Source organism: Flavobacterium sp. LC2016-23, from assembly GCF_009674775.1.
GTDB lineage: Bacteria > Bacteroidota > Bacteroidia > Flavobacteriales > Flavobacteriaceae > Flavobacterium.
The window spans coordinates 1-91,902 of the sequence record NZ_WKKE01000027.1; the positions used below are offsets into that span (position 1 = coordinate 1).

Below are 91,902 nucleotides of genomic sequence, written 5' to 3' on the forward strand. Positions count from 1 at the left end.
AGAGATTCGGAAACTACGTTTCAAATTCAGTAATCCAAATGGATTTATTATGGATTACAATAATTTTGTTATTGAAGCGTACGACCCCGAAAATCATAAGGAAACAGACGATTATTACGAGGAAAATTACAATCTGATTATGAAGTTAACGGATGACTGGAAACTTTACGAGAAATAAAAGAGCGGATGATGATTTTTGATCTATCATAAAAAGGCTGATGATTTTGGACACTATAAATAATTTAAATGATATACTTATGAAACTGGAAAGCTTAAAATTAGAAAAGTTTAAAGACAGTACTTTAAAAAGAGAACAAATGGTTAACCTCAGTGGTGGCGGTACGGTAAGTAGTGGCAAAACCACTAAAGGACCTCATGGGCTCTTAAAACAAAATGCCATTTATGACTATGGATATGACTCGTACAGAAACGGAATACTTACGTTTCATAACAGAAGCAATGTAAGATTTGTACAGGTTGTTCCAGGTGAAAAACTTCCTTCTTTAGCATTAAAACAAGAAGATCTCGATCCGTCGCTATCGTCTTTATAGTTATTTTAGTCTGGATTTTTAAAGGCAAATCCAGACTTGTTTTGAATACTCTTTATTTATTTTCTTCCTTAACTGATTCCTATTTTGAAAAAAATACTTGTAAAACTCCTCATTGTCTTAGTAAACATTGCTTCCATCCCTGTATCGTTAAGTCAAAACAAACCGGGTTATAAAAACTATAATCAGCGTGATTTTGATACTAACAAAACAGCCGATCAGGTCTATAATTTATGGAAGACCGGGGACAATTGGTTTTCAAAATCAAAAGACAGCATCTCTTATTTTGTAGATGACCGCAATTACAAAGGAATTGTAAATTATGGGGTTACCTTCAGGAGCAAAAATTTCAGGAACTTTAATTTTGTGGAATATTTATCGATGTGCTTTTTAAAAGTAGAGATCAGTACCTGCATTTATAATCCGAAAGACAATAGGATAACTATAGAAGGTTATGTGACCGGAAATAACAATTGGGGTTCGAATGAATTTATACACACTAAAAAGCAACAAGACTATGTTCATATCTATCTTGGAGAAAAAACAGATACGATAAAAGCGTGTTACTTAGGCAAAATTGTAAACAGAGATAGTGTAGAAGTAAAATGGAATAATAAAGAAATTGATGCGTTTACAGTACTGGATAAATTTCCTGCTTTTTACTTTAAGACCTATGCGTATTCCAAAATCAAACTTGCGGTAAGACATCCTTTTAAAATAATTGGCAAAATCACAGCAAAAACATGGCTTGCCTTTGGATCAGGTTCAAACTATTCCGAGATTTTTGATCTGGGTTCCATGATTTATAACCCAAATAAGAAAAAAGTAAAAAAGAGCGCTGAAAGAAAAGAAACGAACTGTAAGCCATTAATTACCAATAACAGACTGGTATCGGATATTGAAAAAGAAAAGGCACGGAAAGGAGAAGTCAACTACTACACCTACACCAAAAATGCCGAGAATTATATTTTTGCCAGACAATATGCCAAAGCAAAAGAAGAATATAATACGCTGAGTCAAAATTACCCCGTAGTATTCGCAAGAGACATTCATAATGCTATTCGTTGTGCTATTTTATCGAGAGATTTGAAAACTGCTTTTGAGTGGAGCAAAAAACTGGCTCTAAAAGGGGTGGAACTGCCCTATTTTAATGCTAAGATTTTTACTTCCATGCGGAAAAACCCGGAATGGAAAAATTTTAGCACGAAATACGATTCCATTTGCAAAGAGGCACAAGGCCATTGGAATCTCAGACTCCTAAAAGAAGTTGACGATTTGCTCGAGGAAGATCAGGCTGATTATGGATTGGAAAACCGAAAAAATCCAAAAGTTTTATACGAAACCACAGAAAGAGTGACGGGCAAATTAATTAACCTTTTAAAAAAAGAAGGGTATCCGTCTGAAGAAAAAATAGGCTGTTACGTGGTCAATGACACTACGCTCCTGTCCTTTCCCGATTTCAATGTTTTGATGCTGCATGCTGAGCAGCAAAAAACAAAAAACCTGGACACTTTAAAGGAGTTGCTTGACCAAAGCAGTAACGCACTGGAGTACGATCGCCAAAGAGATTTTAATAACGATACAGGTTATAATTCCTGTTTTCATATCTATAAAGGCAATTTGTATATCTTGAAATCGTACGAAAGAAATGATGTAGAGATTCGGAAACTACGTTTCAAATTCAGTAATCCAAATGGATTTATTATGGATTACAATAATTTTGTTATTGAAGCGTACAACCCCAGAAATCATAGGGAAACAGACGATTATTACGAGAAAAATTACAATCTGATTATGAAGTTAACGGATGACTGGGAATTTTACGAAAAATAAAAAGAGTGGATGATTTTGTAAACAATGTGAATGATTGTTTGGAGTTCTTTACAAATAACAAATTTATCACATACGCTGTGCGAACGTCTCCTGACTTCGCACCCGCAAAGAGTATCAATTAAAACAAAAAAACGTGCTACCAGATATTACTCTGGTAGCACATTTTTCTTTTTGAACTCTTTTTATAAATCTCCGTTGTACCTGTTGGCACTAGTTGTTTTTAGCATCCAGATTCTCCTTTAATTTTATAATCAGTTTCTTTTTCCTTATTATTTATTTTTAAAGTTCCTTTATAAAAACCTCCTTCATCATATTTTTTTATAACTTTAATTTTTAATGTGGCTTTAAATCCATTTCCACTATATATTTCTAAATATTCATCTTTAGAAATTTCTTTGCTATTTATAGAATCTTTTTGTAAAAACACATTTTTACCACTAACTTTTATAATTGCAAAATTTGAGAGATTTGATAAAAATATATAATTTTTACTATTATCATTTTCACTTTCAAGCGTATAATATTCTCCGCAACCGTCAATTGTATCTGGAACAGTTTTAAATAAATCAAGCTTAATTTCTAAATTTTTATTTGATTTTTTTTCTGATGAAATTGCAGTTTGATGTGATGTTTGATTATTTTTAACTACTTCGGATTTTACATTCTTGTTGCAAGAAAATAGAGTGAAGATTAGAGATGAAAATAAAAGTGTTTTTGTCATTTCGTTTTTTTATGATTAGTGCTATCCTTCTGGCGATACACGAGGTTTGGGATTAAAAAGGTGAGATTTTTCCATTATGCATAATTTCCCAAATACAAAACCAACTTCCCATTAAGCCAATTGGCCGAATCTGTTGTAGTAGCTTTTATGCTTTGTTTTTTACCATTCACGCCATTCTTCTGTTATATCTTCATTTCGGCCATTGTAACCTTTGAGGTGTCCAGCTAAAATGATTATATCTGCAATCTGTTCTCTTTGTTCTGTTTCGATTAATTCATATTCACACTTTTCATTAAGTTCATTAAGCTCAAGTACAACTTTCTTAGCGCTCAAAAGCCCAACTTCTTTTGAGTCAGATTTAGAAATTTCGTTTAAAAAATTGTCAATTAATGACATACATTTTTCAACGTCAGACTTTGTGTATTCAGTTTCGCCAGGTTGAATGAAATCAGTCATTCCTATACTTAAGTTTTGGTATGTTTTTTTAATTTCTGCGCTTTCTTTTAAATTCATTTTTGATTCAGATCTATTGATTATTATTTCCATTTTGCCCACACGAAAATAGAGTAATTAAAATTAGATTTGAATCAAAAGCTTAATTTTTCATTTAGTTCAATTTAAAATAAGGCATAACGTTCTGGTACTTCAGCGGGTTTGAGACCAAATTGAGCCCCCCTTATTGGGATTTGCCAAATAATCGCCCGCTGGTAAATATTTTATAAATTTGAATGTAGATCTATTTTAGGATTAAGTTTAATGAGTCGTCCTACAATAGATTGACGACTTTATTTCTTAATACACTTCATAATAGCCAACCTTAGTTTTACTATTTCAAAAAATAAATTTTGATTAACCAAAAAATGCCAATCGTATGGTTTTTTTTGTAGTATTGTAAAACGCCAGTTGATGAAGCAGCACATCTTCATCTGTAAACAGGAAGATAGCCGCCCTAAATTAGCCGGTGTATATCAGGTACGCAAGCCAGGAGTACCCCGCCTAAAAGCCCAAAACCTGACATTCCGTGATTTGTGTTAGTCATTCAGTTACTTGTGTTATTTCACCCTGTGTATTCATTCTACTTTTGCCTTGTAAATAATTTAAAAACAATTTAAAATTTAGAAAAATGAAAAAAGTAGCATTAATAACAGGAGCAAGTTCAGGAATGGGAAAATCAACGGCTCATGAATTGTTTAGCCAGGGCTATATCGTTTATGGTGCGGCAAGACGTACCGAAGAAATGAATGACTTAAAAGCAAAAGGTATGGGTGTAGTTTCCCTTGACTTAACCCATGACGCCTCAATAGTGGAAGCTGTAAACACTATTCTTAAAAAAGAAGGCAGAATTGATATTTTAGTTAACAATGCAGGATATGGATCTTACGGAGCCGTAGAAGATGTACCACTTGACGAAGCAAGAAGACAATTTGAAGTAAATCTCTTTGGAATGGCAAGACTGACACAGTTAATCCTGCCAGCCATGCGTACCCAGAAATCAGGCAGAATCGTAAACATTTCTTCTATGGGAGGTAAAATATATACACCACTTGGTGCCTGGTACCACGCCACAAAACATGCGGTAGAAGGTTACAGCGATTGCCTGAGGCTGGAACTAAAAGAATTTGGGATTGACGTTGTAGTGGTAGAACCTGGTATTATTAAAACTGAATGGGGAAAAATTGCAGCAGAAAACTTAAAGAAAACTTCAGGCAAAGGAGCTTACGCTAACTTTGCAAATAAAATAACCGAGAACACCATACGAATCTACAATGGCAGGCAAAATACTGATGTGAACGTATTAGGCAAGACAATTGCAAAAGCAGCAACAGACAAAAGCCCAAAAACCCGTTATGTAAAAGGCTTTGGAGCAAAACCTGCAATGGCAGTCAGAAAATGGTTTGGCGACAAAGTCTACGACTACGTCATAATGAGTCAGGTTAAATAAATTAAAAGGTAAAGAAATGCATCAGGAGATTCAAAATATAAAGTCAATAAGCCAACTGCATGAGGTTTTTGGATTTGAAAAACCCACACATCCAATGATTAGTATCATTGATGTTTCAAAATGGGAAATTCCGGAAAAGTATGTTGGTGTAAAATACACCTCAGAATTGTATACTGTTGGTTTAAAAGATAAAAGTTGTGGTTTGCAATACGGAAGAAACCACTATGATTTTGACGAAGGTGTACTCCTATTTACAGCACCCGGCCAGGTACAGTCCGTGTCAAAAACACAACATTTAGATGAAATAAAGGGATGGATGTTATTTTTCCATCCCGATTTAATTCGCAATGTGGCTTTGGGACGAAGTATTGACGAATACGGCTTTTTTGCTTATGACGTATATGAAGCGCTGCATTTATCAGATACAGAACAAAAGACTATTACCGATTGTAAAACCATGATTCAAAATGAAATTTCGGAGCGAATTGACAATCATAGCCAAACTGTAATTGCCTCTTCATTGGAATTGTTACTGAATTTATCAAGACGTTATTATGAAAGGCAGTTCAACACCCGGTCTGCACAAAACTCTGATGTGGTGAGCCAGTTTCATACGCTGTTAAACAGCTATTATAAAAGTGGCAAATTTGCAGAAACAGGCATCCCTTCTGTGGAATATTTTTCAGGGAAAATACATCTTTCAGGAAATTATTTAAGCGACTTACTGAAAAAAGAAACAGGATACGCATTAAAAGATCACGTAAATAATTTCATTGTCGAAAAAGCTAAAACATTATTGCTTATCGAAAATGAAACGATAAGCGGTATTGCTTATAATCTGGGCTTTAACTATCCACATTATTTTAGTCGCTTATTTAAAAGCAAAACAGGACTTACACCACAGGAATATAAACTATTGAATTAGCTTTACGCTATACTGAGATCGCCCGCTTACGACAGCTAAGGTTTCCACTGTTGGCAGGCGGGACGCTCGTCAGCAAAAGAAAAGGCAGATCAGGATTTTCAGCTTAATGCTTCATTGGTATTTTTAGGTATTTGTTCCTTTTTAGTCAGATTGTCACGCAAATCAGTAGTCTGAATCGTGATTTTATGCCCCGTTAAATATCCTTGTTTTGTTCACAAAATCATAATTATTTCCCTAACAAATCAACAACAACCGATACTCCCCTTCCCTTTCTACAGGTGCCCTGTGAATACAAGGCAGCACTTGCTGTTTCGGATGATCTACAGCCAGCCGCCAAAGATGCCCTACGCCTAAATTAACAGGCTCCACATCGGCATGTACCTGATAATGCAAATCAAAATAATTATCCTTCAAAAAGTCTTCGAATCCTTCCGGTGGTCCATCGTAAAGCTCTTTTAACTTTGTCCGGATTTCCGGAATCAGGATTTTCTGTTCTGCCTGCGCGTTCGGAATAATATCACTTGCCGCCCCGTGATAGGTGCATAAAAAAGTATCTGTGGCAATGGGCGAACGATCTACATGAAACGAATACACATCTGTAGATATAAAATCAAATTCATCATCACGCTCGTAACACTTCAGTAAATTAAGAGCCGGCGAAGCGCCTAAATCGGTTAATACCTGTAAATCCGTTAAAATGAGTTCCCTTGCTCTGTTCCCCTTTTCTGAGAGTTGGAGTGCGATCAGATCTTCCCGATCCACTTCTGTTATATTTTCTTTTAAAGATAACCGGGCTACAATCTCTTTAAAATCGCCCTCCAGGTTTCTGTACCAGCATAGTGCATTCATTTCTCCCCTGAAATCGGTCTGTACAAGGTCAGAGAAAGAAGATACGATACCAATTTGGCTGTTGTCAGAAAATGTATTGTTCATGGTATGCTATTAACAAATTAGTTATTTCGTGTTTTACAAAAATATAGAATAGCAGGCAGTTGTGGTCTTTTTACCATCAGTAAATCATTTAAAATGTAATGTATTTTGTTTCAATCCGTAAATTTTCAGCAGGAGACAATAATCCTATAAATAACGTATTTTGTCCTAATTACAGCAACAGGAAAATTTTATTTTAGTGAAAAAAAAACAATAAGCAAAAACGGCCTGAAACGGCCTTAAACAACTCATTTTCAATTCAAAACAGACTCCAGTTACATTATCGTCTGCATCGATTACATGAACCCTTCAGTAAAAAACAAAATTAAAACTATCAGAGAGTTAAGAAATTACACTCAGGAATATATGGCTTACCAACTTGGTATCACTCAGGCTGGATATAGTAAAATTGAAAAAGGAAAAACTACTTTATCCTACGTTAAATTAGAAGAAATTAGCAGGATTTTAGAAGTTAGCATCGAAGATATCATAAGTTTTGACAGTCAGAGGTACTTTAAAGGTTTACATACACCTAATTATAATAACAACATCAATTCTCATACGAGTTGTAATGTTCTAAAAGGACTTTATGAGGACAAAATAAAACTTTTAGAAAAGCTTTTAAATAAAACAGAAAGTGAATTGGACCATTATAAAAATAGGTATGGCCCGCATTAACACAAAAAAGTTTGGAATTGTTTCTCTAAGTTTTGTCGCAAAATCGTCGTACGGATTCATTTTAAAAGCACAAAACCATTAATGAGCAGGCTCGCCTGGCTTAGGTTCGAATCTGTTCTGGTGTCATTTCCCGAGTACACTTATAAGTCCTTTTTTTGGGGAACGTTTCTCTAGTGCTTTTTATTGATCGCAAACCTCCAGCTCCGGAGCATAACGCTATACATCTTATAATCAATACATTAAATAAAAAATAATTCTATATTTTTTTTTATATTTAATCTCTTATACCTGATTATAAAACTTTTATACCTGGGGTGTTATGATGAATTGTGAGCCACGTTATTCCATTTCGATACCGTTTACAGTAGCAAAAAAAGTGTTTTTCCTGCTACTATTATATAATATAACGATATACGGACAATCTAATAAGACAGGATATAATGACATAAAAAAACAACGATTACTTGTTCACATAACGGCTGACTATTTACATACTATTAGTCAGGGACAAATTGATATGGACAGTGCCGTCAGAACTTCTTGTAAAATTTATGATTTAAGTATTCTCATTCCTTATAATGAAATCTACAGTAATGGAAAATCTACAATTGAAACCCAATTATTGGAACAAGGAAAAGTGAAGAAAGCACAGTCTTTGCTTATGGCGCTAAAAGGCGAAAACAGGCTTTTACTGTTACTTGAATTAAGTAGTTATTACCTCTTCAAACCTGGTAGTCAAAAAGGAGATCTTGATCAGGCCGAAAACTATATAAATAAAGTTTTACGGGAGGAAAAAATAACCAAATGGAAAATTGGAGCCTTAATGCTAAAGGCGTATTTACTGCATCAGAGAGGGCTGACAGAGGAAAGCCAGAAATTATTTTCTACAGTTGAGGAACTTTGCAAACAAACTAAAAATTATCCCGATCAGGCAAGAGCTCTATTAAATGCGGGCCAGGCATTACAATATGGACATCCGATGAGGCTTGCAAAATTTGAAAAGGCACTTTCTATATTTCATGCCCATCAGGAAAAAGAAAAAGAGATTGAAACACTCTCACAAATAAATGTTGAATATTTTATTGCCAGGAGGTATAAGGAATCCGAAAAACTGATCCGGAAAATAGTAAAACTGCAAAAAGAAATAAAGTATCATCACAATCAATATGCCTTCGACGTTCTCTCCTACCTTTCTTACCGGGAGGGTGATCTTCTTAGCGCCTTATCTTATTCCAATAAAAGCATAGCAAGTATGCGATCTAAAGCAGATTCTACTTTTAAAAGTATATTTTTTAGCCGTCGGGCAGGATTATATCAATATCTTAAAAAAAATGAAGATGCTTTAGCATGGTATAAAAAAGCATTAGAAAACAGGTCTGAAGATACAAAACTCTACTGGTACAAAACCTTTCTGGTTACTGTTGAACTGTTAAACAGTATGGGCAGGTACACACAGGCTTTGTCGCTGTTAAAGGAAACCGGAAGTTCATTCCCTGCCCGCACCGATTTTGAGAAAATGCATTATGCTCTTTTACTTGGAGAAACTTATGAAAATCTAAAAAAGACAGATCTAGCAGAAAAAAACTACAAGATTTTTCTGAATAGCATACAAAATTTCCCGACTGATCATGTACACGATGAATTTCCGGCTGCATTTTTCAGGATATCTGCCTTCTACCGGAATCGTGGAAAAACCGCTCTGGCGAGAGAACTGCTCCATAAAGGAATTAATCCTTCTTTCGAAATTGGTCATGCTAAAAAAAGTGAGTATTACTACAATCTCTTTAAAATAGATTCCACAGAACATAAATATGCAGATGCCATAAAGAATTTACAATTGAGTCAAAAGTTTAAAGATTCTGCATTTGGCAAAGAACAGCAAAAAAAAATAGCCGAATTATTTATTAAATATGAGGCCGATAAAAAAGATAAAAGTATCAAAATACTGAACACCCAGAACCAGCTACAGCATATACGGTCTCAGCAGGCTGAAAGAGCAAAAAACATTATTCTGATTGGTGCATTATTATTGCTGGTCATTATTGGATTATTGCTAAATCGCTATATCATCAAACAAAAAAGCAATCGTAAACTTGAAGCGAACCAACGGGAATTAGATCAGAAAAACGTGTTTTTAGAAACGTTAAATATGGAACAGGAAAAATTACTGAAAGAAAAAGAATGGCTAATTAAGGAAGTACACCATCGTGTTAAAAACAATCTTCAAATGGTTACAAGTCTGCTCAATTCACAATCACTCTATCTGGAAGACGATGATGCAAAAATGGCTGTTAAAGACAGCCTTCGCAGAATGCAGGCCATGGCAATGATACATCAGAAACTTTATCAGGACGATACTATTTCTACAATAGCAATGCCGGAATATATCAGCGATCTGGTTCATTATCTGCATGAAAGTTTTGACAGCGAAAATCAAATTGTTTTTGAGAAAAATATTGCTCCAATAGCGCTTGATTTATCACAAGCCATTCCGTTAGGGTTAATCATAACCGAAAGTATTGTAAACGCAATTAAATATGCATTTCTGGAAGGACAAAAGGGAATCATAAATATTAGTTTGCAGCCCGACGGTAACGACTCGCTTTTACTCAAAATATCCGATAACGGCATTGGTCTAACCAGTTTCCCTGAAAAGTCAGAACATTACTCCCTTGGTCATGATCTTATGCAGGGACTTACCAAACAGTTAAAAGGCAGCTTTACTATTGAAAATAATAACGGCGTACATATAATGGTTAAATTTATACATCTAAATAAATAGTTTTAGACCGGATTTCAAATAATCAAACTATATTGTATGAGCAATAAAGTATTAATTGTAGAAGATGAATTTATTGTAGCCAATGATCTGCGCCTGACGCTAAAGCAGGCAGGCTATGATGTTATCGGAATTGCCGTTTCAGCGGAAGAAGCTGATGTATTTATAAAAAAATCCAGGCCCGATCTCGTGTTGCTGGATATTCGACTGGAAGGAAAACAATCCGGAATTGATCTCGCAAAAAAATTAAAAGATGAAAATATAGCCTTTATTTTTTTGTCTGCTAATTCAGATCAGAAAATACTTGAGCAGGCAAAGAAAACGGATCCTTATGGATTTCTTGTTAAACCCTTCCGGGAAAAAGATTTGCTTATAGCTTTGGAGATTGCCTCCTATCGGCACCAAAACAGTCTGGAATCCATAGTCGTACAGGAAGCCCTGCTGCAAAAAAAAATGAAAGCAATAGATACTGACACTCTAAAACCCGAAGAATATGTACTGAAGATTGCCCGGATACTACAGCCCTATATCCCTTTCGACCTTATGGTATCGCAGTACGATGAACAGGATCATGAGCATGTAAATACTTCAGGATATTTGCGTACCGGTTTTGATGAATATCAATTTATAGCCAAAGAAGAATTAGTGGCTATTACCGGTTTAAACAGCAGTTCCGTTACATCCATGCTTAAAAACAGTAGTATTGAAAAAGAGACTATTGTATATCGCAATGAAACACTAAATGAGGATGCCGTCTTACATTTCATAAAAAATCATTTTAAGACTGAATCGTATCTGATCTTTCCTTTCTTCATAAATGATCAAAGAAAGGTGAGATACCTCTTCTGCAGCCGTAAACAAAATAATTATTCGAATTTTCACACTGATTTGCTGAATCGTTTAAAAACATCTTTCTCAGCACTAATTAAAAAAAGCATAGCAAACTTTGAATCCGCAAGTTTCCAAAACAAAGCCGGTCATAAAACGAAAGAAAATTCTAAAACAGAAAACCAGTTAGATTTTAATACTATTATTGGAAAACATCCCCTTTTACTGGAGGCTTTAGATATGGTATTAAAAGTTTCAAATTATAACACAGCTGTTCTTATCCTGGGGGAAAGCGGCACCGGAAAAGAGAAAATTGCGCAGTCTGTTCACACACTTTCAATGAGAAAAAATGGGCCTTTTATAAAAGTAAACTGTGCGGCTATCCCATCCGGCCTTATAGAATCTGAATTATTTGGTCACGAAAAGGGGGCTTTTACCGGCGCTTTGGAGAAGAGAAAAGGAAAATTTGAACTGGCAGATGGCGGAACAATTTTTTTAGACGAGATTGGGGAATTAACTTTAGAGATGCAGGTCAAACTCTTGCGGGTGCTGCAGGAAAAAGAAATTGACTCTATTGGAGGCAACACACCCAAAAAAGTAGACATACGCATTGTTGCGGCAACAAACCGAAATCTGGAAAAAGAAGTTGCTACAGGAAGGTTTAGACTCGATCTCTATTATCGATTAAATGTTTTCCCTATTACACTGCCTCCATTACGGGAACGCAAAACCGATATAAACGAATTAGCACTCTATTTTGCTAAAAAGTTCAGCAGCGAATTCAATAAAGCTTTTACGGGTATAACCGCAGCAATGACAGAACAATTGTATCATTATCACTGGCCGGGAAATATTCGTGAACTGGAAAACGTCATACAACGATCTGTTATTTTAAACGAAGGAAGCTCTAAATTAGAATTAAAACAAAATCTTAGTATAACCTCATCGGAAATAGCTACTAAAAAAGACATACAAAACCTGGAAGATGTAAGGAATATCCAAAGGGAAACAGAACGTGAGTATATAATTTCCGTTCTGAAAAAAGTAAATGGCAGGATACGAGGTGCCGCAGGAGCTGCTGTTTTACTAAACATCAAACCAACAACATTAGAATCAAAAATGGCAAAGCTGCAGATTAAAAAAGAAGATTTTCTAAAGTAACTGAACCGCGCTGCTTTTAGAATTTCTCCGAAATTTTCGGGGTTTCCTAAAATAATCTCCTAAAACTTCGGAGATTATTTCTCACACTATTATCCGAACTTTAAATTGAAACTACTGCTTTTTAAAGGGTTTCAGAAGCAAAATCCTTTAAATTTTTCTTTTATACATTATTGGCATGTTCTTGGTCATACTTGTACGAAGACCAGAACAAAATCTATTTAAAATGATTTAGAAGCCATGGATCCACTACGAAATCATATTGAAGAAATTACACCTGTTACCGACGAAGAATTTGCCTATATTAAAACCTTCTTTACGGAAAAGAGCCTAAAAAAAAATCAATACCTAATTCAGAACGGGGATAAAGTTGAATGCGAATACTGGATCATCAAAGGTACTTTAAGAGCCTTTTATCTTACCGATGACGGAAAAGAACACATCGTACAATTTGCCCTTAAAAATTGGTGGTTATCCGACTATAACGCTTATTTTAATCAAACAGAGTCCCAAATCAATATCATTTGTATGGAAGATGCCGAAATCTTGTGTCTCACCATATTTGCAAGGGAAAAACTGGCTTCTGAACTCCACAAAATGGAACATTTCTTTAGAATAACCCTAACCAAAATCTATTCTTCTCAACAGCGGCGCATTATATCCTTATTGTCTGACAATCCAAAACAGCGTTATGAAAAATTTGCACAACTCTACCCCAATATCACGCAAAAAATACCGAAAAAATATATTGCGGAATATTTAGGATTGCGTCGTGAGACTCTTAGCCGCCTTTATACGAATGTAACATATAATGGAAATCGCACATGAGCGATACAAACCTGGCAAACTAAGCGTGATTTTATCACGCTTTTTTATGGCTCAAACAGCGCTGCATAATAGCTGCTTCTGCCATTTTTATTGAAAATCCCACTACACTTCCTTTTTCAGAATACTTAAATTCTCATAAGCAACAACCAAATTTAAACAACATCTAATCAGGATTTTATTCAATCGAAAAAACGTTCTTAACCAAAGTCAATGGTTTTGAAAAAAGGATGAAACTAATTTTGCGATGTAAATAAATGGTTCGAATAAAAGTGTGCAATTAGTTTAAAAGTGTGAGTTGAATCAACCTCCGGATAGTATGCATTCCGGAAATTTGTTTCAGTAACAAAGCTAATAGTCCTAACAAAGAATATTTAACGGAGCGAAAATATAATCCTAAAACCAAAAACTATGAAAACAGCAACATATCGTTTAAAAATCAAAAAAGCCCTGATCATAACAATAAATATGTTCCTGATTATTGCAGGGAATAGTAAAGCTAAAAATTCTGATAATATGAAAAAGAAAATTTTATTCGTAGTTACCAATCACGATAAAAAAGGAAGCACGGGGGAACCTACAGGTTTTTATCTTTCTGAAGTAACACATCCGTGGGATCTGCTTGTCAATGCAGGATACGAAATTGATTTTGTCAGTCCGAAAGGCGGTCATGCTCCCGTAGACGGTTTTAATTTGGGAGATGCTATCAATAAAAAGTTTTGGAATAATACAAAATACCGCCAAAAGATCGAAAACACAATGAAACCGTCTGATGTAAAACCTGAAAATTACACGGCCATACATTATGCTGGCGGACATGGTGCAATTTGGGATTTTCCCAATAACAAACAGCTTGCCTTAATAGCAGCTAAAATATACGAAAACAATGGCATTGTAAGCGCAGTATGCCACGGTCCCGCAGGACTGGTAAACATAAAATTATCGAATGGGAAATATCTGGTAAATGGCAAAAAAGTTACCTCCTTTACTAATCAGGAAGAAGCTGCCGTAAAGTTAGATAAAGTGGTTCCTTTTTTATTAGAATCAAAACTAATTGAGAGAGGCGCACTATTTGAAAAATCAGGTTTATGGCAAACTCATGTAATGGTAGATCAACGCCTGATTTCCGGCCAGAATCCGCAGTCTGCAAAAGCCGTTGGCGAAGCCGTTTTACAGCAATTAAATAGTGTCGAAATGGTTTCAAAAATAACAAAGTATGAAGTAAAGGAAGAATATTTAGATCCATTTAAAAAAACATTCTCCGATTATGTTTTTTATTCTCTTGCTTCTAAAGGAAATATTATGTCTGAAGGTTTATACGACCAAAACAAAACTAATGTTCTTTGGTTGATTGAAAGATGGAACAGCGAAAATCAAATGGAAGATTTTAACAAAGGCCCACAAGGGAAAGAACTGGAATCTCTGGCTAAAAAAGCACTTAAAAATGCTCCTAAAACCTATTATGTTAAAGATCTCGAACCTTTAACCAAAGAGCAATGGCGTACCGCAGCCAAAAAAGAAGACAACCCGCTTATTGTAATGTTATTTGTGGATGCAAAAAAGGGAACACAGCAAAATTTTAAAGATACGTATCATATAGCAATGCCTCAGTTTCGCAGTGAACCCGGTGTAGTAACGTATCAGCTTTCAGAAATTGAAGGGGACGATACCAAATTTGTAACCTACGAAAAATTCAGAAGTAATGATGCTTTTCAGTATCACCTCAACTTCCCTCCTATTAAACCGGTACTGGATTACCTCCAGACAAGTATTACAAATCCACCTTTTCAAAACGGACTGCACAATCTTATCGAGTTTGCACCAATGACAAGAGAATAGCAAAAAAATAAATTACAAACACACTTAATAAAAACAATTAAAACAAAAAAAATGAAAACAATTAACAAAATAATCGTTGCAGGTATAACAAGTGTACTTGCCGTATTAAATGCAGAAGCTCAGGTAAAAGTAAAAACAAATGAAATGAAAACAAATTATTCTAGTGAGTTAGAAGTGGTGAATCAGCTGTCTACTCAGTCTGCGGTTGTCAATATGCCGGTATCAAAATTATTGAATGCTCCGGGAAATGAAGCTTTAAAAGATTTTTTCTTTACTCCTCCAAAGAATACGTCTGCTTTAAAAGGAAAAAAAATAGCAGTTATTGTGGCAGATGGTTTTGAGGAAATTGAATTAACTGGTCCGGTTTGGTATTTTAAGCAATTAGGAGCTGATATAGAAATAGTAGCTCCCAAATACAACCCGGCTACGGAGCGCTACGGACTTGCATTTCCTGAATTGGCAAAAACACATGTAATGGCGATTCAGTATCTACAGCCAGTTGGATGGTTAAAATTTGACCGTACGGCAGATCAGATTAAAGTAAGTGATTATGATGCTGTGTTTATTCCCGGCGGTGCCTGGAATCCGGATAACCTTCGTTATGACAAAGACGTTATTAAATTTATTCAGGATTTCAATAAATCCGGAAAACTGATTGCAGCTATTTGTCACGCTCCGGTAGTATTAGCATCAGCAGATATTTTAAAAGGAAGAAAACTAACAGGATACTGGAATATTCAGTCTGATTTAAAAAATGCAGGCGGAACTGTATTGGAGCAACCTGTGGTGACAGATGGGAATATCATAACCAGCAGACATCCCATTGATGTAGCAGATTTTTCAAGAGCCGTTGAAAATTGGCTTCTTAAAAAATAATACGCTCTATTATTAATTGCAAGCTAAAAAAAGAACAGATGTACCATCGTCTGTTCTTTAAAATAACAAATAAAAATAAAGTGCATTTATCTTCTTAAACAATGAAAACAAATATTTTCAAACCAGTTAGCCTTGGTTTTTTAAAACTTAAAAATCGTATTTCAATGGCTCCGATGACAAGAGCGAGAAATGCTGATGGAATTCCTAATAGCGATAATGCTTTATATTACTCGCAGCGTGCAGGAGCCGGATTAATTATAACGGAAGGAACAGCAATTTCAGAGACATCAAAAGGAGTTCTTTATATTCCCGGATTGTATACCCCGGGTCAGGTGGAAGGCTGGAAAAAAGTAACCAAAGCGGTACACGAAAAAGGCAGTGTAATATTTGCTCAGTTATGGCATGTGGGAAGAGTATCTCATTCGTCGAATCAACCCGGAGGTATTGCTCCGGTTGGTCCGTCTGATATTCAGGCCACCACTTCTTTTGCCTGGGGATATGATGAAAACGGAAAAGAAGGTCCGGTGATTTCTTCTAAACCAAGAGCCCTTTCAACAAACGAAGTCAAAGACGTGATTAATGATTTTGTAAAAGCAGCTAAAAATGCAATAAAAGCGGGTTTCGATGGTGTAGAACTTCATGGAGCCAATGGTTATCTGATCGAACAATTTTTAAATCCTTTTGTAAATAACCGCACAGATGAATATGGCGGGACTATCGAAAAACGTTCCAAATTCTTATTAGATGTCGTTGATGCGGCTATAGAAGCTGTAGGCAATGATAAAGTTGCTATTCGACTTACACCTTACGGAGGCTTGGGCGATTTGCCTCATTACGATGAAATTGAAGCTACCTATCATTATCTCGCAAACGAATTAACGAAGAGAAATCTTGCCTATGTACATTTAATGGATCAGCAATCTAAAGGAAGCCATGCTTTGCCTGACGGATTTCCGGAGCGGTTCCGCAGCTGGTATGACGGTGTTATAATTTTAGCCGGTAGTATGACTAAAGAAAAGGCTGAAAAGCTGATCAATGCAGGAACAATTGATATTGCGGGTTTTGGGGAACCCTTTATCTCAAATCCGGATCTGGTTGCACGTTTAGAAAACAATTGGGAATTAACTCCGCCCGACCGAAATCTATACTACGGATTAGGTAATCATGGCTATACGGATTGGGAAACGTATAAAAATCTTTAATACTAAAAAGAAATAAAATGGAATATAGAAAATTAGGGAATTCTGACCTTCAACTATCTGCAATTACCTATGGTAGTTTCGCTATTGGTGGTACTATGTGGGGAGGAACAGAAAAAAAAGAGGCAAAAGAAGCCATATTAGCGTCAATCGATCATGGTATTACTACTATTGATACAGCGCCTTTTTACGGATTAGGACTCAGTGAGGAACTTATAGGCGAATCTATTAAAGAACTTGATCGTTCTAAAGTACAGCTGTTAACCAAGTTTGGGATGGTTTGGGATGGCAGTAATAAAGGAATGGGAGATTTTATGTGGAATCAGGAACACGATGGAAAAAGTTATCCGCTTTATAAATATGCTTCCAAAGAGAATGTCTTTAAAGAAGCTGAAGAAAGTCTTAAACGATTAAAAACAGATTATATTGATTTACTTCAGCTGCATTGGCCGGATTCGACAACACCTGTTGATGAAACCATGGAGGCACTTCAGTTATTAATAGATCAGGGCAAAATACGTGCGGCAGGTGTTAGTAATTATAACAAAGAGCAGATGCTGGAAGCGCAAAAAAGTATTCAGCTTGCCTCAAACCAAATGCCTTTTAGTATGCTCAATCGTGGTATTGCAGAAAGTCTTGTACCGGCCGCGATTGAAAACCAAATTGGTATTATTGCCTATAGCCCGTTAGAACGAGGACTGTTAAGCGGAAAATACTTTAAAGGAGAACAGCTAAAATCAGACGATCACCGTCAAGGTTATTTCGGACAATTCAATCCTGAAAAAGTTAAGGCATTCCTTGAGAAAATTGAACCTTTGGCCGAAGAAAAAAATGCTGGTCTGGCACAATTGGTATTAAGATGGACAACCCTTCAGCCAGGTATTACAGTGGTACTTGCAGGTGCCCGAAATAAAGAGCAGGCTATTAGCAATGCCAAAGCCATAGAAATAGACCTAACGGAAAATGAAATAAGCAACATAAACAATGAACTGACTCACCTTGCTTTGTAAGTACGGGCCGTTTATTTACTTACCATTCTTTTACGAAGTCTGCTTAGCGATTCAGGTTTAATACCAATGTAAGAGGAAAGCTGATTTTGTGATACTAACTGAAGAAGGTAAGGCTCTTTTTTTAATAGCGTTTTATATCGTTCTTCCGGCGTTTGAAAATGCAGCATTTCTTCTCTTTCAATAATTAAGAGGTATGCTGATTCGGCAATAAGTCTTCCGAATTTTGACCAGTTAGGAGAACTATTGTATAAATTTTCAACTTTATCATATTCTAAGGCCAGTACTGTTGAATCTTCCATCGCCCTGCAATGGTACTGGGCTTTTTTTTGAGTAATGAAACTAGCGAAATCAACCAGAAAATCATTTGGTTTGGCAAATCTGCAGTTGATTTCGTTTCCCTTATAGTCTACATAAAACATTCTGAAAAATCCGCTTTCTATAAAATAGATATGACGACATATTTCGCCTTGCTGCAGTAGGTCAGTATCTTTTTTTATGTCCCTTCGTTCGATGATGGGCAGCATCAAATTATATTCGTCATCAGACATAGCGACAAACGATGTAATGGTATTTTTAATTGCATCCATAAATATTGAGGTAATAGAAAATATTGCTATTAAAAATAGATTTAATTCTGCTAAATACAAAATTATTCTCTTTAAACCGATCTTAACCAAAGTCAATGGCGACAGTAAACCCTCCTCTCTACCTTTGTCCTGTAATCTTATTAAAATCACAATTTTAACCAATTAATAATCTTTAAAAACCAATAATCATGAGAACTCAATTAAGCAATAATCGCACAACAAACAGAAACCCTAAACTGGGATTTCGAATTCATTTTATTGTATTCTTATTAGCGATACCTGTAACATTGATCGTTTGGTACCTGACCGATACAACCTATCCATGGCCTCTCTGGTCTATACCTGCCTGGACGGTGGGAATATTTTTTCACTATCTGGGAGTATTTGTTTTCAAAAAAAATAAAATCTAAATCTTTTAAATTATGGAAATCAATAGTACAACATTCAGACGCATCGTAACCGGACATAATTCAGAAGGCAAAGCTATTATTGCATCAGATGAAATACCGACAAGAACTTACATGGTTGGCGGACCAGACGGTGCCAAATTTCATGAGATATGGAATACCAGACAAACACCGGCTTTAATTGATAACATATCAAAAGACGAAGAGGAAAACGCACTTATTTTAGGACCACCCAAACAAGGCACGCGCATAAGAGTAATCGACTTTCCTCCTGAAGGAGATGAAATACGAAATCTTACCCGGGAGGAAGCTTTGGGACATTTCAAAACCATGAGCGGAGAAGATGCTTCTAAAGCGGGTGATCATGCGCCTCATCCACTAATGCATAAAACAGAGACCATTGATTATGGAATTGTCCTGGAAGGAGAACTTACCTTAATTGTTGATGAGGGAGAAACCACTGCAAAAGCAGGTGACATTATTATACAGCGGGGAACAAATCATGCGTGGAGCAACAGATCAGGCAAAAAGTGTCGTGTTGTATTTATCTTAATAGACGGGCAATTTGAAGAAAAACTTTAATAATCTAAAGCATAATTATGAGAGTAAATCCTGTTCACCCAAAAAATATGAATTCTGAGGTTCTGCACGTACATGAGGAAGTTGTTAAACTCATTACGTCCAGTCAGGGTCCGGTTCCGATGCTGGACAAAGAAGGTGCTTTAAGGGGGCCATTCCCTCCAATGCTCCGCTTTCCACAATTTGGAATTCCTGCTTTAAGCTTCGTACGTTCATTAGACCATCATGCCATTATTCCAAAGAAAGTGCGGGAAGTTGCGATTCTTACGGTAGGCGCAGCATATGGAGCACGTTTCGAACTTTATGCACATGAAATTATGGCAAAACATCTCGGTTTTTCGCCCAGAGCCGTTGCTTCATTAGCCTCTGGCATTTGTCCTGTCGAATTGAATCAGGAAGAAGCTATAGCCTATGAAATCGCTTCTACATTAGCAAAAGGCAGAATCGTTCCGGATTCCTCCTATAATCTGGCTCAGGATTTATTAGGAGAAGAAGGTGTTGCCGAACTTATATTTTTAGTTGGCGCTTATGCCCTACTTGCAACTGTTTTAAATGGTTTTGATGTTATTTCCTAACTAAAAAACATCCGGTTTAATTAAAAAAATTAAATACTTTGAAAATTTTAGAAACAATGAAAAAATCAAAAATCAAATCGCAATCCTTAAAAACAATATCAAAAATAGTTCTGTTGTTGTTTACTACAATCTCAAGTGCATCATGTTCAGACGATAATGATGCAACTTCTAAGAAATCTCCAATTGTACTGGTACACGGCGCCTGGCAGGCATCATACGTATGGGATCAAACTGAAGCTGACTTAAAAGCTGCCGGTTACAACGTAACTGTTGTAAAATTACCTGGACACGGAGATGATACTACTCCTGCTTATCAGGTTTCGTTTCAGATGTATGTTGATGAAGTAAAAAAAGCCATTAACGCCTACAATGAGCCCGTAATTTTAGTGGGGCATAGCCTTGGAGGTGCTGTTATTACACAAACAGCTGCTGAAATACCACAAAAAATTAAAAAATTAGTGTATGTAGCTGGTTTTATTCCTCAAAGCGGGAAAAGTGTTCTGGATTACTCTCAAATGGATACATCCTCTCTTTTACCGCCATCTTTACAACTTTCAGATGATCAGACATTAGCAGGCATTGTCAATCCGGAAATTAATCTTCCGAAAATATTTTGTCAGGACGGCACAGATGCTCAAAAACAGTTTTTAGTAGCCCGCTACAAAGCAGAACCTACTATTCCTCTCGGAACACCTTTGAACTATAAGAGTATAGATTATAATGCAGCAGGTCAAAAATATTATATTCACACCACTGAGGATAATACGATAACATATAGTTTTCAACAGCAGATGGCAAAGGAGGCAGGCATCACAAATATTTATACCATCAATTCAGGACATAGTCCTTTTATATCTAAATCTGATAAACTTACAAAATTGCTTAAAGAAATATTTATGAAGTAAAGGTTTGAAATTTTAAAAAATGAATTATGCATTTGCACTAAAAACCTCCAAATAATACTTTGGGGGTTTCCAATTTTAGTACTATATAATTACACGTAAAATGAATATCTTTGAGATTTAACAACTTAGATGATCATAACACCAAAATACAAGAGAAACATTAATCGCATTTTACCATTTGCTATCATATGGCTTGTATTTAGCTTAATTTATACCGTTCTTGAAAGAGGTCTGCTAGGTAATCTGAACTTTTATCCATCATCACAGAATCCATATATATTTAGCCGCAATATAATAGTAATTCCAATGCTGGCCACTACATTTGGAACCATAATAGGCATTCTGGAAATCCTTTACATCAATAAATGGTTCAGTCACAATTGCTTCTCAAAAAAGATTTTATATAAATCTTCTATTTACCTGGTTATCATTTTGTCCTTACTCTTCATAATATTCCTTACCACTAATAATGAAATGCTCGCGGCAATTTCTAACAAGGTCTTTTGGCGGGGAATGTGGAGCTTCTTTACGGATTATTCGTTTCTCGGAATCTTAACATACCTGGCGAGCGTCATCCTTATAACGCAGTTTTATACTGAGGTAAGTGAAAGTATGGGCACAAGCATGCTAAGTAATTTTTTTCTGGGAAAGTATTATAAGCCTGTAGAAGAAGAGCGGATATTTATGTTCCTGGATATGAAATCATCTACACAGATTGCAGAAAAACTGGGACATGTCATCTATTTTGAGATGCTCCAGGAGTATTTTTCAGATCTGAGCGATCCTGTAATTGACTATTCTGGTGAGATATACCAATATGCCGGTGATGAAATGATTATATCCTGGAAATTAGAAAAAGGTCTTAAAAACAATACTTGCATACGATGTTTTTTTGCCATGAGAGAATCCTTACGGGACAAATCATCTGTGTATAAAGAAAAATATGGCTTAGTACCCGAATTTAAAGCAGGACTGCATTGTGGAAAAGTTACCACCGGAGAAATAGGTGTGTTAAAAAAGGAAATCATATTTACTGGCGATGTACTGAATACCACAGCACGAATTGAAGGTCTTTGTAATAATTATGGTGTAGCTATCCTGGTATCAGATTCACTTACTAAGAAGCTTGACCTTGCTCCTTACTATAAGGTAGAATCTGTTGGGAAAAATACCCTGAGGGGTAAGGACGGGCAATTCGAATTATTTACCCTGAATTAAATGTAATCAGAAGAAATCAATTAGAAGTAAGCAATACGAATTTCGCAAGATTTGCTAAAAAAAACGAAAAATCATATATCTACACGCATTAAATCCTAATATAATTAACGTCGCTCCTTCTCTATTCTTCCTGATAACCAGACTGATTTTTAAAATCAGATATTTCACTTAGAGCTACTTAAAATAAAAGATCGTAAATCATCACTAAATAACTTTCCGGTATCGCCCAGATATAACATATGACCCGATTCATACTCTTTAAAAATGACCCTGCCGGCAGGAAAATTTGCTTTTTCTACCGTATTCTTTGCATAGCCTGACGGAGTTGACAAATCATAGCTTCCTGCGGCTATAAATACTTTTAGATTTGGAGTTCTGCGTAACACAACATTTAAATCGTCTGTAAAGTCAGGGCCTTCTTTTGTCTCTTTTCGCGGCCATTGCCATTGAAACGAAACATTTTTCCAGTCAATCGTTTTATACGGATCCTGAATATCAATGTTTAATTTTGAAACCAGCAGCTCTCTAAATGCAGCAGTAAATCCGGGAACATATTGTCCCATTGCCGGATCGTCTGCCACCGGATCATTACCCGAATGTGCGAGTGGAAGATTGTATCTTGTATCGTATAAGCCAATCTGTAGCTTTTCTTTTGACAAAAGGCTGTCTGCGAAAAGATTTGGAGCTATTTCAAGAGTTGATGAAAAAAAATCTCCGGAAAGTCCTGTGTATGCGCAAAGCTTTTCTATAATAACACTCTTTTCCGTTGCTGAAAGTTTTTGCTGATTGTCCAGTAGCAGTGCATTGAAATAGTCTTTTTTTGCAAATGCTATAACTTCTTTTTGAAATTCATCATAAGAATATAACGTCTTGTCTGTTTTATTATAATACCAGGCTGTTTTTGCTAAGGTTGGAAGTAATGCTACTGCCCTTTCTGCTTTTTCATCAGAGGTCCGCTTTTTTAAGGGCGATTCCAGGGTGGTTCCCAACATAATAATCCCATTTAGTGTTATGCCTCTCATTACCCCCGAATACAGTACTCCGCCCATAAGTGCTCTGGGAAGAACAGAAACCCTCTGACTTCCGTAGCTTTCGCCAATAAGAAACTTTGGCGAATTCCACCTATTGTTTTTAATTAACCATTTTTCTATAAATTGCGCCATCGATTCAGCATCCTGATCTACTCCATAAAAATCCTGAGGTGTACCCGGAGAAATAATGCGACTGAAACCAGTGCCCACAGGATCAATAAAAACCAGATCTGCTACATCCAGCAAACAATCTGTATTCTCTTCTAATCCAAAAGGAGGCAAATTAGAGGAATTAATTTCGGGAGTCAATTTTACTTTCCAGGGCGCAATACTGCTCAGATGCAGCCAAATGGATGATGATCCGGGGCCGCCATTGAATATAAAAACGACAGGTCTGACTTCGTTGTTTTGATTCTTTTTCAGATACGAAAAACTAAATACACTGGCTATAATTTTATGCTCATCGTTTTTTAGAACTATTTCATCCGCTATTGCTGTAAAATGCAAAGGCTTTCCGTTACTTCTAATGGTGTGTTTTGTACTGAAGGCAAGCTGTTTTTTAGTCATCGCTTCTTCCCCTGCCTTTTCCTGGCTAAAAAGAAATAATGAAAAGAAAGAAAAAAAAGCGATTAGAAAAAATCTGGCAGGATTTGGCATCTGATAATTTATTGAAGTGAATAACAAATTTGGTCTATTTTTTTAAAAATTCCCGTCTAATTCTGCTTAATGAAGTATCCGTAACATTTAGATAAGAAGCTATTTGTTTGAGCTGGGCAAATTGAAATACTTCCTTATTGGTAGTGATCAGATTTTCATATCGGGCTTCACCGCTAAGATTAATGAGTTCTAACGCTCTTTTCTTATACAATACATATTCTCTGGCCAGCATTTTTACCCCATAAGCCCTAAATTCCGGAATGTCATGCAGCAGTAAATTCAATTGTTCGTAGCTAATGGCATAACCTCTGCAATCTGTAACCGCCTGAATATTCTCCGTTGATTTGGTTTTTAAGTAAAATGATGAAACTTCGAATACTACACTGTCTTTTTGATAAAAATTCGTAGTTATTTCATTTCCATTGGTGTCATAGGTAAAGGCTCTCATAAAACCGCTCTGCAAAAAGAAATAATGCTCATTTATTTTTCCTTCTTTAAGAAAAAAATCGTCTTTTGAAATCGTAATCTCTTCAAAATATTCTACCACATGATCTAAAGTCTGATCCGGAAATGGCAAATTTTTTATGATGTAATTTTTTAGTCCCTGTTTGTCCATTTATTTGATATTTAATTTAGACTTCCACTAGTATAACGGGCTGCTATGGGTTGTGCAAGTTATAGAAAATTATATTCCATAATAACATAACAGCCTGTTTTACCCGTAAATTTATATAGATTGCCTGTGAACAACTTAATTTAACAAGAATGCATTCACCTCGCGTGTAAAATCTTCGCTATATTGAAAAATCCCGCCATGACCTGAATCACTCCACAATACCAATTTTGCGTTCGGAATATGCTGAAGCATCAGGTATGAATTGATCGAATCGACCATATTATCATCATTCCCATTAACAATAAGTACAGGTTGCTTAATCGACTTTAGCTGTTTGCTGTCTTCATCTGTCGCTAACCCATAGCCTATGATGGCTTTAGCCTGGCTTGCAATGGTATCCTGACTGGTTGGTAAATCCCTGTCTACTTCTCTTTCAGCCAGTCTTGCTAAAAAATCTTCTCCAGCTTTAATACTGTTTGGCGTTTTGCTGAAAAAAAGATTAATCAAAACCCTGTCAGGTCCGTCAACAAACGCTTTTTGCAGATGTGATTCCAGTTGTGCGATCGCTTTTCCTCCTATAGATCCCGTGCCTGCCAATATAAGTTTATTTACCAGTTCAGGATAATCCGAAGCTATCTGCTGCCCTATAAAGCCACCTAGTGAGAAACCTAAAAGGTTCACCTTACTGTACCCTAAGGCGCGGATAAAATCGACAGCATCTTGCGCCATCGCCGATACATTATCAGGAGTAGTGCCTTTAGAACTTCCAACTCCTTTGTTGTTAAAGAGTATCACCGGATATTTATCGGCAATTGCATTTGTAACTTCTGGATCCCAATTATCCATGTTTCCGGTAAAATGTTGTAAAAATATTACCGGTATTCCTTCTTTTCTTCCAAAAGAACGGTAGGTAAAATCACTTCCCTTTACGTTTATAGATTTTGTTGGTGCAGTCTTGTGAGTAAATTTTTCTGCTTCTAAAATATTTTCCATTGTTTCCATTTGTTTTTATTATTTATAATTTAAGTGAAGGATCATTATATCTCCGTAAAAACTCAACCGAAGATTACTGAATACAACGATCCTTAACATTGATATTGATTTTTTATTTTGCTTCCAAAGCTATGATTTGAGCCAAAACATGTGGGAACATGATAAAAGGTGTATGACTTGACGGAAGGGAATATAATCTCTCTATACCGGCATCTTTTGTCATTTTTTGCTGAAGTGAATACCCTATGGTATGGTCATTTAAGCTGTAAACAAACACTTTATTGATTTTGCCAAATTTGCTGTCAGTCAGCATTACCGGAGTAGCTAAAGGTGCTAATGGCTCAGGTTTTAAATTATTGCTTACATAGTCTGCCACCTGCTTAGGAGCATCAGCAAGGAAAACATCTGCTATACCTTCTTTTTTTATACTCGCAATGCCGGCTTTTTCATCTACAATAAGATTTTTACCCACATGGCTCTCTGCATCCGTTTGAGCGATAGTTAACAGGCTTTCTCCGTTTTTTGGTACATAAGCCGCAATGTAAATTATCTTTTTTAGCTGAGGCGCAATCTCTTCGGCAACCTGGCTTGCCACAATTCCACCAAAGCTATGTCCAACCAGCACAACATTTTGTTTGCTTCCAATGGCTTTCTTAACCTCATCAACATAAAGTTTTAAGCTAATAGAAGAAATTGGAGTATTGTCGCTTCCGTGTCCCGGAAGATTAACAGCAATAACCGAATTACCGCCGGCAATTAAATCCTCTGAAACGTGCTGCCAGTCATTTGACGATGACCATGCCCCATGGATTATTACAATTGTGTTTTCGTTTTTAGCTTTATTCGTTTGTGAGGAAGCTGTAATAGTGGTAAGCAATAGCATTGCCAATACTAAAATTGAATTTTTCATGATCTATTTGTTATTTGTTATTTTGAATGTTTAGTTGGCTGCTAGTTTTGTCAAGATTGAAGACAGCTCTTTGGGTTGTGAAAGGAATGGACTATGTCCTGTATTGATTTCATACACAGCGTCAACTTTTCCGGTTGAAATCATTTTGTTTTGTAAATACGGTGATACAACATGATCCTGTAACGTTTTGATGTATACTTTTTTAACTGATCCAAAATTTTGCTCCGTAAGCGTTACAGGATTAATAAATGGAATTAAAGGTTCTATTCTATAGTTTTTAACTACAAGGTTTTGAATTTCAGGAGTACCATCCTGAATAAATAGATTCACGATCAGCTCCGGTTTTACACCGACAGTGTATGCGGTAGTATCAAAAATCAAGGCTCCTTCGGCCCCAAGCTGAGAATCGCGGTCTGTGTCTGCCAACTCTTTTAATGTTTGGCCTGAAACCGGTAAATAAGCAGCAACATAAACCAGTTTTTCAATTTTAGAAGGCATCGTTTCCGCAACCGAAGAAATGATCATACCGCCAAGGCTATGGCCTACTAAAATCACTTTTCCATCTATTGTAGAAATTGCATCTATTACTTTTTGTTTGTAAACGTCCAGTGTTATTGCACCTGGAGAAGTGTGATCATCACCATGTCCCGGTAACTCCACAACAATGACTTTATTACCCTGTTTTTCAAGGTTAGCTTTTACTTCCTGCCATACAAAGGGAGCCTGCCATGCTCCGTGCACAAGTACATAATTTTTAGGATTTTCGGGCTGCTTATCGTCACTTGAGCAGGATGATAAGATGAAAATACAGGCAACAAGGGCAAGTTGAATCAATTTTATTTTTTTCATGATTGTACTATTAAAGTGTTATTTATTTTTGAAATGTGTTTATTTAGCTTCCAGCGTGATAATTGCGGAAAGTATTTGAGGAAATACAATAAATGGTGTGTGGCTTGAGGGAAGGGAGTACGTTCTTAAGATCCCCGCCTCTTTAACCATTCTTTGCTGAAGGGAGTAACCAATGGTATGGTCATTTTGGCTATGTACATATACTTTGGTAACATTCCCGAAGTTAGCCTCTGTTAAGGTAACTTCAGATGATAGTGGAGCCAACGGTTCCGGTCTCAGGTTATTGGTTACATATTCTGCCACCGGTTTTGGCGCATCAGCTAAAAAAACGTTTGTAATTGCTTCTTTAGTGATACTCGCAACTCCTGCCTGCTCATCTACAATTAGATTTTGACCTACAAGACTTTCCGAATCAGTTTGCGCAATTGACAGCAAACTATCTCCATTTTTAGGAACATAGGCAGCAATGTAAATTAGTTTTTTTAGCTGCGGAGCAATCAGCTCTGCTACTTCACTTACCACTATTCCGCCAAAACTGTGACCTACCAGGGTAACATTTGTTGCATTGCCAATCGCTTTTAAAACTTCGTATACATAAAGTTGTAAACTAATTTTCGATACAGGTGTTTCATCGGTACCATGACCCGGAAGATTTACTACAATAAGGTTCGTCTCCTCAGAGGTAAGATAACCGGCCACATGATGCCAGTCATTAGCAGATGACCATGCTTCGTGCACAATTACAATGGTATTGGTACTTTTTGAAGATGATGAACTTAATTCCTTCTGTGTGTTGTTTTTTTCGTTTTGCATAATTTTATTTGTTTAATACTATGCAAAGAAAGGGGGAATAAAACCTGCAGAACTTGTCTTACGGCAAGTAATGAAATTTCACTTATTTTTTTCGTGCTGCTGTCTGTTTTAAATTGTTTGTATCCTGTTCCTGGATATATTTTTCACGGATATTCTTTTTTATAATACGAAAAATCTTATTTTTGCTACGGATGAGAAATAGATTTTTGTACATTAAAATATTTTTTTTTTATACGGTACATCAAAAAATATGTTTTCCAGATTTGGTCTCTTATTACACTTAATTATTATCTTTGAATTATGAGCACACTTACAAAACCAAACCATATAGGGCGAAAAATTAGCCGTATTCGCGAACTGAAAGACATGAAACAGGAAGCACTGGCGCAAGCTTTAGGAACCAACCAACAAGCGGTGTCTATTATGGAAAATAGCGAAACAATAGAAGAAGAAAAACTAATTGAAGTGGCAAAAGCGCTTGGCGTAAGTGTTGAGGCCATTAAAAATTTCTCGGAAGAAGGCGTATTTAATTACTTTAATACCTTTACTGAAAATGATTTCAGTAATAGCCAAGGGGCTAATTTTGGAAATAATAATGTTTGCACCTTTAATCCACTCGACAAATTAATGGAATCAGTAGATGAAAACAAAAAATTGTATGAGCGGCTATTACAGGCAGAAAAAGAGAAAATTACTTATTTGGAAAAATTACTTAAAGACAAATAAGTTTTTATAAAAATATATTGATGTAAAAAAAGAGACTCGAGTCTCTTTTTTGTTTTTTTGAAATATAGAAAAATAGAATCCTTCGAAATCACCACTGCTACAGGCGACCCGCTCGTGAAGACAAGTAAATCTATTTTAGGATTTAGTGTAAATCTGGAAACTTTTTAGAATGAGACAGAGGTATGTTTTTATTTGTCTATTCTGAAATCTTATTCTGTAGATTCAGTTTATTTTGCCGCTTTAAATTTTCAAGTTCGCATTCGGCATCAAATATTTCATTATTAATTTTTTGAAAGTGCATATAACAGCCTATCGGAACAACAAATAATAAAAGAGCAGCAAATAATAATACAGCATCTTGATAACCCATTCTATCTGCTAACATTCCTTTTCTCATTGGAATATATGGACCAACAAAAGGCATAAAAATCCCTACTGCAATTAATCTCCATATTTTCCATTTTTCTTTTGGAAGTCTTTTTAACTGTTCTTCAAGTTCCTTTTCTTTATTTTCTGAAGTTTTAATTAATTCACTCATATTTATTTTTTTGTATTTTATGCAATCTGCGAAACTAACGGCTAACGACGTATTAGCTCTTAGCCATCTATTATTCACTGCCTATTTCTTCAATTGGCGTAGCATTATTTTTTTTCTTTCTGATTAACTTCACACTTAACTTTATTAAAAAGAATATAATGAGAACAAAAAATATAAAACAAGTAAGAAATCCAATTGCGTAACCGGGAGCTCCCACTACTCCTGCTTCAAATTTTTTCCTGCAATTTTCAAATTGTATTGGAAACGCATATACGGCAGGAAAGCAAAGTAAAATTGTAAATAGTAATATTATAATACCTGCTATCTTTTTTAATATGTTCATTTGTATTTTGAGTTCAAAGTTCTGAATGTTGGAACTAAATTAAGTCCATTATACCGATTTTCCAAAATCAACTTTCCATTAGCTAATTGCACAAATCTTTTGTGGTAGATGTTAGTGGCTGGTTTGTTTCTTGATTTTTGGCAAAATATCTGTTTCAAATATCTCAATTAATTTCGGAACATCTTCATCGCTTTTTTGATATCCACCAGTATTTTTCGATTTATCAAAAGCTCCAACCAAATTCAGTTTTAGTGTATTTGAATTTTTCCAAAAAACCGTTTGTTCTTCGTAATTTAAATTATATTCAAAATTTTGAATGCTAGATTTTTTAAATAAAAGTGTAACATAGTATTTATACCCATATTCCTTGGAGCCCGTTGTGTCTGTAATTTGATAAACAATTCTGGAATCCGATAATCTTAAAGTACGCAATGATTTTTCTAAATTTAATTTTGAAACGGAATAATTATATTCTTCAAGAGGTTCAAATGTCGAGCTAATTTGAAGAATAGAATAGAATAAAACAAATAAAAGAATATTATTGAGCATAATATCCCCATTGAAATTAAAAATATTTTTAAATACTTCATATTTTCGTTTTGTTTTTTTGTTTAGCTACTTGACAATAACGTTCTTGTACTACAGCAGGTTTGGAACTAAATTAAGTTGATTTTTCGGATTTTAAATCATCTAATACAAAACTATTTTTCCATGAGCCATTACCTAAATCCGTTGTAGGCAGGTATTTCTATTAGTTTAATCTCAGTCCACATTCCTCAATTTGTCTTTTCAAATTTTCGTCCCAGAAACTGAATTTCTCATAAAAAGTAACACAATCAGATAGCGTTTTAAATCCATCAAGTATCTTTAAGATGTTATTTTCCAAGTCAATTTTAAAATCTGCTATAAATTCTGTCAGGTTTGTTGTGTCGGTGATTTTATAGCCAAGCCAACCTCCGTGAGATTTTTTTACTTGTTGTCTTTCCTCTGTCAAGTACGCATCTTCCCGAACTTGTGTCGCCAAGTCAAAATATGTTGCTTTCTTTTTGTCTTTGTCCGCAAGTTTTTCTGTTAATGCCACACCAATATTTAAACAAAAGCTTAGTTGCTCTTTACTGTTCCATTGAGAATTTTGAAGATTAATAACAATAAAGAAGTCTCCCATATTTTTCCACCAAGTCTGTCCACTTGTTTTATAACCGTATGCTTTCAATGTTGGTTTTAAATAAGCTTTTATAAAGTCGATCTGTATATCTTTTGCTGTTGTCATTTAATCTTTTCGGTTTATGCTTGCTATAACTTTTTGTAGCTAAACTTCGGTTGCGAATGCAAGCGAACTGAGTTTTCTCTGCCAAGATACTATTTCTTCGTGAAATAGAGTTTTCCAGTGCTCATAAACTTCGTAATTACGTATAGCCCTGTACCGGCGAGCCTCTCGCTCGTTAAGACAAGTAAATCTATTTTAGAGTTTAGTATAAATATGTAAACTTTTCCAGGACAAGACAACTTCGCGTTCACGAGCGGGACTTACTGCTTTTGTTCTATAAGATAGTTTTTAAAACACCCCCATCTGCCCTAAGGCAGGCGCCATTTGTTGCAATTGAAAGCGGGCTTGAAAGATAAGCGGCCAGAGCTGCAATTTCTGATGGATTTATAAATCTCTGCAATAACGAATGTGGATTAGTTTGTTGTATGATAATACTTTTCATTTGCCCGACTTCTATATTTTGCGACGAGGCAATTTGTTCAATTGCAGATGCAACCCCCTCGGAATATGTCGGACCGCCTAAAATGGTATTTACCGTGATTTCTGTTCCTTTGGTTAATTTTGACAATCCGTTGCTAAGAGCCATCATGGCCGATTTGGTCATTCCATAGTGAATCATGTTTTCCGGAACATTCACTCCAGATTCACTGCTGATAAAAATGATTCTTCCTGATTTTTTTTGAAGCATTTGGGGTAAAATTTTTTTTGATAGTCGCATGGCACTCATAACATTTATTTCAAATATCCTGTACCAGTTTTCATCCTCAATATCTTCAAAGGCTTTTAGCTCGAAAAGTCCAACATTATTGATTAAGATATCTATATCTTCTAATTTATTTAGTAAAGTTTCGACTTCATCCTTATTTCCAAAATCAGCCGTTACGCCTGATACTACAGCATTGGGGAATTCCGTTTTTAATTTTTTAACAGCCTGATTTGTTTTTTCTTCATGTCGCCCATTAATGATGACTTCTGCTTTTTCGCTTAATAACTGTTGCGCAATTGCAAATCCTATTCCTTGTGTTGAACCGCTGATGAAAGCTTTTTTTCCTTCTAATTTTAAATTCATTTTTTTATTATTTTATTTTTGTAATGATTAATACATAAATAGTCAAAAAAATTAGCTGATCACAGCTAATTGCATTTCGATTTGATCTTTTAATACGTCTTTGTCGGGATACATTCTTCGTAAAGTATTGAGTCCGCACCAAAATGTTATTAAATATTTACCCAGTATTTCAGGTGACGTTTGTGTTTTTAAAGTTCCCTTTGTTTGTTCTTCTTTTATGACTTGCGTAAACATTTCCTCAACATCTTTTAAAATTTGAACCGCATTGGCTTCCAGTTTTTCGTCAATAAAAGTCATTTCAACCACAGTGTTGGCAATAATGCAGCCTTTTAAGTGCTCTTTTTCATCAGTGGAAGCTATACTTATAAAAAAATCCTTAATCAATTGTAATGGGAATTCACTCTTATTTAATTCATCTCTAAAGACTGTAAATGCTATTCTTCTTTCTTCAATCGCTTTTTGAAAAACTTCCTTTTTTCCTCCTTTAAAAGTATTATAGAAACTTCCTGCACCAGCTCCCGTTGCTTTTTGAAGATCGGTTAGCGATGTAGCACTATACCCTTTTTGCCAAAAAACTTCCTGTGCTTTTTTGATAATATTAATATCCTCATAAATTGTAGGCCGTCCCCTCATGAATTATTTATTTTGTAATGATTGATACAAAATTATATAAAAATAGTTTCCCTGCAAGCTTTAAAATTAATTTATCTATAAAATCGCTTAATGTAACTATAGATGATGTATGATCAGGTGATCAATATAGCCACTAAAACAAGATTTTCAACTCTTTTAAACCAAATGAAAAACAAGACCAGTATCAGGTAAAAAAAAAGATCAAACATTTTTAAACGTTTGATCTTTTTCGCTTTACTGCTGCAAAATCTTTCATTGAGCACTATAGTATTTAGTGATTGTCAAATTCCCTGCGGTTGTAAAAAGTGTCATCATCACTATCAGAACCATGACTGCTATTACTTTCAGGGTAATATCCGTTCATTACTCTCTTTTCATAATTTCTGTCAAAATTGTGCTGAATGTTATAGCGGCTGGTGTTTCTAAACGTATCATACCCTATACCGTTGGCCAGGACAATTTTCGTGTCTTTATTTATAGATACAGATCCAATCGGAATGATAATATGGCTATCGCCGTCTTTATACATAAATTCCCTTGCATTTTCGTTCGCTATGGCATCATGCACCTCATTATGGTTGTCCTCAATTAATGCCTTATCTACATTCACATCCAGATAAACCACACGCTGCATATCTTTATTTACCCAAAGATTATCTACTGTACCGATGGTTCGGTTGTCAACATCTACTATTTTCCATCCTCTTACGTCAGAGTAATTTGAAGCGACTTTGTAATCAGAAAGTTCGTCCAGTCTGTATAAATTTCTATCTTTATTTTCCATAAATTCTTTTTTTAGTATTGTAAATTCTTTTTTTTGCTCAGTCTGATTGCAGAAAACAGTAGCAGGCATTTTGCCGTTACTTCTATTACACCTTAAAATGTACCAGGACATGTCCTGAAACCTTTCAATTTCGATAACACCGAAAGAGATACTTTCTTTCCTGCTTCCTTCCTGGTTACTGTGCTATACTATCTTTACCTGTCGTGTTTTCGATTTCTGTGCTGTTTACACTTGTAGCCTCATTATTTTTTAAAAACAGGAAGTATAAAAGTGCTGCGATTATTAGCACTACTATAATCCATGGCCATATCGGCTTCTTTTTCTCAATTTTGATCTCTGCCATAACTTATTTTTTTTGATTATAAAATATTTTAACGTGACACTAAGGTACAACCGGGTTTAGGCTAAAAAAGTATTTAATTTCAGCAAGAAGTTATACAATTCCCAGCAGACTAAGACTGATATTAAAAATATCTTATTTGAAATTACTCTTCCCTGATAAGTGGTTTGAGCAACACTGACAAGTGCCGTCACCTTAATTAAGGTACTGTATACTTAATGATTTGAATACGCTGTATTTTGCGTTTTTTTTTGATACTACTCTTGTTTACGTCTAAAAAACATACCTAAAACAAATAGACAGAATTTTTTTGTACCTAAAAACGTACTTTTTTACTCCCCTCGCAAATTGTTATTAATCAACTTTGCAGGGTTAATTACGAATGGCATTACTAGTGATTTTTGAGAAACAGAAAACCCTTCTCATTCATTATCAAATCATTATAAATTACTATCTATTATTTACTAACCAATAATTAATTATTACTAACCTTAAAATTTTAAAAATGAAAAAATTCCTAAAATTAACCAGTTTGTTATTTATGACAGCTTTAGTATTTAATTCCTGTGAAAAGGATCAGGATTTAAATGTTCCGGAAAGCGCCGGCAAAAATGTGTCGCAAAGTGCTAAAAAAGAAGCTGTCTCTGCCAATGCCGCTTTGGCTGGTGGTGGTGCCGGGGCCAGAACGATTACACTGCAGACCAATACCTTATCGTGTCCCGGTGGTTTGTGTACCTCCTATGGCGTTTGGTCAACGGGCGTTTACACCGTTTGGTTCACGATGAAATTTAATTCCGGATTTTACTGGAGCAGAGGCGGTAAATGCGGCTATGGTATACTAATTGGTGACCAGAATACCGGTGGTGACCCGGGATGGGATGGCAATGGCGGTAGTGCACGATTTATGTGGTATTGTCCGAATGGATCCAACACGGCTAAAGGAAGCGGAGCTTATCTCCAGCCTTACGTTTACTATAAAGATCAGCCCGGACAATTTGGTAATGATTTTGGAAAAAAATACTACATACAGGAAGGCGTAACTTACAACTGTCAGATATCTGTTAAGTTAAATACCGGGTCAAGTACTAACGGATATGTCAAATATTACGTAAACGGTACAGAGATATTAAATCAGACCATTCGCTGGGTGACTAACGATTCTAAACGAAATGTAAATGCAGTAAGTCTCCATACCTTCCGTGGTGGCAGTCAGGACTACTGGACAGCTCCGGTAACAAGTTCTATTTATTACCCTAGTGCCTCCTGGGATGCACAATAGCATCACTTTGCTGTAAAACAATTTGGCAGTCATAAATAAAAAGTACCATTTCGATGTTGTTTATACCTTGTGTATCGTAATAGCCATCGAAATTGCGTAATTTCTATTTAATCTCCGTATTAGCATAAACACAAAATTCCAAATTCCAAATCCCAAATCCCAAACTTCAAATTTGGAATTTGGGATTTGGGATTTATATTTTGGGATTTATATTTTGGGATTTAGACCTTATTAAAAATAAATTTATCACACAAAAGCACTGGTAATCGATCTGTACCACAACAGCATTTTAAAGTTTTAAATCAGCAATTAATATAAAAAATGCGTACTTTTGTTTAACAATTTTACATTAAAGTTAAACAATACATCATGAGGTCAATTGTAGTAAACCTGATACCATTGCCTTTCATGAATAGGGATGGACAGCATAATTAGTACCTAAAAGATAGAAATACCTCATGAAAGCAGCAATAGTTTGGTTTAAAACAGATTTACGAATAACGGATAATGAAGCATTATTAAAAGCAATTTCACAAAATGAAATTATTATTCCTGTTTATTGTTTCGACGATTCACATTTTGCAACGACAGCCTATGGATTTAAAAAAACAGGCGATTTCAGGGGCCAGTTTCTTATAGAATCCTTACTTGATCTCGATACCAGTTTAAGAGCACTAGGATCAGGCCTGCTTGTTTTAAAAGGAAAGCCAGAAATTGAAATTCCAAAAATTGTAAGGCAATATAAAGTTAATAAAGTGTACGCCAAACGGGAGGTCGCTTTTGAAGAAAAACAAACTGAAAATCTGGTGCAGTCTGAGCTTTGGAAACTTCAGTGTGAAATTTTAACCTTCAGCACCAGTACTCTGTACCATGCCGAAGATTTGCCTTTTTCTATAAAAGATATACCGGATGTATTTACTGATTTCAGAAAAAAAGTAGAGAAAGATTCCGCCATACGGCCAGCCTTTGAAAAACCTGCAAGCATCAGGTCGCCTCAAATTCCTGAACCTGATCTGCCCACGCTGCAGCAACTTGGTTTAGAGAAAAGAAGTATGGACCCAAGAGCCGGTATTCAGTATATTGGAGGAGAATCGGAGGCATTAAAGAGACTGCATTATTATTTTTTTGAATCCCAATTAATTTCAACCTATAAACAGACCCGAAACGGTATGACAGGTTCTGATTATTCTTCCCGATTTTCTGCCTGGCTTGCCCTGGGCTGTATTTCACCAAGGTTTATTTACGGGGAACTTAAAAAATATGAATCCCTTTACAATGCCAATGAGTCTACCTATTGGCTTGTATTTGAATTGCTCTGGCGCGATTACTTTAGGTTTATGATGAAGAAGTATCACAACAGTTTTTTCCAGAAAAACGGCATTAAGAATACCGCTGCCGCATCAAAAACAATTGATTCTGAGCAGCTCCAAAAATGGATTGACGGAAAAACCGGAGTCGCTTTTATTGATGCCAACATGACCGAACTCAAACTGACTGGTTTTATGAGCAATCGCGGCCGGCAGAATGCGGCAAGCTACTTATGCAACGATCTGGCACTGGACTGGCGCTATGGTGCCGCTTACTTCGAACAGCAGCTTATAGATTATGATGTGTGCAGCAACTGGGGTAACTGGGCTTATTTAGCCGGCGTAGGGAATGATCCGAGAGGCAATCGTTATTTTAATATCGAAAAGCAGGCAGCAGATTACGATAAAAATAAAACGTTTAGAAATTTATGGTTAAAAGAGTAGTACATCCAATTTTCTAAGTACTGGGTCTGGAATAATCATTTGAGAAAGCAGAACTGATCGGTACTACATTTGTGAAAAACCAACTGAGTCTATTGCGCTGGTCCTTATTAGACTACTTTTTGATTTACTAAAAACAGCCAATACAAGATTCTCCCGGTTTGAATTTTAGGCCAAAAAAAACCCGCCTTATACAGGTGTATAAGACGGGCCGTCCATAAAAACATAATCTTCCATTTATGCTTCCGTATAATCTTGCTGATTGTATTTTGTACCGTAAATAATTATGGTAATAATATCCTGCTATTCTGTTGTGAAACAAAAATGATTTTTTGAAATTAGATTTTTTATTTTGAAGCGGGAATAATGTCAATGATTACTGTACGGTTGTAAAAACGTTCTTCCGGAAGTTTATTTTCAAAAGCAGCCATGTTTTCGTCTTCTCCAAAACCGTGCACTTCGAATTTTACATCTTTTCTGCCTGAATTTGACAATGTGTTTTCGATAATACCCTTCACTTCATTGGCTCTTTCTAAAGATAAATTCAGATTATAAGATTCCTCGCCAATAATATCAGTGTGACCATGAATAATAACTACCGCATTTTTAGGTATTTTAGGTGTTACCACATCTGTTAAATATTTCTGATACATGGCAATTGCCTTTGATTTATTAAATTCAAAAATAATACTGTACCGAAGACCTTCTTCTGTTTTAGCAGGTGTCCATAATACCATATGCGAAGTGGTTACTTTTTCTTCAATACCTCCGCTTTTGGTTTTACCAATCATTTTTACTTTATAATCACCCTCAGAACGGGTTCCCATAATGCTTTTACCCGGAATGCTTACCTTTTCTTTAGTATAAGGTCCGAAAGCTTTTACTTTACCATCCGGATCTGTTGTTTCTAAAGACCATGACGAATATACCTGCCCTGCACCAACTGCATCAACAGTAATGTAACTGTCAATAGGTGCTTCCTGAATTGTAACAAGTTCTAATGGTTTTAATGGTGCATCCGGACCCGCCTGAAATTCCATTAGTAATTGAGGTGAATTACTTTCAATAGAAACCCTGCGATCTCCCTCGCGAAGCAGTACCAGTTCTTTTGTTGCACCGGGCTGTTCTGATGGAATAGCTGGTTTTAGCTGTCCTTTAGTACTTATTCTTCCGGCGTTTATTTCAAATACAGTAACTAAATACGTTTTAATAGCTTCAGCCATAGCTACACCATCATCGGATCCTTTTTCAGAAGAACCAACAAGTGTGACAGTGGAAGCCGGATTTTTAACCATTCTGCTTCCAAGAATATTAATTACATTATAATAAACCGCCATTTGTCGTGCAGAACGTCCTGATGAATTTACACTGGCTGTAATTCCAATCTGATCTTCATTGAAATTTTGTACATCCTCTTTTTTCAATGCCTTATAACGGCTTGGTATTTTATTGGATTCCAGATCAAAAAAAACATAATTTCGTAAAGGAAATACTTCCCGTACATTACGTTCTCCCGGTATATTTTTAGGTGCATTTACAGAAAATTGTACCTTCGATTCTGCCACGGCAGTCGGTTCAATTCCACTTCCTTGTCCAAACTTAAGGGCCATACCCACTCTAAGAGTTGTGATGCTCCAGGTCTCAACAGTACGGGGATGCTGCCCAAAATAAGGCTGGAAATTTATAAAAGGAGACAAAAGAAATTGTGTTTTATGATTTTGTGAGGATAACGGAATATCGTAACCTGCTCCTACCTGCATTGAAATCAGGACTTCCTTCATCGCATCAAAATCACCTCTTACGGCAGGCGATGCCTCTTGTTCCGGATAAGAGGGATTCGTTCCTAATGAATACTTAAATGATTTATCTATATTGAAAGCTAAACGGGGCCCTCCGTACAAATAAAAATTAGATTTAAAGGGCGCAAAACGAATGCTTGGTTCAACCGTAATATAACTTAAGCCTGTAGATAAGTCTGCAGGGCAGTTGCATGCAGTCTTTTTTTGATCGAAAGAACCTTTTCGGCTGTCGTATCCTGCCTGAAACATGAAACCCAATCTTGTATCAGGTTTATGAAATTCAACAAGCGGTGCCAGATAAAGACCTGCACCTTCTCCGTTATGAAAAGTAACCGGAGGAGTCAGACCAGAATTAAGCTGCTGTGTTGAACCACGGTAAAAATTATAGTTGGTAGCACCTGCTACACCAAAGAACCAGGTAGGTCTTGTATAAAAAACTTCCTGTGCCTGAAGCGCTGTCTGGGTACCTAAGCAGATCAAAATAAAAATTACAAACCTGTTTAACACAGTTTTATGTAAAATTTTCTTTATGCTTATATTTGTTTTAAAACTAATGTTAATTTTCATTTACGCGTATTTAGTTATTATTTTTTATGGAGGAATAATCCCATCCGAAGACGGGATCTATATTTAATAAATGCTGATTATGGGACATTAATGGTTGTATTTACCATCGTTACAGATGCGATTAAAGATATCGCACGCCCGTTCAGTACTGTTTGATTTGCATTGCCGGCTGTAGAAAAAGTAACACCCGATTTTGCAATTATAGTTCCAACCATAGTCCCGCCTCCGGCGCTGTTAATGGTAGCCGCACTACCTACATACCAAAAAACGTTTTTAGGCAGTCCGCCATTTATCATTATGACACTTTTGGCACCTGTAGGACCTGCAATTCCAACGGTAAGTCCTGAAGCCGTTTGAAAAATCCATGTCGCATTTGGATCACCCTTTGCATCAAGCGTCAGGTTACCATTGCTTATTTTGAAAGTACCACTTGCTGATTTATAAACTCCCGGAGCTAAGGTAAGTCCGCCTAATTCCCCGGCATTCGGATCTGAACCACCTGGTTTCGCTGCCGGCGAAATACTTAAATATGCTGCATTTGCATCCAATAATCCTTTTTGTGCAATTGCTAATGAAGTGGCTGTTCCCGGAGCTGGCGGTGCAGTAAATATATCACCCGTAACATTTCCTACATTTAGAGGAGTCTCGGTGTACACAATAAGACCATCATGAAATCCTGTAACCAGGGTTGAGGCCGAAGTTGTTCCTAAACTTCCATTATTAATTACTGTATTTAACCCTTCGTTGGTAATTCCGGCGTTTCCACCGAATGCTCCAAACATGGCAGCAGTACCAAGATCTACAATTAAAGGTGGAGGAGGAAGAAATATAGTCGTAAAGTTCCAAACATAATCACTCGCTAATGGAGTTCCCGACGCACTTTTTGCCCCATTTGTTATTGTGGCTGTGTAAACTTTTCCTAATACCAGTAAATTTGTTGGATTAAACGAAGCCGTAGTGCCTGAGTAAGAAACTGTACCGGCCACTGTTGCTGCTCCCTGCTTTAAGGTAAATGTCGCCGTAGTAATGGATGCTGCGTCCATTATCATACTAAAATCTGCCGTTACTGTTTGATTTAGTGCTACATTCATAGCATTATTTAAAGGATCTGTCGCAGTAACTGTAGGTACCTTATCTGTGGTAAAACTCCAGGTATAATCTGCTGCCATTGCGGTATCCAATGAATTTTTGGCGCCAGTGGTGATCGTTACGGTATAAATTTTATTAGTTAATAAAGGACTTGCTGGAATAAAAGATACTGTTGATCCTGTATATGATATGGTTCCTGCTACGGTATTAACTCCCTGACTTACTTTAAAAGTGTTACCATTTAATGTAGCCGGATTCATAGGCATATTGAATGTTGCCGAAATTGTTTTATTTAATGCTACCCCTGTGGCATTGTTTACAGGATCTGCGGCAGTAACTACAGGTCTTAAAAGTGTTCCCGTAGAAAATACCCATACATATTCAAGCTGTAAAAAATTACCCTTTACGTCTTTTGCTTTCGTTGTGATTTTTGCCGTATATGTTGTATTCTCCGCCAGCAAAGTTTGAGGCGTGAATGAAGCTGTTCTTCCTGAATATGTAATTGTTCCTGCAACAGGTGAAGTTCCGGTGACAATAAACGAAGTCGAAGTAATAGAACCCGGATCCATTTCTTCGTTGAATGTTGCTGAAATAACTTGTCCCAATGGGATATTTAATGCATTACTCAAAGGTGTTGTCGACTCGATAACAGGACATACTCCTGCGACCTCTTTGAAATCATCATTTTCACATCCACTAATTAGTGCGATACATAATATGGCAAAGGTTAAGAGTAAATTTTTAATTTTCATTTTGTTTTGTTTAAGATTTGAATTATTTGACGAGGTAAAGGTGAGGTCGAATGGTGCTTAAAAATTATACAATTCTCTTTTATGTTTACATTATTAACATTGTTTTTGATTTAAGCAGCGCTTTTAGGGAATATTTGTAAATAGTGCATTGACGCGCTCTAAGCTGAATTGAAAATATTGAAATCAAAATGATCAGGCAATTCTGACTTAATGTTTCAATTGCTGTCGTTATTAAAAATCTGAGAGGTGAGAAACAGCTGTTTAAAACTACCGGTCTACAGCTTATAGATAACTAATACACGTCTTTAAAATTAAAAGCAATACTCTTTATCACTATCAGGCAAATTAAGGCCATTCTTTTCAGTCCCTAAAGCGATAAGTAACAACTGAAGTGAGTCAGGAATAAGTGGTAATTAAAGTGGTTTTGAAAAAGACAGGAATTCTTTTTCATCAAAATTGAATTAATTCAAGTACAACCATTTTAGTTCTTTATTGACAAAAGAAATAACGATTTGTATGAATCTGACAGAAAGAATGTGATGCCTTTAAAATTTTCGACAACACATAAATTTATAAAAATAAACACCTGGAAATGGTGTTCAGCCTTTTTGGAAAGCTTAATTTAAGGTACTACTGTATTGTTTTCGGCGATCCAGCTGTAAATTTCAGTCTGTGCACGTCGCGCCGTATTTGTATCGGGAACGTCCAATTCATTCCTTCCTTCATGGTTTATGATTCTCCTTTTTGTATTGTCTTCCAGCTGCATCTGAATAATGGCATTGATTTCTGCAATGTGTTTTTCGACATACAAGGGAAAAGCAACTTCTATTCTTCTGTTTAAATTTCGGCTTAACATATCTGCAGATGACAAATAGATTTTTTCCTGACCGTTATTAGCGAATTTGTATATTCTCGAATGCTCTAAAAACAGGTCTACAATCCGGTAGATTTTTATATTCTCGCTTACACCCTCAATTCCCGGCAATAAGGTGCAGATTCCGCGTACGATCAATGTTACGTCAACACCTGCCCTGCCCGCTTCAATAAGTTTATCGATAATATCTTTCTCATCAAGTCCGTTTACTTTTAAAAATACAGCTCCTTCTTTGCCCGCTTTTTTATTTTCTATTTCGTGATCTATTAATTCTAATAGCTTGTCTTTCATATTAAAACCTGCTGCCAGAATGTGTTTTGGGGCTTCTGCTTTTTTTCTGGTTTTTAAAAATGCAAAAACTTTCTTTAAATCATCGGTATATTTTTTTTCCGAGGTGAAAAATCCAAAATCAGCATAAACATTTGCCGTACTTTCATTAAAATTTCCGGTTGATAAATAATTATAGTGTTTCTTATTTCCGTATTTGTCTTTCATTGTCACCATGGCCACTTTAGCATGCACCTTTAAATTCGGCATGCTCTGAATGATTTTTATACCGGCATTTTTCATTTCACGGGACCAGAATAAATTATTGTATTCATCAAAACGTGCTTTTACCTCTACAAAAACAGTTACTTTTTTACCATTTTTTGCAGCACTTATCAAAGCATTTGCAATTAATGATTGCGATGAAATGCGGTATAACGTAATTTTTATCTCGAGAACATTTCTGTTAATGGCTGCCTGATTAAAAAACTGAAGTACATAATAATACGACTGATAGGGAAAATGAAGCAATTGATTTTGTCTGTCAATAACTTCAAAAACGGACTTGCTGCATTCAAAAGGCAGATGTTTGAGACCGGGATAACTGGCCCCCTGAAGATTTGGCTTAACCGGGTTTGGAAATTTAAACAAATCGTACAAATTATGATGGCTTCCGCCTTTAATCATTTCCTCTTTTTTAAGTCGGAAAGCTTTTTTACAAACCAAAATTGTATCTGTATCCATAGCAGAATCGTACAGGAATCTTGTCGAGGAACCCCGTTTACGCTCTTCAATTTTTGCTTCAATTTTCGCTATCAAATCTCCTGAGTTCTCATCCTCGATCAGGTAATTTTCATCTCTGTTGAGCTTTATCGCATAACAGGATACCACTTTTCCGGCAGGAAATATAAAGGATAAACAATTCTTAATAATCGTATCAATAGAAATAATATAATTTTTATCTCCCTGAGGCTGTAATTGTTTATATCGATCGAGTTTATCTGAAGGAATATTCAGGTACGCATAATTAAAGTTGCCCGCGCTATCTTTTAACTTTACCAGAAAGTATAAGCTGCGATTGTTTAAGAAATAGGTTTTAGGCTGGTTTACTGAAATATAAATCACCTGAATGTACGACAAAATTATACTTTTAAAATAGTACTCTATTTCACGAAGATGTTCTGCTGCCATCTCCTGTTTTTCATAATACACAATATCATTGGCTGCCAGTTCATTCAATATAGAAGTACTCCAGATTGCTCCGAATCTGTTTTGCTGAAGGTTTACCTCAGTAAGAATTTTATCCAGAAGCTCTTTGTTTTTCTTTGATTTCCGGATCAGCAGTTTCCTGATTTTAACCCTGAAAAATTCATCTAAATTAGAAGAATGAATGGCTAAAAACTTAATTCTTTCATATAAAGAATTATTGGAATCAGCAGCTTCCTCTAAAATGCAGTTATTGAAAGAAAGCCAAGAGATTTCTGAAGGTATAAGATGGTTTTGCACGTTTACTAAGATACTTTTAAGAGCGAATAAATTGGTTTATGGTTTATTAACATGGCTGTAAATTTGAGAATTAATTATATTAAAATATAACCTGTACAGCCAGTTAACCATAATTTAATTTATTGGTAACATATCTTACTGCCCGTAATACCCCTCCTATAATTTAGGTAAACCTGCCCTTTTAACTGCTGTAGGTCCTTCTTGCACATCCTCTTTTTAACTGACTTACCAAACAAAATATAGTCCTAATCCTGTTAACTTTTTAGTAACGGTATTATAATACCGGTCAGATAGTACGATTTCTCTTTTAACGTACCTGTAAGTAGTAAGAATTATAATTCAAAACAGATTTGTTTAATCAGGAAAGTTTCGGAAATAAAGGCTGCTGCTGTTGCTGATTTTTCAATGGTTACGCTATTCAATCTTTTATCAAAATCAATGAATTTAAATATGTTACAAACAATTAAAACTAAAATTATGAAAAAACAGAATCGAAGAAAGGTTTTAACTACAGCCTTAATTATGATGGTATCGGCCCTTACATTCTCATGTCAGGACACGACATTAGAGGAAGCAGAAACTACTGCTACGGTAAAAAAACAGCAAAATTTCAAAAAAATGACTGCGGCGGCAAGTTCTGGTCTGGCAAGAAGATGGGCGCCTATTCATTACCGGGACGTTGATGCCACAGGAACTTATGCCGAAGGCGGAAAATCAGATTACATTACGGCCATTAACTATGACAATGACTGGGATGGGAATAATAACTGGAACAATCTTCCTGCTTATGCCAATTCTTTAGCAGCACATTGTTACTATTCCGTAGTAGAATCAAATACGCACTGGTTTATTACGTATGCTTTCTTTTCTCCACGAGACTGGACAGATAATCCACTTTTATACCAATTAGACCAGCATGAAAATGATTTAGAAGGTGTATTAATGATTGTGGAAAAAGATGGTTCTGCTTATGGTGCCTTAAAAGGAGCTGTTACCGTAAGCCATTCCGACTTTTTCTCTTATGTTCCATCCGGCAGTTCTTATGTAAGCGGACTAGAGAGCGTTGACGGAACTTTACAAATGAGAGACTATAACGGAGAGCTGCACCCTGTTACAGCACAGGATTCTAAGGGACACAGCCTTAAAGCCTGGCCACAGCACGATATAGACGGGGACGGAATTATTTACTACCCTTCTGCGAGTGGCGTGGCACAAATACCAGCTGATAATTATGATAATTATGTAGAGTACAAACTGGTTGATATTTTTGAAAGCGGAGGATTATGGGACCAACGATTCAATACCCAATTGTTTTCGAGTCCTGCAGGCGGATTTACAGGAAATGATTTTAAAACCGGTGGTGCCAATGCTCCGTGGGCATGGAATGACGGAAATGATGCAATTGTACAAGGCGGGGAATTTGCAACCGATCCTGCCAAGCTAGCCGATAATTATTTTGATGGTGTAGGCAATTTTTCCCGTACTTATAGTGATAATAAATACAATGCGGCAGCCGGAGGAATCGTAACGGTTTACCAAAATTGCAATTATACCGGTTATGCGATTGCTTTGCCTGTTGGTAACTATACCCTGGCTCAGCTAAAATCGTATGGTGTTGTAAATGATGATTTGTCTTCTGTTCGCTTAGAAAACGGATACAAAATTACCCTGTATCAGAACGATAATTTTGGAGGAGAAGCTGTTGTACTAACAGCCAATAACAGCTGTCTTGGAAATTTTAATGATAAAGCCAGTTCGGTGAAAATTAGTGTTCTGTAAACTGTATTATTAATCCGGATATGCAAACAGGAAGAAAGCTGCCTTCTATTCTTGTTTGCATATCCTTTTTTTTTTAACCAGCATCTTCACTTTTAATTTGTAGATCAGCATGTGCATGGAAGTTAATATTATTATATTTACCCTTTAAAGTGATTGTAACATTATGGAAGATTTTTTAATTGGTATTGGAAAAAGATTAAAAGAAATTAGAAAGAAAAATGCCTTAACGATACACGAAGTAGCCAATAGAGCCGGGGTCAGCAACGGCCTGATTTCAAGAATTGAAAACGGCAGAACCATTCCTTCCCTCCCTGTTCTGATTGAACTTATTCACTCTTTGGACACAGATGTAACCTATTTTTTTGAAGGAGTCAAAAACATAAAAAATGCCAAGTTTATTCATATAAAAAAAGAAGATTACCAAAAAATCGAAAAAGAAGACCGCTCAGAAACAAAAGGTTTTAACTACTACCACATCTTCAGCAAAAGTATCAATTCTATCGGTTTTGAAGCGGTAATTCTTGAAGTGGAACCTGACAGTAAGCGTGATAAAGTAATCACCGATGCCTGGGAATTCAAATATATTATAAAAGGAAGCGTAACCTACATTATTGATGATGTTGAAGTTCTTGTCAATGAAGGCGATTCGATATGCTTTAACGGCAGACTTCCGCATGTACCTGAAAACAGAACTAAGGAGAACTGCGTTATGCTGGTGCTCTACTTCTATTCTGAAAGTAATGGTTAACATTTTCGAAGTATAATATTTAAACGTAAAGAAGACTAAGAGCTGCGTAAAGTTCGCAAAGTTTATAAACAAAACTTTGCGAACTTTGCGTTTTATTTCAGAGCGTTCTCCCATGTTTGCAAAGTTAATTTATAGGTTGTAATGTTTTAATCTCGCAAAGTCGCGAAGCCGCAAAGTTTTTTAAGCTTTATGTTCTTATTTTAGAATTAACTTCCCTAAAAGTAAGTAATCAATAATATAAACTTTGCGCCCTTGCCCTTTGCGAGATTATTTCAACACAGTAAAAAGAAAACTTGCGCTCTTTGCGGTTAAATAGGTATACTCTTAAATAAGCCGTATTAAAAAAAGGTTACCTCCAAAATGAAGATAACCTTTCAAAAAAAAAACAATAAACACATTCTAAATATTTTAATTCCCTGCCGGAAGCCAGGAACGTCCGTCCAGTGACCAGCCTGAATTAATGGAAACACCAAACCATTGCAGAGAGGAATAAGCGATATCTACCATTTTTGGAACAACTCCGTTAGCCGTTCCGCATTTTAAAGTCGCTGTACTCGTTGTCCAGGATGGCGTGTTAGGAAAAGCGAGCGTAACTTGTTTTGAACTCGAATCTGTAAAGCTGTTACCTGATCCGTTATCGCCTTTCCAATACCCAATCAGATTGGAGTAATCAGGATGAGAAGCTGTCACCGCTGAACAAGTGTAGTTAAGAATCGAAGCTTCTGATAAGGCTTTATTCCAAACGCGGACTTCAGCAATATTTCCGTTTACATTTGCACCATAAGTCAAAGTTCCGTCTTGTCCCACAGCAAACGGCAATCCGGAAGTTAAGCTTCCAAAACTGCTAACGATAGCCGCTTGTCCTACAAAAGCCCCGTCCTGATAGGTTTTTACCAATTTGGCTGTACGGTCAACCACTAATGTTAAGTGATGCCATTTTCCGTCATTGATGGTACCTCCCGAAATATCGACACGATTTTGGGTATCTCCGATATTTACTTTCCATGTTCCTCCGGTATTTGCGCAAATCACAAAACCGCGATTTTTACCACTCACCCAATTTTTATTTGAAACTAAGGATGGGTCGCTTGAATAACCTGAGGTTTTTACCCTGCACTCCACCGTAAAACTTGAAGTTCCAAAATTATAGAGCGTATTGGTTGTGGAAGCATAAATGCTGTTCGAATTAAAATTGGCGAATTTACCTGTAATTGTGGTGGTCGGATCAACTGGTTTTTCAATTTTAGACGAAGTGAAATTCTTATTATTATAAATAGTAAAAATATTTCTTTCTTCATACGATGATCCGCCGTGAGATCCGGTAGAACCTGTTACTATTCCGCCATGATCCGGTGCAACGATAACCAGCCAGTCTTCATTGGCATAATCAGGTCTGTTTTTTAATGCTGTCAAAATTTCTCCTATATAAACATCTGTAGTTTCAACAGCAGCTTTATATTGCGGAACATTGATTGAAAATCCGTAACTGTGCCCGGCGTGATCTACATCATCAAAATGCAGGAATAAAGCATCCGGATTGTCGTTTGTTAGTGCCGCAACTACTTCATTTTTAACCGCTGCGTCTGTTGTCAATGTCTTTTCTACATCAATGCCATCCACAATATAGGTGTTAATGGGCGCCCAGTGTACGATCGACATTGTTTTTAAAGCGGTATTATAGGTCTCAAGACGCTTTAAAAAACTGGGATATGTTCCGAAGTTCGGACTTGAAAATGAATTGTCTGTTACTCCGTGTTTTAAATGTGTAACACCGCTCAGCATCGTCGACCAGCCATTGCCACTCCAGGTTGGTGCTTCGGTTAAGGCATCTAAACTGTAAACAGCATTAGAAAGCAAACCATGAACATTCGGTGTATTGGCGCCCATCAAAACATCGCCACGGCAGCCGTCAATACCTATAATCAATAATTTTTTGGTACCCGAATTTGCCAGCGCAGATTTACCGGTTTTCGAATTTCCAACTGCTTTTACTGCATTTTCATCGCTCGCAGGCGCAGTATCGTTGGTACAGGAAGCGACTAAAAGTACACTTGCCAGCATTGTAACGTAACTTAATCTAAAAATCTTTTTCATTGAATTGAATTTATGGGTTACTATAAGTTTACTTGTGAAATTATGTCCTGCAGGGATTTTATTTTAACTAGTTTTTTTATTCTTTAATGTTTACATTTTTCGCCACGAATTTTGACAAATTATTTTTCTATTGATTCACTTAAAGAAATTCGGGAAAATTCGTGGAATTCGTGGCGAACTTTTTTATTTCGAAGCTGTGGCAAGATTTTCAATGCTGTATAAGGAAGCCAGAGAATCTAAGATGTAATCCGGTTTTGCCTCCTCCAGCTGTTCTCTGGTCTGTGCGCCCGATAAAACGCCAATCGTAAGCCCGCATTTGGCATTCTTGCCTTCCTCAATATCTATAGCGGAATCGCCTGCTTTTAAAACTTTTGTGGCGTCTTCAATTGAAAATAATTGCATGGCCTTATGTATCATATCCGGAAACGGACGTCCTAATACTACATCATCAGCCGTAATTAAAGCGTCGTAATGCGTATTTTTTTTCCAGTTTAATTTTTCTAATAACGTATTGGCAACATGACTGCTATATCCTGTATTTAAAACTATTTTTACACCCTCTTTTTTAAGGTTTTCCAACACTTCTTCTACACCTTCAATGGGTAAAACCCTTGCCGTCAAATATTCCTGATCCAGTATTTCTTTGAAATATTCAAATATTTGATATGATTTTTCATCGTCAGTACTATTTAGCTCTTTTAAGATATCTTTTATGGCCTGGTGCTTTTCTTTCCCGGCTCCCAGGGAAAGCACGCTTTCGAGAGAAACCTCAATTCCAAAATGATTAATTGCCTTGTGTAAAGTTTTATAAACTATATTCTGTTCATTGATTGTTGTTCCGGCCATATCAAAAACGACCATCTCCATTTCATTAATTTTCATTTCGTGTATATTTTTTATAAACATGCTAATTTCATGTTTGAGAGTATTTATTCGAATAAAATCAGTACTATGCGTTAAATGTTTTTCACGCAGATTCGGCAGATTAAGCAGATTTTTTAATTTTTAAAATCTTTTTAATCCTTAAATCTGTGGCTATATTTTTCAATACATCGCTTACACATTAAAAATTTTATCAATATTGTGTTTTGCAAATCCTGCGCTTCCGGTCATTCCTTTACCTCCAATCCCGGTTATGATGTGAATGTTTTCATCAATCGTATACTCAAAAATATCTTTGGTTTTGCATTGTGAATACATACCGAACCATCTGCTTTGGATTTCGTAAGTGGGCAAATCAATAATTTTTTTCGCTTCTTCGATCATGAAGTTGTCAATGTCCATATTCAGATCAAACCCTAATGAGTCTATTTCTTTTGCAGGGGCATATTCATGGGAATCTCCTAAAATTACGGAACCGTCGAGTGCCTGCTTAAATAAGATATGAATGCCATACTTTTTTTCGTAGCTGTCCGGATTTTCTTTTGCTTTAATAGATTGATACGATTTGCATTCTTCAAATGATTCATATCTTCTGATCGTTAATCCGGTCAGAACAGAACCATTCAGTTTGTAATTAGGCTGTGGCTTCGTCTGTAACATCTGAAGTTTAGAAACAACCAAATCGCTGTTGTTGTAAATCTCCGGATATAAAACCTTGAAATCACTTCCGTTGCAGATAATGATTTTCGAAGCCTTGTATTCCAGTCCTGACGAAGTTGTTGCAATTACTTCCGTAAATCTGTCTTCGGTACGAACAACCATGGTATTCATAAATAAATCCAGCCCCAGATTTGCCGTCATATACTGATGCAGTTTATGAATCATTGTTGCGGGTTCCACCGTTACTTCCTGCGGAAAAAATAATCCTCCCGTACAATAATCAGCGCGTAAACCTGCATATTTTTCGAGACATTGTTCTTTCGTTAATAAATGAGACTCATAATCGTTTGCAATATTAATCTCGTGCAATTCTTCTATTAATTGCATTTCCTCTTCGTTTGAGGCTAAATAAATTGTTCCGTTTTGGCGAAGATTAATATCAAACTTCGACTGAATATGTTTATAAATGGTAAGACTTTCTTTTCCGAAATTTTGCCATTTCCTGTCCATCCCTGACGGTACAACCTGACCGAAATTTCTAACCGTTGCTCCTTCCGGTTTGCTGTTCTTTTCCAGAATGGCCACAGACATACCTTTTAACAGCGCATGATAGGCGTGAAATGTGCCCAAAACTCCCGATCCCACTATGATTAAATCATATTTATCTTTCATGTGTAAACTATTTTTGTTTATTATAATTTTTCCTTTGTTCAACTGTATAAAGGAGTTGTACTAATTTTTATCGTCTTTTTGAATTTGCGTTTAAAGTAATGAAACGACATGACCGTTGTTATGCCCCCTACAAAGGATAAAATATAAATGCAGGTGGTAAAAAAGCTGAGTAAAGAAATGTTCTTGTCTCCGAAGTTTTTAAAAAACAGTACCAAAACGCTTCCTAAATAACCAAAAGCATCGGCGATGTAGATTAAAAAGCCTGTGTTTCCGTTGATTTTATAAGTGGCAATCATTCGGTCGAAAAACAAACCGTTAAACGGAATGTAGCAAATATACATCCCAAATCCGGAGATCATCATCCACGGAAGTGGCGACAATACATGCTTTTGAAACAGGAAGGTCGTGACACCAACCAGCACTGAACCTATGAATAAGACCAAATGATAATTTTTGAAGGCTTTGTAGTTGTTTTTCATGCTTCCTAAAAAACCTAAAATGATCAAAACCGAAATTGCAATAGGAATTTCTGAATACATATAGATCGAAATGCTTTCTTTATAGCCTAAAGTATCCCATAATTCCCTGGCAAAATTATCCCTGAATTCCCGCATGGCCGTTAGCATGGCATAGAAAACAATAATGGCCGTAAGCGGAAAAGCAAATTGCCGGAACAAGGAAGCACGTTCTTTTTTACCAAGCGGTTTTCGTTTGGATCGTAAAGCCAGATCATCGTTGTCAGGATTTGGGATTTTCTCCAGAAACAATGAAAATAAGATTAACGGAATTATAAAAAGTAACCCCGAAACAAAAGGCATCCAGAACTCATTGCAGCCCAAAACGGTTAAGACAAATACACCGGCCGATTTTGCCGCTCCTGACGAGACGATAAAACTCGAACATAAAATAACGCCCAGTAATTCGGTTGTTTTTCTTCCTTCGATATACGAAAACACAATTCCCCAGATCATTCCCAGCGGCAATCCGTTTATGAATAGGAATACTATATTGTAGGGCGCCGGCACTAAGGCAAAACCTAATAAGGCCAGTTCTGAAATGGCTATAAAACTTATTAAATACAGGATTCGTTTTGATGATTTTAGTTCTGATATAATCTTAATTCCTAAGAATTTAGAAAGGGTATATCCTAAAACCTGTGCCAGAATCAATAAAATTTTGTAATCGATTCCCCAAAAAGACATTTGATCGAACGTGGCGACCGTAAAAGGTTTCCGAAAAGCGTACATACAAAAATAAGTACCAAATGCCGCAATGGATGTTTTTAATATAAAACTGAAATTAGATGTTTTTGTAGACATTAGTACTCGAAATTAGAGTGATTATTGCGGTGTAAAGTTGGGCTGGGTATAAAACCCGTTGGATGCAGTCAGTTTAAAAAAAATAAATTGCAAAAATAGAACAGACGAACATCCAACAGGTTAATTTATAGTTGTCTATAGATTATATTTCAGACCAAGGGTAAACTTCACTCCATAGTATTCTACCTGTTTTGGTCGGTTTGGAGTTTCTCCAAAATGGTACATTAAAGGCTCGTTCAGGACGTTGTTTACATCACTGAAGATTGTAAAATGCTCTCCTACTTTATAAGAAGCCGAAAAATCCAGTGAGTTGTATTTGCCGTAATAAATATCATTCATGTCCGTATTCTTTGCATTGGCATCAAAACTTGTCGCGTAAGCACCTTTATGATTAAAAGCGGCTCTCACATTAAGCTTACCTGTTTCGTAAAACAATTGCAAGTTGTATAATTCTTTTGCCTGATAAGGAGTAGACACTTTTCTTCCATTTGGATTATTGGCGTTTTGACCTAAGGTCATTTCAGAATTCATAAGTGTTGCATTGATCTGAGTTCCAAAATATTTCAGGAATCCAGGCAGGAAGCTGAATCTTTTGGTGATTCCGAATTCAACACCGCCAATCCAGGCATTGCCACCATTGGCAGGCGAACTGATTTCGATATCTGAAATCCCGTTAATCGTACCTTGATAGGTATCATCAAAAATAGGATCTGTAATTGATTTATAGAAAACGCCTGCATTGATCACCCCTACTTCATCCAGAAAATATTCTCCTAATAAATCAAAGTTCCAGGAATAGGTCGGATTCAGCTTTGGGTTCCCTCCTGCGTATTCTCCGTCGATTGTATTTAATGATCCTGCCGGAGAAATGTCGCCAAAGTTGGGTCTTGCAAAAGTTCTTGTCGTTGCAAAACGAAAGTTTAAATTATCAACCGGAGAATATTTTATGTGCAGCATTGGCAATATTGATGTGTAGCTTTTTGTATTTTCAGCATCTACTACCACATTATTTTCAACTGTTTTACCCGTAACCTGAGTAATAGTATTGGTTACTCTTACTCCTCCTAAAATGGTCCATTGATCAGAGGCTAAATACGTTGCCATTGCATAAGCAGAAGACGTTGTTTCACCTACATTAAAGTTTCTTCCCAAACCTTTTCCCAATTCGGGAATTTGAGAATCGGCAGGGTTTAAAACCAGATTCCCTTTTGAAGAATTAAACAAATTTGTCATTCCGTTAGTAGACAATACTGGACCAAAACTATTTCCAATTGAAGTTCCTGTTTCTTTTCTCATATAATCTGTTCCACCCGGCTGACTGATTAAATCAGTACTATAATTGGATAAAAATGGTGTTGGAGATCCAGCCCAGCTGTAATATTCATCTCTAAATGTCGCGATACGGTCTTTGTCGGTTAATTTCGCACCGAATTTCATTTTAAGATTTTCATTAAAATTATGCTCGTAGTTTACAACCGCAATAATATTGTCTCTTTCTACAATGCTTATTTTATACAATTCCAGCGTAGAAAATTTCATTTTTGTCGGGTCTGTTTTAAAATTGGGATCTGAAAAGAAATCAAATATCGATTTTGGATGATTCGGATCCAGCAGTCCCCCATCAGCAGCCCAATAGGCTCTTGGTCCTCCTGCTCCGCCATTGGCCAATGGTACCGTATTTAAATAGCCGGGTTTAACACCAACACCAGTCTGATTGAACTGAATTAAGAAATAACTGTTGTCTGCTGCATTTGGAATATTTCCGTACTTAAACTGATTTCGATAAGAAGCCAGACTCCAGTCTAAAGTCCCATTTCCTAACTGATGTTTACCGCCTAAATCAATACCAATAAACTGAGTCATTAATTGATTGTGAATGTCCTGCTGCTCTACTGTTAAAGCATTTGTAGCGCTGCTGAATTTATCAAACCTGATACGGTGCTTGTAATGGGTTTCTTCATCGGTAAGTCCGCCATAAGTGGCTTTCAGGAAAATTTTATCTTTTGAAGAAGGATTAAATTCCATTGCAGCATTTAAACCTGTTGTTTTTCGAACTCCGGTGTAATCCCGCAATTCTAATCTGTAAACGCCCTGATCGCCTTGTCTTCTGGCTTCGTAATTATCGGTTGCCCAGTTTCTGTCCCAATAAGTCCCATTAATGATGTATCCGAACTTTCCGTTTTTACTTTTGTCACCAATCGTAAGGGATCCGCTGTAGATTCCTTTATCCGATTTTTGATTGTAACCGCTAAAAGCAGTTGCTTTAATGGTTCTTTTTGTTGGAGCGGTCTGAGTCGTAAAATTGACACTTCCGCCAATGGCATCTCCGTCCATGTCCGGGGTAATGGCTTTTGTAGCTTCTACATAAGCGATAAGATCTGATGGAAAAAAGTCAAATGCCGTGGCTCTTGAAGTGGTTTCTTCTTCAGCAGTTGGAATTCGGTTTCCGTTGATTGTAGTCGATGACCAGAATGGCGGCAAACCTCTTACCGAAACAAAACGTCCTTCACCCTGATCGCGTTCAATAGAAACGCCCGGCATACGCTGAACAGTTTCCGCCGCATTACGATCCGGTAATTTACCAATTCCATCGGCAGCAATGACATTAACTATGCTCATGGATTTCTTTTGCATGTTTAGCGCTCTTGCTTCACTATTTCTTTGGCTCATGCCACTCACAACCACTTCATTCAGTTCTTTTGAATTGGTTTGTAATCGAATGATCCCCAAATTTAGTTGTTGATTGTCTTTTACTTCAACTGTGATCGTTTTGATTTCATATCCGATATAGGAGATCTGCAATTCGAAACTTCCGGATCTTACATCCTGTATGGTAAAATCACCACTGAAACCAGTAGTCGCTTTTTGATTGTTTGATAGTATAATCGTAGCTCCCGGCAATGGAGATTGTGCGTCAGTAACAATTCCGCTGATAGTTGCTTTTTGTGCCGTCATGTTTTGCACAAAAAATAGGGCAGAAAAAATAAAAATTGCCTTGTAAATTGTTTTCATGGTTAGTTTGTTTACAAATATTAAATTTATTGAAGCAAATTAATTATGATTTTTACAAATAGTGAAAAAATTAAAATTATCGAATTGTTAAAGAAATGAAAATTATAATACTCCATTTGTTAAGAATTTGTAAAAAATACTTGTGAATTTTTACTAAAAAGAGCGCTGAGCACCTTTAAAAGCTACAGTATCTATAATTTTGGCTTATTTCAGATCATCGAAGTGAATTATTTTTTCGAAAAAAAATAAAGTTCCAGGCGAAACATAAGTCTTCTATTTATTTACAAATAGTAAACATTATGATGTAAAAAAAAATAAAAATAGTGTCGTGATTTTTAGGTTTTTCTGGAAACAGGAAAGTTGCGCTTTACTTTCAGCACAATATCGGAAAGGGATCATTGATTAGAAGAGCAGTACTCAGGTCTTACAAATCGCTGCAGGCTGGCAGGACTTAAAAAACTCATAAGCTCTTTTTTCTGCATAAGAATACATTGAATTACGCAACGGAAAAGCACAGTGCCCTCCGTACCTGGGGGTTTCAAGATAAACATAAGCACTGTCCTGCGCTATAGCTCTGGGGTAACACCTTTCGCCTAAAAACGGATCGTCGAGCGAATTAATAATTAAGACGGGAGTGGTAATATTTTTAAGGGAAAATTCCGGGGAAACACGCTGATAATAATCATCCCGGCTGGCAAAGCCGTGAAGCGGTGCCGTAAAATAATGGTCTACTTCATCAAAAGAAGAAATGCTGTCAATCTGGTCGCTGTTTATAAAATCAGGAAACTGTGCTGCTTTATATTTCAGCTTTCTTTTAATATCAATTGTAAAATTCTTTAAATATACCCGGTTAAACCCCTGTTTGAGTACCGCAGCACTTGTTGCAATATGAGTCGGTACCGAAATGCATACTCCTGCCTTTATACGCGTATCGATTTTTGTCCAGCCAAAATAGTTCAAAAGCTGTACGCCTCCCATCGAATATCCGATCAGGTAAACCTCTTCAAATCCTTTTTGTAAAACAAATTTGACTACCTCGTCCAGATCATCCACTGCACCGTGATGATAAAGCCTTGGCAGACGGTTCATCTCTCCTCCACAGGTGCGGTTGTTCCATGCGAAAACCGAGAAATCTTTCTCCTGAAAATAAACCGCGCAGCTGTTGTTATAGGTTCTGCGGGAATCGCCTTCTAATCCATGACATAGAATAACTGCTTTTTTAGGATCATTTATAATAAAATCGATATTGATAAAATCTCCGTCATTTAATTCATGCTTTTCCCTGGTATATCCGGGTGCATCAAACTTTTTAAACAAAGCAGCATAAATAGTCGAAATGTGCCTGTTGCGATGAATAATAGAAGGGGAATTATATTCTGATTGTTCAATTATAGGCATAATAGAAAAGTTTTTGGTGCGTAGCACAAATTTATGAAATCAATCAACATGTAATTTAAAACTGTCTTTTTTATTTCATAGCCTCACTGACGGACAGAGGGAATGACTACAAACGGTTCAAATTCAAATTTTTACGTCTTTGATTGCCATTGTTATTGCTGCTGTTGCTGCAAATGATCCATATAGGCTAATTGTTCTTTAACACGCAATGAAACTTCCTGAAGCTTGACATCATTTATTTCTTCGAACTGGCGTCCGTCTTCATAACCAATCGAAACACAAACCGAAAGGGTCTGCCTTGCCAGCCCTTTAAAAGTTCCTTTTATGGGGGTGCAATCCGTAAAATTTCGTCCCACAGACAGCCGGACATGATTGTCCATCGTCCAGATATTGTTGGTAGGATCTAACCCTAACCAGCCTTGCTTTGGCGTATAAATTTCGACCCAGGCATGAGTGGCGCCTTCGCCCCTCAGACCACTTTCATTAGGGCAGATATAACCGCTTACATAACGTGACGGAATTCCAGCAGTACGCAAAAGCTGCAATAAGATGTGCGCAAAATCCTGACATACGCCTTTTTTGAGTGTCAGAATTTCATCAACAGTAGTTTCGATATTGGTTATTCCTTTGGTATAGGTAAAATTCTCAAAAACATAGGTATTGCATTGCTGCGCAATTTCGATAATGGATTTATCCGCAATGTTGATTGTATCCAGAATTCCGGTAATTTCATTTTGTTTCTGAATATCATCCCTGTAGCAAAGCCGTAATAATAAAATACTCTTTTGCTTTTCTTCCTCAATATCAGCTACGGAAGTGGCATCAAGATCCGGAATTTTAAGGGAATGATTGACGCGGACCAACATTCGGGATTCAATTGTCATTTCAGAATGAGCTTCCAAAACATTGAAATTCCCGACACGATTTCCATAATAATCTTCAGAAATATCAACATCAGGATTATGTGTAATTAAAATTTGATATTGCAGTACTTCCTGATTTTCAAAATGATGGGGAAAAAGCCGAATTTCGTTGATACTTTCTTTTATAGGGTAATTGTATTGGTATTTTGTGAGGTGCACTATTTTGAAAACCGCCATAATTTTAGGTGTAAGAAAAGAATAATTTCGAGAAATCTGTTGAGAACTGAATAAGCTGATTTTTGGTGTTTTTCAGCACATCTTCTAATTCCTGATTGGTCAAATGCTGATAATCCGTAAAAGCTACATAACTTTTCAGACGCCCAAATTGATTCAGCAGGGTCCGGGCTTCACTCAAATCATTGTCTTTAAACAAACTGTCTAAATACGTATTGATTAAATCAAGCGTATAAATGACCGAATGAGCAAAATCCTTATTGAAAATAACCTGATGTACCACTTTTCGATTATGAGAAATGTTGGAATAGCTTTTTAAATAAAGTTCATACCCCGAGAGTGACAACAGCAATCTACGCCAGTAAATTAAATCTTCTTCACCTTCGAGATTGTAATTTATGGGAGAAAAATAAGCCTGAGTCATCGAAATGGTCTGCAGGCACCTCTCGATATGTTTGCCAATACTCGAAAAACACCAGCCCAAACCTCTTGGCATGGTCACCTGAAGAATCCCGTTGTAGAGGAGTAAATCCTTATTGAGTTTCGTAATAATATTTAAGGCATCATGGGTTTCCAGCTTTTTGGGCAGATCCGGAGCATTCATATAATGATACATAGAATTGATGTGCTCCCATAGTTCTTTGGTTATTTTGTCCTGTGCGCCTCTCGCATTTTCACGCGCTTTAATGACGAGGTTCTTAACCGAATTATCATTTTGATTGTCACAAATGATGTATTTAAGGACATAAGTGGTGTCGTATTGAATGGCATGAATCTTATCCTGGGATAAATTGGTATAATATTCTAAAAGCGGTCTGTACCCCTGAGAATCGTTTATTTCTTTATCAAAAGATAAAATATAAGAAGTATTCAGCGTCAACAACATTCCATCGGTACGTTCCATGTAACGGTTAAGCCAAAACATTCCGTCTGCCACGCGGCTTAGCATATTTACTCCCATTTCTGACTATTATTTGAGGTTATAAAAAATAAAAATTATTTGATAATCCAGGTGTCTTTACTCCCGCCGCCTTGTGACGAATTTACGACCAGCGAGCCTTCGGTTAAAGCGACACGGGTCAGCCCGCCGGGAACAATCTGAATTCCTTTCGGACCACATAAAGCATAAGGCCTTAAATCGACATGACGCAACTGGAGTTTTCCATCAATCAGACACGGAACAGTACTCAACTGGATAATAGGCTGTGCAATAAAATTTCGAGGGGTTTTGGTAATGGCAATTTTGGCTTCCTCCATTTCTTCCTGAGTAGCTTTATTACCCATAATCATTCCGTAACCGCCACTCTGATTGGTTTCTTTAATCACCATATTTTCCATGTTAGCAAAGACGTATTCGCGTTCGTCCAGATTTTCCATTCGGTACGTGGGAACATTTTTAAGAATGGGTTCTTCGTTGAGATAATACCGGATCATATCCGGCACATAAGCATAAATCGCTTTATCATCGGCAACGCCATTTCCTACGGCATTTACCAAAGCTACATTTCCTTGTCTGTACGCGCTGATTAATCCCGGAACGCCAAGTGCGCTGTCGGGTTTAAAAACCAACGGATCGAGATATTCATCATCTAAACGGCGATAAATTACATCAACCTGCTGCAAACCCGAAGTAGTTTTCATGTACACACGACTGTTATTCACCACCAAATCCCGGCCTTCCACCAAAGGAATTCCCATCTGCCGTGCCAGATATGTATGCTCATAATAAGCTGAATTGTAAACGCCCGGAGTCAGTAAAACTACATTTGGATTTGTAATCGTGCGCGGTGAAAGCGAGACCAGAATACTATGAAAAATCATAGGATAATTGCTTACCATACTCACATGATTTGACGAAAGCATATCAGGAAAAATACGTTTGGTAATTTCTCTGTTTTCGAGCATATAACTCACACCGCTTGGGCATCGCAAGTTATCTTCGAGTACATAAAATTCTCCTTTTGCACCTCGTATTAAATCGATTCCGGCAATATGAACATGAATATTATGCGGCACTTTTATACCCTGAACTTCTTGTATGTAATGCGGACATGAAGCAATTAAGCCGGCAGGAATTATACCGTCTTTTATAATGAGCTGTTCGTTGTAAATATCCTCAAGAAATAAGTTCAGGGCCATTAATCGCTGCTTAATTCCGGATTCTACTTCGAGCCAGTCTTTTTGTGTGATAATTCTCGGAATGATATCAAAAGGAAAAATACGCTCAATTCCATTGGCATCATCACTGTAAACCGTAAAGGTAATACCCTGATTCATAAACAGATCAGAAGCCTGTTGCTGTTTGCTGGTTAAATTTTTGTGACTTAAACCCTGAAGCGTTTTAAAAACCTGACTATAAGAATCCCGCACACCTTCTTTTGAAAACATTTCATCCCAGCCGTTATCATTTAAATCTGGTGCTAATTTTGCCATAGATCAATTATTAAATAAATTATATATTAGCTTTTCATTGAAAAATATTCATTTAATTATCTAAAATACAAATTTATTTACCTATAAAAATCAAATTAAGTATCAATTTTACAATTTATACAATATTCCTTTTTTAGGGTTTCTATTTTGAAAATAGTATTTTTTATAGCTGTGTTTTTTTTCAATTCTCTATTCGAAAAAAAAATGAAATGGCAAAACGATTAATTTTCTAAAGGTTTTATCTGCATTTGTCGTAGAAAAAAGCGGTAAGACAGCAACGCACACTAGTGGTAAATGCATATGAAATAGTTTGGGTGTAAATGCAAATTATGTAACAAAGCATCCTTAGAAAAGAACTAAATTTGAGATGTTTACTAAAAAAAAACTATTATGAAAAAAATTTCAATACTTCTGTTATCCATTTTCTTTTTCTCGTGTCAGCAAAAAGAAACTAAGACTACTCCTGTTCCCCCTTCCGATCCCGTTATAGTGAAGAAGAATAAGGAAAACAACGAAGAGAATAAACAAACAGGGGATACCATTTTCCTGAATTTTAAGAATGAAAAAGGTGTGTTTGCAGCGGAAGGTGTTTTAGATTCTATTCATCAGAAAGTATATGTCAAATTTAACAATGAAGATTCAGGTGAATTGGCAGTAAAAATTATTCCCACTACAGGCAAAGGGAACATCCGTTTCAACCAAATTATATTTCCCGATAGAACCTCAGATGGCCCGTTTGGAATGGACTTGAAAATTCCCCTGAAGCAAAAAGGAAGTTATATTATGGTCATCGGACATTCGTTAATGGCTGATAATCCGTTCTGGGGCAAATTTGAAGTACAGCTTTTAGTTGAAAATCCGTAAATTGTAAAGTGTTTACTTTCTCAATAAACATTCTCTCTCTACTTCTTCTTCTTGCTGCAGTACATTTGTTAAATAACAACAAAAAATATGAAAATTTAGCAATCCTTCGTAAAAATTATATAAAACGGACTGTAGTAGAAACTGTACCTTTAAAAAAGTCTAATGGACCAATTTACCTGATAAGCTAATTAACTTAAACCGATTTATATGAAATCCGAAAATTACATTTTTACGTCTGAGGAATCTACAGGAGATATTACATCTTATGAAGAGCAGCTACTCCTGAATTATGATGATTATCTGGAAGGTGGTTTTGCAACTCCATTGACAGCCAAAAACCACTACAACTTGCAACTTGGAGAACTGGAAGAGGATCTTGAGGAAGATCTGGAATCAGAATACGATGAAAATGACTGGGAAGAAATAGAGGATGAGAATGAAGAAGACCCGGGGACTTTTCTAATGATAAATTAAAACTACATGAACAGCTGTTTATAAAGTCGATGAGGTACTCATCGGCTTTTTTTGTGCCGGTAAAAATTAACTTATAAATTCCGCTGGTGATTATGGTACGGGTTTATAGTTCTATATTAACGTAAAGGACAACTATTACTTATTCGACTGTAGCTCTACCGCAAAGTAAAATCAATAGTTATACCTGAAAACTTGCGAAAGTAATGTATTCGGCATGATTACTTAAAAATGGTCACGCTATCTGTAAGTTCAGCTTTATTGATAAATGCTTTGATAAAATCCTGAACTTCATTTGTATGCTCAGGCGCCGTCTCAAAATAATTGATATGAAATTCTTCATCCTTATCATCAATATGAATGATCTCTGTATACCCGTTGGAAATTAAGCTCCCTTTTAATTTAATAATATCGAACTGCTGCTGACTGTTTAATTCTTTACGTACCTGTAGTTTTATCGCTTTTTCCATTTTTAATTTATTTAAAATTAATCTTCATTCATTACATTATAAAATTAGATAATTTACAAGTCGAAAAAATGACTTTAACACTCTCTCAGGAAGTTTTTATTAACAATAACTTTAAGTCCGGAAAATAGTTGGAATAGTAAGGCGCCTGCCCTATTTGAATCGTATGTTTATTATGCAACAATAAAAGGTAAAGGTGTAAGAATAGATACCCTTTTAGACACACCTTTGAATGCTTTACCTCCATTAGGTTTTCGTCCTGTTACCTATTTCGATACAACTGATAAAATGGCATTTAATACAGATAAACGTCATTATTAGAAAAGCCTTACCTACTGCATCTATTGCCTTTAAACCGGAATATATTTAGCATTAAAATAGTATACCATGATGGTGCCGTTTTTACTGCAGCCGGAAAGATTTTATAAGTAGACATAAAATGGAAGATTATGTTTATTATGGACGCCCGTCTTATACGCTAAGTATTTGGCGGGTTTTCCATTTAAACACTGTTTCTCTTTTCGTTGTGAAAATTGAATACATTGATAAAAACAAAGACCAGTAGCTTCTTTAAGTAACAAAGTGTCTTGTCTTTGTGAAGTTATAAAATCAGCTTTTTGATCATTCCTTCAAAAATAAAGCCATGAAATGGCAGTACCGAGTACCAGTACAACTTCCCCATTATACCCCTTGGTTTAAAGGTAGCGGCCTGGTATAAGGTTGAATTGATAATTTTAAATTCGAGCCATGCTTCACCCGGAAGTCTCATTTCGGCATAGAGAATCAACTTTCCTTCCTTTTTGTTGGCGTACACGACCCGCCAAAAATCGAGTGCATCCCCGGCATGTATATCACTTTTATGGGTTCTTCCTCTTCTGGCACCGACACCTCCGAAAATTTTATCAATAAATCCTCGTAAATCCCAGAGCCAGTCTGCATAGTACCACCCTGTTTCTCCGCCAATAGACCAGATCCTCGAAATAGTATAATCCCTGTTTATGATTTCTCTTTTTCTACGATCAATAAAACAGTCTTTTTTGGGCACTTTAAGATAGCTGGCGACATTTCCTTTAAATTGTCCGCTTACCATAGAATCTTTCCAGCTTGAAATTATGGCATCTTCATTAATTTTTATTAAAGCCCTTTCTAGTGCCTGCTTGTAACTCATCGGTTTTATTCCCAGCAAGCCATTAATTCGGTTGTCACTGCATATCACTTCTACTTTCATACTGCTTACCAGAGCTGAAGCGAGTTTAAAAGATGTGGAGGTCACAAAATAAAGCCAGTAGGAGGATAATTTTGGAGTCATAACAGGCACTGTATAAATGTACCTTTTCAGTTTTTTTGCCTTTGCAAACTCCAGTAACATTTCTTTGTAAGTAAGGATGTCCGGACCTCCTACATCAAAACTCTGATTATAGGTGACAGGATTTAGCAGCGATCGAAGTAAAAATTCCAAAACATCCGTAATGGCAATCGGCTGACATTTGGTGTTGAGCCATTTGGGGGTAATCATAATCGGTAGTTTATTTACCAGATCGCGTATAATTTCAAATGATGCGCTACCCGAGCCCACAATAATTCCGGCTCTGAGAGTAGTACTCGCCATCATTCCGGTTTGTAAAATTTGCTCTACAGCCTTTCTTGAGGATAAATGTTTGGATAACGATTTATCATTAACAATTCCGCTGAGGTAAATAACCTGCTTTGCAGCAGTCCTGTTTAATTTTTTAATAAAATAACGGGCAGCAATACTTTCAAGTTCATCATAATTGACAGCGGAACCCGACATGGAATGAATTAAATAATAGGCTGCGTCAATATCATCAGGAATATTTTCTACACTTTTCGGATCCAGAAAATCCACTTCAATGACTTTTACATTGTCTGAAAATTCTTCGGGATAATAAAACCGGTTTTTATCTCTTACGCAGCAAATTACTTCGTGCCCCTTATCCAATAATAACGGTAAAAGTCTCTTGCCGATGTAACCTGTTGCGCCTGTTAAAAGAATTTTCATTTTGTATGTGGTTAAAGTTTAAAGGTAACCAGACCATAATCCATTTGAAAAATCTGACCTGATAGGGATCCTGCTTCTTTTGATATCAGGAAATTTACCATCTGGGCAACTTCCTGCGGTTTCAGGTAATTTTTCATTGGATGACGCTCAATCATGTTTTCTTTCATACGGTCATTTCGTAAAATAGAAGCCGATAGCGAAGTTTCCGTAATCGTGGGGGCAATGGCATTGATACGCACTGCGGGAGCTAATTCTGCACCAAGTGATTTTACAAGCCCTTCAATTCCTGCTTTAGCGGTAGCAATACTGGCATGAAACGGCATTCCCAGTTTTGCGGCAACTGTACTGAATAAAACAATTGACGGATTTTCGGCCTTTTTTAACGCAGGCAGATAGTGCTGAATTGCTTTTACCGCGCCAATAACATTAATCTCAAAATCATTCCTGAAATCATCAATACTTAAACTTAAAATCGGTTTTAGATTAATAGAACCCGGACAATAGATCAGCGTATCAATACTTTCAATCTCAGGCAATGAGTCCTGAAGTACATCAGCCTGAAAATGAACAAGATTTGGATGCGTGATATCCGGTACTGTCCTGCTGATATTATAAACCAAATGATGTTCGAGCTGCTGCAGTAAAATAGCACTGCCGATTCCTTTGCTTCCACCAATAATTACAATTTTATTCATTTTTTATCCAATTGAGTTGATACTATTTTAGGTTTATTTACAGGAGGTCTTCTGCTCAGCCAAAAGGAATACAAGATATTTAGTACTAATTTTTAGAACAATCTGATATATTTTTAAATAAACGCTCCCTTAAATGTTAAAGGTACTAAATGTTTAATCATTTTTAGTAAAAGTTAAACAAAAATAAAACTCTTTTTATTTAAATTAGCTGTCAGCCAAACTTTAAGCTGGACAAAGAACAGGTCCTTTATAAAAATGATTACACAACTTAAAATACAATCATATATAAAGTTGTTGATACAAAAGAACCTGAATCCGGTTGTGGTATTTACCGCACGATTGTTTGAAGTGTTGTTTGCATCAGTTCATCTTCAATAAGATACTATTAAAAGCAGCACAAAGCATACTGTGTAATTAGTTCCTGGTTGGAATTGTGAAACAGATGCAAAAAGTAATGTAAATAATTAGATAAGAAAATAAGTAGCTTCGCTTATAAAAACAAAATAAAATCGCTATGTACCAAAATCCGAGGCTTTTGAATGATATAGTAGATTCCCTTTCCTTACCTGTTGCGGTATACGTGGGAAGGAATTTAAAAATCGAGATTGCAAATCCTGCCATGATTAAGACCTGGGGAAAAGGAGATCAGGTAATTGGAAAAAATTACCTTGAAGTTGTTCCGGAAATTCAGGATCAGCTAATTCTCGATGAGGCCCTTACTGTGTTCAAAACCGGAATTCCGTTTCATGCCAAAGATAAAAAAGTAGATTTGGTTATCGCGGGGGAAATGACCGAGCATTATTTTAACTACAGTTTTATTCCCCTTTTTGATGAACAGGGAAATGTATACGGTATACTCAATACAGGTGTTGATGTCACAGATTTACACCAGGCTAAAGAGCAGCTAAAAAGCTCAAATGAAAAACTTACTATGGCAATTGATGCCTCTGGTATGGGAACCTATGAAATAGACCTGGCAACAAAAAAAATAAAAACCTCCGGAAATTTCAACTCCATATGGTCCGTTGACAGGGAAATTACGAATGAAGAACTGATAAGCAAACTGCATCCGGATGATTTGGCCGTGCGTGAAAAAGCGCATCAGGAAGCTTTAATTACGGGAAATATAAGCTATGAGAGCAGAATCCTTAACGAGGACCAATCTGTAAAATGGACAAAAATTAACGGTAAAATTATAAAGGACGATAATGGTACTCCTAAAACTATTATAGGAATTATTCAGGATATTGATGAACAGCGGGCATTTGAAGAAGAGTTAAAAAAACAGGTTTCAAATCATACCGAAGAATTACAGCGTTCCAATAATGACCTTTTGCATTTTGCAGGTGTCGTAAGCCACGATCTTAGGGAACCTGTCCGAAAAATTAAAATTTTCAATACTCTTTTAAATAATGAAAAAAAATCCGGGTTTTACAGAAATTCGAGAAAATACATTCATAAAATTGACCAGTCTGCAAACAGGATGGAAAATATTATAGAAGGCATTCTCGCTTATTCTACCATCGACAAAACAATTCAGCCATTTGAAAAAATAGATCTGAATGAAATTATTGAAAATATCAAAACAGACCTCGAGCTAATTATAAAAGAAAAGGGTGCGATCCTAATCACTTCTGATCTTCCCGAAATGGAAGGCGCTCCTATTTTAATCAACCAGCTTTTTTATAACCTGCTTCAAAATGCACTGAAATTCTCAAAAGCAGATCTGCCGCCCAAAGTAATTATAACCAGTTCGATTGAAACCATCAACGGCGTGGATTCGGTAAAAATTACAATCAAAGATAACGGTATCGGACTTGATCCTGCTTTTAATGAAAGAATTTTTAATGCTTTTGAAAGACTGCATTCCAAAGATCAGTATGAAGGAAATGGCCTCGGTCTTGCTCTTTGCAGAAAAATCGTAAAAAGACACAACGGAACAATTACGGCTATCGGAGAACAAAACAATGGAGCTGAATTTATAGTAACATTGCCTTTAAAACATACAACCAATCCGGTTTAAAAGCAACTGACTTTGCGGGAATTCTTTTCCTTCTTTATCTATTTCAATCGCACTTATTAGTAAAGCAATGGTTTATTGTAATTTGAATAACGATCATCCGTCCAAACAATATTTCCTGCCTTTACACCTGAATTTAAAGAAGACATAACCAACTATTCATCAATATTTTACGATACTAAATACAATTAGAAAACGCCCACTCTAAATTTAGAATCATTCTACCTTTTTTCACCTCGTCTGCTTTAAATTTTAAACTAATTTTATTTAGTCATTAAATAGGATTCAGAACAAAGATATTGCGGACCATTACCTTCGTTCGGAAAACACCTTCTTTGTAAAATCATAAAATCCGGAATAAATTAAAATAACTGCTAAAATGATGCTTATGGAAATTGAAAATCATTACATCAACAGAAGCGGCTGGCTTAGGGCAGCTGTGCTCGGGGCCAATGACGGAATTTTATCTACAACCAGTTTAGCCATTGGAGTGGCAGCAGCGAGCGTAACAAGAGAACCTATTTTACTTGCAGCAGTTGCAGGACTGGTAGCCGGGGCACTTTCTATGGCTGCCGGCGAATATGTATCGGTCAGTTCACAGGCCGATGTGGAAACTGCTGATTTAAAACGCGAGAAATTAGAACTGCAAAATATGCCCGAATCTGAACTTGAAGAATTAACGCTTATTTATATTCAGAGAGGATTAAATAAAACATTAGCCAAACAGGTTGCCATAGAATTAACCGCTCATGATGCGCTCGGAACGCATGCCCGTGATGAATTAGGGATTAATGAAATCACAAAGGCCAATCCTTTTATGGCCGCTTTTGCATCCGCGGCATCTTTTATTGCCGGAGGTTTGCTGCCTTTGCTGGTTGCTATTTTCGCTCCTATAAAAGACATGGTGGTGTATCAGTACGGATTTTCAATTCTCTTTTTAGCCTTATCGGGAATACTGGCTGCAAAAGCAGGCGGATCACATACTCTTAAAGCTGTTTTACGTATCTGTATCTGGGGGACTATTGCAATGCTAATGTCTGCACTGGTTGGTTATCTTTTTGGGGTTCAGACTTCTTAAAAAAAAAAAGCTGTTCTGTCAGCCTCAAAAATTAATCTAATCTTAAGCAAATTAAGAAAATAAGATGGGCAACAAATCGTTATTTCGTAAGTATCTAAAACAAACTGCAAAATGAAACTAATTACCTTGTTTTTATTAATAACAGTACTTCCCATAAACTGGGAACCTGATTTTAACAATGCCAAAAAAACGGCAAAAGAAAAGCATGAATTAATATTACTGAACTTCTCCGGATCCGACTGGTGCGGTCCGTGCATTGTACTTCGAAGGGACTATCTTGAAAATGCCGCCTTTACAGAAATGGCCAATCAAAATTTGGTACTTGTAAATGCTGATTTTCCAAGAAAAAAGAAAAATATCGGCACCGCTGAACAGGTTAAACGTAATGAAGACTTAGCGGAAATTTACAATAAAGAAGGAAGTTTTCCCCTTACCCTGCTTCTTGATGCTGATGGAAAAGTACTCAAAACCTGGCATGGAAAACCGGAAACTACTCCGGAGGAGTGGACTGCAGAAATAAAAGCGATCTGTGATAGCAAAAAGTAACATAGTGAAAAATCAAAAATATTCGCAATCCCTAAAACTCATGGGGAACAACTTTACTATTACCGTTGTCGCTGAAAATGAGGAAATCGCAAATGCGAATATTGAACTTGCAATCGAAGAAATCAGAAGAATTGAAAAACTTCTTACTACCTATAAGGAAGACAGCCAAACCAATCTGATCAATGAAAATGCAGGTATTAAACCGGTAAAAGTAGACGCTGAGGTTTTTAATCTCATCGAAAGATCGATTGGAATTTCACGAATTACACAGGGTGCTTTTGATATTTCTTACGGGAGTATCGACAAAAGCCTCTGGAATTTTGATAAAACCATGACCAGACTGCCAGATGCAGAAACGGCTTTAAAAATGGTTCATCTAATTGATTACCGGAATATTATCCTTAACAAAGAAAACACCACCGTATTTTTAAAAGAAAAAGGAATGCGAATTGGTTTTGGCGGCATCGGAAAAGGCTACGCCGCCGAAATGGCGAAGCAAGTCTTACTTAAAAATAATATCCAGAGCGGTATCATTAACGCCAGCGGAGATCTTAGCGCGTGGGGGTTACAGCCAAACGGTAAAAAATGGACCATTGGCGTAGCAGATCCGGACTCGCCCAATGCTGCTTTTTCCTATACCGAAGTATCCAATAAAGCGGTGGCAACTTCCGGAAATTATGAAAAGTTTGCCCTCATTAACGGTAAAAAATATTCCCATACTATTGATCCAAAAACAGGTTTGCCGATAACCGGAATCAAAAGTGTTACCATTATCGCTTCAAATGCAGAATTTGCAGATGCAATGGCCACTCCAATTGCGGTTATGGGAATCAAAGCAGGTTTGTATTTAATAGATCAGATACCCGATTTATACTGCATTATAATTGACGACAATAATAAAATTTACACATCCAAAAACATCCGTCTAAAATGAAAAAGCCAAAGCAAAAAATCCCCGCATTGTTATGTACTGCTGCTTTTACAGCCCTTCTGTTTACCTCCTGTACTTCGGTAAAGGAATACCAGAAAGGAAAAATCAACGATTCTGAAATGGTACTTTCCAACAGGAAAATCGAAAAAACAGAACTTAGTTTTCAATCCTACCGCGAAGGAGCTTCCGGGGCAAATTCAGGAAAAAGCGGCGGTGGCTGCGGCTGTAACTAATTTTTATACGCTTAAAAATGAAAAGAATATTCATAACAGGATTTGCTTTATTAGCCTTATTTCAGGTAAGAGCCCAGAATGTCACTACTGATTCAACAAGTTACAAAAGCAAAAAATTAAAAGTAGACGAAGTAAATTTAGTTTCCAGCTATTACAAACAAGATGGAGATAACTCTGCCGTTACAGGCGGACGCGGCTCCGAACATCTTACCGATATAGCCAATACCATCGACGTTAAGCTGGTGAAATACGGCGAAACAGGAATTAAACATACCTTTGATATTGAAGCCGGAATTGATCATTATACCTCTGCCTCATCAGATATGATCGATTTAAGTGCCAATTCATCTGCTTCTTCTTCAGACAACAGATTCTATCCTTCCTTAACTTATTTAAGAGAAAATGAAGAGAAAGGAAGAACATTTGCCGTAGGAGTTTCATCATCAACCGAGTTTGATTACCAGTCTTTTGGAGGAAATATTAGTTTCTCGCAAAAAACGAAAGACAGAAACGGAGAATTTACCGCTAAATTTCAAACTTTTATTGATCAGCTCAAACTAATTGAACCTGTTGAACTTCGTACTCCGGGAAGCGAAGGGTACGATAGTGCCAACAGAAACACTTTTGCCGGAACTTTAAGTTATTCTCAGATTGTAAACAAAAACCTGCAGGTAATGCTGGTTGGGGATGTTATCAGCCAAAACGGTTATTTAAGCCTTCCTTTTCACAGGGTTTATTTTGCAGATAATTCGGTACATCAGGAAAAAATGCCGGATACCAGATTAAAAATTCCATTGGGAATAAGAGCAAGTTATTTTTTAGGCGACAATGTAATCATTAGGGCTTATTACAGATATTATACGGATGACTGGAGTTTGAAAGCCCATACTGCCGATCTTGAAATTCCTGTAAAATTAACCCAGGCTTTTTCATTGAGTCCATTTTACAGATATTATACCCAGACGGGAACAAAATATTTCAAGCCTTATGGTGAGCATACAGCCGCAGATGAATTCTATACCAGTAACTATGATTTGTCTAAGTTCGACAGCAGCTTCTTTGGAATGGGAATGAAATTTACACCTCCAAATGGAATTTTTGGTCTTAAACACTGGAATACCTTAGAGATTCGTTACGGTCATTACACCAGAACGACTAACATGACTTCTGATATTATCAGTATCAATATAAAATACAAATAAAAGTAAATTCCTTAAAAACAGAAATCGGAGCAGTTTTCCTTTACTTCACAAAAGGAAAATCTCCGATTTCTTTATTCAGTAAGCAGCTAGTTAATGACTTCATGCATTAAAATAAATTGCTATTAATGGGCTACAGAACGTTCAGGATTGTAAAGCATTGCCGTACACAAACAGTTTTTTCTCTCTTTGCTCATCAGTATTGGACAATTTACGCAGGACCTGCAGTTCTCCCAAAAAAAGCTGTCGGTAGTAAGCTCTGAATAAGTGACGGGCTCAAAACCGAGTTCATGGTTCATTTTCATTACGGCAAGACCAGTAGTCAGGCTAAATATGCGTGCCTTGGGATATTTGCTGCGGCTCAATTCAAAAATTTCCCTTTTAATCCGTTTTGCAAGGCCTGTATGTCTGAATTCAGGCGCCACAATCAGTCCGGAATTAGAAACATACCGATTATCTTCCCAGGAAGAAATAAAAGAGAAGCCTGCCCACCTGCCATCTGCTGCAAAGGCTATAATAGCTTCACCGTTTTTCATTTTTTCCTCAAGCGCTTCCGGTGCGCGCCCTGAAATCCCTGTTCCCCTTGCTAAAGCAGAAGCTAAAGTAACTTCACAAATTTCCTTTAACCAAAAAATATGGTCCGCACTAGCTACTTCAACAGTAAAACCCAGTTCCTCAGGTACAGGACTGTTGCCCGGTAAGCGGTTTTTTTCCGGCAATGTAACCTCATGCGGAAGATCTAAAACAGGTACTTTGGTCTTCATATGGCTTTAACGTATTTCCTTTTTTACGGTAGTATTGCATAAGTACTGTAGTGGAGATACGAAACACATTTTTCAAATTACATACCAATATTGCCAAACCGTTCACTGGAAGCCGTTACAACCTGTCAATCTATCACTTACAAAAAACAACACCATTTAGCAGCTGCTCCATTTCCTATCAAAATGATATGCTGCTATCATTTTGATATACTGGCAAGAATACTTTACTAAATCCGGTTCCATTGGTACTGTTTTCTTTTCTACGAGTTTAGAATAGCAGTTTTTGAGTCATTGCTATAAATAAATTTATCACAGAACATTATTTAATGCTTTAAAAATAATATCACTTTAAAATTTTTATGCCCTTTAATCATATAAAAAATGATTATTTTTGTTTAACAATTTTACTAAAAAAGTTAAACAAAATAAGATGAAGCCAATTATTGCAAAAATCGATAATAATGCCCTGAACGAAGTTCAGATCGACAGAATTATAGAAATGGCATGGGAAGACCGGACTCCCTTTGATGCCATACAATTTCAATTTGGCCTGGCTGAAGCCGATGTCAAAGCTTTGATGAAAAAGGAATTAAAATTCAGCAGTTACAAATTATGGCGCAAGCGGGTTGAAAACTGCGCGACAAAACATGCTGCCAGAAGACCTGAGGCAATAGATAGATTCAGATGCAGCAGACAGAGAGCGATTTCAAATAATAAAATCTCCAAGCGATAAAAATAGTTTTAGATCATGAAAAAAAATAGACCGGACAATGTAGTTTTTTCTGAGGAACATGGGTATAATGCCAGTTTGCTGCCGTACGCCACGAGTGTTGGCGCACCGGTAATAAAAGCAGATGATCTTGCAGGCTGGAAAATCATGGGGATCCATAAGGTAAACAGGGAATTCGAAAGCAAGTTCAATGAATTAAAAGCGCAGTACCAAAATTTAATCGAGGAATTTCAGTGGAATGAACTGCTGTACAACGCTAAATTTTCCTTTGAACCTATTGTGGGCGAAATCTATCATTTGTACAAAGATGCTGACGGTTTCAATTTTCTCTCGCTCATTGCACCACAAGAATGGAATAAAGAACACGTAGGTACTTTTAGACTGAACAGTGATAAAAAATGGATCCTGATTGATTAAAAAAGTGCTGCTTTACTTAAAACTAAAATAAATGAAAAACAAAATTAACCTCACTACCTCCAATCTGGAAAAAATGGAAAAGCACATTGTAGTGCATTTGATCAACAGTTTAGGCGGTTTTAAAAGCGTGGCATTGGTTGGAACTTCAGATCCGCAGGGGAACACCAATTTGTCTGTTTTTAGTTCTTTTTTTCACATTGGGGCCAATCCCCCACTCATAGGAATGATTTTCCGTCCGAGTCCGCCCGAGCGTGATTCTATGCGAAATATTCTAAGCACCGGTTTTTATACGCTCAATCATATCAACGAAAACATTTACAGACAAGCACATCAGACATCGGCGCGATATGATACAGAAATTTCAGAATTTGATGCAACGGGATTACGTAAAGAATATAAAAATGATTTTTTCGCTCCTTTTGTATTGGAAAGCAACATACAGCTCGGTATTGAATTTAAAGATAAAATAGATATTGCCATCAACAATACCACTTTGATTATTGGGGAAATAGTTGAAATCTTTATTCCTCAAGACTGTCTGAGTGATGATGGTTTTGTGAATTTAGAAAAAGCCAATACCCTTACCTGTTCCGGTTTAGACAGCTACCATAAAACCGTACAGCTCGACCGTTTGAGTTATGCCAAACCCAATAAGGAAATCACCTCACTGCTTGACAATTGAACCGAAAAAAAGTAAATATTATATGGTTTAAACGGGACCTGCGTTTTACAGATCACCTGCCCCTGTTTATGGCACAGCAGGAAAACATCCCTGTGCTTCTGATTTATTTTTTTGAGCCTTCAGTAATGGCTTATGATGATTCTGATGTTCGTCACTGGCGCTTTGTGTATGAATCGTTGCAGGAAATGCAGTCCAAATTAAAGACACTTGAAGCACAGATTTATTATTTTCATAATGAAGTCCGGACTGTTTTTGAGGAGTTGTGCAGGGTGTATGATATTAAGACCGTATTTTCGCATCAGGAAACCGGCAATAAAGTCACCTTTGACAGAGATATCGCCATGCAGTCTTTTTTTGAGGAACATCAGATGCTATGGAAACAATCGCAGCTGCATGGTGTCATCAGAAAATTAAAATCAAGACAAGACTGGGAAAAACGCTGGGAAAAAATAATGCGTTCACCTCCTCAGCTGATTGATCTGAATGCTTTTAAATTTGAAAATTTAGATTTCGGTTTTTATCAAAAATTAAAAGGAAAAACACTTTCAAAAGATATTACAGAGCGCAACAAAAACTTTCAGCAGGGCGGCGAATACTGGGCCTGGCGGTATTTGGAGAGTTTTGCAAAAGAGCGGCATGTAAACTACAGCAGACACATTTCCAAACCCGGTTTAAGCCGTAAAAGCTGCAGCCGCTTATCCCCTTATTTAGCTTACGGAAACATTAGCATGCGAATGGTGTATCAATATACCAATCAATTTTATGAGGCCTCACCAAACCCAAAGGCCATGCTTAATTTTGTATCGCGGCTCTACTGGCATTGCCATTTTATGCAGAAATTTGAAAGTGACTGCCGCATTGAGTTTGAAAATATGGACCGTAGTTTTGATGTGCTGAAAAAACCTAAAAACAGCACTTATATTACCGCATGGCAGGAAGGAAAAACCGGTGTGCCTATTGTAGATGCTTGTATGCGCTGTCTCGCCGAAACCGGTTTTATCAATTTTAGGATGCGTGCTCTGGTGGTCTCCTTTTTTGTATTTAATCTCTGGCAGGACTGGCGCGAACTCCATTTTTTAGCCCGGCAGTTTCTCGATTATGAACCCGGTATTCACTATCCGCAATTGCAGATGCAGGCGGGCGTAACCGGAACAGGGACAATCAGAATTTATAATCCCGTCAAAAACTCAGAAGAACATGATGCGGAAGGTGTTTTTATCAAACAATGGCTTCCTGAATTGGCTGCTATTCCGCCACATTTAATTCACGAACCCTGGAAATTAGGGCTTATAGATCAGCAGTTGTACAATTGTCAGATAGGAATTGATTATCCGTTTCCGATCGTTGATATTGAAGAGACAAGGAAACACGCCAGTGAAGCGATCTGGAGTGTCCGAAAAAAAGAAGTAGTCAACAAATAGAATAAAAGTAACCATCTTCAAAATCAAGTCTGATGCGCTCCGTAAAAAAGCAAAATCTTCCCTCTAAAATATGCCCGGTCTGCCAGCGTCCTTTCTCGTGGAGAAAGAAATGGGAAAAAGTATGGGATGAAGTAAAATATTGCAGTGATAAATGCAGAATGAATAAATAATATGGCAGACAAAACTTTAAGGCTCCTTCTTGGGGATCAGTTAAATAGTAAGCATTCCTGGTTTGAAACAACAGACCATTCGATAACGTATGTGATCATGGAAATTCGAACAGAAACCGATTATGCCACACATCACATACAAAAAATAACGGGCTTTTTTGCGGCGATGCGCCAGTTTTCCAATTTCCTGGAATCCCAAAAACACCAGTGCATTTATGTAAAAATAAACGACAAGGACAATTTACAGTCTCTTGAAGCCAATCTGTCCTTTATTATAGAAAGAGATCATTACACCAGATTCGAATACCAGCTGCCCGATGAATATCGTGTCGATCTGATATTGAAAAATTTCACTTCACAGCTTGCTATTGCTTCTAAAGTTTACGATACCGAACATTTTTTCAGCACCCGTCATGAACTCGGAAAATTCTTTGAAGGCAAAAAAACTTTTTTAATGGAAAGTTTTTATCGTGCCATGCGAAAGAAACATCAGGTACTGATGTCAGGAGATAATCCGATGACAGGTCAGTGGAATTACGATGAAGAAAACAGAAAGAAACTGCCTAAAAATCATAAACCGACGGCCCCTTTAGTTTTTAGTACTAATGTTTCAGATATTGTGGAGGCTATTTTGAAGACCGACATTAAAACAATGGGCATTATTGACAAAACCAATTTCATCTGGCCGGTAAACAGGGATCAGTCTCTTGAATTGCTTGCTTATTTTACAGCGGAATGTCTGCCCTTATTTGGTACTTATCAGGATGCCATGATTCCTGACGAATGGTCCTTATACCATTCCAGATTATCCTTTTCATTAAACACAAAAATGATTTCTCCGGCTGAAGTCATACAAGCCGCAATTGCCGCCTGGCAGAAAGAACCCGAGCGTATTGCTTACAATCAATTAGAAGGTTTTGTGCGCCAGATTATTGGCTGGCGCGAATATATGAGAGGTATTTACTGGCTAAAGATGCCGGAGTATGCCACATTGAATTTTTTCGATCATAAAGAAAAATTGCCCAATTGGTACTGGAATGGAAAAACTAAAATGAACTGTCTTAAAGAGGCTATTACACAGTCGCTAACATTTGCTTATGCACATCATATTCAGCGTTTAATGATTACAGGAAATTTTGCTCTTTTGGCCGGAACTGATCCCGACGAGGTCGATGCCTGGTATCTCGGCATCTATATTGACGCCCTCGATTGGGTTGAAATTACCAATACCCGCGGCATGAGCCAGTTTGCAGACGGAGGTATTGTCGGTACAAAACCGTATGTAAGTTCAGCTGCCTATATTGATAAAATGAGCCATTACTGCGGTACCTGTTTTTATAACAAAGCAAAAAAAACAGGAGAAAGAGCCTGCCCTTTTAACAGCTTGTACTGGAATTTTTATGATAAACAGGAAGCCAAACTTGGAAATAATCCCCGAATTGGAATGATGTATAAAATATGGCATAAAATGAAACCTGAAGATCAGGCAGCCTTATTAGAACAGGCAGAGTATTACCTAAACCATATTAATGAGCTGTAAAAAACAGCGTTATTTTGCAGCACTCTATTACATTATTATGAAAAAAGCTGCCTTTAAAGGGCAGCTTTACATAATTTAGGGAGTCGAAAATTTAAGAAATCTCGATCATCTTTGGTGACTTTTGTCTGGCCTGTTCCAGTTTTGGAATAGATAAAAGCAAAATTCCATTTTCGTAACGGGCACTAATTTTATCCTCGTCCACCACATTTTTAGGAAGTACAAAACTTCTCTGGAAAGACTGATAACTGAACTCTCTGCGGGTGTAATTTTCTTCCTCTGTATTTACCTGATTCTGCTTAGATGAAGCAATAAACAGTTGTCCGTTATCAAGGGTAACCCTGAAGTCTTCCTTGTTCATACCCGGAGCCGCAACCTCCACTTCATAATTCTCTTCCGTTTCCTTAATGTTTACCGAAGGCAGTGTGGTGCTTGTGGTTGAAAAATTGTTGTTTTCCCAATTGAAAAGATCGCGGCCAAAAACATCATCAAAAAACAAGCGCTGGAAAGCCGGCACACGGCCTCCGTTTCTTTTAATAAGATTCATAACAGTAATTTTTAAAATGGTTATACAATAAATTTTTGAACTTGCACAAAGGTGTGCAGCAGGAAAAAAACAAAAAATATGCCAGCGGTTAATTCTGACATTTTTTCATTATTGATTATGAAAAAATGTCATTTTAATGCAGAGATCATGCTGCTGTCTTATTTTTTTTACGATCCAGATTTTATAGTTTCAGGAAAAAATGTCACTTCCCCTGTAGCAATGTCGTGCGATCCGCCAACAATTCCAATTTCTCCGTTTTCAATCATTTCTTTTAAAATTGGACTGCGTTCCATGATTGATTTAACGGTGCGTTTCACATTAATAGCCGACACATTCTCTACAAAAGCAGCATTGCCCGAATTACGGTTTTCTTTGGTCTCGGTTTCATCATCAACGGCTGGTCTTATTTTGGTCAGCAAAGCTGTCAGATTGCCCATTTCAACATGGTCGCAGGCCCCTTTTACAGCACCGCATTTGGTATGACCTAATACTACTATAATTTTTGATCCCGCTACCTTACAGCCAAATTCCATACTGCCCAGGATGTCCTCGTTGATAATATTTCCGGCGATACGCACACTGAAAATGTCTCCAAGTCCCTGGTCGAAAATTAATTCCGCAGAAGTCCGGCTGTCTATACAGCTCAGAATTACAGCAAAAGGATGCTGTCCGTCTGAAGTTTCATTGGCCTGCTGCAAAAGATTACGGTTGATTTTCAGGTTGCTTACAAATCTCTGGTTTCCTTCCTTCAAAAGTTCTAAAGCCTTGGAAGGTGTTATTGCGGCCTGCATTTCTTTGGTTAATGTTTTCATTTGTAATTGGTTTTAAATGTTTATGATAAATAAAAATTTTCCGGCTGTTGCGGTTTCGGTATTTCCGGTTCTTTTAATAACTCTTTACTATTGATTTCAATTGTTCTTGCTATTGCTGTCAGAGGAGTATCTGCAGGACGGTTCTTTTGATTTGAATGATGAAGTAAAAATATAAAAAACTATCTTTAATAATAGTAATACTATTATAAATAGTTGTTAAATATTTTCAAAGAAACTATTACTATTAGAGCACAAATGTTTACTATATTTGCTCAAACGGTAATTTAGTTATGGAATTTCAAGTAAAATTTGATATCAACGAAAAGATATTTCTGCGAAATCCTGAAAGCAGTGAAGTGGGTAGATTAATGGTGAAAAAATCCATTGACCTGATTTATGAACTTGGTTTTGAACAATTTACTTTTAAAAAACTTGCGATAGAAATAAACAGTACCGAAGCTACTATTTACAGGTATTTTGAGAATAAGCACCGCCTTCTGCTCTACATCCTAAACTGGTATTGGTCTTACATGGAATTTTTAGTAACCTTCAAATTAGAAAATGTACTTGATAAAAAGGAAAGACTAAAAATAATTGTGAGCTTACTTACCCACGAATTCACAGAAAGTACCAGTCAGTCAGACTACAATAAAAAGCTGCTGAATCAAATTGTTATTGCAGAAAGCAGTAAAGTTTATTTGATCAAGGAAGTGGCAAAAATCAATAAAGACGAGGTATTTAAGCCTTATAAAGACTTATGCGGAAAGATAGCAGAGGTGATTTCAGATTACAATCCTGATTATAAATATCCGAGATCATTAAGCACTACGCTGATTGAAACTTCTCATCATCAACAGTACTTTAGTGCTAATTTACCCAAACTTACCGATGCTTCCTCACATACAAACCCGGAATTTACGACGCTGTTTATTGAAGATTTTTTATTTAAAATTCTGGCTTAGCTGCAGGTAGTACAGTAAAATGGGTACAAAAAGTAGTAGCGCTCCTTTCAGGGCTCCAGAATATTCTTTAAGAGTGCTTTTAATTCCTTAAAACTATTGGGTTTGGTGATGTATTTTTCGGTGTCATTCGTGATGCACAAATGTTCCGCGGCTGCTTGTGAGTAATTGGAATATAATATGACGGGGATTTGCCGCAGTTGCTTCACCTGCCTCATCTTCTCAAGAAATTCACAGCCGTTCATGGAAGGCATATTATAATCCAGAAATATCAGGTCCGGCAGTTTATCACTGCTTTGAAGATTTTCCAGGGCTTTAATCGGGTTTGTTTCAGCCACGCATTTTATAGTATCATTTAGATCATTGATTGCTTCTATAAATATCTCGGTATCATCACTGTCATCATCAATCAATAATATGTTTTTGTATAACATTGTGCTTGTTCTTTTATAGTTTTTGTGGGCTAGTCCTTTCATTACGGTTAAGTTTTTGCGGGTGTTTTAATTTTCCGGCTGACATGTAAATTTAAAAGACCTGTACTACAGAAAGTACAGGTCTGTTCTTAAGTCAGAAGCAGCATTTATTTTACCTCTTATTCCTGATCATTAGTATGGTTAGCATCAAAGTTGATGGTGTTATAAGCAGCTTCCGTTAGTAGTGTATCTGCTTCTTTTTCCTCCGCCAGTGTTCGCTCCAGCAGTAATACAGCATCATCCTCACCCAGAGTGGTAGCAAAAGCCGCTAATGTTCCGTAAGTGGCAATTTCGTAGTGCTCTATTTTTTGTGATGCGGCAATAATTCCGGCATCACGAACAGGGCCGAGCTCTGTTTCCTCCATGATACTTTCGCCCTCTTTGATAAGACCTTCCATAGCATCACATTTTTTAGCCGTTGCCTTTTCACCAATCAATGAAAAAACTTTTTCAAGTCTTGTCACCTGTCCCTGTGTTACCGCAAGGTGATCATTGATTGCTGTAATAAGATTTTCGGAAGTCGCATTTTTTGCCATTTTAGGCAATGCTTTCGTTAGTGCTTTTTCAGCCCAGTAAATATCTTTTAGAGAATCTACAAATAAGGCTCTTAGCCCTTCCGCAGCAGACGATTTTGCTTTTACAGTTCCGTCAGAACTCGTTTTCGTTGCAGGCTTTGTTGCGCTTTTAGCCGGTTTACTCTTTGTTTTTGAAGCTGATGTATCTTTTGTGGTAGTTTTCATAATTTTTAATTTTTTGATTATACCCAAATATACAATGGCTTTATTTTCTTAATTTACACAATAAGCAGTATTTTTTTATACTATTCAAATAAAAAGCATTTAAAAATCAGCAAATTATAAAATGACTATCCGTTACTTGTACCAATTTTGAGAATGGCACACGGATGACAAGGATTTAAAACGATAAAAAACGGATTTTTATATTAATAGCAGCGAAAATCAGTCTAATCCGTGTCATCTGCATCCTTTATTAGGCATTAGTCCGCTTAGCGGACAGTCATAAATTATAAGTAAAATCTTTTTTATTTAACCGTAAATTGCCCGAAGCGTCACAAAAGTTACGGTTCGCTTCGAAACTAAATTTTCGGGCAGCTTCCGCTTAAAAATCTAAAATTTCATTGGCTTCCAGAACAGAAGTTCCCTGAGGCATTTTCCAGGGTGCCTTAGCCAGCTTCATGGCCAGTATTTCGGTAGAAAGCGGTTTGTATTTTTTCAACAGTCCGATTCCGTTAAGGAATCCAAGCACTTTCACTATTACTTTCTCCCCCGCCCTGTCGGTACCCGGACGTAAAAGAGGTCCGGGTTTGAAGATGATATACTGCGCGAAATTAAGTCCTGCAATAGCATCTTCGAGTTCTCCCTTCATTTTTGAATAGAAAATCGTGCTTTTAGGTGAGGCATCGGAAGAAGACACCAGCACAAGTGCACCCACCCCGTTATGTTTTGCAACAGAAGCAAATTCAGCGGGAATATCAAAATCGATTTTCCACTGTTCCTTCTTGGAGCCGGCTGCTTTAAGGGTTGTTCCCAAACAGGAAAAAAGAACATCTCCGGTTATGAGTTCCTTGTACTGTTCTATTTTTGAAAAGTCGATCACATGCTCTGTTAACTTGGGGTGTGATTTTCCGGTAGACCGTCTTACAAAGATCGATACCGAAGTATAATCATCATCCTGTATCAGTTCGTCTAACAAAAATTTTCCTGTGGAACCCGTGGCTCCTATTAAAAGTGCTTTCATAGTTTTATATTTAGTAGTGAATCCTTTTGGTCCGGGAAATGGAAGAAGCCACTTTTTTAACGATACGGTTAAGGTAACAAAAAAACATTTTCATTCCAATCCGAATCCGGTGAAAAGGATACTGAGCAAAACTTTCACTTTTTGAAAAAAATATGTTTTAGGTAAAGTACTATCTTTACTTCAAAGCAATTCAGTACCAGAATGTCCCAATACATCAAAAACGAGCCGGTAAGGCTGGCCTTCTACTACTATCTGAATCAGGATGTTCTTTTTCTGGCCAAAGATCTTTTGGGTAAGGTCCTTTATACGCAAATCGAAGGAGAAATTACGGCCGGAATAATTGTAGAAACCGAAGCCTATTTTGGTGTCCGCGACAAAGCTTCGCATGCTTATGGCGGACGACGCACCAACCGAACGGAAACCTTGTACCGCGAGGGAGGCATCTCCTATGTTTATTTATGCTACGGAATTCATAATCTCTTTAATATTGTGAGTGCTGTCGAAGGCGAACCGCATGCCGTGCTGATACGGGCTATCGAACCTCTGGTGGGCATAGCTGCAATCGAAGCCCGCAGAAATATGCCAGCCACTAAAGCAGCCATTTCTTCCGGCCCCGGTTCTGCGGCCAAAGCTTTGGGAATCGATCGCTCTTTTAATGGAAAAGAACTAACCGGAGAAGAAATCTGGGTAGAAGATCACGGAATTCGATATCCGGATGATGTGATTGCTGCAGTACCGCGTGTGGGTGTTGCTTACGCTCAGGAAGACGCACTTCTCCCCTGGCGCTTTTTCGTTAAAGACAATAAATATGTGAGCAAACCGAACAAGGTGTAAGGCCTTACTTTAAAATTTTAGAATGTTCTTCTCTTATTTTGAAAACCGAATAAGACAACCGCGCTACAAAAAAAATGCCCAAAAGTCACAGACCTTTGGGCATTTTTAAGAAGAACCCTTCGTGAGTGCTACTTTTCCTTACCCGTTTAGGGTATCCGGATCTGTAAAACCCAGCTGATGGAGTTCGCTTAAAAACTCAAATTCCTCCCTGGGAAACAGCTGAAGGACCATCTCGAGGATAATGATGACATTCATACCGGATTTTCTGTCGGCTGCTGTTTTGTGTTCCTCCTCTTCCAGCGACAAAATACACAATCGCAGCAAATCGGTAATGGCACAACTGAGTTCAAAATAACTCTGCAGCCTGATTTTAGTGATCAAAGCCTTTGTTTTACTGCCAGCTTTATTAGGCGACTCTAAATACGCTGTTACTAATTTTTTAAGGTTTTTCAAATCTTCAATTTCATTTTTTTCCATGGTGCTGTGTTTTTTAAATTGTATCTTGTTCCTCGTTATATTTTTCGCGTGTTTTCTTTTTTATTATGCGAAAAATCGTACTTTTACCGCAAGTACGAAATACATTTTTGCATACTGAACTTTTTTTTTCTGTATGGTACAGCAAAAAATATGTTTTCTACATTTGGTCTCTTATTACACTTAATTATTATCTTTGACTTATGAGCACACTTACAAAACCAAACCATATAGGGCGAAAAATCAGCCGTATTCGCGAACTGAAAGACATGAAACAGGAAGCACTGGCGCAGGCTTTAGGAACCAATCAACAAGCGGTGTCTATTATGGAAAACAGCGAAACGATAGAAGAAGAAAAACTAATTGAAGTGGCAAAAGCACTTGGCGTAAGTGTGGAAGCCATTAAAAATTTCTCGGAAGAAGGCGTATTTAATTACTTTAATACCTTTAATGATAGTAGTCAGGGAACTGTTGGGAACTATAATATATGCACCTTTAATCCATTGGATAAATTAATGGAAGTGTATCAGGAAAAAGAGAAGTTGTACGAACGTTTATTGCAAGCTGAAAAAGATAAAAATGACTATTTGGAGAAATTAGTAAAAGGGAAATAAGCTTTTATAAAAATATATTGATTTGAGAAAGAGACTTAAGGGTCTCTTTTTTTGTTTTTGAAAAATAATTATGAAAAATTGAATTCTATATGAAGTCTTGATTTTAAAGCTTTGCTCCATATTTAGCTGTTTCATCTGAATTTCTATGAATAACTTTCATCTTTGAAAAGTTTTTTTTAAAACATCAAATCAATTTGAATTAACTTCTTTCTTAGGATATCCCTTTTTGTACTCCACCGTTATTATATATGCTCGCTTGCTTAAGTGCAAATTAATTTCACCCGAATTTAACTCCCATCTTTTATGTAATTCACTATTTCCTGAATTTATAGCGTCACTAGCAGCTTTAAAATCTTCACTAATGATTATTTTGGATGGAAGTGAAGAATGTTCGTATGAAGGATCTTCAAAATCAAAATCATTGTCGTATAAAACATAATCTATTTCCCATATCAACTTTGATAAACCAACGGAGTTTTTCTCCGCAGCCCACCAATAAGTTCTCTCGTCGAAGGTTGACCATTCATAAGTTTTGTAAATGGAATCCTGTTGAATCTTCTTTTTTATAGAGCCTAAAGGATAAAACTTCAAATCCTTTTTCACTGAAAATTCCTTATCAATTTTATCTATATATGTTAATTTGCATGAGTTTTCCTTCTCGTATTTATATGTTATTTTTTTTCTAAAATTATATATAAATAATGTACTACTAGTTTCGCCAATGTAATTTAAATCCTGACTAAAACCAGTTTTTATTAATTTACCGTAATAACTAAATTGTACATCCTTATTTGCAAAGCCAGCCTTGCTATATGTAATTAAATGATAAAGTCCTAATAAGAAACCTACAGCAGTTATTATGGGTCCAAAAGCTAAATTACGACCTTTAGTATTACTTTCAAGCCTTGCAATAAGGGCAAAAGATGAAAATAAAATATAGAAAAGTAAATTAGGATTTATCTGTACTGGCTCAGTAAACATTGCAATTAATGCAAACGAACTAATTATTATACTACAATAAAGATTAAATTTAGATTCTTCTGTGTTTTCTAGTTCTCTTTTATAGATAAATTTCTTCAATGGTCGAACGACTATATACTCTATTAAAAGTACTGCAAATACCGTTGGAAGAATTAACGTAACTGAAAAAAATAAGATATCATTCAGAGTCAAATAATAGATAATAGGAACGTTAAAAAAATAGTAGTAGATTGACATATAAAGTAATCCCAACCCATATCCTGCGACTGAGAATAGTATCAAATTTGATTTAATAAATTCTGTATATTTCTTCATACATTTTTTAAGCAAACTTAGAAAAAAGGTTTTATATAAAATCAAAATTAGACTACGTAGAAATACCTGTTTATAATTGTTTTAAAAAATATTCACATAGTTTTTTGCTGAAGACGACCTTTATATCATATGTTTGTCAACAATAATACAAAAAGTAGCAGAGTATATAAGATTTACAAACGTTTAATGATTTGAATATTTTAATACTATTAAAAGAAATAATTAAATTAAAGGCCTAAATCTTAAGTTAAAAACTTGCTGTAGATGAATAAAAATTCTCATTTGTTTAAATCCCGTAAAGCTTTAAAAGTGTTTTTAAAAGCCAAAAGGAGAAAGAAAAAACTAAAAAATATTAAGCACAAAGGATCAGTGCACTTAACTCAAAATCTAACAAGAAAATATAATAAACGAAAATATAGAGGACATCAAAGTAAAATTTTCAAAAAAAAACCAGAATATAATGATGTAATAAAATTTCTTATTCCGCATTATAAAAAATTTTCGGAAAGACAATTACCTGCAAATGACGACGGAAACTTAATTGTTCCCAAAACATTTTCTATTTCTGAAAACACTGAAGAATCAATGTACTTTTTAAAGAGACTTTTTCACTGTTTATACTCTGAGAAACCAAAATTAATTATAGTGGATTACATACTTTGCGATTATTTAGATGTAGACGCATCAGCATGCATGGATTTAATTTTAGAGGGATTTATAAATTACTATAATAAATGCCTAAACAAAGGACATAAAGTAAAAATTGATAGAATTCTACCTAAAAATTTTGAAAACAAACCAAAAATTAAAAATGTTCTATTTTCAATTGGAGCATACAAAAATTTAAAGCGGTTTGAGATGATAAAAAGTCCTGATGCAGATTTTATAGCTTTTAACTTAAGAATTGGAGACAAGCAGCAAGACAAAACAGGTGTCTTAAAAGAGATACATGAAACGGAGATAGTAGATTATGTTATTGATTGTTTAGCAAGTTCAGGACATGTATTAACATCCACTGCAGAGGGTAATTTATCAAAAGTTGTTGGAGAAGTTATGGCCAATGCAGAAGAACATTCAAATTTCCGATATCGATATGCAATTGGATATTATATGAAGCCTAACAAAATTAATAATGATTTGGGAGTTTTTAAATTATCAATATTTAACTTTGGTCAAACAATTTATGAATCCTTTTCTAAAAATGATAATTGTAACTCAGTCATCGTTGAACAGATGGCAGATCTTTCACAACAATATACCACAAAAAGATGGTTTAAGAAAGCTAAATTTGAAGAAGAAACATTATGGACCTTATATTCATTACAAGAAGGTGTCACATCAATGAAAAACTGGAAAAGAGGAAAAGGAACTATACGATTTATTGACCGTTTTTTTAAGCTTAAAGGGGATGATTGTAATGACAATGTATCAAAGTTGACACTTATATCGGGTAATTCTAAAATTATATTTGATGGAACTTATCCTCTTCAAGAAATTATAAAAGGAAATGATGAAAAACCAATGCAAGTAATGACATTTAATAATAGTGGTAACATAAGTGAATTACCTAATGATAAATACGTTACCTTTGTACCCCCAACTTTTCCGGGTACGTTGATAACAGCAAAAATTTGTTTAACAAATAAGAATATAATATAATGGAAGCGATAATTGATTTGTCTAATTTTAGAACACCAGGATCCAAAGTCTTTACAGGTAGAGACAGAGGAATTGTTGTTCGAAATAATTCTAAAATTGATGAACTTATTACAAATAGTAATCACATAGAAATTTTAGTACCCGAAGATATTAGATCTATTAATCCATCTTTTTTGGAAGAATTTTTAATTAATGTAGTGCAAAAATTAGGAAAAGCTAATTTTTATAAAAATGTTTTTTTTAGAACTTCGGGAAAATATGACATTGAGGAAGATTTACAAGAAGCAGTTGATAGTATCTTAAGAGAAGAAAATGGACTTTCAAAATAAGTTCTTTTTTAATTTTATTTTTCAAAAAGGAGGCCCATGGGAAATGCAGTTGTCCGATATTGCCGATATTTCGCAAGTTTTTATAGCTTTAATAAATATCGGCCTCGTCATTTTTATAATCCGAACCGATCTTAAAAAAACAAGCGACGCAAAAGCCGATGAAGCTTTTAAAAATTCTACATCTATTAAACTTCAAGGTTTTAAAGATTTTGTCATTACTCCAAATTTCAACCACCTTCAAGACTTTTTTAATAACCTTCTAAGTCTAAAACAACAAATTACTTCGGCACAGATTAATGAGGAATTAAATATTGAACTTAATAAGTTCATTAAAAGTGAGGTTAGTAAGTTTAGAGTCAACTTTAATGATGCTATTTTAAACGTTAATAGAGGACTTTTTGATGCTATAAAATTAAAAATAGAGAAGTTAAGCGATGATTTGATTACAGTGATTTCAGATGGTAATCATGACCTAACAGATATCGAGCTATTCTCAATTCACATCTTCACTCCTATTAATTACACCAAAAACGAAATTATTGCTTTAATAATCTCATATAAAGGAGATTAAATAATTTCATTAAAACATAAGTAATCCACCTTTTTATTATATTCCAAGGTAATATACTTTGCTAAATTCGGGAGATCTTCAATAGCATTATCTATAAGTTGGTGGTATTCCAGAAGTGTAAACTTTTCTCCGTAATATTCTTTATTATAAAAATCTTTTTCCAGGTGGTCTGAAAAAATGTCTGGTATGATAATAAAATTACTTGATTCTGATTTTGTCATGAGATTCCACTCTACGTTTCCCTTAAAATTCACAAGGACATCTTTTAAAAAATTGTATTTCTCGTCTTCTTTGCCAATGTTCTCAAATCGAAAGCGCAAAAAAGGAGGATGTGAATAACGATCATCTATCGAATACATACTTACTTTTGAGGTTGCAATTTTTGCAATTTTTGATAGCGCTAAAAATATACTACGGTTTGTTTCCATATTATTAAAATTGTAAAAAAACATAATCTGTTTACTTACAATAATCTTTGCCTTAACACCACTTCTTCCTGCTGCAATACCAGTAGTTTTAGGGTGTACTGCTCTTGTACCAACAGGCTGTTTTTCTTCAGGACATCTTGTGCATTGCTTTTTATAAGCGGCAAAAGTTCCTGCTCCGAGGTATCAGTATGTTGTCCCTTCGCCATCAGTGCATCAGCAATCCTGACCGCATTTTGAGCCGACTGGTATTTTTTCCTGCATTTCTCGAGTTGGTCTGATACAAGGCGTTGCTTGTGTTGGTTAAAGATAATCTCCTCTTCTATGTATTTATTTATTCGTGCCTGCTCTTCCTTTAGGACAGCAGCATCCGGTGCTTCGGTCTCAGCTTCTTTTACAATAATAAGCATTTCGGTCAGTTTGAGCAGCGCGTCTTTAGGCAGACTGCGCCTTCCTGTCAGGAACAACGCCCATTGCACGCGCGTTACCCCCAGCAATATGGCCATTTCTTCCTGCGGTATTCCTAATAGCGCTCCAATATTTTCCTCTTTCATCATTCCTGCTTTAAGTTATTCTATTTTATTTGATGAACAAATTTGATAATATTTTTTATTTGTTTCAAAAGCGGTAACAAAAAATAAAAAAATTAAAATTTGTTCCCGTTTTTGAAACAATATATTTTTTTAATTGATTTTGTTTGATTAAAAAATTCTCGCGTCCCGCTCGTGAATATTTTTTAAATTTGAATGTAAATCTATTTTAGGATTTAGTGCAAATAGGTTAAACTTTTTTCCGGACAAAACAGGGATATTTATTCAATTTCATAACTTGATTCTACTTCAATATATTCTTTTTTATTCTCGACGTCTTTAACCAAAACTATAACGAAATCCTTCAGGTATTCCCAAAGTCCGTAATCGTTTAATTTCAGTTTTTTGTTTTTATCGTAAAATTTAGAAGAACGAATAAATTTTTTAAGGCAGCGTTTTTTCGACTTCACATTTTGATTTTTTATCTTTTTAACTTCAGTAAAATAAAAATTACCAACGGCAACTCCGCTCCCATCTTTAATATAAAAATGATTTGGAATTTCAACATGTGTCGTTAGGTACTTTTTATCGTAAGTAAAAAAAAGCGTGTCCTTACCTCTTACCTGAGCTTTTAAAGAAACTATCAAAAGGATTGCAATAAATACAGTAAAAATATATTTTTTCATAATTAAGGAAGTGACTTTAAATATTCTCAGTTTTATTCAATTTCGTAACTTGATTTTACCTGAATGTATTTCTTTTTGCCATCTGCGTTTTTGACTAAAAAAATATAATAATCTCTGAAGTATTTCCAAAGTTCATAATCATTTAATTTCGGATTTTTATTTTTATCAAAATACTTTGAGGAGTGCACAAATTTTCTAAGACAGATTCCCTTTGAATTTATTTTTTGGTCTTCTAAAGTTTTAACTTCCGTAAAGTAAAAAGCGCCATTGTTCGTGCCATTGCTATCCTTTAGATAAAGATGATTCGGAATATTATCATATGTTCTAATATAATTATTATCGTAAGCAAAATAAAGCGTGTCTTTTGGGTTTTCATGAGCCTGTAGAAGAGTTGAAAATAGACACAGTACAATAAGGGCAACAGTTTTCATACTATTTTTTTTCTAATGCAAAAAGGCTAATCGTAAAAGTTAGCCTTTCTTAAGTTAAAAATGTTTAATTCAATATTTTGTGATGTATTTATCTTAATCTAACTAATCAATTTCATGACCAGCTTGTACGTGAATATATTCATTTTTTCGAACTAAATAAACAACATGTTTACTTAAATATTCTGCCAATTTGTTATCGTCCAACACTTTCTTTTTATTATAAAATTTTGGATCATGGACAAATTCCTTAAGGCATAGCATTTTTTTCTTTTTCAGGTTCTTTACAATTTGAACTTCATTCAGGAAGAAAGTCCCACTGCCACCAGCCTTACTATCGTCTAAATAATATTGTTTTGGTATTTCGGCATATGTTTTTATATACTTATTATCATATTTAAAAAAAAGGGTGTCTTTATCTCTTTCCTGAGCTTGTAAAAAGACAACAAAAAAGAGTGTAATAAATAAACTAAAAATATTTTTTTTCATAATTATAAGGCGGTAAACAATTAAATATAATTATTAAAGAAACACCGTGCTGGCGCTGGCGTCACGCTCTTGAATATTTTTTATTTAATAATAATTATAATCTCCTATTCTTTTAACAACAAGCCATTTTTCGTTTTCTTTTTTCATGATTACAACTTCTGGTTGAGGACTAGCAAAGAACGGACAGATACTTACGTAAAACATTATGTATTTTTTATCCATATAATACATGGGTTCAGATATCATGATAACTGTATCAATTCTAGTATTTAAATACTTTTCCATAAATGGTCCTCCCAATAAGCCATCTTTGTTTTCCAATATAAAATCGTAAGCAGGAAAATCTTCTTTTCTCCAATATTTTTTTATAGTATCCTGAGCATAATGTTTGTACATTTTTTTCCAATATTTTTCTTCAAATAAACCTCCTGTGTAATCTGTAAGATCATTTGAATCAATTATATGGGTAGCTCCTTCTCCACGATTAAAAAGTCTTAGAGCTGAAGTATAATTTACTTTATCACTTTGTAAAATATATTTTTTTCCTTTTTCTAACTTTTGTGTTTCTAAGAAAACAGTGACAGGCTCATAACTTTCTATATGTTGAGCACTGGCGCACGATAAAATGAGAAAGGGAAATATTATAAATGCTTTTTTTAATTTTTTCATGATATTTATTTTTTACAAGGTGTTCCTATAGGCATATTACCTCTGGTGCTGCCAGCATCCCGCTCGTGAAGACAAGTAAATGTATTTTAGGACTTAGTGTAAATATGTAAACTTTTTTCAGGACGACACAGGGAACCACTATCTTATTACTCCGCTTTAATCATAAATAATTACGATAGGATATACTTTTATATATTGCGTTTTGTTGCCTAATTTTCTAACCAAATAAACTATAGTATCGCTAAAAAAATTAACCAATTCATAATTCTTTAATTTTTGCGGTTTGTCCCTATTATAAAATTGCGGTTGGTGTATAAATTCTTTTAGACAAAGTACTTTTTTAGGTTTTAAATTATTTAAAATTTCAATTCCTTTAAAAGATAACTCTTCATCACTGTTTTTCTCTTTAAGCAAAAACTTCATAGGAGCAGATTCTTCTTCATAGATGTATGAGTCATCATATTTAAAAAAAAGTGTGTCTTTTACTTTTTCCTGAGCAGTTACAGAACCTGGAGATATAAAAGAAAATACAATTAGAAAGTATGTTTTCATAAATTAAATATTTTAAAAATTAATAAGGACAAAGAACCGTTTTACCTAATAGGTTGGCCTTATTTGCCAGTGATTCAATCAAGGCTTTTTTATCAGTGGGTAAATCTGCCCATGCCTTTACATTGCTGTCTCTTAAACCTACGCTTGGAAGTATTTTTGAGTAGTTAAAATAATTTTTGTATTTTAATTTATTTCCATAACATTATTGTAATGGTATAATTCGATCCATTTACCATTCACTTTTTTTAGTAGTACCGCTTTTTCGTTAGAAAAACCAATCTCAACAGCAAACGATTTATAAAATAAGAGTGCATGCTTTTTATCTGTCGTTATTAATGGTTTTGATAAGTAAATCCCATTATGTCCTAATTTATGACTTCCTCGTTTCATTATTGTGCTATACGGAATGATTTTTAAATTTTGGCCTTTAAAATCTGATTTTTTCCAATGATAGGTTATGGTATCTATTGTGACTTCTTTTTTTAGAATACTTATCTCCATTGAATCAATTTCCCAAACATAGGGAGGATATCCATTTGGTGCAAAACGTATTTTACCTTCATAAAGATTTCTCTCGTTGTAAGCATTTTCATAATATTGTAAAGCTTGAATTTTAGGCAAAGCCTCCTTAACTAAAATAGTAGCAGATTTATCTGTTTTTAATTCTTCATTTAAAAAATCGTTTATCACTTCCTTTTCAATTTTTAAAGATGAACAGGAAATAAAAGTTCCCATTAAAATTATCCATATTATTTGTTTCATAATTTTTAATTATTTACAAGATTTCTCCCCGCTGGCGTGAGCGTCCCGCTCGTGAATATTTTTAAATTTCAATGTAAATCTATTTTAGGATTTAGTTTAAATATGTAAACTTTTTTCAGGACGACACAATTTTATGTTCACGAGCGGGATGCTCACGTTAGCGGGGGACTTTTATAATAAAAAACAGTATCTAAGATTTAGAATGCTGCTTTAATTTTTATTTGGTACCATAGTATTGAATAAAGTACTTTCTTAATCAAGGAAATTATTTTTTAATCTTTTTATATAAATGATAAAATATATAGAGTGTTAGAGAAAACAATAGTAAAATTGTTGCTACAGGCAAATAGGTAAAGACATAAAAAGTATCATGAATATTAATATCTACACAATATTCAGTCGGATAAATATAACCGTAAATTAGCATCCCAAAGCCTAAAATTAAAAAGAAGTATATAAAATATTTCATAATCTTGTATAATATTCATCCAAAAAGAATGCGTTAAAAAAAAGTAAAATCACCTCTGCTAGTGCCAACAGTAAATCTATTTTAGGATTTAGTGTAAATATGTAAACTTTTTTCAGGACAAAACAGGGGGTATTTATTCAATTTCATAACTTGATTCTACCTGAATATATTCTTTTTTATTCCCCACATCTTTAACCAAAACTATAACAAAATCCTTCAGGTATTCCCAAAGCCCGTAATCGTTTAATTTCAGTTTTTTGTTTTTATCATAAAATTTAGAAGAACGAATAAATTTTTGAAGGCAGCGTTTTTTCGACTTTACATTTTGATTTTTTATCTTTTTAACTTCAGTAAAATAAAAATTACCAACGGCAACTCCGCTCCCATCTTTAATATAAAAATGATTTGGAATTTC

The 91,902-nt window shown here is 35.9% G+C and carries 92 protein-coding genes; 42 read left to right on the forward strand and 50 right to left on the reverse strand.

The genetic code is table 11. The features are described 5' to 3' along the window. The first annotated feature begins 257 nt into the window (after positions 1-257). Both GJU43_RS19760 and GJU43_RS19765 read left to right on the forward strand, forming a co-directional pair. A complete protein-coding gene (locus tag GJU43_RS19760) occupies positions 258-551 on the forward strand; it encodes a hypothetical protein (RefSeq protein WP_195760071.1) in 294 nt (97 codons plus the stop codon). A gap of 84 nt (positions 552-635) precedes the next feature. Continuing rightward, positions 636-2,381 carry a hypothetical protein gene (locus GJU43_RS19765; RefSeq protein ID WP_154343228.1) on the forward strand — a complete coding sequence of 582 codons (1,746 nt, stop codon included), beginning with the start codon at positions 636-638 and terminating at the stop codon, positions 2,379-2,381. Between the two features lie 220 nt (positions 2,382-2,601). Here GJU43_RS19765 and GJU43_RS19770 read toward each other — a convergent pair whose 3' ends face one another. Further along, positions 2,602-3,102, reverse strand: a complete 501-nt coding sequence (locus tag GJU43_RS19770; RefSeq protein ID WP_154343230.1) for a hypothetical protein — start codon at positions 3,100-3,102, stop codon at positions 2,602-2,604. A gap of 159 nt (positions 3,103-3,261) precedes the next feature. After that, positions 3,262-3,615, reverse strand: coding sequence for a hypothetical protein (locus tag GJU43_RS19775; protein ID WP_154343232.1), 354 nt, complete (start codon positions 3,613-3,615; stop codon positions 3,262-3,264). A gap of 610 nt (positions 3,616-4,225) precedes the next feature. Here GJU43_RS19775 and GJU43_RS19780 point away from each other — a divergent pair. After that, positions 4,226-5,044: an oxidoreductase gene (locus GJU43_RS19780; protein ID WP_154343235.1), complete on the forward strand. Its 819-nt coding sequence runs from the start codon at positions 4,226-4,228 to the stop codon at positions 5,042-5,044. Between the two features lie 16 nt (positions 5,045-5,060). Further along, positions 5,061-5,969, forward strand: a complete 909-nt coding sequence (locus tag GJU43_RS19785) for an AraC family transcriptional regulator (protein WP_154343237.1) — start codon at positions 5,061-5,063, stop codon at positions 5,967-5,969. A 234-nt stretch (positions 5,970-6,203) separates the two neighbouring features. Here GJU43_RS19785 and GJU43_RS19790 read toward each other — a convergent pair whose 3' ends face one another. After that, a complete protein-coding gene (locus tag GJU43_RS19790) occupies positions 6,204-6,902 on the reverse strand; it encodes a DUF1826 domain-containing protein (RefSeq protein ID WP_154343239.1) in 699 nt (232 codons plus the stop codon). 297 nt (positions 6,903-7,199) lie between these two features. Here GJU43_RS19790 and GJU43_RS19795 point away from each other — a divergent pair, with 297 nt between their 5' ends. The 8 genes from GJU43_RS19795 to GJU43_RS19830 all read left to right on the forward strand — a co-directional run bounded on the left by GJU43_RS19795 (position 7,200) and on the right by GJU43_RS19830 (position 18,091). Continuing rightward, the gene (locus tag GJU43_RS19795) at positions 7,200-7,577 is read left to right on the forward strand and encodes a helix-turn-helix transcriptional regulator (RefSeq protein ID WP_154343241.1); all 378 of its coding nucleotides are present in this window, start codon (positions 7,200-7,202) and stop codon (positions 7,575-7,577) included. Between the two features lie 319 nt (positions 7,578-7,896). Beyond that, a complete protein-coding gene (locus GJU43_RS19800) occupies positions 7,897-10,359 on the forward strand; it encodes a histidine kinase dimerization/phosphoacceptor domain -containing protein (protein WP_229655093.1) in 2,463 nt (820 codons plus the stop codon). A 36-nt stretch (positions 10,360-10,395) separates the two neighbouring features. Further along, entirely contained in the window at positions 10,396-12,345 is a 1,950-nt protein-coding gene (locus GJU43_RS19805; RefSeq protein ID WP_154343243.1) for a sigma 54-interacting transcriptional regulator, read from the forward strand. A gap of 237 nt (positions 12,346-12,582) precedes the next feature. Then, the gene (locus GJU43_RS19810) at positions 12,583-13,170 is read left to right on the forward strand and encodes a Crp/Fnr family transcriptional regulator (RefSeq protein ID WP_154343245.1); all 588 of its coding nucleotides are present in this window, start codon (positions 12,583-12,585) and stop codon (positions 13,168-13,170) included. 408 nt (positions 13,171-13,578) lie between these two features. After that, positions 13,579-15,006 carry an antibiotic biosynthesis monooxygenase gene (locus GJU43_RS22860; RefSeq protein ID WP_195760072.1) on the forward strand — a complete coding sequence of 476 codons (1,428 nt, stop codon included), beginning with the start codon at positions 13,579-13,581 and terminating at the stop codon, positions 15,004-15,006. 51 nt (positions 15,007-15,057) lie between these two features. Next, the gene (locus tag GJU43_RS19820) at positions 15,058-15,882 is read left to right on the forward strand and encodes a DJ-1/PfpI/YhbO family deglycase/protease (protein ID WP_154343247.1); all 825 of its coding nucleotides are present in this window, start codon (positions 15,058-15,060) and stop codon (positions 15,880-15,882) included. 101 nt (positions 15,883-15,983) lie between these two features. Next, positions 15,984-17,084 carry an alkene reductase gene (locus GJU43_RS19825; RefSeq protein ID WP_154343249.1) on the forward strand — a complete coding sequence of 367 codons (1,101 nt, stop codon included), beginning with the start codon at positions 15,984-15,986 and terminating at the stop codon, positions 17,082-17,084. Positions 17,085-17,101: 17 nt separating this feature from the next. After that, positions 17,102-18,091, forward strand: coding sequence for an aldo/keto reductase (locus tag GJU43_RS19830; protein WP_154343251.1), 990 nt, complete (start codon positions 17,102-17,104; stop codon positions 18,089-18,091). 11 nt (positions 18,092-18,102) lie between these two features. Here GJU43_RS19830 and GJU43_RS19835 read toward each other — a convergent pair whose 3' ends face one another. Then, positions 18,103-18,678 carry a Crp/Fnr family transcriptional regulator gene (locus GJU43_RS19835; protein ID WP_154343253.1) on the reverse strand — a complete coding sequence of 192 codons (576 nt, stop codon included), beginning with the start codon at positions 18,676-18,678 and terminating at the stop codon, positions 18,103-18,105. Positions 18,679-18,866: 188 nt separating this feature from the next. Between GJU43_RS19835 and GJU43_RS19840 the strand changes: the two genes are divergently transcribed. The 5 genes from GJU43_RS19840 to GJU43_RS19860 all read left to right on the forward strand — a co-directional run bounded on the left by GJU43_RS19840 (position 18,867) and on the right by GJU43_RS19860 (position 22,362). Then, a complete protein-coding gene (locus GJU43_RS19840) occupies positions 18,867-19,088 on the forward strand; it encodes a 2TM domain-containing protein (RefSeq protein WP_154343255.1) in 222 nt (73 codons plus the stop codon). Positions 19,089-19,100: 12 nt separating this feature from the next. Beyond that, positions 19,101-19,667 (forward strand): cupin domain-containing protein, encoded by a 567-nt coding sequence (locus GJU43_RS19845; RefSeq protein WP_154343257.1) that lies wholly within the window; start codon positions 19,101-19,103, stop codon positions 19,665-19,667. 17 nt (positions 19,668-19,684) lie between these two features. Next, on the forward strand, positions 19,685-20,239 hold the full coding sequence (locus GJU43_RS19850) for a carboxymuconolactone decarboxylase family protein (protein ID WP_154343259.1): 555 nt from the start codon (positions 19,685-19,687) through the stop codon (positions 20,237-20,239). 56 nt (positions 20,240-20,295) lie between these two features. Continuing rightward, entirely contained in the window at positions 20,296-21,144 is an 849-nt protein-coding gene (locus GJU43_RS19855) for an alpha/beta fold hydrolase (protein WP_154343261.1), read from the forward strand. Positions 21,145-21,450: 306 nt separating this feature from the next. Next, entirely contained in the window at positions 21,451-22,362 is a 912-nt protein-coding gene (locus tag GJU43_RS19860) for an adenylate/guanylate cyclase domain-containing protein (protein WP_195760073.1), read from the forward strand. A gap of 164 nt (positions 22,363-22,526) precedes the next feature. Here GJU43_RS19860 and GJU43_RS19865 read toward each other — a convergent pair whose 3' ends face one another. The 6 genes from GJU43_RS19865 to GJU43_RS19890 all read right to left on the reverse strand — a co-directional run bounded on the left by GJU43_RS19865 (position 22,527) and on the right by GJU43_RS19890 (position 28,231). Further along, positions 22,527-24,050 (reverse strand): S10 family peptidase, encoded by a 1,524-nt coding sequence (locus tag GJU43_RS19865; protein ID WP_154343265.1) that lies wholly within the window; start codon positions 24,048-24,050, stop codon positions 22,527-22,529. A 34-nt stretch (positions 24,051-24,084) separates the two neighbouring features. After that, entirely contained in the window at positions 24,085-24,666 is a 582-nt protein-coding gene (locus GJU43_RS19870) for a Crp/Fnr family transcriptional regulator (protein WP_154343267.1), read from the reverse strand. Positions 24,667-24,801: 135 nt separating this feature from the next. Further along, positions 24,802-25,659: an alpha/beta fold hydrolase gene (locus tag GJU43_RS19875; RefSeq protein WP_154343370.1), complete on the reverse strand. Its 858-nt coding sequence runs from the start codon at positions 25,657-25,659 to the stop codon at positions 24,802-24,804. 112 nt (positions 25,660-25,771) lie between these two features. After that, complete coding sequence (locus GJU43_RS19880; protein WP_154343269.1) at positions 25,772-26,569, reverse strand: alpha/beta fold hydrolase; 798 nt, start codon at positions 26,567-26,569, stop codon at positions 25,772-25,774. 30 nt (positions 26,570-26,599) lie between these two features. Further along, positions 26,600-27,418 carry an alpha/beta fold hydrolase gene (locus GJU43_RS19885; RefSeq protein ID WP_154343271.1) on the reverse strand — a complete coding sequence of 273 codons (819 nt, stop codon included), beginning with the start codon at positions 27,416-27,418 and terminating at the stop codon, positions 26,600-26,602. Positions 27,419-27,457: 39 nt separating this feature from the next. Beyond that, positions 27,458-28,231, reverse strand: coding sequence for an alpha/beta fold hydrolase (locus GJU43_RS19890; protein WP_154343273.1), 774 nt, complete (start codon positions 28,229-28,231; stop codon positions 27,458-27,460). A gap of 300 nt (positions 28,232-28,531) precedes the next feature. Between GJU43_RS19890 and GJU43_RS19895 the strand changes: the two genes are divergently transcribed. Beyond that, positions 28,532-28,957, forward strand: coding sequence for a helix-turn-helix domain-containing protein (locus tag GJU43_RS19895; RefSeq protein WP_154343274.1), 426 nt, complete (start codon positions 28,532-28,534; stop codon positions 28,955-28,957). Positions 28,958-29,153: 196 nt separating this feature from the next. Here GJU43_RS19895 and GJU43_RS19900 read toward each other — a convergent pair whose 3' ends face one another. The 8 genes from GJU43_RS19900 to GJU43_RS22865 form a co-directional block, all read right to left on the reverse strand. Further along, complete coding sequence (locus tag GJU43_RS19900) at positions 29,154-29,495, reverse strand: hypothetical protein (protein ID WP_154343275.1); 342 nt, start codon at positions 29,493-29,495, stop codon at positions 29,154-29,156. Positions 29,496-29,565: 70 nt separating this feature from the next. Next, positions 29,566-29,838, reverse strand: a complete 273-nt coding sequence (locus GJU43_RS19905) for a hypothetical protein (RefSeq protein WP_154343276.1) — start codon at positions 29,836-29,838, stop codon at positions 29,566-29,568. A gap of 111 nt (positions 29,839-29,949) precedes the next feature. Next, the gene (locus GJU43_RS19910) at positions 29,950-30,387 is read right to left on the reverse strand and encodes a hypothetical protein (protein WP_154343277.1); all 438 of its coding nucleotides are present in this window, start codon (positions 30,385-30,387) and stop codon (positions 29,950-29,952) included. Between the two features lie 202 nt (positions 30,388-30,589). Beyond that, complete coding sequence (locus GJU43_RS19915) at positions 30,590-31,108, reverse strand: DUF4304 domain-containing protein (RefSeq protein ID WP_154343278.1); 519 nt, start codon at positions 31,106-31,108, stop codon at positions 30,590-30,592. Between the two features lie 271 nt (positions 31,109-31,379). Then, the gene (locus GJU43_RS19920) at positions 31,380-32,174 is read right to left on the reverse strand and encodes an SDR family NAD(P)-dependent oxidoreductase (protein WP_154343279.1); all 795 of its coding nucleotides are present in this window, start codon (positions 32,172-32,174) and stop codon (positions 31,380-31,382) included. A 51-nt stretch (positions 32,175-32,225) separates the two neighbouring features. Beyond that, entirely contained in the window at positions 32,226-32,807 is a 582-nt protein-coding gene (locus tag GJU43_RS19925; protein ID WP_154343280.1) for a TetR/AcrR family transcriptional regulator, read from the reverse strand. Between the two features lie 271 nt (positions 32,808-33,078). After that, positions 33,079-33,591: a PRC-barrel domain-containing protein gene (locus GJU43_RS19930; protein WP_154343281.1), complete on the reverse strand. Its 513-nt coding sequence runs from the start codon at positions 33,589-33,591 to the stop codon at positions 33,079-33,081. A 175-nt stretch (positions 33,592-33,766) separates the two neighbouring features. Then, complete coding sequence (locus GJU43_RS22865; protein WP_195760074.1) at positions 33,767-33,934, reverse strand: hypothetical protein; 168 nt, start codon at positions 33,932-33,934, stop codon at positions 33,767-33,769. 502 nt (positions 33,935-34,436) lie between these two features. On the opposite strand from GJU43_RS22865, the gene GJU43_RS19935 reads away from it, so the two are divergent. Together GJU43_RS19935 and GJU43_RS19940 are read left to right on the forward strand one after the other, a co-directional pair. Further along, the gene (locus GJU43_RS19935; protein WP_154343282.1) at positions 34,437-35,210 is read left to right on the forward strand and encodes a polysaccharide lyase; all 774 of its coding nucleotides are present in this window, start codon (positions 34,437-34,439) and stop codon (positions 35,208-35,210) included. Between the two features lie 458 nt (positions 35,211-35,668). Further along, positions 35,669-36,961 (forward strand): DASH family cryptochrome, encoded by a 1,293-nt coding sequence (locus GJU43_RS19940; protein WP_154343283.1) that lies wholly within the window; start codon positions 35,669-35,671, stop codon positions 36,959-36,961. Positions 36,962-37,305: 344 nt separating this feature from the next. Here GJU43_RS19940 and GJU43_RS19945 read toward each other — a convergent pair whose 3' ends face one another. The 3 genes from GJU43_RS19945 to ppk1 form a co-directional block, all read right to left on the reverse strand. After that, complete coding sequence (locus GJU43_RS19945) at positions 37,306-39,324, reverse strand: OmpA family protein (RefSeq protein ID WP_154343284.1); 2,019 nt, start codon at positions 39,322-39,324, stop codon at positions 37,306-37,308. Positions 39,325-39,401: 77 nt separating this feature from the next. Then, positions 39,402-41,165, reverse strand: a complete 1,764-nt coding sequence (locus tag GJU43_RS19950) for an Ig-like domain-containing protein (RefSeq protein WP_154343285.1) — start codon at positions 41,163-41,165, stop codon at positions 39,402-39,404. A 622-nt stretch (positions 41,166-41,787) separates the two neighbouring features. After that, on the reverse strand, positions 41,788-43,812 hold the full coding sequence (gene ppk1 / locus GJU43_RS19955; RefSeq protein WP_154343286.1) for a polyphosphate kinase 1: 2,025 nt from the start codon (positions 43,810-43,812) through the stop codon (positions 41,788-41,790). Between the two features lie 477 nt (positions 43,813-44,289). Between ppk1 and GJU43_RS19960 the strand changes: the two genes are divergently transcribed. Then, complete coding sequence (locus GJU43_RS19960) at positions 44,290-45,591, forward strand: hypothetical protein (protein ID WP_154343287.1); 1,302 nt, start codon at positions 44,290-44,292, stop codon at positions 45,589-45,591. Between the two features lie 163 nt (positions 45,592-45,754). After that, entirely contained in the window at positions 45,755-46,339 is a 585-nt protein-coding gene (locus tag GJU43_RS19965) for a helix-turn-helix domain-containing protein (RefSeq protein ID WP_154343288.1), read from the forward strand. Between the two features lie 408 nt (positions 46,340-46,747). On the opposite strand, the gene GJU43_RS19970 is transcribed toward GJU43_RS19965, so the two are convergent. The 9 genes from GJU43_RS19970 to GJU43_RS20010 all read right to left on the reverse strand — a co-directional run bounded on the left by GJU43_RS19970 (position 46,748) and on the right by GJU43_RS20010 (position 59,906). Continuing rightward, on the reverse strand, positions 46,748-48,433 hold the full coding sequence (locus GJU43_RS19970; RefSeq protein WP_154343289.1) for a DUF4983 domain-containing protein: 1,686 nt from the start codon (positions 48,431-48,433) through the stop codon (positions 46,748-46,750). A gap of 183 nt (positions 48,434-48,616) precedes the next feature. Further along, positions 48,617-49,315 (reverse strand): phosphonatase-like hydrolase, encoded by a 699-nt coding sequence (locus GJU43_RS19975; protein ID WP_154343290.1) that lies wholly within the window; start codon positions 49,313-49,315, stop codon positions 48,617-48,619. A gap of 174 nt (positions 49,316-49,489) precedes the next feature. Beyond that, positions 49,490-50,647, reverse strand: a complete 1,158-nt coding sequence (locus GJU43_RS19980; RefSeq protein WP_154343291.1) for a TIGR03364 family FAD-dependent oxidoreductase — start codon at positions 50,645-50,647, stop codon at positions 49,490-49,492. A gap of 38 nt (positions 50,648-50,685) precedes the next feature. Next, a complete protein-coding gene (locus tag GJU43_RS19985) occupies positions 50,686-51,966 on the reverse strand; it encodes a DUF5690 family protein (RefSeq protein ID WP_195760075.1) in 1,281 nt (426 codons plus the stop codon). Between the two features lie 135 nt (positions 51,967-52,101). Then, positions 52,102-54,978 carry a TonB-dependent receptor gene (locus tag GJU43_RS19990; RefSeq protein ID WP_154343292.1) on the reverse strand — a complete coding sequence of 959 codons (2,877 nt, stop codon included), beginning with the start codon at positions 54,976-54,978 and terminating at the stop codon, positions 52,102-52,104. A gap of 417 nt (positions 54,979-55,395) precedes the next feature. Further along, positions 55,396-56,376: a YheT family hydrolase gene (locus GJU43_RS19995; protein ID WP_154343294.1), complete on the reverse strand. Its 981-nt coding sequence runs from the start codon at positions 56,374-56,376 to the stop codon at positions 55,396-55,398. Between the two features lie 152 nt (positions 56,377-56,528). Then, the gene (locus GJU43_RS20000) at positions 56,529-57,476 is read right to left on the reverse strand and encodes a transglutaminase family protein (protein ID WP_154343296.1); all 948 of its coding nucleotides are present in this window, start codon (positions 57,474-57,476) and stop codon (positions 56,529-56,531) included. Positions 57,477-57,480: 4 nt separating this feature from the next. After that, positions 57,481-58,434, reverse strand: coding sequence for an alpha-E domain-containing protein (locus GJU43_RS20005; protein ID WP_154343298.1), 954 nt, complete (start codon positions 58,432-58,434; stop codon positions 57,481-57,483). A 35-nt stretch (positions 58,435-58,469) separates the two neighbouring features. Next, a complete protein-coding gene (locus GJU43_RS20010) occupies positions 58,470-59,906 on the reverse strand; it encodes a circularly permuted type 2 ATP-grasp protein (RefSeq protein ID WP_154343300.1) in 1,437 nt (478 codons plus the stop codon). 390 nt (positions 59,907-60,296) lie between these two features. Here GJU43_RS20010 and GJU43_RS20015 point away from each other — a divergent pair, with 390 nt between their 5' ends. Both GJU43_RS20015 and GJU43_RS20020 read left to right on the forward strand, forming a co-directional pair. After that, complete coding sequence (locus GJU43_RS20015) at positions 60,297-60,770, forward strand: hypothetical protein (RefSeq protein ID WP_154343302.1); 474 nt, start codon at positions 60,297-60,299, stop codon at positions 60,768-60,770. A gap of 207 nt (positions 60,771-60,977) precedes the next feature. Then, the gene (locus tag GJU43_RS20020) at positions 60,978-61,244 is read left to right on the forward strand and encodes a hypothetical protein (protein WP_154343304.1); all 267 of its coding nucleotides are present in this window, start codon (positions 60,978-60,980) and stop codon (positions 61,242-61,244) included. A gap of 218 nt (positions 61,245-61,462) precedes the next feature. Here GJU43_RS20020 and GJU43_RS20025 read toward each other — a convergent pair whose 3' ends face one another. The 3 genes from GJU43_RS20025 to GJU43_RS20035 form a co-directional block, all read right to left on the reverse strand. Continuing rightward, positions 61,463-61,711, reverse strand: coding sequence for a hypothetical protein (locus GJU43_RS20025; RefSeq protein WP_154343306.1), 249 nt, complete (start codon positions 61,709-61,711; stop codon positions 61,463-61,465). Positions 61,712-62,309: 598 nt separating this feature from the next. Then, positions 62,310-63,728 carry an SDR family oxidoreductase gene (locus GJU43_RS20030; RefSeq protein ID WP_154343308.1) on the reverse strand — a complete coding sequence of 473 codons (1,419 nt, stop codon included), beginning with the start codon at positions 63,726-63,728 and terminating at the stop codon, positions 62,310-62,312. A gap of 11 nt (positions 63,729-63,739) precedes the next feature. Beyond that, on the reverse strand, positions 63,740-64,423 hold the full coding sequence (locus GJU43_RS20035; RefSeq protein ID WP_154343310.1) for an SDR family NAD(P)-dependent oxidoreductase: 684 nt from the start codon (positions 64,421-64,423) through the stop codon (positions 63,740-63,742). Between the two features lie 535 nt (positions 64,424-64,958). Between GJU43_RS20035 and GJU43_RS20040 the strand changes: the two genes are divergently transcribed. From GJU43_RS20040 to GJU43_RS20065, 6 genes are all read left to right on the forward strand, one after another. Then, entirely contained in the window at positions 64,959-66,446 is a 1,488-nt protein-coding gene (locus GJU43_RS20040) for an ATP-binding protein (RefSeq protein ID WP_229655094.1), read from the forward strand. Positions 66,447-66,831: 385 nt separating this feature from the next. After that, a complete protein-coding gene (locus GJU43_RS20045; RefSeq protein WP_154343314.1) occupies positions 66,832-67,521 on the forward strand; it encodes a VIT family protein in 690 nt (229 codons plus the stop codon). Between the two features lie 111 nt (positions 67,522-67,632). Next, on the forward strand, positions 67,633-68,067 hold the full coding sequence (locus tag GJU43_RS20050) for a thioredoxin family protein (RefSeq protein WP_154343316.1): 435 nt from the start codon (positions 67,633-67,635) through the stop codon (positions 68,065-68,067). Positions 68,068-68,107: 40 nt separating this feature from the next. Beyond that, on the forward strand, positions 68,108-69,001 hold the full coding sequence (locus GJU43_RS20055; RefSeq protein ID WP_154343374.1) for an FAD:protein FMN transferase: 894 nt from the start codon (positions 68,108-68,110) through the stop codon (positions 68,999-69,001). Beyond that, the gene (locus GJU43_RS20060) at positions 68,998-69,231 is read left to right on the forward strand and encodes a DUF4266 domain-containing protein (RefSeq protein ID WP_154343318.1); all 234 of its coding nucleotides are present in this window, start codon (positions 68,998-69,000) and stop codon (positions 69,229-69,231) included. The genes GJU43_RS20055 and GJU43_RS20060 overlap by 4 nt, the downstream gene beginning before the upstream one ends. A gap of 17 nt (positions 69,232-69,248) precedes the next feature. Next, the gene (locus GJU43_RS20065) at positions 69,249-70,433 is read left to right on the forward strand and encodes a DUF3570 domain-containing protein (RefSeq protein ID WP_154343320.1); all 1,185 of its coding nucleotides are present in this window, start codon (positions 69,249-69,251) and stop codon (positions 70,431-70,433) included. A 122-nt stretch (positions 70,434-70,555) separates the two neighbouring features. Here GJU43_RS20065 and GJU43_RS20070 read toward each other — a convergent pair whose 3' ends face one another. Next, positions 70,556-71,194 (reverse strand): GNAT family N-acetyltransferase, encoded by a 639-nt coding sequence (locus GJU43_RS20070; RefSeq protein WP_370455665.1) that lies wholly within the window; start codon positions 71,192-71,194, stop codon positions 70,556-70,558. A gap of 430 nt (positions 71,195-71,624) precedes the next feature. Between GJU43_RS20070 and GJU43_RS20075 the strand changes: the two genes are divergently transcribed. The 6 genes from GJU43_RS20075 to GJU43_RS20100 are packed head-to-tail and all read left to right on the forward strand — an operon-like array spanning position 71,625 to position 76,154. Further along, on the forward strand, positions 71,625-71,927 hold the full coding sequence (locus GJU43_RS20075; protein WP_154343322.1) for a TIGR03643 family protein: 303 nt from the start codon (positions 71,625-71,627) through the stop codon (positions 71,925-71,927). A 15-nt stretch (positions 71,928-71,942) separates the two neighbouring features. Next, positions 71,943-72,341, forward strand: coding sequence for a DUF2452 domain-containing protein (locus tag GJU43_RS20080; protein WP_154343324.1), 399 nt, complete (start codon positions 71,943-71,945; stop codon positions 72,339-72,341). Positions 72,342-72,372: 31 nt separating this feature from the next. Then, positions 72,373-73,023, forward strand: a complete 651-nt coding sequence (locus tag GJU43_RS20085; RefSeq protein ID WP_154343326.1) for a flavin reductase family protein — start codon at positions 72,373-72,375, stop codon at positions 73,021-73,023. Beyond that, entirely contained in the window at positions 73,020-74,444 is a 1,425-nt protein-coding gene (locus GJU43_RS20090) for a cryptochrome/deoxyribodipyrimidine photo-lyase family protein (RefSeq protein ID WP_154343328.1), read from the forward strand. The genes GJU43_RS20085 and GJU43_RS20090 overlap by 4 nt, the downstream gene beginning before the upstream one ends. A 32-nt stretch (positions 74,445-74,476) precedes the next feature. Continuing rightward, positions 74,477-74,614 carry a DUF2256 domain-containing protein gene (locus tag GJU43_RS20095; protein WP_154343330.1) on the forward strand — a complete coding sequence of 46 codons (138 nt, stop codon included), beginning with the start codon at positions 74,477-74,479 and terminating at the stop codon, positions 74,612-74,614. Between the two features lies 1 nt (position 74,615). After that, a complete protein-coding gene (locus GJU43_RS20100) occupies positions 74,616-76,154 on the forward strand; it encodes a cryptochrome/photolyase family protein (RefSeq protein WP_154343332.1) in 1,539 nt (512 codons plus the stop codon). A gap of 91 nt (positions 76,155-76,245) precedes the next feature. On the opposite strand, the gene GJU43_RS20105 is transcribed toward GJU43_RS20100, so the two are convergent. Both GJU43_RS20105 and GJU43_RS20110 read right to left on the reverse strand, forming a co-directional pair. Further along, entirely contained in the window at positions 76,246-76,698 is a 453-nt protein-coding gene (locus GJU43_RS20105; RefSeq protein WP_154343334.1) for an Hsp20/alpha crystallin family protein, read from the reverse strand. Positions 76,699-76,865: 167 nt separating this feature from the next. After that, entirely contained in the window at positions 76,866-77,510 is a 645-nt protein-coding gene (locus tag GJU43_RS20110; protein ID WP_154343336.1) for a carbonic anhydrase family protein, read from the reverse strand. 290 nt (positions 77,511-77,800) lie between these two features. On the opposite strand from GJU43_RS20110, the gene GJU43_RS20115 reads away from it, so the two are divergent. Continuing rightward, the gene (locus tag GJU43_RS20115; protein WP_154343338.1) at positions 77,801-78,472 is read left to right on the forward strand and encodes a TetR/AcrR family transcriptional regulator; all 672 of its coding nucleotides are present in this window, start codon (positions 77,801-77,803) and stop codon (positions 78,470-78,472) included. 47 nt (positions 78,473-78,519) lie between these two features. Here the strand turns inward: GJU43_RS20115 and GJU43_RS20120 are convergent, their stop codons facing one another. The 3 genes from GJU43_RS20120 to GJU43_RS20130 all read right to left on the reverse strand — a co-directional run bounded on the left by GJU43_RS20120 (position 78,520) and on the right by GJU43_RS20130 (position 80,700). Beyond that, positions 78,520-78,945: a response regulator gene (locus tag GJU43_RS20120; RefSeq protein WP_154343340.1), complete on the reverse strand. Its 426-nt coding sequence runs from the start codon at positions 78,943-78,945 to the stop codon at positions 78,520-78,522. 116 nt (positions 78,946-79,061) lie between these two features. Next, the gene (locus GJU43_RS20125) at positions 79,062-79,682 is read right to left on the reverse strand and encodes a ferritin-like domain-containing protein (RefSeq protein WP_154343342.1); all 621 of its coding nucleotides are present in this window, start codon (positions 79,680-79,682) and stop codon (positions 79,062-79,064) included. Between the two features lie 379 nt (positions 79,683-80,061). After that, the gene (locus GJU43_RS20130) at positions 80,062-80,700 is read right to left on the reverse strand and encodes an NAD(P)H-binding protein (RefSeq protein ID WP_154343344.1); all 639 of its coding nucleotides are present in this window, start codon (positions 80,698-80,700) and stop codon (positions 80,062-80,064) included. A gap of 201 nt (positions 80,701-80,901) precedes the next feature. Here GJU43_RS20130 and GJU43_RS20135 point away from each other — a divergent pair, with 201 nt between their 5' ends. Further along, entirely contained in the window at positions 80,902-81,534 is a 633-nt protein-coding gene (locus GJU43_RS20135) for a DNA-3-methyladenine glycosylase (protein ID WP_154343345.1), read from the forward strand. A 138-nt stretch (positions 81,535-81,672) separates the two neighbouring features. Here the strand turns inward: GJU43_RS20135 and GJU43_RS20140 are convergent, their stop codons facing one another. After that, positions 81,673-82,011 (reverse strand): hypothetical protein, encoded by a 339-nt coding sequence (locus GJU43_RS20140; protein WP_154343348.1) that lies wholly within the window; start codon positions 82,009-82,011, stop codon positions 81,673-81,675. A gap of 200 nt (positions 82,012-82,211) precedes the next feature. Between GJU43_RS20140 and GJU43_RS20145 the strand changes: the two genes are divergently transcribed. Then, positions 82,212-82,622 carry a helix-turn-helix domain-containing protein gene (locus GJU43_RS20145; RefSeq protein ID WP_154343350.1) on the forward strand — a complete coding sequence of 137 codons (411 nt, stop codon included), beginning with the start codon at positions 82,212-82,214 and terminating at the stop codon, positions 82,620-82,622. 189 nt (positions 82,623-82,811) lie between these two features. Here the strand turns inward: GJU43_RS20145 and GJU43_RS20150 are convergent, their stop codons facing one another. Next, on the reverse strand, positions 82,812-83,918 hold the full coding sequence (locus GJU43_RS20150) for a hypothetical protein (RefSeq protein WP_154343352.1): 1,107 nt from the start codon (positions 83,916-83,918) through the stop codon (positions 82,812-82,814). Positions 83,919-84,182: 264 nt separating this feature from the next. On the opposite strand from GJU43_RS20150, the gene GJU43_RS20155 reads away from it, so the two are divergent. From GJU43_RS20155 to GJU43_RS20165, 3 genes are read left to right on the forward strand one after another with little or no spacing between them, the layout of a single operon-like run. Beyond that, complete coding sequence (locus GJU43_RS20155) at positions 84,183-85,577, forward strand: hypothetical protein (protein ID WP_154343354.1); 1,395 nt, start codon at positions 84,183-84,185, stop codon at positions 85,575-85,577. Continuing rightward, positions 85,577-85,906 carry a DUF4325 domain-containing protein gene (locus GJU43_RS20160; RefSeq protein ID WP_154343356.1) on the forward strand — a complete coding sequence of 110 codons (330 nt, stop codon included), beginning with the start codon at positions 85,577-85,579 and terminating at the stop codon, positions 85,904-85,906. Before GJU43_RS20155 ends, GJU43_RS20160 begins: the two co-directional genes overlap by 1 nt. Continuing rightward, positions 85,890-86,477, forward strand: coding sequence for a hypothetical protein (locus GJU43_RS20165; protein ID WP_154343357.1), 588 nt, complete (start codon positions 85,890-85,892; stop codon positions 86,475-86,477). The genes GJU43_RS20160 and GJU43_RS20165 overlap by 17 nt, the downstream gene beginning before the upstream one ends. Here GJU43_RS20165 and GJU43_RS20170 read toward each other — a convergent pair. From GJU43_RS20170 to GJU43_RS22870, 9 genes are all read right to left on the reverse strand, one after another. Continuing rightward, entirely contained in the window at positions 86,474-86,905 is a 432-nt protein-coding gene (locus GJU43_RS20170; protein WP_154343358.1) for a hypothetical protein, read from the reverse strand. The genes GJU43_RS20165 and GJU43_RS20170 overlap by 4 nt on opposite strands. Positions 86,906-86,940: 35 nt before the next feature. Continuing rightward, entirely contained in the window at positions 86,941-87,459 is a 519-nt protein-coding gene (locus GJU43_RS20175) for a hypothetical protein (RefSeq protein ID WP_154343359.1), read from the reverse strand. A 254-nt stretch (positions 87,460-87,713) separates the two neighbouring features. Then, a complete protein-coding gene (locus GJU43_RS20180; protein ID WP_154343360.1) occupies positions 87,714-88,118 on the reverse strand; it encodes a hypothetical protein in 405 nt (134 codons plus the stop codon). 32 nt (positions 88,119-88,150) lie between these two features. Beyond that, a complete protein-coding gene (locus GJU43_RS20185) occupies positions 88,151-88,549 on the reverse strand; it encodes a hypothetical protein (protein WP_154343361.1) in 399 nt (132 codons plus the stop codon). A 102-nt stretch (positions 88,550-88,651) separates the two neighbouring features. Continuing rightward, entirely contained in the window at positions 88,652-89,035 is a 384-nt protein-coding gene (locus GJU43_RS20190; RefSeq protein WP_154343362.1) for a hypothetical protein, read from the reverse strand. A gap of 84 nt (positions 89,036-89,119) precedes the next feature. Continuing rightward, positions 89,120-89,704, reverse strand: coding sequence for a hypothetical protein (locus tag GJU43_RS20195; RefSeq protein ID WP_154343363.1), 585 nt, complete (start codon positions 89,702-89,704; stop codon positions 89,120-89,122). Between the two features lie 156 nt (positions 89,705-89,860). Further along, positions 89,861-90,256 carry a hypothetical protein gene (locus tag GJU43_RS20200; protein ID WP_154343364.1) on the reverse strand — a complete coding sequence of 132 codons (396 nt, stop codon included), beginning with the start codon at positions 90,254-90,256 and terminating at the stop codon, positions 89,861-89,863. 183 nt (positions 90,257-90,439) lie between these two features. Continuing rightward, positions 90,440-91,018, reverse strand: a complete 579-nt coding sequence (locus GJU43_RS20205) for a hypothetical protein (RefSeq protein WP_154343366.1) — start codon at positions 91,016-91,018, stop codon at positions 90,440-90,442. 602 nt (positions 91,019-91,620) lie between these two features. Then, positions 91,621-91,902, reverse strand: a 282-nt coding sequence (locus tag GJU43_RS22870) for a hypothetical protein (RefSeq protein WP_195760076.1), incomplete at its 5' end; no start/stop codon positions are given.

Bases quoted from the DNA above. Each gene is read 5' to 3' on its own strand.
- GJU43_RS19760 (WP_195760071.1), top strand. From the start codon at position 258: ATGAAACTGGAAAGCTTAAAATTAGAAAAGTTTAAAGACAGTACTTTA.
- GJU43_RS19770 (WP_154343230.1), bottom strand. From the start codon at position 3,102: ATGACAAAAACACTTTTATTTTCATCTCTAATCTTCACTCTATTTTCT.
- GJU43_RS19775 (WP_154343232.1), bottom strand. From the start codon at position 3,615: ATGAATTTAAAAGAAAGCGCAGAAATTAAAAAAACATACCAAAACTTA.
- GJU43_RS19780 (WP_154343235.1), top strand. From the start codon at position 4,226: ATGAAAAAAGTAGCATTAATAACAGGAGCAAGTTCAGGAATGGGAAAA.
- GJU43_RS19785 (WP_154343237.1), top strand. From the start codon at position 5,061: ATGCATCAGGAGATTCAAAATATAAAGTCAATAAGCCAACTGCATGAG.
- GJU43_RS19790 (WP_154343239.1), bottom strand. From the start codon at position 6,902: ATGAACAATACATTTTCTGACAACAGCCAAATTGGTATCGTATCTTCT.
- GJU43_RS19795 (WP_154343241.1), top strand. From the start codon at position 7,200: ATGAACCCTTCAGTAAAAAACAAAATTAAAACTATCAGAGAGTTAAGA.
- GJU43_RS19800 (WP_229655093.1), top strand. From the start codon at position 7,897: ATGATGAATTGTGAGCCACGTTATTCCATTTCGATACCGTTTACAGTA.
- GJU43_RS19805 (WP_154343243.1), top strand. From the start codon at position 10,396: ATGAGCAATAAAGTATTAATTGTAGAAGATGAATTTATTGTAGCCAAT.
- GJU43_RS19810 (WP_154343245.1), top strand. From the start codon at position 12,583: ATGGATCCACTACGAAATCATATTGAAGAAATTACACCTGTTACCGAC.
- GJU43_RS22860 (WP_195760072.1), top strand. From the start codon at position 13,579: ATGAAAACAGCAACATATCGTTTAAAAATCAAAAAAGCCCTGATCATA.
- GJU43_RS19820 (WP_154343247.1), top strand. From the start codon at position 15,058: ATGAAAACAATTAACAAAATAATCGTTGCAGGTATAACAAGTGTACTT.
- GJU43_RS19825 (WP_154343249.1), top strand. From the start codon at position 15,984: ATGAAAACAAATATTTTCAAACCAGTTAGCCTTGGTTTTTTAAAACTT.
- GJU43_RS19830 (WP_154343251.1), top strand. From the start codon at position 17,102: ATGGAATATAGAAAATTAGGGAATTCTGACCTTCAACTATCTGCAATT.
- GJU43_RS19835 (WP_154343253.1), bottom strand. From the start codon at position 18,678: ATGGATGCAATTAAAAATACCATTACATCGTTTGTCGCTATGTCTGAT.
- GJU43_RS19840 (WP_154343255.1), top strand. From the start codon at position 18,867: ATGAGAACTCAATTAAGCAATAATCGCACAACAAACAGAAACCCTAAA.
- GJU43_RS19845 (WP_154343257.1), top strand. From the start codon at position 19,101: ATGGAAATCAATAGTACAACATTCAGACGCATCGTAACCGGACATAAT.
- GJU43_RS19850 (WP_154343259.1), top strand. From the start codon at position 19,685: ATGAGAGTAAATCCTGTTCACCCAAAAAATATGAATTCTGAGGTTCTG.
- GJU43_RS19855 (WP_154343261.1), top strand. From the start codon at position 20,296: ATGAAAAAATCAAAAATCAAATCGCAATCCTTAAAAACAATATCAAAA.
- GJU43_RS19860 (WP_195760073.1), top strand. From the start codon at position 21,451: ATGCTGGCCACTACATTTGGAACCATAATAGGCATTCTGGAAATCCTT.
- GJU43_RS19865 (WP_154343265.1), bottom strand. From the start codon at position 24,050: ATGCCAAATCCTGCCAGATTTTTTCTAATCGCTTTTTTTTCTTTCTTT.
- GJU43_RS19870 (WP_154343267.1), bottom strand. From the start codon at position 24,666: ATGGACAAACAGGGACTAAAAAATTACATCATAAAAAATTTGCCATTT.
- GJU43_RS19875 (WP_154343370.1), bottom strand. From the start codon at position 25,659: ATGGAAAATATTTTAGAAGCAGAAAAATTTACTCACAAGACTGCACCA.
- GJU43_RS19880 (WP_154343269.1), bottom strand. From the start codon at position 26,569: ATGAAAAATTCAATTTTAGTATTGGCAATGCTATTGCTTACCACTATT.
- GJU43_RS19885 (WP_154343271.1), bottom strand. From the start codon at position 27,418: ATGAAAAAAATAAAATTGATTCAACTTGCCCTTGTTGCCTGTATTTTC.
- GJU43_RS19890 (WP_154343273.1), bottom strand. From the start codon at position 28,231: ATGCAAAACGAAAAAAACAACACACAGAAGGAATTAAGTTCATCATCT.
- GJU43_RS19895 (WP_154343274.1), top strand. From the start codon at position 28,532: ATGAGCACACTTACAAAACCAAACCATATAGGGCGAAAAATTAGCCGT.
- GJU43_RS19900 (WP_154343275.1), bottom strand. From the start codon at position 29,495: ATGAGTGAATTAATTAAAACTTCAGAAAATAAAGAAAAGGAACTTGAA.
- GJU43_RS19905 (WP_154343276.1), bottom strand. From the start codon at position 29,838: ATGAACATATTAAAAAAGATAGCAGGTATTATAATATTACTATTTACA.
- GJU43_RS19910 (WP_154343277.1), bottom strand. From the start codon at position 30,387: ATGCTCAATAATATTCTTTTATTTGTTTTATTCTATTCTATTCTTCAA.
- GJU43_RS19915 (WP_154343278.1), bottom strand. From the start codon at position 31,108: ATGACAACAGCAAAAGATATACAGATCGACTTTATAAAAGCTTATTTA.
- GJU43_RS19920 (WP_154343279.1), bottom strand. From the start codon at position 32,174: ATGAATTTAAAATTAGAAGGAAAAAAAGCTTTCATCAGCGGTTCAACA.
- GJU43_RS19925 (WP_154343280.1), bottom strand. From the start codon at position 32,807: ATGAGGGGACGGCCTACAATTTATGAGGATATTAATATTATCAAAAAA.
- GJU43_RS19930 (WP_154343281.1), bottom strand. From the start codon at position 33,591: ATGGAAAATAAAGATAGAAATTTATACAGACTGGACGAACTTTCTGAT.
- GJU43_RS22865 (WP_195760074.1), bottom strand. From the start codon at position 33,934: ATGGCAGAGATCAAAATTGAGAAAAAGAAGCCGATATGGCCATGGATT.
- GJU43_RS19935 (WP_154343282.1), top strand. From the start codon at position 34,437: ATGAAAAAATTCCTAAAATTAACCAGTTTGTTATTTATGACAGCTTTA.
- GJU43_RS19940 (WP_154343283.1), top strand. From the start codon at position 35,669: ATGAAAGCAGCAATAGTTTGGTTTAAAACAGATTTACGAATAACGGAT.
- GJU43_RS19945 (WP_154343284.1), bottom strand. From the start codon at position 39,324: ATGAAAATTAACATTAGTTTTAAAACAAATATAAGCATAAAGAAAATT.
- GJU43_RS19950 (WP_154343285.1), bottom strand. From the start codon at position 41,165: ATGAAAATTAAAAATTTACTCTTAACCTTTGCCATATTATGTATCGCA.
- GJU43_RS19960 (WP_154343287.1), top strand. From the start codon at position 44,290: ATGAAAAAACAGAATCGAAGAAAGGTTTTAACTACAGCCTTAATTATG.
- GJU43_RS19965 (WP_154343288.1), top strand. From the start codon at position 45,755: ATGGAAGATTTTTTAATTGGTATTGGAAAAAGATTAAAAGAAATTAGA.
- GJU43_RS19970 (WP_154343289.1), bottom strand. From the start codon at position 48,433: ATGAAAAAGATTTTTAGATTAAGTTACGTTACAATGCTGGCAAGTGTA.
- GJU43_RS19975 (WP_154343290.1), bottom strand. From the start codon at position 49,315: ATGAAAATTAATGAAATGGAGATGGTCGTTTTTGATATGGCCGGAACA.
- GJU43_RS19980 (WP_154343291.1), bottom strand. From the start codon at position 50,647: ATGAAAGATAAATATGATTTAATCATAGTGGGATCGGGAGTTTTGGGC.
- GJU43_RS19985 (WP_195760075.1), bottom strand. From the start codon at position 51,966: ATGTCTACAAAAACATCTAATTTCAGTTTTATATTAAAAACATCCATT.
- GJU43_RS19990 (WP_154343292.1), bottom strand. From the start codon at position 54,978: ATGAAAACAATTTACAAGGCAATTTTTATTTTTTCTGCCCTATTTTTT.
- GJU43_RS19995 (WP_154343294.1), bottom strand. From the start codon at position 56,376: ATGCCTATAATTGAACAATCAGAATATAATTCCCCTTCTATTATTCAT.
- GJU43_RS20000 (WP_154343296.1), bottom strand. From the start codon at position 57,476: ATGGCGGTTTTCAAAATAGTGCACCTCACAAAATACCAATACAATTAC.
- GJU43_RS20005 (WP_154343298.1), bottom strand. From the start codon at position 58,434: ATGGGAGTAAATATGCTAAGCCGCGTGGCAGACGGAATGTTTTGGCTT.
- GJU43_RS20010 (WP_154343300.1), bottom strand. From the start codon at position 59,906: ATGGCAAAATTAGCACCAGATTTAAATGATAACGGCTGGGATGAAATG.
- GJU43_RS20015 (WP_154343302.1), top strand. From the start codon at position 60,297: ATGAAAAAAATTTCAATACTTCTGTTATCCATTTTCTTTTTCTCGTGT.
- GJU43_RS20020 (WP_154343304.1), top strand. From the start codon at position 60,978: ATGAAATCCGAAAATTACATTTTTACGTCTGAGGAATCTACAGGAGAT.
- GJU43_RS20025 (WP_154343306.1), bottom strand. From the start codon at position 61,711: ATGGAAAAAGCGATAAAACTACAGGTACGTAAAGAATTAAACAGTCAG.
- GJU43_RS20030 (WP_154343308.1), bottom strand. From the start codon at position 63,728: ATGAAAATTCTTTTAACAGGCGCAACAGGTTACATCGGCAAGAGACTT.
- GJU43_RS20035 (WP_154343310.1), bottom strand. From the start codon at position 64,423: ATGAATAAAATTGTAATTATTGGTGGAAGCAAAGGAATCGGCAGTGCT.
- GJU43_RS20045 (WP_154343314.1), top strand. From the start codon at position 66,832: ATGGAAATTGAAAATCATTACATCAACAGAAGCGGCTGGCTTAGGGCA.
- GJU43_RS20050 (WP_154343316.1), top strand. From the start codon at position 67,633: ATGAAACTAATTACCTTGTTTTTATTAATAACAGTACTTCCCATAAAC.
- GJU43_RS20055 (WP_154343374.1), top strand. From the start codon at position 68,108: ATGGGGAACAACTTTACTATTACCGTTGTCGCTGAAAATGAGGAAATC.
- GJU43_RS20060 (WP_154343318.1), top strand. From the start codon at position 68,998: ATGAAAAAGCCAAAGCAAAAAATCCCCGCATTGTTATGTACTGCTGCT.
- GJU43_RS20065 (WP_154343320.1), top strand. From the start codon at position 69,249: ATGAAAAGAATATTCATAACAGGATTTGCTTTATTAGCCTTATTTCAG.
- GJU43_RS20070 (WP_370455665.1), bottom strand. From the start codon at position 71,194: ATGAAGACCAAAGTACCTGTTTTAGATCTTCCGCATGAGGTTACATTG.
- GJU43_RS20075 (WP_154343322.1), top strand. From the start codon at position 71,625: ATGAAGCCAATTATTGCAAAAATCGATAATAATGCCCTGAACGAAGTT.
- GJU43_RS20080 (WP_154343324.1), top strand. From the start codon at position 71,943: ATGAAAAAAAATAGACCGGACAATGTAGTTTTTTCTGAGGAACATGGG.
- GJU43_RS20085 (WP_154343326.1), top strand. From the start codon at position 72,373: ATGAAAAACAAAATTAACCTCACTACCTCCAATCTGGAAAAAATGGAA.
- GJU43_RS20095 (WP_154343330.1), top strand. From the start codon at position 74,477: ATGCGCTCCGTAAAAAAGCAAAATCTTCCCTCTAAAATATGCCCGGTC.
- GJU43_RS20100 (WP_154343332.1), top strand. From the start codon at position 74,616: ATGGCAGACAAAACTTTAAGGCTCCTTCTTGGGGATCAGTTAAATAGT.
- GJU43_RS20105 (WP_154343334.1), bottom strand. From the start codon at position 76,698: ATGAATCTTATTAAAAGAAACGGAGGCCGTGTGCCGGCTTTCCAGCGC.
- GJU43_RS20110 (WP_154343336.1), bottom strand. From the start codon at position 77,510: ATGAAAACATTAACCAAAGAAATGCAGGCCGCAATAACACCTTCCAAG.
- GJU43_RS20115 (WP_154343338.1), top strand. From the start codon at position 77,801: ATGGAATTTCAAGTAAAATTTGATATCAACGAAAAGATATTTCTGCGA.
- GJU43_RS20120 (WP_154343340.1), bottom strand. From the start codon at position 78,945: ATGAAAGGACTAGCCCACAAAAACTATAAAAGAACAAGCACAATGTTA.
- GJU43_RS20125 (WP_154343342.1), bottom strand. From the start codon at position 79,682: ATGAAAACTACCACAAAAGATACATCAGCTTCAAAAACAAAGAGTAAA.
- GJU43_RS20130 (WP_154343344.1), bottom strand. From the start codon at position 80,700: ATGAAAGCACTTTTAATAGGAGCCACGGGTTCCACAGGAAAATTTTTG.
- GJU43_RS20135 (WP_154343345.1), top strand. From the start codon at position 80,902: ATGTCCCAATACATCAAAAACGAGCCGGTAAGGCTGGCCTTCTACTAC.
- GJU43_RS20140 (WP_154343348.1), bottom strand. From the start codon at position 82,011: ATGGAAAAAAATGAAATTGAAGATTTGAAAAACCTTAAAAAATTAGTA.
- GJU43_RS20145 (WP_154343350.1), top strand. From the start codon at position 82,212: ATGAGCACACTTACAAAACCAAACCATATAGGGCGAAAAATCAGCCGT.
- GJU43_RS20150 (WP_154343352.1), bottom strand. From the start codon at position 83,918: ATGAAGAAATATACAGAATTTATTAAATCAAATTTGATACTATTCTCA.
- GJU43_RS20155 (WP_154343354.1), top strand. From the start codon at position 84,183: ATGAATAAAAATTCTCATTTGTTTAAATCCCGTAAAGCTTTAAAAGTG.
- GJU43_RS20160 (WP_154343356.1), top strand. From the start codon at position 85,577: ATGGAAGCGATAATTGATTTGTCTAATTTTAGAACACCAGGATCCAAA.
- GJU43_RS20165 (WP_154343357.1), top strand. From the start codon at position 85,890: ATGGACTTTCAAAATAAGTTCTTTTTTAATTTTATTTTTCAAAAAGGA.
- GJU43_RS20170 (WP_154343358.1), bottom strand. From the start codon at position 86,905: ATGGAAACAAACCGTAGTATATTTTTAGCGCTATCAAAAATTGCAAAA.
- GJU43_RS20175 (WP_154343359.1), bottom strand. From the start codon at position 87,459: ATGATGAAAGAGGAAAATATTGGAGCGCTATTAGGAATACCGCAGGAA.
- GJU43_RS20180 (WP_154343360.1), bottom strand. From the start codon at position 88,118: ATGAAAAAATATATTTTTACTGTATTTATTGCAATCCTTTTGATAGTT.
- GJU43_RS20185 (WP_154343361.1), bottom strand. From the start codon at position 88,549: ATGAAAACTGTTGCCCTTATTGTACTGTGTCTATTTTCAACTCTTCTA.
- GJU43_RS20190 (WP_154343362.1), bottom strand. From the start codon at position 89,035: ATGAAAAAAAATATTTTTAGTTTATTTATTACACTCTTTTTTGTTGTC.
- GJU43_RS20195 (WP_154343363.1), bottom strand. From the start codon at position 89,704: ATGAAAAAATTAAAAAAAGCATTTATAATATTTCCCTTTCTCATTTTA.
- GJU43_RS20200 (WP_154343364.1), bottom strand. From the start codon at position 90,256: ATGAAAACATACTTTCTAATTGTATTTTCTTTTATATCTCCAGGTTCT.
- GJU43_RS20205 (WP_154343366.1), bottom strand. From the start codon at position 91,018: ATGAAACAAATAATATGGATAATTTTAATGGGAACTTTTATTTCCTGT.